This is a genomic window from Enterobacter sp. 186315, assembly GCF_053290175.1.
Map to the genome: position 1 here is coordinate 224,888 of NZ_JBPTTK010000001.1, position 112,305 is coordinate 337,192.

Here is a 112,305-nt window from a genome sequence, read left to right on the forward strand (position 1 = left end):
GGCGCTATCCCATTAACATCCACGTGGCCGGTACGGCAGCAACCAGCAATAAGCCAATTAGCGCCATCTCGCGGCGTTTGAGCGCGTTGTCCAGCTGATGCGTACGACGTGCATAGATAAACACCAGCAGGCCCGGCGCGTAGAGCACCACTGACAGCAGCAGGTGCATCGGGCCGGAAGCATACAACAACCATAGCCCGTAAATACAGGCGCCGATACCCACGGCGTAGTGCGCCGGGCGGGTGGCGATCTTCAGCAGATATGCACCCACCAGGAAATAAGGTACCAGAATCATCTCGGAGGCGATGGTCAGCAGGGTGTTATAGTCCGAACCTGTGAGCCAGATCAGCACCAGACACACCTGCACGCTGATGTTGGTCAGCCACAGAGAGGCCGACGGCGCGTTGTTTTTATTCTGACGCGCAAACAGGCGCGGGAACGCCTTGTGCGTGGCCGCAAGGAAAGGCACTTCCGCCGCCATAATTGTCCAGCTCAGATAGGCTCCGCACACGGACACAATCAGCCCGGCGGCGATGACCACATCCCCCCAGGGACCGAGCATTTTCACCATCAGTCCGGCCATCGACGGATTACGCATTTCAGCCAGCTCAGGACGCGCCACCACGCCCAGAGAGAGCAGGGTCACCAGCAGATACACGCCCAGCGCGGCGAGAACCGCCAGCAGCGTCGCCCGGCCCACGTCGCGCTTATTGCGCGCACGGGCGGAAACCACCACCGCACCTTCCACGCCGATAAACACCCACAGGGTGATCAGCATGGTGTTTTTCACCTGTTCCCAGACCGGGACGCCCAGCGCAACCCCCGTAAAGTCGAGGTTAAAGACGTCCATGCGGAAAGCAATAAACGCCAGCACCACAAACAGGCCGAGAGGAACCAGTTTGGCCAGGGTCGCGACCAGGTTGATACTGGCCGCGGTTTGCACGCCGCGCAGCACCAGCCAGTGGACGAACCACAGCAGCACTGACGCGCCGACGATGGACTGCCAGGTGTTGCCATCACCGAACAGGCGCAGCTCGGGGGTATCGGTAAAGAAGCTCAGGGCAGAGAAGACGATGACCAGATAAGAGACGTTGGCGATAACCGCGCACAGCCAGTATCCCCATGCGGAACAGAAGCCGATCAGCTCACCGAAGCCTTCACGGGCATAGGTGAAAATGCCGCCGTCGAGGTCGGGGCGAATACGGGTCAGCAGCAGCATGGCGAAGGCCAGCATTAAGATCCCAACGCCGGTGATCCCCCAGCCAATCAGTAACGCGGCAGGGCTGGCTACCGCCGCCATGTTCTGCGGCAAACTGAATACGCCTGCACCCAGCATTGAGCTTAAAACAAGTGCAGTTAAAGCACTCAGGCCAAGTTTCTTTTCCATTGGCTTCCTGTTATGAAAGTTCTCAATCCAGAATAATTATTTCGCAAAGGCGCATAAAAATGGTGGATCACACTAAGGCGCGGGATTTTACGGAGAGTCACGAAGTCATGCAATGATGTGTGACAGAAATCAGAAAAAAAGTAACAAAAAAGGCGGCCTGGGGCCGCCCGTGTGAAAGCGTTTTGTTACTTGTACAGATCGGCGCTGATGGTCACGTTGTTACCACGTTCCTGCCACTGGCGGGTGATGTGGTAGAACTTCGCCCCTTTCTTCGCCGCGCGTTTCGCGACCTGATAAGAGACTTCCGTCATGTTGCCGTAGTTACCGGTGAACTTGACGCTGTCGAACGGCACCATCTGCGCGGCGGTGGCGTTGTTCAGCTCTTCAATTTTGGTCCCGTCCGGCAGGGTCACGGAGTAACGACCGCCTTTGGTGGACTGGGTTTCGAAGAAGCGGCCCACTTCAGCGCTTGGTGCGGCAGAGGTCGCCACGCCCGGGATTTCCACTTTCTTCGCTTCTTCACCGCCTTTCGCCAACGCCGCACGACCCGCGTCGGAGTTCGCCGGGATCACGTCAGGGCTTTGCAGGACGCGTTTTTTCGCATCTTGTTTATAGATGAACGCGGTAATGCGCTGGTTGCCGCCCTGGTTCGCATCAACCTGACGCACGATATAGAAAGCGTAAGCGTCTTTCTTTTTCGCGGCTTTGGTGATGGCGTCGTTTACTTCAGGCTGGCTGCGGTAAAAGCCCTGAACGGTGACGGTGTCGTAAGGCTCCAGCAGAATTGCCTGATCTTTTGGCAATTCAACCACGCCGTTAATCACGCGGTTTTTCGTCGCGTCGGCTTTCGGCGCGTCGTCTTTATACAGCGCAATGGTCACGCGCTGGTTACCGCTGTTGCCGTAGTCAGACTGATCGACAACGTAAAATGAGGCTGCACCGTTTTTATCGGCAGTTTTTGATGCGGCTGCGACGGCGTCGCTAATCGCGTTGTAACGACCCACAATGACCGCGTGGTCAAAAGGTTTTAACGCTGCCGCTTGCTCCGGCGTTAACTCTGTCGCAGCATTCGCGGACAGGGCGGTCGCGGAAAGAAGTGCGGACGCCAGGAGTGTGTTCTTAAGCTTCATAAAAATAATCCTTCGCCTTGCGCAAACCATATACTGGTAATGTTGTTAATTTGAAACGGCCTCGATTATTGCATTTATAACCCGTCGCTGTCTGCGCCATTTTTCACAGCCTGTGCGCCGTGCAGAACATGATCCGATAACATTTGGTGATATGTTGAAAAAACAGACGTTTGACAAGCAAAACTGATAAAGCATATGACTTATACAAGTTAATTTAATGTTAATGAGTTGTTCTGATATGGCGCTATATCATGTTTTTACCGCTCCGCTTGCGCGATTTATCGGTTGTGGCAATGAATTTAAGGTAAATATCTCTGCCAGAGGCGCCGTTCGCTTATTTTTCACAGATAAAGTAAGAAATAGTGTTTTCTGGCGGTAGATCGCAGGCGTTATTTTCAGTAGGTTATAGAAAGTTTGTTACTGTTTTATTTTCCGGGGTTAATCATTTGTCGCCGCTATCAGGATGGCGAAAGTTGAATCAAATCTCGGGTATTTATCGACAAACCATCATCAATAACCGATGGAAGGGAAAACTATGCGTATTGGGGTACCAAAAGAACGGTTAGCCAATGAAACCCGCGTAGCGGCAACACCGAAAACGGTGGAGCAACTGCTTAAACTGGGTTTTACCGTCGCGGTTGAGAGCGGCGCGGGCAAACTGGCAAGTTTCGACGACGACGCGTTCGTTCAGGCCGGAGCTGAAATAGTCGAGGGTGCAGAGGTATGGCAGTCGCCCGTCATTCTTAAGGTGAACGCACCGGAAGAGAGTGAAATTGCGCTGCTGAATCCGGGCACCACGCTGGTGAGCTTCGTCTGGCCTGCACAAAACCCGGAGCTGATGGAGAAGCTGGCGGCGCGCAACGTGACCGTGATGGCGATGGACTCGGTGCCGCGTATTTCGCGCGCGCAGTCTCTGGATGCATTAAGTTCGATGGCGAATATCGCCGGTTATCGCGCGATCGTCGAAGCGGCCCACGAGTTCGGACGCTTCTTTACCGGCCAGATCACCGCCGCGGGCAAGGTTCCCCCTGCGAAAGTGATGGTCATCGGCGCTGGCGTGGCCGGTCTTGCGGCGATTGGCGCGGCAAACAGCCTCGGCGCTATCGTGCGTGCGTTTGACACCCGTCCGGAAGTAAAGGAACAGGTTCAAAGCATGGGCGCCGAATTCCTCGAGCTGGACTTCAAGGAAGAGGCGGGCAGCGGTGATGGTTACGCGAAGGTGATGTCTGAAGCCTTCATTAAAGCGGAAATGGAACTGTTTGCGGCGCAGGCGAAAGAGGTCGATATTATTGTCACCACCGCGCTGATCCCGGGTAAACCGGCACCGAAGCTGATCACCCGCGAAATGGTTGATTCCATGAATCCGGGCAGCGTGATTGTCGATCTGGCGGCGCAAAACGGCGGTAACTGCGAATACACCGTGCCAAACCAGGTGACGACTACCGCGAACGGCGTGAAGGTTATCGGCTATACCGATCTGCCTGGCCGTCTGCCAACCCAGTCTTCCCAGCTTTACGGCACCAACCTCGTTAACCTGCTCAAGCTGCTGTGCAAAGAGAAAGACGGCAACATCACCGTTGATTTCGACGACGTGGTCGTGCGCGGCGTAACGGTGGTGCGCGAAGGTGAAATCACCTGGCCTGCGCCGCCAATTCAGGTTTCTGCCCAGCCTCAGGCGGCACCAAAAGCGGCACCGGAGCCAAAAGAGCCTGCCAAACCGGCTTCCCCGTGGCGCAAATACGCGATCATGGCGCTGGTGATAATTCTGTTCGGCTGGCTGGCAGACGTCGCGCCGAAAGAGTTCCTCGGTCACTTCACCGTCTTCGCGCTCTCCTGCGTAGTGGGCTACTACGTGGTGTGGAACGTTTCTCACGCGCTGCATACGCCGTTAATGTCGGTCACTAACGCCATCTCCGGGATCATCGTGGTCGGGGCGTTGCTGCAAATTGGTCACGGCGGCTGGATCAGCTTCCTGAGCTTTATCGCGGTGCTGATCGCCAGTATCAATATTTTCGGTGGTTTCACCGTGACTCAGCGCATGCTGAAAATGTTTCGTAAAGGCTAAGGGGTAGCATATGTCTGGAGGATTAGTAACAGCCGCATACATTGTTGCTGCGATCCTGTTTATTTTCAGTCTGGCGGGGCTTTCGAAACACGAAACCTCCCAGCAGGGTAACAACTTCGGTATCGCCGGGATGGCGATTGCGCTGATCGCCACCATCTTCGGGCCGGACACCGGTAACGTTGCATGGATCCTGGTGGCGATGATTATCGGTGGTGCTATCGGTATTCGCCTGGCGAAGCGCGTTGAAATGACCGAAATGCCTGAGCTGGTGGCGATCCTGCACAGCTTTGTGGGTCTGGCCGCGGTGCTGGTAGGCTTCAACAGCTACCTGTATCACGAACCGGGCCTGGAGCCGATTCTGGTCAATATCCATCTGACCGAAGTGTTCCTCGGCATCTTCATTGGTGCGGTGACCTTCACCGGCTCCATCGTGGCGTTCGGCAAACTGCGCGGCAAGATTTCGTCTAAACCGCTTATGCTGCCTAACCGTCACAAGCTGAATCTGGCGGCGCTGGTGGTGTCGTTTGTGCTGCTGGTGATCTTCGTGCGTACCGAAAGCGTGGGCTTGCAGGTTCTGGCGCTGCTGGTGATGACCATCATCGCGCTGGCCTTCGGCTGGCATCTGGTGGCCTCTATCGGCGGAGCGGATATGCCGGTGGTGGTGTCGATGCTGAACTCCTACTCCGGTTGGGCAGCGGCGGCAGCGGGCTTTATGCTGAGCAACGACCTGCTGATCGTGACCGGTGCGCTGGTGGGTTCTTCCGGTGCGATCCTGTCTTACATCATGTGTAAGGCGATGAACCGTTCGTTTATCAGCGTGATCGCTGGCGGTTTCGGCTCCGACGGTTCCTCAACGGGCAGTGATGAAGAAGTGGGCGAGCACCGCGAAATCAGCGCGGAAGAGACCGCTGAGATGCTGAAAAACTCGCACACGGTCATTATCACCCCGGGCTACGGCATGGCGGTGGCGCAGGCGCAGTATCCGGTGGCTGAAATCACCGAAAAACTGCGCGCGCGTGGGATTAAGGTGCGCTTTGGTATTCACCCGGTTGCCGGACGTCTGCCAGGCCACATGAACGTACTGCTGGCGGAGGCGAAAGTGCCTTACGACATCGTGCTGGAAATGGACGAGATCAACGATGATTTCTCCGATACCGACACGGTGCTGGTCATCGGCGCGAACGATACCGTTAACCCGGCGGCGCAGGACGATCCGCGCAGCCCAATCGCCGGAATGCCGGTTCTGGAAGTGTGGAAGGCGCAGAACGTGATTGTCTTCAAACGCTCGATGAACACCGGCTATGCAGGCGTTCAGAACCCGCTGTTCTTCAAAGAGAACACCCACATGCTGTTTGGCGATGCGAAAGCCAGCGTGGATGCGATTCTGAAAGCGCTGTAATCTTTTCGGGTATCTTTAAAAAAAACCGCTCTTCGGGGCGGTTTTCCTATTTCTGCCGCCGGCTCACTCTCCCTGTCTATACTTTTAGCTTTGCTTAAGACGAGGAGGTGTAATGCAATTTCTGTCCCGCTTCGACATCATTGAACTGATGATGGCGCCAACATTCTGGGTGGGCGTCGCCACGGTCGTCATTGTGACCCTGCTGGTGTACTGGCTGCTGACGCGCCTTATCGCCTTCGTGAAGAAGGGCATCACCACCTGGGGCGACAAGCATCCGTCGACTAACCGGATGCGCTTTGTGCTGACGGATATGCTTAATCGCACCAGTCGGATCCTGCTGTTTGTGGTCGCGCTGCTTTTCAGCCTGCGCTTCGTTAACCTGCCGGACCATCTTTTTAGCACCGTCAGCCACGCCTGGTTCCTGGTCTTCGCTATTCAGGTCGCGCTGTGGATGGATCAAGGGGTTGTCTCCTGGTTACACCACGTCATGCTGGCGCCGGGCACCCATAAAAACCCCGTTACGCTGGTGATCACGGGGCTGATTCTGCGCGCTATCGTCTGGTCAGTGATGCTGCTGTCTATTCTTGCCAATGCGGGCGTCAACATCACTGCTCTGGTTGCGAGCCTTGGGGTAGGGGGTATCGCGATTGCGCTTGCGGTGCAAACCATCCTGAGCGATGTTTTTGCCTCGCTGTCGATCGGCTTCGACAAGCCGTTCGAAATCGGTGATTTTGTGGTGTTTAACGACGTGGCGGGTACGGTTGAACACATTGGCCTGAAAACCACCCGCATCCGCAGCCTGAGCGGCGAGCAAATCGTCTGCGGGAACGCCATCCTGCTTCAGCAGACGCTGCATAACTACAAGCGTATGCAGACGCGCCGCATTGTGTTCACCTTCGGGGTCGCGAGCGACACGCCGCCGGACAAGCTGCGCTCCATTGGCGATATGGTTAAACAGATCATTACGGACGTGGGGGAAACCAAATTCGACCGCGCCCATTTCCTGGGTTTCGATCGCGACCGTCTGACCTTTGAGGTGGTCCATATCGTGAACACCGCCGATTACAATAAATACATGGATATTCAGCAGGAGATTAATATCCGTATTCTGGAAGGGCTGAACCAGCAGGATATCAACCTGGCGCTGCCGAGCATGGTGCTCCACGCGCCCTGGATGAATGCCGGGGATGATTCGCCCATGCAGCCGGTGACCGACGCGCGATAAAAAAAGCCCGCCTGATTGGCGGGCTTTTTACTGCCGGGTGGCGCTAACGCTTACCCGGCCTACGGTCATGTAGGCCCGGCAAGCCTGCGCCGCCGGGCGTCGTGGGTTAATCGTCTTCGTCGTCGTCCAGCTCAACCGGCGTTTGATACTGATCCGGCTTAATCACCAGAAGGTCGCAGCGCAGGTGGTCGATAACCTGTTCGGCGGTGTTGCCCAGGAAGGCGGCGGAGATCCCGGTACGGCCAATGGTGCCCAGCACCACAATCCCGGCCTGAAGATGTTCTGACAGGTCAGGAATGACCTCTTCAGGCAGGCCTTTTTCAACGTGCGTCATTTTCTCATCGATGCTGAATTTCTGGCGCAATGCTTTCATCGCCAGCAGATGCTGCCCGCGAATGGCATCGTTATAGACGCTTGGATCAAATTCAGGCAGTTCGATGGCGATGTTGATTGGCGTGACAGGGTAAGCGCCGACCAGATGGACCTCGGTATGGTTAACCTGCTCGGCAAGGTGAAGGGTTTCTCTCACCAGCTTCTCGTTCAGAGAATTATGATAATCCTCTTCGCTGGCAAGGTTCACCGCCACCACGGCTTTCCCGCCTTCCGGCCACGGCTGGTCTTTTACCATCCACACCGGGCAAGGGCATTTGCGCAGCAGATGCCAGTCGGTTGGGGTGAAGATCACGGATTCCAGCTTGTCATGCTGGTGCGCCATCTTCAGCAGCAGATCGTGATTACCGCTGACAATTTCCTGAATGATGGCTTCGAAAGGTCGGTTATGCCAGACCACTTTGATTTCGATAGGCACGCCCGCTTCCAGGTAAAATTTCGCCTGTTCGCGGATCCACGCGGTTCGCTGGCTGATGACGCCCTGACGCATTGCGGTGCGCTCGTCAGGCGACAGAAGGGTGGTCATCTCATATGAGAAGTCATAGATCGGCAAAAACGCTTTGATTTTGCCACCAATCCGTTGATGCAAATACACAGCACGTCGTAATGCGGGCTGATCGTCCTGGTTAGGATCGATTGCTACCAGCATGTTTTGATAGTTGGCCATACAGGTCTCCTTACTACTGTCACCACAGTCTGTAATTAAAAGAGTAACCTATATATCTTGAATGAAACAGGGGGGAAATTTTTGCCAGATCAATAAATCAGGAAATTTATCGACCTGGCATAAGGGCGAAAGGGGTTACGCCACGTTGCGGGTATGTCCGGCGAGAACCGCCAGCGCTTCGCCGTTTTCGATGGTGATGTACTTACCTTTCACCGCCAGCATTCCGCTTTTCTGGAAACGACCCAGCAGACGGCTGATGGTTTCAACGGTCAGGCCCAGGTAGTTACCGATATCGCCACGCGTCATCGTCAGGCGGAACTCACGCGGTGAGAAACCACGCTCTGCGAAGCGGCGGGAGAGGTTATAGATAAACGCGGCCAGACGCTCTTCTGCATTCTTTTTAGAAAGCAGCAGGATCATGTCCTGATCGCCTTTGATCTCACCGCTCATCAAACGCATCATCTGCTGGCGCAGGTTTGGCATTTTACCGGACAGATCGTCCAGGGTTTCGAACGGGATTTCACAGACCATTGAGGTTTCGAGGGCCTGAGCAAAGCTCGGGTGATGGCCAGTGCCGATGGCGTCAAAGCCTACCAGGTCACCCGCCAGATGGAAGCCGGTGATCTGCTCGTCGCCTTGTTCGGTAATGGTGTAGCTCTTGATGGTGCCAGAACGGATAGCATACAGCGATTTCAGTTCATCTCCGGCTTTGAACAGCGTCTGGCCTTTCTGAATCGGCTTTTTACGCTCGATAATATTATCAAGCTGATCAAGCTCGTGCTCATTCAGGGTAAACGGGATACAAAGCTGGCTGATGCTGCAATCCTGACAATGGATAGCACAACCGCCAGATTGAATGCGTCGTATAATTCGCTTTTCCGGGATCATAGGTTTGCTCAAGCCTTAATTGATATTGGTCAATTTTAACATCTTTTTGGGGAGGACGTAAGCCTGGTAAACCATCAATGAGGACAAGTGGCGGCAATGTGCCGCCATCTTCTTGAAATTCCACAGCTTGATTATGGATTATTAGCCTAACCGGAAGAAAATTAAGCACAAAAAGCCTGGGATCTAGAGCAGAAGATACCCCTCATGGCGCAGTAACCACTCCTTACGCTGCACGCCGCCGGCATAGCCAGTCAGGGTGCCGTTACGCCCAATGACGCGATGACACGGCACCACAATACTGACCGGATTGGAGCCATTTGCCGCGCCCACCGCCCGTGCTGCCCCTGCACGGCCCAGCTGTTCGGCAAGCTGCCCGTAATGCATCACCTGACCGCAGGGAATGCTGCGCAGCGCCTGCCATACCTCACGCTGGAAGGGCGTTCCCCCCGTGGCGGTTGGCAGGGTATCAATAATGCCGAGATCGCCCTCAAAATATGCGGCGAGCTTATCACTCAGCCCGCCCGGATTGCTGGCACGGATGCGTTCGTAACCCTGCAAGCGATAATGAATGTCGAGCAGTTCGACCATCCGATCGCTGTGCTCTTCCCACTCGACGGCGCGCAGATTGAACGCTTCGTCCGCAATCACCCACAGCGGGCCGAGCGGGGTGGCAATCTTATCTTCGAGTAATCTCAGCATCCTCTATCCTTAGTTTAACCTTGGGTATATCCCCGGTCCTATCGGCAGGCCGACAAGATACCATGCCACCAGCATGACCAGCCATACCCCTAAAAAGATAAGCGGATAGGGCAAGACCAGCGAATAGTAGGTACCCAGTTTGGCTTCGGGTTTGTAACGTTGCAGGAAGCCCAAAAACAGCGGTACGAACGGTGATACCGGCGCGAGCGGGATCACCGACGAGTCGGCAATACGGAACAGGATCTGCGCAAACGCCGGATGGAACCCGAGCATCATAAACATCGGCACGAAGATGGGCGCGAGAATCGACCAGATAGCCGAGCCGCTGGCGATAAACATGCACAGCAGGGATGACAGCAGCGCCAGCCCGACAAACGCCGGGACGCCGCTCAGCCCGGCCGTTTCCAGCGCGTCCGTCAACCCCACGGCCATAAACTTGCCCATGTTGCTCCAGTTAAACATCGCCACGAACTGCGCCAGCGGGAACACCATGACGATAAAGCCCGCCATCTCCTTCATCGGCTCTATCATCAGGTGGGGCAGATCGCCCTGACGACGGATTTTGCCGGTGGCGATGCCGTAGGCCAGCGATACCACAAAGAAGAAGAGAATAATCAGCGGCACAATGCCCTGAATAAACGGCGAAGGCAGTACGGTATGTTTAACCGGATCGCGCAGCACGCCGTTCTCGGGCACGACCATCAGCGCGACCACGGCGATAAACGCCAGCGAAACGATCCCGGCGACCCGCAGGCCGAACTGCTGCTCTTTACCGAGCGTTTCCAGCTTTTCATCGCTGCGGCCTTCCCATTTCCCGAGGCGCGGTTCGATAATTTTATCGGTGATAAGCCCCCCGACAATCGTCAGCACCACCACCGAGCTGGCCATAAAGTACCAGTTGTCGATCACGCTGACGTGCATGGCTGCATCGATAGTTTTTGCCGCTTCGTTACTGATCCCCGACAGCAGCACGTCGGTGGTGACAATCAGCAGGTTGGCGGTAAAGCCGCAGCCCACGCCCGCGATGGCTGACAGCAAACCGGCGACGGGGTGACGTCCGACGGCGAGGAAAATCAGCGCCCCCATCGGCGGCATGATCACCAGCGCGGCGTCGGACGAGATGTGGCTGAAGAAGGCGATAAACAGCACCATATAGCTGGCGTAGCGCGCGCTGACGTGAGAGGCCATCTTGACCATTAACGCGGGCAGCAGCCCCACGCGTTCCGCAAGCCCGGCGCCAAGTACCAGCGCCAGAATCGCCCCCAGCGGGGCAAAGCCGCTGAAGTTTTTAATCACGTTCGGTAAAAACCAGTGCAGCCCTTCCACGCTAAGCAGGTTTTTTACCACTACCTGGCTGCCGTCTGCCGGACTGCGCACGCTCACGTCAAAGGCGGAGAGCACGGCGGTCGCGACCATCAAAATCACAATCAAATAGATAAAAAGCAGGAAAGGGTGCGGCACTTTATTACCGATCCTTTCAACCCAGCCATAGAGCTTACCGGATGGGGAATGCGAAGGTATGGATGACATACTCATGGGCGTTCCTCGGGACTGTTGCGTTGTTGTGTTGTTGTGTTGTGTTTTTTTATTTTAAAGGTGACGGTGTCACGCCCGGAGGGATCGGACACGCGTACGGTTTTTCTTGTCGTTGTTGTTCAAACTCTTCACGGCATTTTTCAAGCAGCGCGGCGTCCAGCAGCAGATGTAACGCCGTCGCGCCCATCACTTTTGCGGCCAGCAGCATCCCTTTATGCGCAATGGAGGTACGGCCCTGCGCCACCAGCTGCCAGGTATGCAGCGGCGTGCCGACGGTAAAGCAGGGGCTGAAGCATTGCGCGACCGGCATTTTCCAGCTGACGTCGCCCACGTCGGTCGATCCCGCCAGCACGTTATCGGTAATGGCGTAAGGCGCGACTTCATCCACCAGCAGCGTTTCCTGATGACGACGGGCAAAGGCTTTTCCCGCTTCACCGCCGGTGGCGGCGATATTTTTCAGGCTGTTTTGCAGATCGTTAGCGCTTAGGGTGGCGCGGATCTCCCCGGCGAACTGGCGCTCTTCTTCGCTCCATTCCGGCGTGCCGTAATGCTGTAGCGCCTGATACATCGCCCCTTCCAGCGTGCGGTTGGGCAGGTAGCTGGAGCAGGCCTTATCAAACCGACGCTCGACGCGAGTTTCGGTCATCATCGCGGCGCCCTGAGCAATTTTCTCGATCCGCTCGTAGATCTGCTGCGCGTCTGCCATCTCCGGGGCGCGGATCAGGTACAGAACTTCCGCCTGCGCCTGCACCACGTTAGGTGAAATCCCTCCCGTATCGGTGATGGCGTAGTGGACCCGCGCTTTTTCAATAATGTGCTCGTTCAGGAAATTGGTGCCGGTGGTCATCAGCGTCACGGCGTCCAGCGCGCTGCGTCCCAGATGCGGGGAATTAGCCGCGTGGGCGGCCACGCCCTTAAAGCGCCAGGCGGCCTGGATATTTGCCAGCGTGCTGACGTTAAACATCCCGGCAAAGGCTTCCGGGTGCCAGGTGACGGCGGCATCGACATCGTCAAACAGCCCTTCACGCACCATAAAGGTTTTCCCGGAGCCGCCTTCTTCTCCCGGACAGCCATAAAACCGGACCGTTCCGCTGCCGCCGTGCTGCTCCAGCCAGCTCTTTACCGCCACGGCGCCCGCCAGCGCCGCCGTGCCCAGCAGGTTATGGCCGCAGCCGTGACCGTTCGCCCCCGGCGTGGCGGATTGTTCGCTGGCGCAGCGCGCCTGCTGGCTCAGCCCGGCCAGGGCATCGTATTCGCCGAGCAGGGCGATGATCGGCCTGCCGCTGCCGTAGCTGGCAATAAAGGCATTCGGAATATCCCCGGCCTCGCGCGTCAGGGTAAAACCCTCGGCTTCCAGAGCGCAGGCGAGGCGTTCGGCAGACCAGAACTCTTCGAAGCGCGTTTCGGGATGATCCCAGATATCGTCGGCAATCGCCGTAAACGTCTGACATCGCGTGTCGATCGCGTCAGCGATAAAAGCGTATTTGTCCTGCATTAAACACCTCGTGCCCACGGGAAGTTGAGCGCGGTTCGCGCCAGGGTTTCGATGGCGACGCTCATGACGCGCTCGTCGAAGTCGAATTTTTCGTTGTGATGCCCGGCGCTCAGTTCGGTGCCAAACACCATATAGGAGGCCATGCCGCCGTTTTGCTGTACGCGCGCCATCATTAACGTGGCATCTTCCGAGCCGGCGGGGGCTTTGACCTTATCGATGGCGTTAACCACGCCCGCCACCCCGCTTGCCTGTTCGCGCAGGTAGGCCACCCAGGCCGGGGAAGGCGAGCTTGAGGTCGCCGCCCCCATAAGCTGCGTGTCCGCCGTCACCCCGTACAGCGCCGCCGCGCCGGTAATGACCTCCTGCGCGCGTTCAAACACGTAGCGGTTGATGGCTTCGCTTTCACCCCGGGTTTCAATCTTAAGCAGCGCGTTGGCCGGGACGACGTTGCGCCCGCTGCCCGCCTGCATTACGCCGACGTTCACGCGCGATGCGCCTTCGCTGTGGGGCGCAATGCTGTGAAGGGCAAGGGCGGCCTGCGCGGCGGCGAGCAGGGCGTTGCGGCCTTCCTCCGGTTTGCCGCCCGCGTGGGCCGCCACGCCGGTAAAGCGCACGTCAAATTTGGTGGTGGCCATAAAGTTATCGCTGCCGCAGATTACCGTGCCCTCAGGCACGCCCGTGCCGATATGAATGGCGGTAAAGTAGTCCACGCCGTCCAGCGCCCCGGCGGCCACCATCGCCCGCGCGCCGCGCGTGCCTTCTTCCGCCGGCTGGAAGATCAGCTTGACGGTGCCGTTGAGCTGCGCTTCGTTCTCTTTGAGCACCTTCGCCAGCCCCAGCCCGATGGTGGTGTGCCCGTCGTGGCCGCAGGCGTGCATCATGCCCGCGTTGCAGGAGGCAAACCCGTCGCGGAACGGGCGATGGCTGTCGTCCAGCGCTTCGCTGAGATCGAGCGCGTCCATGTCCACGCGAAACGCCAGGGTCGGGCCGGGGCGTTCGGTATTCAGGGTCGCCACAATGCCGGTGAATCCGCCTTCAAACGGTGCCAGCCATTTTTCAGGCGCCCCTTGTTCACGGGCGCGGGCAAACTCGTGCGCCAGCGTGGCGGCGTCCGGCAGCCCCATGCGGCTTTCGGCATCGACCACGTCGCGGCCCATCGCCAGCTCATAGCCAAGGCCGTCTAAAATCTCCGCGATCTTCGCCGCGGTACGAAACTCTACCCAGCCAGATTCAGCAAAGTGATGAAAATCGCGCCGCCATGCGGTCAGCTGCGGGGTTAGGGTCTGAATGTATTGCGCCAGTAAATCCATAGCCTGTCCTGTTATCATTAAAATATGTGAACTGCTTCACGCTGTGATAGTTTTTACTTATCACTAACCGTTTTTTCACAGTTTTAACCGTTCAGGAATTACCCTCGCACATCCATTTACATTAAAGTAGATGACAATTTCTTTACTCTGATAAACAACGGTTATCGGTCGGGCTATGTCATATCAGGTTAAATTTCATCAAATCCGCGCATTTGTCGAAGTGGCGCGACAGGGCAGCATTCGGGGTGCCAGCCGGGCGCTAAATCTTTCGCAACCGGCGCTCACGAAGTCGATTAAAGAGCTGGAAGAGGGCGTTGCCGCACAGCTTTTTGTGCGTCGCAGTAAAGGGGTTGCGCTGACCGAATGCGGAGAGAGCTTCTACCAGCACGCAAACCTGATCCTGGAAGAGCTGCGCGCCGCGCAGGACGACATCCGCCAGCGTCAGGGACAGCTGGCGGGGCAAATCAACATCGGCATGGGGGCGAGTATTTCACGCAGCCTGATGCCTGCGGTGATCACCCGGTTTCACGCGCAGCACCCGCTGGTGAAGGTGCGCATTATGGAGGGACAGCTGGTCTCAATGATCAACGAGCTGCGCCAGGGCGAGCTGGACTTTACCATTAATACCTATTTCCAGGGGCCTTACGATCATGAGTTCACGTTTGAAAAACTGTTTGAAAAACCGTTCGCGATATTCTGTCGGGAAGGTCATCCGGCGATAGGGGCAAAATCGATTAACGATTTACTGAATTATAACTGGACGATGCCAACGCCGCGGGGGAGTTATTATAAGCAATTACAAGATATATTTAGTCACCGCTCGCAAATACCGCAGATTGGCATTGTCTGCGAAACCTTTTCGTCCTGCATAAGCCTGGTCGCACAAAGCGATTTTCTCAGCATTTTACCGCAGGAGCTGGGCTGTGACCCGCTGCTGGCGCACCGCCTGGTGATGCTGCCCGTTGCCGAGTCTTTACCAAAAGCCGCCTATTATTTAATTCAGCGCCGTGATTCACGCCAGACGCCGCTTACCGAATCGCTTATTACGCAGTTCAGAAGGGAAGCGCGGAAGATAATTTCAGAGTGAATAAGCCATAATAAAAAAACAGAGCCTGTCCGACATCAGACAGACCCTATAGTACACACAGCAGTGCATCCTTTCACGAGTCCCGCATATTTTATCCTTAGGGCAGGTATATTTAGTTATAACACCTTTTGCTAAAAATGAAAGGCTCCCTGGCGATTGATTTCACTAATTTTTAACTTAAATTTCATATTTTACTAATGCTGAAATTTTACTTAAGTTAGGTTTAATGATTTTCATTCATCTTATTTAATATATTCGCCAGCTTATTATTATAATATTTATTTACCTTTCCGGTAGCCGGGCGGTCGTTGAGACCCCCGTCAGGCGCAGGTATAGTACAGGCTCAGATGTAGCCGGAGAATGCTCATGAACCCTGACGACAAATCACTCTTTCTTGACGCCATGGAGGATGTCCAGCCCCTGAAGCGCCGTGCGGATTTGCACTGGCAGCCGAGCCGCAACGCCCGCACCCGGCAGGAGATCGACACCGAGCAGCTCGATAACTTCTTAACCCTCGGCTTTCTGGAACTCGTCCCACTGGCCGAGCCGTTAGCCTTTCAGCGTGAAGGCTTGCAGCAGGGCGTGATTGATAAGCTCCGCGCAGGAAAATATACCCGTCAGGCCAGCCTCAACCTGTTACGCCAGCCCGCCGAGAAGTGTCGGCAGATGCTGTTTTCGTTTATCCGCCAGGCCGAGCGCGACGGGCTGCGCAATCTGATCATCATTCACGGCAAAGGGCGCGAGGAGAACTCGCACCCGAACGTGGTGAGAAGCTATCTGGCGCGCTGGCTCACCGAATTCGACGCGGTTCAGGCCTTTTGCGTGGCGCTGCCCCATCACGGCGGAAGCGGCGCCTGCTACGTCGCCCTGCGAAAATCTGACGAAGCGAAACAGGAAAACTGGGAGCGGCACGCCAAGCGCAGCCGCTAACCCGATTATCCTCAGAACGTTTCCCAGTTCCCGTCGGTTGCGCCTGCCGACGCGGTTGACGGGCGCAGCGGCTGCGGCGCTTTCTGCGGCGCAGGGCGGGGAGCCTGGGTTTGATGTTGAGAATTCAGACGAAACGCGGCCACGGCCTGACGCAGCTGTTCAGACTGATCTTCCAGCGCCGCCGCGGCGGTTGCCGACTCCTGGACCAGCGCGGCGTTTTGCTGCGTCACGCTGTCCATCTGCGACACCGCCAGGCTGACCTGCTCAATGCCCCGACTCTGCTCGTCCGATGCCGACGAAATCTCGCCCATGATATCGGTCACGCGGGTGACGGCGGCGACAATCTCCTTCATGGTCGCTCCCGCCTCGCTCACCTGGTCAGAGCCGGTACTCACCCGGCTGACGGAGTTCTCGATAAGCCCCTTGATCTCTTTTGCCGCCTGGGCGCTGCGGCTGGCCAGGGTGCGCACTTCGCCCGCCACCACCGCAAATCCACGGCCCTGTTCACCCGCTCGGGCGGCCTCTACGGCGGCGTTGAGCGCCAGAATGTTGGTCTGGAAGGCGATGCTGTCGATAACGCCGGTAATGTGCGCGATTTGCTGTGAGCTGTCGGCAATTTCCGTCATGGTACGGACAACGTTATCCACTACGCGTCCCCCGCGCGCGGCGGTTTCGGAGGCGTTTTTCGCAAGCTGGGTCGCCTGGCGGGCGTTATCGGAGTTCTGTTTTACCGTTGCCGTTAGCTCTTCCATGCTGGCGGCCGTCTCTTCCAGCGAGGCGGCCTGCTGTTCGGTGCGCGCCGAGAGATCGTTACTGCCGGCGGCGATTTCACCAGCGCCCGAGTAGATGGAGTCGGTGCTGCCGCGCACGGCGCTGACCGTTTTCACCAGCGACTGCTGCATGTCGTGCAGGCCCGCCGCCAGCTGTCCCATCTCATTTCGGCTACCCCGATCGATGCTGTGGGTCAGATCGCCGCCAGCGATGGTGCGAATATGGTTCATAATGGTTTTAAGCGGTTTTAACAGCAGGTGCTGCAACCCTTGCCAGATCACCACCAGCACGGCGATAACGGCGAGGAAAATGCCCGCCAGCGTCCACTGCATGTGGGTAAAGCTTCTCTGGTTCTCCTCGGCGGCGGCTTTCAGCAGGGTATTGTTTTCGGCGCGCCAGCGGCCGTAGACCGCCTCCATATTGTCCTGCGCCTGCTGCGCGTCGAGGTCGCCGTAGGCCTGATAGTTATCGGCGCGCAGGTAGTCAATCGACAGGCGCAACACCTCGTGCATCTGGCTCCAGGCCGTCTGCATCTCTTGCGTTAACGCGGCGTTTTGGCCGTTAACCTGCGGCATTTTCTGCCAGGCGCTGTTATAGGCTTCCGCCTTAGCCAGCGAGTCTGCGGCGGTGCCGAGCAGTTTGTTGATGGCCGCCAGCGACGCCGGATCGCGCTGGTTTTTCAGATAGCGGATCGCCACGCGGGTGACGGTGACGCGCGTTTTCACCAGCGTGTTCACGCTGTCGCTCAGACTCTCCTGCTGGGCGTTAAGCACCCCGGAGTTCTGGAAATTATGGCGATCGCTGCTCACGGCCGAGTAGAACAAGCCTCCCGTGACAACTTGCAGCAGACAGAATATGGTGAGGGCAAAGACAATTCCGGTAATCACGTGCAGATTTTTCAGCATAGCGGTCATCCGTTATAAGTGCAGGGGTTGCCCAACTACTATCGACGTAGCGAATTTAAACTTTAATTTAACTATTGCTTAACTAATTGTTCCATACCGGAACCTGTTGTAAATCCGGATCATTTTTTTGAGGAAGGGTGACATGAGCAGCATTGAAAAAAGCGGACGTTTTGCTTTAGGAACGCGCACCGTGGTGCGACTGGGCTACGGTGCGATGCAGCTGGCCGGGCCGGGGGTGTTTGGCCCGCCGAAGGACAAACGGGCGGCGCTGGATGTCCTGCGGGCGGCGGTAGAGGCCGGGGTGGATCATATTGATACCAGCGATTTTTACGGCCCGCACGTCACGAACCAGCTGATTTGCGAGGCGCTGCATCCGTATCGCGACAACCTCACCATCGTGACCAAAATCGGCGCGCGGCGCGGCGAGGATGCCTCGTGGCTGCCCGCGTTTTCCGCGAAGGAGCTGACCCAGGCGGTACACGACAACCTGCGCAACCTGAAGCTCGACGTGCTCGACGTGGTGAACCTGCGGGCGATGTTCAGCACGCATGGTCCGGCGGAAGGGGATCTCACCGAGCCGCTGACCACCCTGGCGGAACTCCAGCAGCAGGGGCTGGTGCGCCATATCGGCCTGAGCAACGTAACCGCGAAACAGGTGGCTGACGCGCAGAAAATGGTGTCCGTGGTCTGCGTACAGAACATGTACAACATCGTGAACCGTGGTGATGACGCGATGATCGACGCGCTGGCCGCGCAGGGGATCGCTTACGTGCCGTTCTTCCCGCTGGGAGGCTTTACGCCGTTGCAGTCTTCCGGGCTACAGGCGGTTGCGGATTCGCTCGGCGCCACGCCGATGCAGGTGGCGCTGGCCTGGCTGCTGCAACGTTCGCCGAATATTCTGCTGATCCCCGGCACCTCGTCGGTGGCGCATTTGCAGCAAAACCTGGCGGCAGGCGATCTGGTGTTACCCGCTGACGCGATCGATACGCTTAATTCGCTGGTAGATTAAGCGAAAAACGGCAGCCCGGATGCGAATCATTCGGGCCTGCTGCCTGCTCAACGAGCATCGGTTGGCGTGGCTTCTGCCCGGCGATTTTGACGGTGAAGCGCCAGCGCCTCCGCCACAATCTCCTGCTTGCTTTTACGCGTTTCAAACGCGGTCGCTCTGACATACTCCATTAAGTCTTCGTCTACTCTGGCGCTTAACATCTTCAGGTCAGCATCCTTTGCTAAACCGCGAGCAGCACGCTTGTCAGGATAATCACGGGATGGCATAGAAAACAGTCTCCAAAAATAGTCTTGTTCTTTCGTGCTGTGAAATATGCACCTGCTCAGTTTTTAAGTCAATATATAGTGAGTCGTGAGTTAGTGGGTTAGTTCTGTTTCCTTTGATTTAAGTCATTAATAAGTGATGGTGAGAATCACTTACCAAAGTCTACTTTCACCCGAAACGTTGGGGGCCAAAATGCTGCCTCCATCACAGAAACGATCTTTAGGTTTTGGCGCTGCCGCATAACGGCCAGCGGGCGTTGGCCTCATCGCGCCGTATCCTTTACTGTGGCAAGAAAAACGTGAGGATAACTATATGGATTTTAATGCGTTTCAGCTTCAGACCACCGTTGCGCCGCCGCAGTTTACCGACGTTGCGCCCGTACCGCTTAGCGATGCGACGATGCAGGCGCGTAAAGACGCCGTGCTTGCGCGCATGGCTGCCGAAGGGTTTGACGCGCTTATCCTTTACGCCGACAAAGAGCATGGCAGCAATTTTGAATACCTGACCGGCTTTATTCCCCGCTTTGAAGAAGGGCTGCTGGTGCTGGCGAAAAACGGCGCCGCGACCCTGATCCTCGGCAATGAAAACCTGAAAATGGCCGCACACTCGCGCATTCCCGCCACCCTTAAGCATGCTCCCTGTTTCTCATTGCCCAATCAGCCTATGGATAACGACAGGCCGCTGGAGGATCTACTCCGTGATACCGGGCTGAGCGAGATGCACCGCGTGGGGCTGGTGGGCTGGAAGATGTTCACCTCCGGTCACGCCGTTCTGCGACAGCGTTTCGATTTACCCTGGTTTATCGTCGACGCCGTTAAAAAGAGCCTTCCTGACGACGCCATCGTTGAAAACGCGGCGCACCTTTTTATCGGCGGGGAGAACGGCGCGCGCATCACCAACAACGCGAATGAGATCGCGCACTACGAATACGGCGCGAATCTCGCGTCGAACTGCATTCTGAACGCCATGAATGCGGTAGAGCCGGGCATTCGTGAGGTGGATCTGGGGCAGTATCTGACGGCGGAAGGCCAGTACAATACGGTGGTGACCATTGCCGCCGCGGGCCAGCGCTTTGAAAAAGCGAATCTCTATCCCACGCATAAGCCGGTGCTGCGCGGTCAGCCGCTCTCCATGACTACCGGATTTAAAGGCGGGCTTTCCAGCCGCACCGGGTTTGTGATTGCCGACGAAAGCGAACTGCCGGAAACGCAAAAAGAGTACCTCGAGCGCGTGGTAAAACCCTATTTCGGTGCGGTCGTGGCCTGGCTTGAAAATATTCACATCGGCATGACGGGCGGGGAGATGTATAGCCTGATAGAGTCCGTTCTGCCAAAAGCGAAATATGGCTGGCATCTTAATCCGGGGCATCTCAGCGCCGATGAAGAGTGGATGTCGTCCCCCATTTTTAACGGCTCCACGCAAACCCTGAAAAGCGGCATGATTGTGCAGATAGATATTATTCCGTCCGTGCCGGGCTATACCGGCACCAGCGCCGAAGAGAGCATCGCGCTGGCCGGGCGTGAGCTTCAGGACGAGATCAAACGCGCCTGTCCTGAGCTGTGGGCAAGGATCGAGGCCCGCAGGCGTTATATTATTGACGTGCTTAAGATTAACCTGAGCGATGACGTGATACCGCTGTCCAGCACGGTCGCTTATTTGCGTCCTTTCTTCCTTGCGAAGGATAAAGCCTTCACCCGCTAAACCCTGAGTGGAAAAGTTGTTGCAAAGAGCATGGTTATTTTTGTTTTTGTCGACCATGCTCTTTGTATTTCCCGCACTCCGCGCCGTAAATGCCGTCAGCGTAATCGTACTTACCCATGCCCAGGATACGTTATGCGCAATGCCCTCGTTCCTTTTATCGCAGCAGTGACGCTTTTTATTGCCGGGGTGTTTATTCTTAATACCCAGCTCTGGTATTCCGCCCGCGCGGACAGCCTGGCGGGGGCGAAGTACGCCGTGAAGAATATGAACACGATTCTGGCGGAGGCGCGCCATGCCACCCGTGTCGCCAGAGCGATAGCGGAGAAAGGCTGTAGCCTGGAGGGGCAATACCAGCTGGCGACCGAGGCGGCGCTGCAACCACATCTCAGAACGCTGCTCATCGTTAAGCAGGGGCAAATTGTCTGTTCATCCCTGCCGGGTAATCGGATCCTGCTGCGAAATGCGCTGAACTTGCCCGATTCGCCGCTCGTGTTGTTGCCCGCAAACAGCACGGTGAACGGTCTGCCCGTTCTTATCTATCAGGTGGATGTGGCGAAAAACCGGATTATGGTTTCCATGAGCGATCGCCATATCCGGGACGCGCTGGGCATCCCGCTGACGGGCGTGACCTATTCATTACGGGTGGGAAATTCCACGCTGTCGACCTCCGGTGATGTGGTGACCCTGAACGCGGCGCAGCAGCACGTTGGCCGGGTTCACGCCGTGGGTTATCCCTACAGCATCGAATACACCTTCCCTCCGATGTTCAGCCTGTACCGGCTGGTGACGCAGGGCGGCGGTATTTTGCTGTTTTTACTGCTGATGTCGTGCCTTACCGCCTGCGCGCTGTACAAATATCTGAACAAAAGCCCGCCGCCTGAAGAGTCGCTTCGCGGTGCCATTGCCCGGGGCGAAATCGTGCCGTTTTATCAGCCGGTGATGAACGGCAGAGAAGGGACGCTGCGCGGCGTTGAGGTGCTGGCGCGATGGAAGCACCCCAGCGCCGGGTTTATCTCTCCGGCCTCGTTTATCCCGATTGCGGAAAAGTCCGGGCTGATTGTTCCGCTGACGCGAAGCCTGATGGCGCAGGTGGCGAAGCAGATGAACGACATTTCCAGCAGGCTGCCGGAAGGGTTTCACATCGGGATTAACTTCAGCGCGTCGCATATTGCCATGCCTACCTTTGTGGAAGAGTGCCTTAGATACAAAAACAGCTTTATACGCAAGGACTTAAATCTGGTGCTGGAGGTGACGGAGCGGGAGCCGCTGGACATCGACGAGCGCCTTGTGCAGACCCTGAACGTGCTGCACGAAAACGGTTTTGCCATTGCGCTGGACGACTTTGGCACCGGATATAGCGGGCTGTCCTACCTGCAAGATCTGCATATTGACTACATCAAGATCGACCAGAGTTTTGTCAGCCGGGTGGACGAGCACGAGGATTCGACGCTGCTTCTCGACTGCGTGCTGGATCTGGCGCGTAAGCTCTCGATAAGCATCGTCGCGGAAGGGGTCGAAACCAAAGCCCAGCTTGATTACCTCAACCGCAATAACATCACCTTCCAGCAGGGGTACTACTTCTTCCGGCCCGTGCCGTTCATTGAGCTGATCAAAATTTTGCTGTCGAAGCCGAAAGTGAAGGTCAGGGTGGAGTAGCGCTCTGCCTCGCTTAAATCCCCTAAACATCAACGCGTTTGGACACTTCTTCCTGAAAGCGGCTTGATCCCTGCCCATAATCCGTAATACTGTATTTATATACAGTACATGGCAGGCATAACAATGATGAACACGCTTTTTTCTTATTATTCACGGCAAAGTATTGAGTTACCCCTTTATCTGGAACGCGTTGCCTGTGGCTTTCCCAGCCCGGCGCAGGATTACGTCGAAGACCGTATCGATCTGAACAAGGTGGCGATAAAACACCCCAGCGCCACCTATTTTGTGAAGGTGAGCGGCGATTCGATGATTGGCATGGGGATCGGCGACGGCGATCTGCTGGTGGTTGACCGCTCGCTAAACGCCGGACATGGCGATATCGTGGTGGCCGCTGTCTGCGGGGAGTTTACGGTCAAGGAGCTACAGACGCATCCGGTGCTAAGACTGCTTCCCCACAATCCCCGCTATCAGCCCATTACCTTTCAGTCCGAAGAGGAGCTGCAAATCTTCGGTGTCGTCACCCATACGCTTAAGACGCATAAACATGTTCGCGCTGGTTGATGTGAATAGCTTTTATGCCTCCTGCGAGACCGTGTTTCGCCCGGATCTGCTGGGCAAGCCTATCGTGGTAGTGTCCAATAACGACGGCTGCATTATTTCGCTTTCACGCGAGGCAAAGCAGTTTGGCATCAAAATGGGCGAGCCCTACTTCAAGTTTAAAGAGAAGCGCTTTCCGTCGCGGGTATACGTGTTTAGCTCGAACTATGCGCTGTATGCCGATCTCAGCAGCCGCGTGATGCAGACCCTGACCGACATGGCTCCGGCGATAGAGATCTACTCCATCGACGAGGCGTTCGTGAATGTGTCCGGCGTTGACGGCTGTATGTCGCTGGAGAGCTTCGGGCACGCCATGCGCAACCAGGTGCTGAAGAATACCGGGCTGACGGTGGGCGTGGGGATCGCGCAGACCAAGACGCTGGCGAAGCTGGCAAACTACGCGGCGAAAAAATGGCGCAGCACCGGCGGCGTGGTGGATTTGTCGAACAGCGAACGCCAGCGTAAGTTGCTGGCGGTGGTCCCGGTCGACGAGGTGTGGGGCGTGGGGCGGCGCATCACGAAAAAGCTCAACGCGATGGGCATCACCACTGCGCTGGACCTGGCGGACAGCTCCTCTTGGGTGATCCGCAAGCATTTTAACGTGGTGCTGGAACGCACGGTGCGCGAGCTTCGCGGCGAGCGCTGCCTCGATCTGGAAGAGTTTGCGCCCACCAAGCAGCAGATCGTCTGTAGCCGCTCGTTCGGACACCGCATCACGCAATACGTTGAGATGCACCAGGCGATTTGCGCCTACGCCGAGCGCGCCGCAGAAAAGCTGCGCGGCGAGCATCAGTATTGTCGCTTTATCAGCGTGTTTGTGCGCACCAGCCCCCACGCGGACAATGAGGTGTTCTACGGCAACCAGGCGTCCGTCACCCTGACGACGCCGAGCAACGACTCCCGCGATATCATCCGCGCCGCCACCGACGCCTTAGGGCGAATATGGCTCGACGGCCGCCGCTATATGAAAGCGGGGGTGATGCTGGCGGACTTTTACAGCAGCGGCGTCGCCCAGCTTAATTTGTTCGATAACAACCGCCTTCACGCCAACAGCACGGCGCTGATGGAGGTGATAGACGGGTTAAATCACTCCGGAAAAGGAAAGGTCTGGTTCGCCGGGCAGGGGATTGATAAAGCCTGGTCGATGAAGCGCGAAATGCTGTCGCCGTTTTACACGACACGGTATGCGGATTTGCCGGTGGCGCGATAAAAATCAACCGTTCAGTCCGGCAACCTCCCCCCGGCAGGTGACCTGCCGGACCCGACGCGGTAATCTTTACCGTTTCTGTCTGTCCAGTGAGATCCAATGAATAACCTCGCGCTCTGGTATCGCCAGTTCGGTGAACCCGCCGACGTCCTGCAACCGGAACACACCGCGCTCGCGCCGCTGAAGCCGGGCGAGTTGCGGGTAAAGATGCGCTGCGCCCCGGTCAACGCGTCCGATCTGATCCCCATCACCGGGGCCTATCGCCACCGGACGCCGCTGCCTGCGGTGGCAGGGTACGAGGGCGTCGGCGTGGTTATGCAGGCGCCCGCCGGGTTTGCGCATCTGACGGGCAAACGCGTCCTGCCGCTGCGGGGACAAGGCACCTGGCAGCAGGTGGTGGACTGCCCGGCGGCGTTTGCGATCCCCGTGCCGGATGCTATCGACTCCACGCTTGCCGCGCGGGCGTACATTAATCCGCTGGCGGCGCAGATGATGCTCAACCGCTATTCGCCGCAGGGGAAACGGGTGCTGTTAACGGCGGCGGGCTCGGACTGCGCTATTTTGCTCGGGCAGTGGGCGCGCAAGGCGGGGGCTGAGGCAGTATACGGCATTCACCGTTCGCCCGTTCACGCCGAACGGCTGGCGGCAATGGGGATTATCCCGGTCGATCAGCAGGATACGGCTGCGGTGCGGGAAATCGCCGCGCGCAGTGAGGTGGTTTACGATGCGACCGGCGGCAGCCTGGCCCAGACGATCCTGAGCGTTATGCCGGAGGCGGGGATATTTGTCTGCTACGGGCTGCTTTCGGGGCAGACGTTTCGCCAGCAGCGTGCTCTGCCGCGCGTCGAATGGTTCCATATTCGTAACTATCTGGATGCGCTGGACGCTGAGGCGTGGCAAGCGCAGTTCCGTCAGATCTGGCCCCGCCTGGCTGCAAGCCAGTACAGCGGCGTTACGCCGTACCCGATTTCGCAGTGGCAGGCGGCGCTCGGCGACTATCGACGGGCCGGAAGGGTCAGCAAGCCGTTGCTGATGATGGAAGAGTAAGCCCCCGACCGGCGGGGGCCAGATTTACTTATGGCTCATGTCGCTGAGCAAAACGGCGATGCTTTGCCCGCCCGCCGTCTGCTCCAGACCAATTTTCACAATGATGGTCAGCGGCACCGAGAGCAGCATTCCGACGGGGCCGAGCAGCCAGCCCCAGAAGATCAGGGATAAAAAGACCACCAGCGTCGACAGCCCCAGCCCGCGCCCCATCATTCGCGGCTCCAGAATATTGCCGAACACCAGGTTAATCACCAGATAGCCCGCCAGAAGAATAAGCGCGTCGTAAAAGCCGCTGAACACCAGCACCTGAAGGATCGGGGGGATCGCCGCCAGCACCGAACCGATATTGGGAATATAGTTGAGCGCAAACGCCAGCAGCCCCCAGACGAAGGCGAAGCGAACGTCCAGCGCAATCAGCATCACCCAGACCACGCCGCCCGTCACCAGGCTGATGGCCGTTTTCAGCACCAGATAGCGCGACACGCTGTCCAGCGCGCGCTGGATCGCACCCATCCCTTCCACCGGCCGGGACATGATCTGCTCCAGCTTCGCCGGAAGCTGCGGCACCTCCAGCAGCATAAACACCACCGTCAGAAACAGCAGGAAAATCGAGGTCATGGCGTTGGAGAGCTGCGTCAGCAGGGCGGTGACCAGGGTCATCGCGGCGTTAGGATCGATATACCTCAGCAGCTCTTCAACGGAAACCTCAATGCCCGCGCGCTGTAGCCAGGGTTCGATTTGCAGTAGGGGGATCGCCAGCGACGAGCGGTAGCGGGGCAGCGTGCGCGCCAGCTCGTTCAGGGACGTGCCAAGATAGGCGACCAGCAGCACCATGACGATAATGATAATGCCAATCAGCAGGGAGATCGCCAGCACCCGGGGCACGCGCAGGCGCACCATGCGCTGAACCAGCGGGTTAAGGATCACCGCGATAAACAGCGCGAGAATAAAGGGCACGATAATGTCCGCCGCAAAGCGCACGCCGGTCAGGATCACCACCAGCATGCCCAGCATGATGACAATTTTCAGCCCGTTCAGGGTAACGATCGGTTTAGCCATGGAAAGTCCTGGAATAATGCTTTTATTAATAATAAGGCCGAATGCGGATCCAATAAACTAACCGAGGTCAAACAGGATGGGTAAAGAATTGAAAAGACTTTGAGTAAATTCTTGGCTTATGGTACAAATCTGGCGTGTTCAACTACTGAGGACAATTTTCATCCGCAAAGACGAGAAGCAAGACCGCGGATAATTGTAATATTATGGACAATTTGTTCAGGACGTATTTTTCAAATAACACTGCTGTATTTTCCACCTCCCTCTGCCTTCTGTCCGGTGAGCAACACTGGCGCTCCTCGCTATAGTCACGCCTTCTGCCTGAGCTAACGCCTTGCGTTTAGCTATCTGATTTAATTTCATATTTTTGGGTCCGCTGCCCGCAGCGAGCCTCGATGGATTATATTCTCAAGCAGGAGAAGACTCATGTTTTACTGGATTTTATTAGCTCTGGCGATCGTCGCTGAAATTACCGGCACACTGTCGATGAAATGGGCAAGCGTTAGCGATGGCAACGCTGGCTTTATTTTGATGCTGGTGATGATTTCACTTTCCTATATTTTCCTGTCCTTTGCGGTTAAAAAAATCGCACTGGGCGTGGCGTATGCATTATGGGAAGGGATCGGTATTTTATTGATCACGCTGTTCAGCGTCCTGTTATTTGATGAGGCGCTCTCAGCCATGAAAATTGCCGGACTGACGACCCTGGTCGCAGGTATTGTGCTGATTAAATCGGGTACACGAAAACCGACAAAACCGCAGAAGGAGACCACCCATGCAGCAGTTTGAATGGATCCACGCGGCCTGGCTGGCGTTTGCAATCGTGCTGGAAATTATTGCTAACGTCTTTCTGAAATTTTCCGATGGTTTTCGCCGTAAAACCTACGGCCTGATGTCCATTGCCGCCGTACTGGGGGCGTTCAGCGCCCTGTCGCAGGCGGTCAAAGGCATCGACTTATCCGTGGCCTACGCGCTGTGGGGCGGTTTTGGTATCGCCGCCACCCTCGCCGCCGGCTGGGTGCTGTTCGGCCAGCGTTTGAATAATAAAGGCTGGATCGGGCTGGTGCTGTTGCTGCTGGGAATGGTGATGATAAAACTTGCCTGACAGTGACATAGCCGTTTACAGGCAGCGAAATTCGCTGCCTGTATTACTCTTAGAAAAGCAGGACTTTTAAGAGGATGGCGGATGTATCACACATTAAGCTGGCGAAATATTCCCACCGCAAAAACGCTGTTCGTGATGATCTTCATGGCGGGGATCGGCTTAATCATTTCGGTTATCGCGCTGCTCTACCTCTCTTTACACCTCATCAGCACTAAAACCAACGAAATCGACGAACACCGCACCGCGCTCTCGGTGCAGGGGGCGATCCAGACCTCCGTCAACCGCGTGTCGTCGCTGGTGATCGATAACGCCGTCTGGGACGATGCGGTAAACGAAGTCTATAACCCGGATCTGGACACCACCTGGCTGTACAACACCTGGGGAGCGGGCTTTAAAATCAACAACCTCTACGACGGCACCTTCGTGCTGGACGAACGTTTCAACGTGCTTTGGGGCTCCTTTCAGAGCAAACCCTTTACGGATAAAAACCTCGATTTCTTTGGTAACGGCCTGAAAGCGCTGATTGACGAGCACCGCAACGCGCTGCCCGATGGCAAAAATATCTACGCGGGGATCACCCGCACGCGTCACGGCGTGGCGTTTATTGGCATTGGCCTGGTCCGCCCGATGGTGGGGCCGTTGCAGGCCAGCGGCGATACGCGGCGCTATCTGGTCATTACTCGCCACCTTAACCCGCAGATTTTGTCCGATCTGGGGGCCACCTTTCAGATCGATCGCCTCAGCTACTCGCCCGAGAAGATCAGCGAAGTGAGTATGCCGCTCAACAGCTCGGCGGGGGAGCTGCTGGGCTATCTCAACTGGCAGGCGCGTCTGCCCGGGGCGCAGGCCGCCCATGCCGCCTCTTCGGACATCACGCAGATCGTGGTGCTGGCCGCCGCCCTGATCCTGCTGTTTATCCTGGTGAGCAGCGTGGGGCTGTATAAGCTCGCCAGAGGGGAGAGCCAGGCCCGGCGGGTAGCCAGAACCGACTGGCTGAGCCATCTGCCCAACCGACGCGCGCTCATCGAGGCGCTGGATCAGGTCAGCCTGCGCGGGGATATCGACGTCAAAAGCGTGGTGTTTATCGATCTCGACGGCTTTAAGGACGTAAATGATATCTACGGTCACAGCGTAGGCGATGATTTGATCGTCGCGATTGCCAACACGCTGCGCGAGCGGGTGCCGCCGGGCGGAATGCTGGCACGAATGGGGGGCGATGAGTTTGCCATGACCGTCGGCGGCGATAATGCAGAAGCGCGGGCGGCGGCGTTTGCGGAATCGGTGCTCGACTACCTGAACGCGCCTGTTCGACTGGGAGAGCGGACGATCCACATCGGGGCCAGCATCGGTATCGCCAGCGGAACCCTGATTGAATGCACCAGCTCCGAGCTGTTTCGCCGCGCCGATATCGCCATGTATCACTCCAAAATGACCGGGAAAGGGCGGATAACCCATTATGACGCGGAGCTCAACAGCGCCCGCGAGCGGCAGCTGGCGATTGAAAATCAGATCCGCAGCGGCCTGGAGCGCGACGAGTTTGAGGTCTGGTATCAGCCGATAATCGATGCCCGCAGCCAGAAGATGACCAGCGTGGAGGCGCTGGTGCGCTGGCCGCGCCGCCCGGACGGGGAGCTTGGCCCGGATACCTTTATTGCCATCGCTGAAACAAGCGGCCTGATCTATAAGCTCGGGCAGTTTGTGCTGCATCGCGCCTGCGCGGATCTGGAGCCGTTTAGCGATTTAAAACTGTCGGTCAATATCTCTCCGGCGCAGTTCCGCGATCCGGAATTTGAGGATAGGGTCGCGCACGTGCTCGACGTTACCCGCTTCCCGGCCAACCGGCTTCAGCTTGAGGTGACGGAAACCTACGTGCTGGAAAATCCGGAGCGGGCGCGTTCGGCCATCATGAACCTGAAGGCGCTGGGTACGGCGGTGGCGCTGGATGACTTCGGCACCGGGTATTCCAGCATCGGCTATCTGCGGCGCTTTAATTTCGACACCATCAAAATAGACAAATCGCTGGCCGGGCTGGTGGATAACGACGAGCAGGCCGCCGCACTGGTAAGCGGCACGGTGCGGATCGCCAACGCGCTGGGGATGGCGGTCGTGGCGGAAGGGGTCGAAAACGAAAAGCAGATGAAGCTGTTGCGGCTGGCTGGCTGCGATCAGTTGCAGGGGTTCTGGTTCAGCCAGCCGATGCCGATTGAGGCGATTATTGCGTTACGTCAGGTCAGACAGTGCTGAGCTAGTCTTTCGCCAGCGCGTCGAGCCGGTCACGAAAGCCGGTCACGGAGAGCGCGCGGTTATCGGCGCGCCAGCGGTCTTTGGCGGCGGGGGCAGAGCTTTGCACGCCAATCAGCTGCCAGCCGCTGTCGGTTTTCAGCATCAGCGGCGAACCGCTATCGCCCGGCAGGGTGTCGCACTGGTGTGACAAGACGCTGTTTTGCGCCCAGCCGGTGACAACGCAGTCGGTGTGGGTGTAAAGCGTATCCAGATGATCGACAGGGTAGCCCGATTGCGTCACCTTGCGGTTGGCCGCTTTGAGCGCGGCGGTCAGGGCGGCTTTATCCCCGTCGAACAGCGGCAGCGGCGTGATGCCGGAAGGCGGGTAACGTAAGACGATCAGACCAAAATCCCAGGAGGCCGCCGCGGGCGGCACAATCCAGCCGTCGCCATCCGGCTTCAGGCGTTTACCCAGCGACGGATCGACGCGGCCTTCGATGCCGTGGATCTCATAGCGCCAGACCCCTTTTTGCGACACAAAACGCAGCGCCACCGCTTTATCCGGCTTGCCGTTCGGCGGCGTCAGCAGACAGTGGCCTGCGGTCAGCGCAAGCTGGGGCGTGATCAACGTGGCGGTGCATAAGTTGCCGCTGGCGGTTTCCAGCTGGCCAATGGCATCCCAGGGGGCGTCGGTTGGGCTGGTGACAGGCGTCCGGTCGTCATGACCAAAAAACAGCGTCTTAACCTCTTTGGCGTTAAGGGCGTCATCATCGCCATCGTCCGCATGTGAAAAGCCAGAAATAAGACTACATGTTCCCAGTAACAACATTACAGATTTACGCATATCACACTCTGGTGGGGGTAATTATGATTTTTAAATATGAACCCTAAGAAAATACTATAGACGGGACGGCGATAAAGTGGGAGTAAAATCAGCGTGCTACATTCAGGAAAGATAGAAACGGCTGGCGATGAGCGCGCACAAAATAAGTAGGATAAGAATCAACTCAAACCGATAGCGCCGCAGCATACGCCCTCCGGATAAAAAAACGGCGCTGACCCTTTTCCGGTTCAGCGCCGGTTTACCAACGTGCCCCGTAAGGCACGGTTAAGCGTGTACTCTTACGCAGCTGGCTGTGCAGCTGGTTTAGCAGCTTCGTGTTTTACTGCTTTTTTGTGATGCTTTTTAGCAGCCTGCGCTTTCTGCTCTGCGGCTGGTTTAGTCGCTTTTTTGTGATGTTTTTTAGCGGCCTGAGCTTTCTGCTCTGCGGCTGGCTTAGTCGCTTTTTTGTGGTGCTTTTTAGCGGCCTGAGCCTTCTGCTCTACGGCTGGCTTGGCGGCTTTTTTGTGGTGCTTTTTAGCAGCCTGCGCTTTCTGTTCGGTTGACGCAGCGGTTGCTGGCGCAGCGGTCTCTTTTTTCGCTGCTGCTTTGTGATGTTTCTTATGATGCGTCGCTTTTGCTGGCGCAGCGGTGGTGGTTGCCGCAGGTGCCGCAGCAGGTGTGGCGGTAGCGGTAGTCTCAGCAGCGAATGCAGCGGAAGACAGACCCATAGCAGCGGCAACAACCAGAGCTAATACTTTGTTCATTCTCATACCCTCGAATTTGGCTTTTCATTTAACCCCACTGCGGGGCCGTTGAAAGCACTATATCCCTGTAAATCCGGGGTTTCCGTGAGTGATTGGTATCGGCGTGTAACCATATGTACAACGCCGGGGAAAACCCCGGCGCGGCCTGTTACAGATAGCGTGCGGTGAGGTGTTCGCGGAAGTAGCGGATGTTCAGATCTTCCCCGGTGGCCTGCGTAATCAACTGCGAGGTGGTGAAGCGGCTGCCGTGCTGCCAGATGTTCTGGCGCAGCCAGTCAAACAGGGCGGTGAAATCCCCCTCGGCAATAGATGCCTGAAGCCCCGGCAGCGCGGTGTTCGCCGCGTGGAACAGCTGCGCGGCGTACATCGCCCCGAGGGTGTACGACGGGAAGTAGCCAAAGCCGCCGTCGGTCCAGTGGATGTCCTGCATACAGCCGTTGCGGTAGTTGTCTTTAGTCGACAGCCCGAGCCAGGCCTGCATTTTCTCATCCCACAGCGCCGGAATATCCTCGACCTCGATTTCGCCGTTGATCAGCGCGCGTTCAATCTCATAGCGCAGTACCACGTGCGCCGGATAGCTCACCTCGTCGGCATCGACGCGAATGTAACCCGGCTTGACGCGCTGGTTCCAGGCGATGAAATTCTCTTCGCTGAACGCCGCCTGGCTGCCAAAGCGGGCGTGAACGGCTGGCAGCAGGTGTTTGAGGAAGGCATTGCTGCGGCCGAGCTGCATTTCAAAGAACAGGCTCTGGGATTCGTGAATGGCGGTCGATCGCGCCAGCGCAACCGGCTGGCCAGCCCACGCGCGGGGCAGGTTTTGCTCATAGCGGGCGTGACCGGTTTCGTGAACCACGCCGAACAGGGCGCTGAGGAGTTCGTCTTCATCATAACGGGTAGTGATGCGCACATCTTCCGGCACGCCGCCGCAGAACGGGTGGGCGCTCACGTCCAGACGACCGCCGTTAAAGTCGAAGCCGAGCATCTTCATGGCTTCCAGCCCCAGCTCGCGCTGAACGGCGGTCGGGAAGGGGCCTTGCGGCGGCACGAAGGCCTGTTTGGACTGTTTTTCGACAACGTTCGCCAGCAGATCCGGCAGCCAGGATTTCATGTCCCCGAACAGCACGTCCAGACGGGCGCTGGTCATGTCCGGCTCAAAAATATCCAGCAGCGCATCATACGGAGAGCAGCCTTTGGCGTCGGCGCGCAGGCGCGCCTCTTCGCGGCTGTATTTCACCACCTCTTTCAAATTGGCAGAGAACCCCTGCCAGTCGTTGGCCGGGCGCTGGGTGCGCCAGGCGTGTTCACATTTGCTGCCCGCCAGCGATTTGGCTTCTACCAGCGATTCCGGCAGCAGAGAAGCCTGCTGATAGTGGCGCGTCATTTCGCGCAGGTTAGCCTGCTCAAGGTCGTTCAAATCTTCGTTTTGCGCCGCCGCCAGCCATTCCCCCACTTTTTTGTCGGTCAGGATCTGGTGCTGCAATACGCTCATTTCCGCCAGCGCCTCACCGCGCGCCGCGCTACCGCCCGGCGGCATCATGGTGAACATATCCCAGCTGGCGATGGAGGTGAGGTGGGAGAAGCGGGAGAGTCGCTGGAAGGTGCGGGTGAGTGCCTGATAAGCCACGTTATTTTGCATAGTTATTGTTCTCGTGCGGTTGGATGTGTTGAAGGGAGTGTAACGTGATTTGTGAAGGATTAAAGCTTCTGTGATGGGGGATTATTTCTACAGGCAACGTGCAGTTTGTGAGAATTGCCCGGCGGCGCTGTGCTTGCACGGGCCTACAAAGGATGTAGGCCGGGTAAGCGCAGCGCCACCCGGCAAGAAAGCGGTCAAATACCTGATGGTCCGTTGCCGTTCTGAAAGAGATAAATCACCTTTATTGCATCAGAGAGAACTGAACATAAGGTGTTTTATTTTAAACGTTTATGCAGCCCAGCCCCCACCAGCAGCGCCGCACACAGCATTAGCGCGATAAACCCGCCGACGCCGTTCCAGCCGTAGTTATGCCAGAACACGCCGCCGAGCGTCCCGGCGATGCTGGATCCGAGGTAGTAGCTGAACAGATACAGCGACGACGCCTGGCCTTTGGCGCGGCGGGCGCGGGGGCCGATCCAGCTGCTGGCGACCGAGTGGGCGGCGAAGAACCCGGCGGAGAAAAGCAGCATTCCGGCAAAAATCAGCCACAGGGAGGAGAAAAGCGTCATCAGCAGGCCGAGAAGCATCACGGCGGTTGAGACCAGCATCACCGGGCCGCGGCCGAAGCGCGCGGTCATCGCGCCCGCTTTAGGGGAGCTCCAGGTGCCGGTGAGATAGGCCACCGACAGCAGGCCGACAAAGGCCTGGCTCAGGTGCCACGGCGAGAGCATCAGACGATAGCCGATATAGTTAAACAGCGTCACAAACGAGCCCATCAGCAGGAAGCCGGTCAGAAACAGCAGCGGCAGCCCTTTGTCGCGCCAGTGCAGGCGGAAGTTGATAAACAGGGTTTTAGGCCGCAGGGAGGTCGGGCGGAAGTGGCGCGATTCCGGCAGAATTTTCCAGAACATCAGCGCGGAGGCGAGGGCGAAGCAGCCGATCGCCGCGAGCGCAATGCGCCAGTTAAAGAAGTCGGTGAACACGCCGCTCAGCAGGCGTCCGCTCATCCCGCCGATGGAGTTCCCGCTGATGTAAAGCCCCATCGAAAAGGCGACAAAGCTGGGGTGGATCTCCTCGCTGAGATAGGTCATCCCGACCGCCGCCACGCCGCTGAGCGACAGGCCAATCAGCGCGCGCATCACCAGAATGCCGTGCCAGCTGGTCATCAGGGTTGAAAGCAGCGTACAAATGGAGGCAAGCATCAACGCCGTCACCATTACCTGCTTGCGGCCAATGGCGTCGGAGAGCGGGCCGGTGAAGAGCAGGCCGATAGCCAGCATCCCGGTAGAGATGGAAAGCGAAATACTGCTGCTGGCAGGCGACACGCCAAACTCGTGGGATAAGACGGGCAGGATCGGCTGTACGCAATAGAGCAGGGCAAAGGTTGCGAGACCGGCCGAAAAGAGCGCCAGCGTCACGCGCATAAACTGAGGGGTACCACGTTTTATAAACTGAACCGGCTGCGGCGCTGCGGGTGAATCATCAATATCGCTGGCCGGATCGATATCGACAGTTGTTGTACGGCTCACGCTGTTTCCTTGATTAACATCCCCGTGATTGGCTGGTGACGGGTATGACCACCTCTTCAGGGTAGGAAATTGTAAATATTCTGTCTAATATATTAATAATCTCAAATGATACTTTAAAAATATGAATATCGAGCTGCGTCATCTTCGTTACTTTATCGCCGTGGCGGAGGAGCTGCATTTTGGTCGCGCCGCCGCCCGGCTGAACATCTCCCAGCCGCCGCTGAGCCAGCAAATTCAAACTCTGGAGCAGCAGATCGGCGCGCGTCTGCTGGCGCGAACCAACCGTAGCGTGAGCCTGACGGCGGCCGGAAGGCAGTTTCTGGCGGACAGTCGGCAAATCCTCAGCATGGTCGATGACGCCGCCGCCAGGGCAGAGCGCCTCTATCTGGGGGAAACCGGCGAGCTGCGCATCGGGTTTACCTCGTCAGCCCCCTTTATTAGCGCGGTATCGGCCACGCTGTCGTCGTTTCGCCGCCACTTCCCGGACGTGCATCTCCAGACCCGCGAGATCAACACCCGCGAGCAGATCGCGCCGCTCAACGAAGGCACGCTCGATCTGGGGCTGATGCGTAACACGCAGCTGCCGGATACGCTGGCGTGGGAGGTGATCCTGCGCGAGCCGCTGATGGCGATGATCCCGCACGATCATCCGCTGGCGTCGCGCGCCTCGGTCACTCTCGCCGAGCTGGCGCAGGAGCCGTTTGTGTTTTTCGACCCACAGGTCGGCACCGGGCTGTACGACGATATTCTCGGGCTGATGCGCCGCTACGGGCTCACGCCCACTATTACTCAGGCGGTGGGGGAAGCGATGACGATTATTGGCCTGGTCGCGGCGGGGCTGGGCGTGTCTATTCTTCCGGCCTCCTTTAAGCGCGTTCAGCTGCGCGAAATGCGCTGGCTCACCATTAAAGAGGAGGACGCGGTGTCCGAAATGTGGCTGGTGTGGTCGAAACATCACGAGCAGAGCCAGGCGGCACGGCGTTTTAAAATGCAGCTGATCGCCGCCTCGCGAGAGCGGTTTTTATAGGGAAAAAGGGGCAAAAATGTGCGGTAAATCACATGGCTAAGTAAATATTTGACGAGCGCCATTGAAGTGCTTCACCATAGCCCACAGTTTATTTCGAAGCTCGAAAATAAGGGAGTACGTGGTGGTCGCCGACAGTCAGCCAGGGCATATTGATCAGATTAAGCAGACCAACGCCGGTGCGGTTTACCGCCTGATTGATCAGCTTGGGCCGGTATCGCGTATCGATCTCTCGCGTCTGGCGCAGCTGGCCCCTGCCAGTATCACCAAAATTGTCCGCGAAATGCTTGAAGCCCATCTGGTGCAGGAGACTGAAATCCAGGAGCCCGGCAGCCGTGGTCGTCCGGCGGTTGGGCTGGTAGTAGAAACCGAAGCCTGGCACTACCTGTCATTGCGTATCAGCCGCGGCGAAATCTTCCTGGCCCTGCGCGACCTCAGCAGCAAGCTGGTGGTTGAAGACCGTATGGAGCTGCCGCTCGACGCGGAACAATCCCTTCTCGACGCCATTCTGTCCCATATCGATCAGTTCTTTATTCGCCATCAGCAGCGCCTGGAGCGTCTAACCGCCATTGCCATTACCCTGCCGGGCATTATCGACACGGAAAACGGCATTGTTCACCGGATGCCGTTTTACGAGGGCGTGAAGGAGATGCCGCTGGGCGAGGTGCTGGAAAATCACACCGGGGTGCCGGTTTATATTCAGCATGATATCAGCGCCTGGACGATGGCGGAGGCGCTGTTCGGTGCCTCTCGCGGGGCGCGGGACGTGATTCAGGTGGTTATCGATCATAACGTCGGGGCGGGGGTGATCACCGACGGGCGCCTGCTCCACGCGGGAAGCAGCAGCCTGGTGGAGATTGGCCATACCCAGGTCGATCCTTACGGCAAACGCTGCTACTGTGGCAACCACGGCTGTCTGGAAACGATTGCCAGCGTCGAGAGCGTGCTGGAGCTGGCGCAGATCCGCCTCAGCCAGTCGATGAGCTCATCGCTGCACGGCCAGCCGCTGACGGTGGATTCCCTCTGCGAAGCGGCGCGGCAGGGCGATCTGCTGGCAAAGGACATCATTACCGGTGTCGGTAACAACGTGGGGCGCATTCTCGCCATCATGGTGAATTTGTTTAACCCGCAAAAGATCCTCATTGGCTCGCCGCTCAGCCAGGCGGCGGAGATCCTCTTCCCGGCCATTTCCGACTGCATTTCACAGCAGGCGCTTCCCGCCTACAGCAAGAACATCGCGGTTGAAAGCACGCAGTTCTCTAATCAGGGCACGATGGCCGGCGCCGCGCTGGTGAAAGATGCGATGTACAACGGTTCGTTACTGATCCGCCTGCTGCAAGGCTAACTCATTTCCACAGATGTAAGAAAAATTGCGCTATCTCAAGCCGGGTAGCGTATGCATCCCGTAGACTTCCCCCCACTAAATTATTTACCTGGTTTATATTTTTGAAGCATACCCAAGAGGTGGAATGAGTCATGCTTAAGCGTTTCTTTGTAACGGGTACTGATACCTCTGTCGGCAAGACCGTTGTGTCCCGCGCTTTGCTGCAAGCCCTGGCGGCAAACGGTAAACGTGTAGCAGGGTACAAGCCGGTTGCCAAAGGCAGTAAAGATACGCCGGAAGGACTGCGCAATAAAGACGCTCTGGTTCTGCAAAGCGTTTCCAGCCTGGAATTACCCTACGAGGCCGTTAACCCTATCGCGCTGAGCGAAGACGAGAGCAGCGTGGCGCACAGCGGCCTGATTAACTACGGCCTGCTGTCTGACGGGCTGGCAAACCTGAGCAAACAGGTCGATCACGTTGTGGTTGAAGGTACCGGCGGCTGGCGCAGCCTGATGAACGATTTACGTCCGCTGTCGGAGTGGGTGGTGCAGGAACAGCTGCCGGTGATTATGGTGGTCGGCATTCAGGAAGGGTGCATCAACCATGCGCTGCTGACGGCGCAGGCCATTGCCAACGACGGCCTGCCGCTGATTGGCTGGGTTGCCAACCGCATCAACCCGGGTCTGGCCCATTACGCCGAAATCATCGACGTGCTGAGCAAAAAACTGCCGGGGCCGCTGGTGGGCGAATTGCCTTATCTGCCGCGCGCCGAGCAGCGCGAGTTAGCGTCCTATATCGATCTCGCGGCTTTCGGCAGTGTGTTGTCCGTAGATGGAGTCCTGGCGTAACGTCCGCGACAGCACCGACGCCACCACGCACGCAATCAGTAAACCGGGCAGCAGCGCATACTGCCCGGTCATTTCACAGACCATCAGGGCCGACATAATCGGCGCATGGGTGGTCGCCGCCAGCAGCGTCGCCATCCCCGCCAGCCCCAGTAAAATCGCGGTTTCCGATCCCGGGAACCACAGCGCAAAAACCTGCGCAAACAGCATCCCCGTCGCCATGCCGACAAACAGCGTGGGCGTAAATACCCCGCCCGGCGCGCCTGAACCGCTGCTCGCCAGCACCGCCAGCAGTTTGCAGATAAACACCCCGGCAATCACCGACAGCAGCGGCGGCTCGAGCAAAAACGCCTGCACCACGCTGTAGCCATTGCCCCAGACCTTAGGCGTCAGGAGCGACAGCAGCCCGACGATCAGCCCGCCAAGCGCAAGCTGTAACGGCGGCGACAGGCGCAGGCGCAGAAATAGCGCGTGGCTGGCGGTCATCAGCCACATCAGCAGCGGGCCGCAAACGCCCGCCAGCAGCCCCATGCCCACCAGCAGCGAATAATCCACGCCGCTCAAGGCTTCGCTAAGATGTACCTCATACAGCGTGTTCGCGCCCGGGCTGAGCAGGCGCGTGGTCAGCAGCGCCACCACCGCGGCAATGACCACCGGGCCCAGCGAGGCCAGCATCAGCGTGCCAAAGAGGATCTCTGCGATGAACAGGCTCCCCGCCAGCGGTGCATGGTAGGCGCTCGCCATCCCGGCGGCGGCACCGCAGGCGATCCACAGCTTCCATTCCGATTTTGACGTGAAACGCCGGGCGAAGAACGAGGCCGCCAGCGCCGCCAGCAGGATCATCGCCCCCTCGCGCCCGATGGCGCTGCCGCTGGCGACCACCAGCAGCGAGGCCAGGGATTTCACCAGGCTTGCGCCGTAGTCGAACCGTCCGTCGTCCGTTTCCAGCGCTTCCATATAGTCGGTGGGCGCATGAGGGCGCTGCGCGGTCAGGCGCTGCCATCCCCACAGCAACAGCCCCGCAGCCAGGCCGCCCAGCGCGGGCGTCAGCGCCCGTCGCCATGCGGGTAACGCGGCGGCGGCGTTCACCAGGCTGCCGCTGTCGTTGCTGAGGAACAGCCACTCCAGCAGGTACATGCTGTGGCGAAAGAGGGCAACGGCCAGCGCGGCCAGCACGCCGGTCAGGGAGGCAATCAGCAGTCTGCGAAACATCGCGCGGATGTCGGGATAAGCGTGAAGACGTTGCATGGGTTACGCGTAAACGGGAAAGATACAATATTGTGGCGGGAAAACGAGGGGTTAGCAAAAGCTATAGGTGTGATATGGGCCGAAGCATCGACTTCGGCCCGGGGGTTTTTTAGATCTCGCTATGAATATTCAGCGCACGGCGCGTCCGGCCTGAACTCAGGTACTCGGCAATATAGTCCTGTGAAATTTCACCGTTGTAACGCCCGTCCTCATCGACAATCGGCATCCAGCTGGTGTTGCTCTCGTACAGGCGAGACAGCACCACGCGCAGGTTATCCTCGGCTTTGCCGGTCATGCGGAACGGATGCAGAATATCGGCGCAGGCCCCGCTGGCGTTACGCGCCTCGCGGCGCTTCACGAAGCCAAGCGGTTTACCGTGCTCGTCCACCACGGTGATGGCGCGAATGTCGTTGTCGTCCATCATTGCGAACGCCTCCGGAAGGGGAGTCGATTCGCGCACCGTAATGGTCGGCTGTTGGTCGGTTACGTCGCCCGCAGAGACCAGCAGCAGACGTTTCAGGGTACGGTCCTGGCCGACAAAGGAGCCGACAAATTCGTTCGCCGGTTTCGCCAGCAGCTCGTCCGGGCTGGCGCACTGGACGATTTTCCCCTGGCGGAAGACCGCGATTCGGTCGCCGAGCTTCAGGGCTTCATCAATATCGTGGCTCACCAGCATCACCGTTTTCTTCAGCTTGCGCTGCATCTCCAGGAACTGGTTCTGGATCACCTCGCGGTTGATCGGGTCGACCGCGCCGAAAGGTTCATCCATCAGCAGTACCGGAGGATCCGCCGCCAGGGCGCGAATCACGCCGATACGCTGCTGCTGGCCGCCGGACATTTCGCGCGGATAGCGGTTCAGGAACTTATGCGGATCCATCGCCACCATATCCATCAGCTCTTCCGCGCGGCTTTTGCAGCGGGCTTTGTCCCAGCCCAGCATGCGCGGCACCACGGTGATGTTCTCTTCGATGGTCATGTTCGGGAACAGACCAATCTGCTGGATCACGTAGCCGATGTTGCGGCGCAGGGTCACGGTATCCATCCCGCTGGTGTCTTCGCCGTTAATCAGGATATTACCGCCGCTCGGGGTGATAAGGCGATTGATCATCTTCAGCGTGGTGGTTTTCCCGCAGCCGGACGGGCCAAGCAGGACGCACATTTCCCCTTCGGGCACGTTCAGGTTGACGTTGTCGACGGCCTTAAAGGTCTGGCCGTTTTTCTGTGAAAATTGTTTGGTGAGGTTTTCCAGTTTTATCATTATCGAATCCCCTTCGGAGTCAGCGCGACCTGCAAACGGTGCAGTAACCAGTCAAGCACAATCGCTAAAAGACAAATCATCAGTGCGCCAGCAATCAGCATGCGAATATCGCTGCCGCCAATGCCGTTCAGCAGGAGCAGACCCAGCCCGCCCGCGCCGATCACGGCCGCAATCGCCATGACGCCAATGTTCATTACCACGGCGGTACGGATCCCGCCGAAAATCACCGGCAGCGCCATCGGGATTTCAACCCAGCGCAGACGCTGCCAGAAGGTCATGCCGATACCGCGTCCCGCTTCGCGCAGGCCGGGCGGTATGCTGTCGAGCGCGGTGTGGGTGTTACGCACAATCGGCAGCAGCGAGTAAAGAAACACCGCGGTAATGGCGGGCAGGGCGCCAATGCCCTGGCCGACCAGCGAGAACAGCGGGATCATCAGGCCAAACAGCGCGATAGAAGGAATGGTCAACACGATGGTTGCCACCCCCAGCACCGGGGTTGCGAGCCATTTGTGGCGCACGATTAAAATACCGAGCGGCACGCCGATAATGATCGCCAGCCCCACGGCAAGGGCGACCAGCCACAGGTGTTGCATCGTCAGGGTTAACAGGTAGCCCCAGTTATCAATGATGTAGTGAATGGTATCCATGACGCCTCCTACAGCAACTGTTTGCTACGCAGGAAATCACGGGCGACCTGCTGCGGTGACTGATGATCGATATCCACCTTCTTATTAAGCTCGGTGATAACGTCGTTATTAAGCTGCGCGGAGAGGGTGTTGAGCGCCTCTTCCAGTCCCGGGTTGGCCTCCAGCGTGTCTTTACGCACCACCGGGGTCACCGCGTAGCTCGGGAAGAAGCCCTTGTCATCTTCCAGCACCTTCAGGTCAAAGCCTTTGACGCGCCCGTCGGTGGTGTAGATAAGCCCGGCGTCAACAAAACCATCGCGCACGGCGTTATAGACCAGACCGGGGTCCATCTGGCGGATCTGCGGGCGGTCCAGCTCCAGGTTATAGGCCGCCTGGAGCGGCTTCATGCCGTCGCTGCGTCCGGCAAACTCCAGGTCAAGGCCCAGCAGCCAGTTGTTATCCGGATCGTTTTTACGCACCTGCTCAATCTTCGCCACCATCTCGGACATGGTGTTGATATGTTCCGCCTCGGCGCGTTTACGCTGCATCGCAAAGGCGTAGGTGTTGTTCATATCCGCAGGCTTAAGCCACACCAGACCGTGCTTCGCGTCCAGACGTTTTACCGTGTCGTAAGACTCCTGCGGCGACATGCGCTTGTTGATGTGGTTAAAGATGATCAGGGACGTGCCGGTATATTCCCAGGTCATGTCGATCTGCTTATTGATCATCGCGTTACGGGAAATCACCGTCGCAATGTTGGTCTGCGGCTGTACCTGAAAGCCTTTCTTTTGCAGGTACTGCACGGTCATGGCGGAGAGGATGTGCTGCTCGGTAAAGCTCTTGGTCGCCAGTATCAGCGGGGCCGCCAGCGTCTGGCTGCTAAAGAGCGCTGCGGCAATCAGGGCCGTCAGGCCGGGAAACAGTCTCATAAAAGCTCCTTGTTATAGTTATTTTGCGAGATGCGGGCTCATTACGCGGCCCAGCGCGGCCAGCAGCGTATCCAGAATCAGTGCAAACAGAGCCGTGGCGGCGGCGCCCAAAATCAGGGTCGGGAAGTCGTTAAGGTAGATACCCGGGAAGATCAGCTCGCCGTAGCTGCTGGCACCAATCAGGAAGGCCAGCGGAGCGGTCCCGACGTTGATCGCCGTAGCGATACGAATACCCGAAAGCATCACCGGCCAGGCGTTAGGGATCTCAACCTGACGCAGACGCTGCCATTTGGTCATCCCGATGCCGTTTGCCGCTTCGAGCAACGAGGCCGGCACCGAGCACAGCCCTGCGTAGGTGTTTCGCACTATCGGCAGCAGGGAGGCGAGGAACAGGGCGATAATCGCCGGTTTATCGCCGATGCCGATCACCACCATCGCCAGCGCCAGTACCGCCAGCGGCGGCAGGGTGTTACCGACGTTAAAGATTTGCATCACGTATTCGGCAATGCCTCGCGCCGCCGGGCGACTCAGCAAAATACCGCTTGGGATCCCGACCAGCAGGGCAAAGAACATGGATGAAAAAACCAGAATCAGGTGCTGCTGACCCAGATAAATCAGATCGACCTGACGTGCCTTGATAGTTTCCAGCCCAATTCCCCAGGTGAGGAGGGCGAGCACCGCGATTATCGCGGCGACAAAAAGCGCAGAACGTTTAAGTAATGGGTGCATTGCGGTGTGTCTCCCTGTACGCATGCGTTATAGCAACCACCGGTTGCCTGTTGTTATGCCATGTTTCGGCAGGGGTAATTCAGCTATAGCAAGCGATCGGGAAAGGTTCCAGCGAAGGGGTAAAATCTATAACCCTATGAAAACAGGGTAAAACTGGAGTTAAGCCTTATGGGGTAAGGGCTGGCATGGAGAAGGCAGATAAGTCTTAAAGATAAGATTTAAAAGTGACACGGTCACAAAAAGAACATCACCCGCGCGGGAAAGGTGCGGGTGTGTCGCTTAAATCATGCCGTTATTTCCGTGGCGTAAAAATGCCGGGCGCGCGTTCAGACGTTCAAACCAGGCATCGAGAGCGGGGACGTCGGGGTGGTCAAACGGGGTCATTTTCCAGCGGTTGACCGACAGGCCCAGCACCACGTCCGCCAGGGTAAAAGTATCGCCCGCAACCCACGCGCCGGTGCGCTGAAGCTGCTGCTCAAGGATGTTAACGCAGTGGTTCCACTCAATAATGCCGGCCTTAATGCGCGCCGGATCGTTAAAGGCGGGATCTTTGCGCCCCAGCGCCGGGAAAACGTAGCGCCAGGCGGTGTTAAATTCACTAATCTGCCAGTCCATCCAGCGCTCTACGTTGGCGCAGGCCTGAAGGTCTGTGGGCAGCAGATCATCGCGCCCGGCCTTACGCGCCAGGTAGCGGCAAATGGCGTTGGATTCCCACAGCACAAAATCGCCGTCCAGTAGGACCGGCACCATCGCGTTGGGGTTAAGGGCGAGGAACGCCTCCGTTTCCGTCGAGGCAAAGCCGCTGCCGTAGTCTTCCTGAAGATAGTCGAGACCTGCCTCTTCGCAGGTCCAGAGGACTTTACGCACGTTGATGGAGGTAGTTTTGCCGAGGATGTTAATCATGTCGCCGCTTCTCTTCAAAGTGATGAATCGTCTAAAAACAATACACCAGGGGTGAAGAAAAGCGTCAAAATAATCCGGCGCGTTATTTGTGAAAACGCGAAAGCAGAAAAGTCAGCGCTGCCGCACAGAGGAGCACGATGCCACTCAGTGCAAAAGTACTCTGCCAGCTGTAACGATCGAACACCATACCGCCCGCCGTTGAACCGAGCGCAATGGCGAGCTGGATCACTGCGACCATTAACCCGCCACCGGCTTCGGCATCTTGCGGCTGCGTTCGCGCAATCCATGTCCACCATCCCGTGGGAGCTGCCGTCGCCAGCATCCCCCAGAAGCTTAACAGCAGGGCAACGATCCACAGGCTGTGACCGGCCAGTATCAACACGCCTGCAATGACGGCCATCAGCAGAGAAATGGCGATTAACGTCTGGTAAAACGCCACGTTCAGAACCATGGCAACGAGCAATGTGCCAACAAAACCCGCGACGCCGATGGTGAGTAAAATCAGCGATAGGCCAGAGGGACTGACCTGCGTGACGGTTTCAAGAAACGGCCGTACATAGGTAAACAGCGCAAACTGTCCCATAAAGAACAGGCCGCAGGCCAGCAGACCCACAGAGACCGCTCGCTGACGGAACAAACGAAAAACGCTCCCACGCGAGGCATCGTACTGATTCCCTTTCATACCCGGCAGGCTAAAACACTGCCAGATGAAGGCGACTATCGCCACGGGAACCAGGCACAGGAAGGCACCGCGCCAGCCAATGGTGGCGCCGAGATAGCTCCCCAGTGGGGCTGCCACCACTGTCGCCAGCGCGTTCCCTCCGTTGAAAATCGCCAGCGCGCGCGATACCTGATGCTGCGGAACAAGGCGAATGGCCGTTGCAGCAGACATGGACCAGAACCCACCTATTGCGATACCGATCAGCGCACGGCCTGTCATGTAAACCAGATAGTTTGGGGCGAAAGCGATAATCATCCCCGAGAGCGCCATCAGGATCGTCATGCCCAGCAGAAGGTGTTTGCGGTTCGTATTCCCGGCAAGCCGGGAAAGGAAGAGGCTGGTTAGAACCGCCAGCGCGCCGGAAATCGCGATCCCCTGGCCAGCGAGCCCCTCTGTAACGCCCAAATCTCTGGCAAGGGGCGTGAGCAGGCTGACGGGCATAAATTCCGAGGCAATCAGGACAAATACGCACAGGGTCATGGCAAAAATACCGCCCCAGTGTGCGCGTTCCTCATTCTGTGAGGTGGCAGGGTTCAGAGTGGACATAGTCATCTTTCACGAAGCACCGCCCGCTCAACACGGGCGGCGGAGAGGTTTATTTCAGGCTGGTTTTGAAGAACTGCTCAAACCGGGTGAACGGGATTTTCCCGGCAGCATTGTCGTAAAGATCGACATGGTTTGCGCCCGGAACAATCACCAGTTCCTTCTGCTTGCTGCCGACCGCTTTAAACGCATCTTCTGCAAAGTAGCGGGAGTGCGCCTTTTCACCGGTCACGATAAGCGTCGGGATAGCGATCTCGCCGGCATAGCTCAGCAGCGGCATATTCATAAACGACAGCGGCATTGTTGCGGTCCATGCGCCGGTGGAGTTGACGGAGCGGGCATGGAAGCCGCGCGGCATCCGGTAGTAATCAAAGAACTCCTTGAGTACCGGATTCGGGTTGGCGGGTAACGCTTCCGGCAGAATACGTTCCGCAGCGGTCACCTTGCCGTTGGCATCGACATAGATGTCATGGCCGCCGTGCGCGAAGGTGCCGCGCTCGGCATCTTTCCAGCGCTGCTCGTTCAGATACTGGAGAACGGCGCGGCGGTCAGACGTTGAATAGCGATCTTTGCCGTCGCCCACGCCGTGGCCCATCGCCCGGCTCATGTCGTACATCACGCTGGTGGCGACCGCTTTCACGCGGGTGTCCATGGCTGCCGCGTTCAGCGCCATACCGCCCCAGCCGCAGATCCCGAGAATACCAATGCGGTTACGATCAACTTCTTTCTGCAACCCCAGGAAATCCACCGCCGCGCTAAAGTCTTCGGTATTGATATCCGGAGATGCGACGTTGCGCGGCTGGCCACCGCTTTCGCCCGTATAGGATGGATCGAACGCCAGGGTCACAAACCCATTTTCTGCCAGGGTTTGCGCATACAGGCCGCTGGACTGCTCTTTGACCGCGCCAAATGGCCCACTGACCGCAACCGCCGCCAGCTTGCGGTCGCTGCGGTTTTTGGGAAGATATAGATCGCCCACCAGCGTAATTCCGTAACGGTTCTGGAAAGTCACCTTACGGTGGTCGACTTTATCACTCTCGGCGAAGGTTTTGTCCCAGGTGGTCACCATCGAAACAGGCGCGTTTGGGTTGGTCGTCTCAGCATAGCTCATTGTTGTCACTCCACTTAATGATGCACATAGCAGCATCGCAACGGACAGTTTTTGGGTAAATGTTTTCATAGAAATGAACCCCGGGTTGTTGTGTTGCGGTCATTATAGTTAGCAGAAATAGTGTTGATTAGAGGGCGAAAGTTGCTAGGATTCATATCATATTGTTATAAATTGGTGGGGATGATGGCGAAACGGGAAAACTATAATGAGCTGTACCTGTTCATGCAGGTGGTACGGGAGGGGAGCTTCACGGCGGCCGCGCTTCGGCTTGGGCTGGCGCAATCCGGGATCAGCCGCTCGGTTCGCGAGCTGGAAGAGCGATTGGGTGTTCAGCTTCTGGTCCGTACTACGCGCAAGCTGTCGCTGACTCACGCCGGGGAACAGCTTTATCAGACCGCCGAGTCTGCATTCGATACGCTCGATACGGGTCTGGCGAACCTGGCACACTATCGTCAGACGCCGTCCGGCACGGTGCGTATTAATGCCAGCCAGCACGCCATCGACAAATGTCTGCTGCCAAAGCTCGCCATTTTTAAACAGCGTTATCCGGATATCCGACTGGAGCTGATAAACGAAAGCCGCTTCGTTGACATCATCGCCGAGCGGTTTGATGCGGGTGTCAGGCTGGGGCCAGAGGTAGGGCAGGGGATGATTGCCGTGCGCATTACCCCTGATATGGAAATGGCCGTAGTGGCTACACCGGAACACTTTCGCCGCTACGGTTTTCCCCAGACGCCTGCGGATTTAGTGGTTCATCCCTGCATTGCCTACCAGTTTGCCGACGGGGGTGACTACCAGTGGGAGCTGGTTCAGGACGGGAAGAAAATCATCCATCGGCCAGAGGGGCAATGGGCGCTGTCTGACAGCTACATGGAAGCCGAAGCCGCCCGGCTGGGACTTGGGCTGGCCTATGTTCCGGTGGAGCTGGTGGCTGACGATCTGGAGCGAGGAACGCTGATCCGCGTGTTGCAGCGCTATAGCCTGCACATGGACGGGTTATATCTCTATTATCCGCACCGCAACGTGTCGCCTGCCCTGAGGGTTGTGATCGATACGCTGAAAATATAGCGTTATTTCAGGGATAAAGAGAATGGCAGGAACACGCCTTCATTCATTTGGAAGATTTAAAGAGGGTATTGCAAGATGGACAGACAAGTTGAGAGCCCTTCTGAACGCGGGTAAAGCTGTGTTCTGAATCTTTTGCACAGCCTGGACATGTGCATTTCACTAAATAATTACGATGAGTTTGTGTTTTTTTACGTACTGACATAGGGAGCTCCTGCTATAAGGGGATAAAAACAATATACGTTTAAAATGATGATTACTTATTTTTTTAACAATATTTGAAGAGATTAAGACGTCAGGAAGTATAAATAAAAAAACCCGCTCGGAGCGGGTTCATTTTATTATCAGTAGCACATAACTGCTCAGGCCAACGCCTTCATCGCTATCGTAAGCGCCACTGATAATAAGCACCTATTACAGTGCAGTGACATTACCGGCCGCAGGGCCTTTAGCGCCATTTTCAATGGTGAAGGACACTTTCTGACCTTCATCCAGAGTTTTGAAGTTATCGCCCTGGATTGCAGAGAAATGCACGAATACATCTTTGCTGCCGTCGTCAGGAGTGATAAAGCCAAAACCTTTATCTGCGTTGAACCATTTTACTAAACCAGTCATTTTATTAGACATAGATAATTCCTTAATTTATGAGCCACATAGCGCGGCGATGATGGCCTGTATTGAGAGAGTTACTTATTTGGCACTTAGGAGAAGGCTCATGAAGAAGGGATATCTAAGGATAACACCTGAACTGAGGACTGCTTTACTAAAACTGCTTTCATAAGGTCTGTTTTCCAAACCGATGGCGCTATTAAGACATAGAATATTTATTACTGCAATGTAAATATTATTTTATTTCAACCATTCAAACCCCCGGATGGCTGAACGTTTGATAATAAGTGTTATGTCTTTTCCTCAACGGGTCGCGGTCGTAAAGTGCCTGCGTTGCGGCACATCCGCAATCGGGCGTAGGAACCCGTCAACCATGTTCTGGCGCTGACACAGGTGATGATGGGGAGTAAGGACGCTGACGAGGAGAGGCGACAGCGCCCTTTGAAACATGTAATTAATGCGATCAGTTCCCGGTATCCAGAAGCGACGTACCGTATGAGTTGTCGATTGTACAAAGCCAGCGTCCGTCGCGCTCTTCCCGAAAAACATAGGTCGCGCGGCGCGATATTTCCGTTATCCCACCCTGACCGTCTGGAAAACGCAGAACGGTTTCCATGATAACAAGCGCATTTCCGCCACCCTCGATCACCTGCATCTCACCTTGTTCTACGGTCAACTGGCCCTGAAAATAATCAGCGATGGCAATAAACGCGCTGCGGATATTCTCTTTGCCTTTAACCGTCATGCCGGGCTTGACCACCAGCGCCGCGTCGTCGGCGTAGTATTTCATCAGGGCGTCATAGTTTTTGGCGGTGATGGCGCGATCGCAGGATTCGATTATCTGGCGTAGCGGATGTGGAGTCATGCGCATTTCCTCTTTAAGGGGTAAACACGTATTAACGTAACAGCCAGGGCGTTTGTATAGCTACCCGATTTTATGGCTGGCAGGGGCGTTAACGTTATTTTACTAATTTTGCGAAAATTGCCGTTAACATGACCAGTAAAGACAAGGAAAATAACGCATCCGGCCATTCTGTCGCGTCTGGGCAACATATGTTATCGTCCAGGAAACTGACAAAATTTAAAGGTGAATACGGATGGAAAAGACCTTCACTCCTGAACAAATTGACATTATCAATCGTGTTGTCTTCAGCCATATCGATAAAATGACTGAGGAAGTGGCTAACATTGTTGAAAAAACAGAGAAAGCCGCGCACGGGGAACTTTCCGATCGCGGCATTAATATGACTGATTTTTATCCTGCCAATCAGCCATTTTTAATGATGACAATCGTACAAACATTGATAGACCGGGTGCATGGTGGGGACATGGTTCTTGCTCAAAAAGTGATAACTATGGAAGCGAAAAGACTGAATGTCAGCGTCAGCGTCGAGGCGGATAAATCAGGCATATCGGGCATTAACGATTAAACTGCCAATCATGCCCGTTTCTGGCACACAGCGGACTTAACTTTCATAAATGATGCGTCAGGCAGAGGTTATCTCTTATACCCTGACTGCAAATAAACACCGTTCTACAGCTTCTCAGACAGATTCAATATCTCCGTCCGGCGCATGGCAGACCGCTTCAATATTATGGCCATCAGGCGCAATGACAAATGCGGCATAGTAGTTTTCGCCGTAGGCGCGTAAGCCCGGCGCGCCGTTATCCCGGGCGCCCGAACGCAGCGCCGCCGCGTAAAATTTATCAACCTGCTGCCGGGTTTTTGCGACAAACGCCAGATGCAGGGGTGCCGGTTTGTCATTCGTCTGGAACAGGCAAAGTGAAACATCGCCGGCACTCATTTCCAGACCGTAGTCAGGTGTGCCTTCATCAATGAGTTCCACGCCCAGCGGCTGAAGCGCATTGAGGAAGAACGTTTTACTTTTTTCGTAATCACTTACGCCAAATTTGACATGATCGAACATGATCTACTCCTCAGAGGTTATGAACCCATAAAGAGTATATAAAGAGAGTGAAGTCGTACGGGATTAAGCACGGGGCGATGTGACGAGCGTCAATTTTGGGAATGACCGCCTCTGCCGGGGCATACTATCTGTTCAGACAAACGGCAAAAAAGAAGGCGAGTCGGGCACGCGTACTGCGTACGGTCCCGACTTTTTATTACATGTCTGCGGATCCTGGCGGGAATAAGCTGGCATGCGTTTGCCCCGTTGACGGGCAATCAGGCCGCTTTCACCGCTCTGATTTTTTTCGGTTCAGCCGCATCGGATTCCGTTTTATCGGTAGCCGCTGGGGCAGAGAGATCGGGAAGCTTGCTGGTACGCAGAATATGCTGCACGGTCTCTTTCTGCTCGGCAAAATAAAGACCAAGATCTTCAGCCTGCTTCTCGTCCATCTGCATTCCGCTTTGCAACAGCCAGTCGGTGAACGCGTCTGCCATATCGAGCAGCTTGTCGTGAGCGTCAGCCTCTTTCTTACTGGCAAATGTCATTTTCTCTTCACCTTTTCTTACGACAACAAATTTTGTTTCAACAGCCATCACGCACCTCTCATACTGTGTTTATATACAGTATAGCAACAGCGATTTCATGTTGCAGCTAAAAAATGTTCACATTTCTGGCGAGGAGGGGGCAGCGGTGGAAATCGTGCGCCGCCATGCACCAGGGGCCTGACCATACTGACGCTTAAAGCTGCGGTTGAAGGACTGCTGGGAGTCAAAGCCCAGCGCGATCGCCACGTTCAGGATCGGCTCATCGCTGTGGGATAGGCGCTCGACCGATTTTTGCAGCTTTTGCGCGCGAATGTACCCGGCGAGGGGATAGCCCGTATGTTCTTTAAACAGGCGCTGAAGGTGCCATTTTGAATAGCCGGATCGCCTGGCGACGGACTCAATGTCCAGACGGCTGTCCAGGTTATGGTCGATCCAGTCGAGTAAATCATGCATAAAGGCGTCTGTGTTCATTCGGGTATCCCCACGCTGCATTTTTAAAAGTAACTTTGTCTGTTGCATTAAAAGGTGGCGCGTTTTGGAATTAATTGCAAGTTTTATTGTTGCATTTAAATCCTTGACCGAAACGGGGCTTTTAACATCGACTCAAATAGCACATAAAGTGCAACAATTATTCTTGCACTTAATTCAGCGCCTTCCTACAATCGCCGCGAATAGTGTATTCGCAACTGTTACAGTTTTGTGGCGATGAACGACACAAATGGCCTTAAGCCAGCTACCGGACAAAGGAAGTGGCGCAGCGACTCCCGCAGCGTCTTGCCCGGCAGCTACCAATACCGGAATAAAAATAATGAGCCTGCAAAAAACCTGGGGTAACGTTTATCCGAGCGCACTGGGGGTGATGTTGCTCTCCTTGCTGCTCGTCGGGTGTGATAACAGCGTCGCGCAGAACGCCGCGCCACCCGCGCCCGCCGTCAGCGCCGCTGACGTGGTCGTAAAATCCATTAGCCAGTGGGACAGCTTTAACGGCCGGATCGAAGCGGTGGAGAGCGTTCAGCTTCGCCCGCGCGTTTCCGGCTACATCGATAAAGTGAATTACACCGACGGCCAGGAGGTGAAGAAGGGCGAGGTGCTGTTCACCATTGATGACCGAACCTATCGCGCTGCGCTGGAACAGGCGCAGGCGAACCTGGCGAGAGCCAAAACGCAGGCCAGCCTGGCGCAAAGCGAGGCTAACCGTACCGATAAGCTCATCAACACTCATCTGGTCTCACGGGAAGAGTGGGAGCAGCGTCGCTCGGCCGCCGTTCAGGCGCAGGCCGATATTCGCGCCGCGCAGGCGGCGGTTGACGCGGCGCAGCTCAACCTGGACTTCACCAAAGTGACCGCGCCTATCGACGGTCGCGCCAGCCGGGCGCTGATCACCAGCGGTAATCTGGTGACCGCAGGCGATACTGCCAGCGTCCTCACCACGCTGGTCTCGCAGAAGACGGTGTACGTCTACTTTGACGTGGACGAATCAACCTACCTTCACTATCAAAACCTTGCCCGCAGCGGGCAGGGCGCGTCCAGCAACCACACGGCGCTGCCGGTGGAGATTGGCCTGACGGGTGAGGAGGGGTATCCCCACCAGGGCAAAGTCGACTTCCTGGATAACCAGCTCACGCCGAGCACCGGGACGATCCGTATGCGTGCCCTGCTGAATAACGCACGGCGTCAGTTCACGCCGGGGCTGTTTGCCCGCGTACGCCTGCCGGGCAGCGCGGAATTTAAAGCCATGCTTGTCGACGACAAAGCGGTGCTGACCGATCAGGATCGCAAATACGTCTATATCGTCGATAAAGAAGGGAAAGCGCAGCGTCGCGACATCACGCCGGGGCGTCTGGCCGACGGTTTACGCATCGTGCAGCAGGGGCTGAACCCTGGCGATAAAGTCATCATCGAGGGATTACAAAAAGTGTTTATGCCGGGAATGCCGGTAAACGCCAAAACCGTCGCCATGACCGCCAACGCGGCCCTCAACTGATCCCCTGACCTGAGAATCCCACCCATGGACTTTTCCCGCTTTTTCATCGACAGGCCGATTTTTGCCGCCGTCCTGTCGATTCTGATTTTTATCACCGGGTTAATCGCCATCCCGCTGCTGCCGGTTAGCGAATATCCTGACGTCGTACCGCCAAGCGTGCAGGTGCGCGCGGAGTACCCTGGCGCCAACCCGAAAGTGATTGCCGAGACCGTGGCGACGCCGCTGGAAGAGGCCATCAACGGCGTTGAAAACATGATGTACATGAAATCCGTCGCGGGCTCGGACGGCGTGCTGGTGACCACCGTGACCTTCCGCCCGGGGACTGACCCCGATCAGGCGCAGGTACAGGTGCAAAACCGCGTCGCGCAGGCCGAGGCGCGTCTGCCGGAAGACGTGCGGCGTCTGGGTATTACCACCCAGAAACAGTCGCCGACGCTGACGCTGGTGGTGCATCTGTTCTCGCCAGGCGGTAAATACGACTCTCTGTACATGCGCAACTACGCCACCCTGAAGGTGAAAGACGAGCTGGCGCGTCTGCCCGGCGTCGGCCAGATCCAGATTTTCGGCTCCGGTGAATACGCGATGCGCGTTTGGCTGGATCCCAACAAGGTGGCGTCGCGCGGGCTGACCGCCTCGGACGTGGTCACGGCGATGCAGGAGCAGAACGTACAGGTTTCCGCCGGACAGCTTGGCGCCGAGCCGCTGCCGAAAGAGAGCGATTTCCTGATCTCCATTAACGCGCAGGGCCGTCTGCATACCGAAGAAGAGTTTGGCAATATCGTGCTGAAAACGGCGCAAGACGGTTCGGTCGTCCGGCTGCGCGACGTGGCGCGTATTGAAATGGGCTCCGGCAGCTACGCGCTGCGTTCCCAGCTCAACAATAAAGACGCGGTCGGGATTGGTATCTTCCAGTCGCCGGGGGCGAACGCCATCGACCTGTCAAACGCGGTGCGCGCCAAAATGGACGAACTGTCCACGCGCTTCCCGGCGGATATGAAGTGGGCGGCGCCTTACGATCCGACCGTTTTCGTGCGCGACTCCATCCGTGCGGTGGTGCAAACGCTGCTGGAAGCGGTGGTGCTGGTCGTGCTGGTGGTGATCCTGTTCCTGCAAACCTGGCGCGCGTCGATTATTCCGCTGATCGCGGTGCCGGTTTCGGTGGTGGGCACCTTCAGCATTCTTTACCTGCTGGGCTTCTCGCTCAATACCCTGAGCCTGTTCGGGCTGGTGTTGGCCATCGGTATCGTGGTGGATGACGCCATCGTGGTGGTGGAAAACGTCGAGCGAAATATCGAAGAGGGGCTGGCCCCGCTTGCGGCCGCGCATCAGGCGATGCGCGAGGTGTCCGGGCCGATTATCGCGATTGCGCTGGTGCTGTGCGCGGTGTTTGTGCCGATGGCGTTTCTCTCGGGCGTGACCGGACAGTTCTACAAGCAGTTTGCGGTGACGATCGCCATCTCCACGGTGATCTCCGCCATCAACTCGCTGACGCTCTCCCCGGCGCTGGCGGCGCTGCTGTTAAAACCGCACGGCGCGCCGAAAGATTTTCCGACCCGGCTTATCGACCGTCTGTTCGGCTGGATTTTCCGTCCGTTTAACCGCTTTTTCCACCGCAGTTCGAACGGCTATCAGGGGCTGGTGGGCAAAACGCTCGGCCGTCGCGGCGCGGTGTTTGCGGTCTATCTGCTGCTGCTCTGCGCGGCGGGGGTGATGTTTAAAGCGGTACCCGGCGGGTTTATACCGACCCAGGACAAGCTGTACCTGATTGGCGGCGTGAAAATGCCGGAAGGCTCATCCCTTGCGCGCACCGACGCGGTGATCCGCAAAATGAGCGAAATCGGCATGAACACCGAGGGCGTGGACTATGCTGTCGCGTTCCCGGGACTGAACGCGTTGCAGTTCACCAACACGCCGAATACCGGGACGGTGTTCTTTGGCCTGAAGCCGTTCGACCAGCGCAAACATTCCGCTGCGGAAATAAACGCCGAGATCAACGCCAAAATCGCGCAAATCCAGGAGGGCTTTGGCTTCTCTATTCTGCCGCCGCCGATTTTAGGGCTGGGACAGGGATCGGGCTATTCCCTGTACATTCAGGATCGCGCGGGCCTGGGCTATGGCGCGCTGCAAAACGCGGTGAACACCATGTCCGGCGCGATTATGCAGACGCCGGGGATGCATTTCCCCATCTCAACCTACCAGGCGAACGTGCCGCAGCTGGACGTGCAGGTTGACCGCGATAAGGCGAAAGCGCAGGGCGTGTTGCTGACCGATCTCTTCGGTACGCTGCAAACCTATCTGGGCTCGTCGTACGTGAATGACTTCAACCAGTTCGGGCGCACCTGGCGCGTAATGGCTCAGGCAGACGGCCAGTTCCGCGACAGCGTGGAGGATATTGCTAACTTACGTACCCGCAATAATCAGGGCGAAATGGTGCCGATTGGCAGTATGGTGAACATCAGCACCACCTACGGTCCGGACCCGGTGATCCGCTACAACGGCTACCCGGCGGCGGATTTGATTGGCGATGCTGACCCGCGCGTGCTCTCGTCCACGCAGGCGATGACGCAGCTGGAAGGTATGTCGAAGCAGATCCTGCCCAACGGGATGAACATTGAATGGACCGACCTGAGCTTCCAGCAGGCCACGCAGGGGAACACGGCGCTGATCGTCTTCCCGGTCGCGGTGCTGCTGGCGTTCCTGGTGCTGGCGGCGCTGTATGAGAGCTGGACGCTGCCGCTGGCGGTGATCCTCATCGTGCCGATGACGATGCTGTCCGCGCTGTTTGGCGTCTGGCTGACCGGGGGCGATAACAACGTGTTCGTGCAGGTGGGGCTGGTGGTCCTGATGGGGCTGGCCTGTAAAAACGCCATTCTTATCGTGGAGTTTGCCCGCGAGCTGGAAATGCAGGGCAAAGGGATTATGGAAGCCGCGCTGGAGGCGTGCCGCCTGCGTTTACGCCCGATCGTGATGACCTCCATCGCCTTTATCGCCGGGACCATTCCGCTGATCCTCGGCCACGGCGCGGGTGCCGAAGTACGCGGCGTTACCGGGATCACGGTCTTCTCCGGGATGCTGGGCGTGACGCTCTTTGGTCTGTTCCTCACGCCGGTGTTCTACGTGACGCTGCGTAAACTCGTGACGCGCCGCAAAGAGGAAAGGGACGCTCTGCCTGCATAAGGTTGTTGCAGATAACAAAAAACCGCCTTCACTGTGAAGGCGGTTTTTTTATGGTGCGCGAAAAAATTAGTGAGCTTCTTTATATTTCGCCATCAGCTCCGGCACCGGATCGCAGCCGCTGGTGTCAGCTTTTTTGACCTCTTCCAGAGCGCTCGCCACGGTATGGCGAGCCAGTACCGCCAGCGAAGCCTCTTCGGCTTCTTCTGAGATAGATTTGAAGTACCAGCACGCGTTAGCGCTGACCACGCAGCGGGCCGGCACGTCAGGGCGCGACGCCCAGAGCTTTTTATCTTCGATAACCGACAGGTAAATATCGCGAAGGGTGATCTCTTCCGGCGGGCGACCAAGATGAATGGAGCCGTTGCGGCCAAGCGTTGAAACGATAATGCCGTCACGCGTGAGCGGGACCATCAGTTTGCGGATGAAGCTCGGGTTCGCTTCCAGACCGTAGGCCAGAATCGCACTCGTCGAACGTTCGCCCAACTGCTCCGCCATCGCTACGCTGAGAACCATCTGCAAAGCTGTCGGGAAGCGGTAATCTAACATGTTTGTTTCCTGGGTCGCGGTGAATTTTGTTCTTTTTGGCACCGCAGAGGTGAATAAGCAATAAACAACAATATAACAAATACGGGAATTTTTTTGAAGCAATCTGCGGCATTTGCGATCGAACACCCTTTTCCTGTTTAGCTAAACGTGCGGTTAGGGAAGTTACCCTTCGCCTCAGACACGGCTTGCGTAAACACGCAGAGATTCAGGCGCTGCTATCTATAAAAGGATGCTTTATGTTAGTCGCACCTATCCGTCAGGGCACAACCATGATTACAGTAGAGAAGTCAGATCCAAATTCTTCAGAATCCTGTTACCTGATCGAACTGCTGTCAGCAGAACTCGCCGCCATTACGGGTGACAACGGCAAAAGCAATTTTAATGCGGAAGCAATGAGTGATGAAAAAGCCCTATGGGCATTAGCAAAAAATACCCAAGGCAAAGCAATAGGGTGCGGTGCGATACGGCCATTGACGCAACATACGGCCGAGCTTAAAAGAATGTTTTCAGACCGAAGTATGCCAGGGGTGGGTAGTGCGTTACTCAATTTTCTTGAAAAATCTGCAAAAGAGATGGGGTACACCGAACTTAGGCTGGAAACCCGACATATCAACTATCGGGCCGTCAAGTTCTACAAGAAAAAGGGTTATGTCCGTATTGAAAATTATGGCCCATACATAGGCAGGACTGAAGCGATATGCTTTTCAAAAGCATTGCGCTGAATATTTGAATCTAATTTAGCGTCTACGCTTATTGCACAAACTAAACACTCAGCATCATATCCCGGCTTCAACCGTCGCCATCATCGACGGTAGCTCGCTAACCAGTTTATCAACGGCCAGTCTGACTTTCAGGGAGAGGTGAGGCGTGCGCGGCCATACGGCATAGACGGGCCAGCTTCCTGACGACTGATTTTTGAGAATTTCTTTCAGGCTGCCCGTAACAAGCTGCTCGCGCACGAGCCAGTAGGGCAGCCAGACGATGCCGCCGCCTGATATCGCGACATCTTTTACCGCCTGCATATCATCCATCATGATTCTGGCGGGCGGGATCATCTCCGTCATTTCACCCCTTTCATTTTTAACCTGCCACTTCAAAACGCGTCCTGAATGGATATAGGCAATCGCGGCGTGGTGCTTGAGTTCCTTTGACGAAGCTGGCTCACCGGCCCGCTGGAGATACTCCGGAGAAGCGCAGAAAACCATGGTGTGAGAGGCGAGTTTACGGGCGATCAGGCTGCTGCTGTCGGCCAGGGCGCCGATTCTGACGGCCATATCAAACCCTTCTTCCGGTAAGTCGACCTGACGATCGCTAAAGGACATTTCCAGCGTCAGCCCCGGATGTTCCTTTGTCAGCGTGGAGAGCAGCGGTGAAATACATAGGTGTCCGAGCAGAACGGGGACGGACACCCTGAGTTTTCCGCTGGCCTGCATTTTTCCGCCTTCCAGAATATCCTCCGCCGTTTTGATTTCGTTAAGCGCCCGGCGGCAGTATTCATAATAAAGCGAGCCTTCATCAGTCAGGCTCTGGGTGCGGGTTGTGCGCTGAAAAAGGGTAACACCCAGCCTTTCCTCAAGCCGGGATATGGTTTTCGCAACGGCCGAGCGCGTTACGTTCAGTTTTTCCGCCGCCTGCGAAAAACTGGCCGATTCAGCGGCGGTCACGAAAACGGGAATACTGCCGATCTCACTTTTCATATTGTTGCCTTAGCGGAATCAATAATGAGAAATACTATCTCCATTGTCATTAAAGAGGCAATGCTAGAATCTTGAGCATCCGTTATTTATGACGCTGGAGTCACCATGAAACGCTGGATTTTGAACGAAACAGGGCGTGAGAACTTAACGCTTATAGATGCAGACATCCCTCAGCCTGGCCCGAATGAAGTGCTGGTTCGGGTCAACGCTGTCTCTTTAAACTTTCGCGATAAGGTCATCATAGAGGGCGGAATGGGCATGGGTATGCCGATGCCCTTTACGCCGGGCTCCGATATGGCTGGCGTGGTGGAGGCGGTGGGTCCAGGCACCACTCGCTTCTGCGAGGGCGATCGCGTGATCTCCTCCTTTAACGCCGACTGGATTGACGGAAAGCTGCAAAACACCGCCAAAAATCCGCACTACAACACGATTGGCTACGCCATTCAGGGGGTGCTGGCCGAGTACGTGGTGATGAATGAAGCGTGGCTGGTCCACGCCCCGCAGACGCTGACCGATGCCGAAGCCAGCACGCTGGTCTGTGCCGGACTGACGGCCTGGTTTGCGTTGATTGAGCGCGGCGGGCTTCGCGCCGGGGAAACCGTGCTTGTTCAGGGAACCGGGGGCGTAGCGCTTTTCGCGCTTCAGATAGCGAAAATGGTGGGTGCTGAAGTTTACGTTACCTCGTCCAGCGACGAGAAGCTGGCTGCGGCGGTGGCGCTGGGAGCCGATCATGGTATTAACCGTAACAAAGAGGACTGGGTCGAGGCCGTGTACCGACTGACGAATGAACGGGGTATCGATCATGTGGTGGATACGGTGGGCGGGCGTAACTTTGCCGATTCTGTTCGCGCGGTGGCATCACATGGACGAATCTCTCTGATTGGAATGATGGACATCCACGATACGTCCGCCCCTGGATCGCTGCTGTTGTTGAAATCGCCGACGGTTCAGGGAATTGGCGTGGGCCATCGCCGGGCGCTCGAAGATTTTGTCCGGGCCGTTGACGGCGTCAAGCTGAAACCCGTTATCGATAAATCATTTAGCCTTGAAGAATTGCCGGAAGCGCTAAACCAGCTCGATAAAGGGGCGTTCGGGAAAATCGTGATTAACGTGGGTTGACGGGCATGATAATCATTCAGGGGGCAGATAGGTACCCCTGACAATGATTCATTGTTCGCACCCTTGGTTTTGCGAAAAATAATTAGGGCCCGGATTTACAGCATTAAAGCTATCTTTCTCAAAAATCATGTTCTTTTCAAGTGATACGTCATCAAAAAACTGATCTGGGTTGCTGCGAAATTTGATAAAGCTTACGCTTACTGTACGCATCATCTGCGTACTGAACGATATCTATTTCCTCAAGATTATCATGACTACGAAATATTTTATTAGTGAGTCGAGGTGTGGACGCCGCATTCTGATTATACAAAGGGTAGCGCACTCCGCCCATAATTAGACCATTCTCTGTCATCCGTAATGGAGTGGGTGAAATATCCCGGCACGTAAAAGGCTTAGAGAGATCGATTACATGACTAAATAAATTTGCATGAGCGGGAAACAGTGGGCTGATGGAAAGTGACAAGATCAAAAGTACTTTTTCATCGGAAATGAACTGAGCTTGTATATAGTTGAAGTACTTAAATGATAATTATTTAAATAAAAAATCAATGGGTTATTTCGTGATTATGTAATTTTAGTGGTTACTATTAATGATATTTAGAAAGTAATAGCCCTGTTCTTGGGGCCGCTAAAATCTCGGATCGCTGCAACCGTTTCCAGTTTAATTTTGATATCTTCCGGCGTATAGAGATATTTTCGATAGCGTCGACGACTGTGCTGGTCAAAACAGGTGATAATGTAACTCAGGATGAATTTTTAATACCTGTTACAAGCTCTTTACCAACTACGTAAACTCTTTACATTGTCGAGCTTCGTTTGTATTTAATTTTAGCCCCGTGTCTTTAAGGAAAAACGACCTTATGCGGGCCTGATTGATGGTAAGACGCCGCGAGTCAGAGCTAATATGTGCTAGCAATGAATCAAGTGGTTAGAGTAGGAAAAGACTCGCGTATTAGATCAAGGCGCTATGAAATGGTAAAAAACCCTACAAAGTTTAATTACTTCATTATAAACTACTTCCTTGGAAGGAGCAATTTCTCGCCCAAGGTCATCATAAATTATGTCTTCCTTAATATAAAAATCCCCATAATATCCAGCATTGTTTGTACCCTTATTGATAGTGAAATATTCTTGCCCAAGGTATTTTTTGGAAAAATTATAACTTATGTAAAAGTCAGACATGGTTTCATCCCATCCACATGAGCCAACAATGAGATCAATCATACGCGATACAGGTAAGTTTACTCTCCCGATATATTGGAAGTCTTTTTGAAAAGGTAAGCTGCATTCATCTCTTAAAAATTGCAATTCTATGTAATCATCTTTAATTATAATATTTAACCCCCCCATTCCATCGAGATAGTAAAAATGATTTTTTCGGCACCAATATAAACTAAAAAATTCGATATCTCGCAAATGGGAAAATATCTCACGGTGCCTTTGGATGTTTTCAATGTAAAGATCAGTGTGTTGGTCGTTTCGAATAAACCCTATTGACTCCAGTGCTTTTATTTCTGCATTGTTTTTCCATTCCTTCAACATTTCAACACTGTAGGATCCTTTGTCTGAATCAATTAACCAAGCATGTATACGGCACATCCAAATCCCATTCTGGATAGACTTTCTTTGTTCTTCAGTCATTTCGTAGTTATATCTTGGCCCATTTGGGGAGGCTGCTTCAATATGACACGCTTGACCTATAGATATCCGTTTATTTGGATCGGCATGAGGTCCAACTGTGATTTTGTTGCAGTCAGGATATGAACAGCACCAGCCTACTCTTTCTGCCAGAATACGTTTGACACTTTCTGGAAAATCATCTCTCATCGAATGAAAACCTCTTAAATATACATGATAAATAAAAATTTATTTTTAGAATTAGATATATTTTTTTAGTTGTATGTTTGCGTCTAATTACGAAATTATTATCATAATTAAAGGAGCAGGGGAAGCGTTTTATTAATAAGTTTTTACTTATTGGGTTGAACTTCGTTATCGGAGTATTTGGTATATCAGGAAGTTCTTGCTATTAAAAAAACAAAAAAGCCAGCAACGTGTGCTGGCTTTTTCCATCACCGATACAGCGTCTTGTCCGCCACCGGAATCAACAGTTCAGACTGCCAGCTCGCCAGCGTCAGCCGGGCCAGCTGCCCGAGTGCGGCGTAGAACGGATGTCCGGCGTTGTCGATAAACACCTCCAGGAAGCGCTGGCTCCACGGCAGCAGATGCCAGGCCAGCAGCTGGTCGCGCTCGGCATCGCGGCCGTTCTCGGTAAGCCATGCGGCGAGCATCAGCAGGGTGCCGAAGTGATCTTCCGGCTCGTTCTGCTGCATCTCGAAGGCAATCGCGTTTTCGCGCATCCACTGGCGCAGCGCGAGGGTCGAGTCGCCGAACAATACGGATTCACGATCCAGCCACACCGAGCCCCACGGCGGGGCGGGCAGGGCGTACGGGCCGATAAACAGGCGCTGCCAGGCGTCGGTAAGCGGCTCGTCCGATGGGGCGCGGAAGGTTTCCGCGATGGGCTGGAGCGCGTCGGAAGAGAGCGGCCAGTCGTGTGTCCAGTCGCTTGCGGTCAGCGCGCTCACCAGCGGCGCAACCTGCTCGTCTTCCGGGGAGTAATAAAACAGCGCGCCCAGAACCCGGGCGCTGAACGCGAACGACTCGCGCTGTGAAACATCATTCATAACACCATTCCTTGCTCGCGTGCGGGTTGCCCCGCACGCGCGTATTAACCGGCAATCGCCATACCTGCGGTCATGTGCAGGCCATAAAATAGCCCGCGACCGATTAGCTCACCGAGAACCACCAGCACGAGGCCCGCGAACAAGCCAATGACTTTTGGCTCCTGACGACGCGCAAGCGGGCACAGCCAGCAGCCTAAACCCGCTGCGAGCAACAGGATACGCCAGATTTGCAGCGTGCCATAGTCCGGCAGCAGGGCGCTGGCCTGTTGAACTGAACTATGAATACCTGCCAGCGCGTTGCTTTGCCCGACCACCACCGCCACGCTTGCGAGCAGAGCCAGCACGCTGATGGCGGCCGCCAGCTTACCCTTAAACGACGCTTTCGCGGCGCGCAGCAGCAACGCCGCGAACAGCGGGCCGCCCAGCGCCATGGTCAGGAAAAAGCCCAGAGTGGTGTAGCCGGTGTACCAGGTCGGAACGGTATCAATCTGATACACGCGGGTCATGGCCCAGACGAACACAATGCCGAGGATCTGGCTGACCACCAGCCAGATTTTACCCAGCGCGGGCGGCATCTTGTTGAGCACGGAAATCAGCCACCAGAAGCCGCCAACCGCAAAGAACACCGAGCCCGCGGCAATTTCGTTGCTGAGCGCTGACGCGCCGATGCGGTTAAGGGAGTTAAAGGCGCGCATGGGCGTGCCGAGGTGGAGCACCGAGGCGATAAAGCCGATCCCCATCACCACCCACAAGAAGAACATGCTGCGCACAATCCGCGTTCTGGCGGCGCTGTCTTCCTCTTTAAACCAGGCGCACCCGGCGACGATTAGCGCGCCCGCCACGCACTGCCCGAAGACGGTGAAGATCACCAGCGGCCATTCATGCCATCCACTTCCCATCTCACACCTCCTTCGGGTTTGCCAGATAGCCGGTGGTGTCACCCGTCGGACGGCTGTTGGCGTTAGGTTTAATCACAATGCTTGGTTTGGTGAAGTGCGCGGACGGCAGCGGCGCGACCGCCGCCAGCTGACCGTGTTTTTTACGCAGCTCTTCAATCGGGCCGAAGTCCAGCGCGCGCAGCGGGCAGGACTCGACGCAGATCGGCTTTTTGCCGTCGGCCACGCGGGTGTGGCAGCCGTCGCACTTGGTCATGTGCCCTTTGGCTTCGTTGTACTGCGGCGCACCGTACGGGCAGGCCATGTGGCAGTAGCGGCAGCCGATGCAGACATCTTCGTTCACCACCACAAAGCCGTCGTCGCGCTTGTGCATCGCCCCGCTCGGGCAGACCTTGGTACAGGCCGGATCTTCGCAGTGGTTGCAGGCAATCGACAGGTAATAGGCGAAGACGTTCTGATGCCAGACGCCGTTGTCCTCCTGCCAGTCGCCGCCCGCGTATTCATAGATACGGCGGAAGCTGACTTCTGGGGTTAAATCTTTGTAGTCCTTGCAGGCCAGCTCGCAGGTTTTGCAACCGGTGCAGCGGCTGGAATCAATAAAAAATCCATACTGGGTGGTCATCAGTTATTCCTTATGCCTTCTCGATCTGCACCAGGTTGGTATGTTGTGGGTTGCCTTTTGCCAGCGGGGAAGGACGATGGGTGGTCAGCGTGTTGATGCAGGCCCCGTGGTCAACGCGGTCGCCCGTCATGTTGGCGTCGTGCCATGCGCCCTGGCCCATCGCGCTTTCGCCCGGCATGATGCGCGGCGTCACTTTTGCCGGAATGCGCAGCTCGCCGCGACCGTTAAACACGCGCACCATGTCGCCGTTTTTAATGCCACGCTGCGCGGCATCGACCGGGTTCAGCCACACCTCCTGGCGACAGGCCGCTTTCAGCACGTCAACGTTGCCGTAGCTGGAGTGGGTTCGCGCCTTGAAGTGGAAGCCGAACAGCTGGAGCGGGTAGGTGCTGCGCTCGGGCGCGTCCCAGCCGTCAAAGGTAGAGGCATAGACCGGCAGGGCGGTGATGGTTTCGTCTTTTTCCAGCTCCCACTTCGCGGCGATATCGGCGAGTCGGCTCGAATAGATTTCGATTTTGCCGGACGGGGTTTTGAGCGGGTTGGCTTCAGGATCCTCACGGAACTTTTTATAGGCAACGAAGTGTCCGTTCGGATCTTTGCGCTTATAAATGCCCATTTTTTTCAGTTCGTCGTAGGACGGCAGAAGCGGATCTTTTTCAAGCATTTTGGCGTACAGATGCTGCAACCACTGCTCCTGGGTGCGCCCCTCGGTGAACTGCTGATACACGTCCGGGCCGAGGCGTTTCGCCACTTCGCTCATGATCCAGTAAATCGGCTTACGCTCGAACTTCGGCGCGGTCACGGGCTGGAGGAAAATCAGATAGCCCATGTTGCCCGCGTAGTCGTTAGGAATAATGTCTTCCTGCTCGACGGTCATCAGGTCCGGCAGCAGGATGTCGGCATACTTCGCTGACGAGGTCATGAAGTTTTCGATCACCACAATCATTTCGCACTTGCTGTCGTCCTGCAAAATATCGTGGGTTTTGTTGATATCGGAATGCTGGTTAGTGATGGTGTTACCGGCATAGTTCCAGATAAATTTGATCGGCACGTCGAGCTTGTCTTTCCCGCGCACGCCGTCGCGCAGGGCGGTCATTTCCGGGCCACGCACGATGGCATCCGTCCAGCTAAAGCAGGAGATCTGCGTTTTAACCGGGTTAACGAGCGGCGGCATACGTTCAATGGTGATGGTGTAGGTGGATTCACGCGCGCCGCTGTTGCCGCCGTTAATGCCGACGTTGCCGGTCAGGATCGACAGCATGGCGATGGCGCGAGAGGTCTGCTCGCCGTTGGCCTGACGCTGCGGTCCCCAGCCCTGACAAATATAGGCCGGTTTCGCCGAGCCAATTTCGCGGGCCAGCTTGATGATGCGGTCGGCAGGGATCCCGGTAATGCGCGACGCCCATTCCGGCGTTTTGGCGGTGCCATCTTCGCCCTGGCCGAGAATATAGGCCTTGTAGTGGCCGTTGGCGGGCGCGCCTTCCGGCAGCGTTTTCTCGTCGTAGCCGACGCAGTATTTATCGAGGAACGGCTGGTCGACCATGTTCTCGTCGATCAGCACCCACGCAATCCCGGCCACCAGCGCGGCGTCGGTGCCCGGGCGAATTGGGATCCACTCGTCTTCACGTCCGGCGGCGGTATCGGTGTAGCGCGGATCGATGACGATCATGCGCGCATTCGAGCGTTCGCGCGCCTGCTCAAGGAAATAGGTGATCCCGCCGCCGCTCATGCGCGTTTCGGCCGGGTTATTGCCGAACATCACCACCAGTTTGCTGTTTTCGATATCGGAGGTGCTGTTGCCGTCGTTAGAGCCGTAGGTGTAGGGCATTGCGCAGTTGATTTGCGCGGTGCTGTAGGTGCCGTAGTGGCTGAGGAACCCGCCGTAGCAGTTCATCAGGCGCGCCACCAGCGAGGCGTAAGGAGAAGAGCGGGTGATGTTGCCCCCGACAATCCCGGATGAGTAGTTGATGTACACCGCTTCGTTACCGTACTTCTCCACCACGCCTTTCAGGCTGGCGGTAATGGTATTCAGCGCCTCGTCCCAGGAGATGCGTTCGAACTTGCCTTCGCCGCGTTTGCCGACGCGCTTCATCGGATAGTTCAGGCGGTCCGGGTGGTTGATGCGACGACGGATAGAACGCCCGCGAAGACAGGCGCGAACCTGGTGATTGCCGTAGATGTCCTCCCCGGTGTTGTCGGTTTCAACCCAGTAGACTTCGTTATCGCGCACGTGCAGGCGAAGGGCACAGCGGCTGCCGCAGTTAACCGAGCAGGCGCCCCAGACGACGTTATCCTCAGGGGATTGCATCGCGCTCTGAACGGCCGCGGCGGCACGTTTTAATCCGAAGGGGAGGGAAAGGCCACCGGCGGCAAGCGCCAGTGAGCCAATTGCGGTGGATTTGACCAGTGAACGGCGGCTGATCCCGCCCTGGTTGTCTGCCTCTGACATAACTCACTCCATCATTGTAAGTAAGAATTATTTACTCCCGTGACTACAACCGGGCTAATGATGGGTGAGTTTTACTTATTTATGGGTATGAAATATTAATCCTTATCAATTCAACGGACATTGTTGAGATGACAGGGGATAAAAATCACTGCGGCTCGCCTTGCGTATTATCCTGCGTGCCGGATGCCGCGCCGCTACCTGTGCGGGTGTACAAAATTTTGAAGGTATCGTTGGCACAATGCCCAACAACCTGCGCATCCGGCTGGTCAGCCTGATCGCCTGGCACGATGTTCAGCGTGAAGCCCGATTCCGGGACGCCGTTATTAATAATTTTCTGCTGAATGTCGCTCTTTACGCGTTCGCAGGAATCCGGGGCAGCCAGCAGGGCCGGGGAAGCACTCATCAACAGCAGGGCGGTAATCCAGGGTAACCGTTTCATCATCTGACTCCTTTTCTCTGTGTGTTTTTTAATTCTAGCAGGGTTAGTGTAAACGTCTGTATTTGCTAATATGATTGGGAATTATCTCCCTGCATCGGTAAATAACGTGAAGAAATACGCAGTGATAGGGCTACTGGCGACAGTGCTGGCAGGTTGCGACAACAACTCTGCGCCGCTCTCTTTTTCGCCGGAGATGGCGAGTTTTTCGAATGAATTTGATTTCGATCCCCTGCGCGGGCCGGTGAAAGATTTCACCCAAACCTTGCTCAACGAGAAGGGCGAAGTCTCGAAACGGGTCAGCGGCACGGTATCAACGGAAGGCTGTTTCGACACGCTGGAGCTGCACGATCTGGAGGCCAATACCGGCGTTGCGCTGGTGCTGGACGCTAACTACTACCTCGATGCGGAAACGCAGCAGCGCAAGGTGAAATTGCAGGGTAAGTGCCAGCTTGCGGAGCTGCCCGCAGCGGGCATTACCTGGGACACCGACGATAACGGTTTTGTGGTGGCCGCGCGCGGCAAAGAGATGGAAGTGAAGTACCGTTACGACGCGGAAGGCTATCCGCTGGGTAAAACCACGATTTCCGGAAAACAGCAGCTGTCGGTGCAGTCCACGCCGTCAAAAGACCCGCGTAAAAAGCTCGACTACACGGCAGTCAGTTTGCTTAACGATAAGCCGCTCGGGCGGGTGAAGCAGAGCTGTGACTACGATCGCCACAACAATCCTGTCTCCTGCGAGCTGTTAATCACCGATGACAGCGTCAAGCCGACGGTCGAAAAGACGTACACCATCAAAAACAGCATTGATTACTATTGATGTAATAAATGAAAACCGCGCAGCTTACTGCGCGGTGGGTTTCAGCAGGCTGGCGGAAGAGGCTTTATGCCCGGCCAGATGCTGATGCTGGAAGATGCACATGCGGATGGTGTTGCGGTACTCGCCGTTAATAAAGAACTCATGAATCAGCTCGCCTTCCACCATAAAGCCCAGCTTGCGGTAGATATGGATCGCCTTTTCGTTCTCTTTATCAACAATCAGGTAGAGCTTGTAGAGGTTCAGCACGTTGAACCCGTAATCCATCGCCAGCTTCGCCGCGCGTGAGGCCAGGCCCTTGCCCTGATGCTCCGGCGAAATGATGATCTGAAACTCTGCCCGGCGGTGAACGTGGTTGATCTCAACCAGCTCCACCAGTCCCGCTTTTTCACCCCCACACTCCACGACGAAACGGCGCTCGCTCTGGTCGTGGATGTGTTTATCGTACAGATCGGACAGCTCGACAAACGCCTCGTAAGGCTCCTCAAACCAGTAGCGCATCACGCTGGCGTTGTTGTCGAGCTGGTGAACAAAGCGCAAATCTTCTCGCTCAAGAGGGCGAAGTTTTAACTCGTCCATGGTGATCCCGCGAGATTAAGGTGCGACCGTGCGGCCGGTACGGCGATCCAGACAGCGCAGGGTGTTTGGCTCCCAGTAGGCGTTCACGTTGGCACTTTGCTGACATTTATCGCGCGCGTCGAATGCGACATCTTCTTTGTCCCACTCTTTCTCGGCGCGTTTGTTCACCTTCTGGCGAAGGTTGCGGGTGTCATTCCATTGTTCTTTGTCCATCGCGGCGTTCTGACGGCTCTGCGCGCTGTCACCAGACTCAATGATGAGCTTGCTGGTTTCGGCGGAGGCCGTGGTGGAAAAAGCGAACGTTGACAGCGCGAACAGGGCTGTCAGACAAAGGCGTTTGCTTAATGTAGTCATAGCGTTTCCTTTTAACGGGTGCAGATAATCGGTATACCCAGGAGGATTCTACACCAATCCAAAAGAGCAGAATACCCGCGCGGCAGGCATGTGAAGGTTACGTGAATTATCGCGTATCATGTCTCAACCAACCCTCAAAAAATGAAAGATATGGTCAAAACAACGCTGCTTTTCTTTGCAACCGCCCTGTGTGAAATTCTCGGCTGTTTCTTACCCTGGCTCTGGCTGAAAAAGGGAGCGTCCGTGTTGCTGCTGATCCCCGCCGGGGTGGCGCTGGCGCTGTTTGTCTGGCTCTTAACGCTGCACCCGGCGGCCAGCGGTCGAGTCTACGCGGCCTACGGCGGGGTGTATGTCTGCACCGCGCTGCTGTGGCTGCGGGTGGTGGACGGCGTCAAACTGAGCGCGTACGACTGGGCCGGCGCGCTGGTGGCATTGTGCGGCATGTTAATTATCGTGGCCGGGTGGGGGCGCGCGTAAGCGCCCTTTGTTTTGTGATCGAACGCTGATTTCACGATCGTTATACTTGTATGGTAGTAGTGTAGTTGAGTAGATTTCCTGCATCACAACATGCGATGTAAGGAACTGGATTATGAAGATTGTTGGGGCTGAAGTATTTGTGACCTGCCCGGGGCGCAACTTTGTCACCCTTAAAATCACCACCGACGAAGGGATCGTGGGGTACGGTGATGCCACGCTTAACGGACGCGAGCTGTCCGTCGCCTCTTATCTGAAAGATCATCTCTGCCCGCAGCTGATTGGCCGCGATGCGCACCGCATCGAAGATATCTGGCAGTTCTTATATAAAGGCGCGTACTGGCGTCGTGGCCCTGTCACCATGTCGGCGATCTCTGCCGTGGATATGGCCCTGTGGGATATCAAAGCGAAAGCCGCCAACATGCCGCTGTATCAGCTGCTCGGTGGCGCGTCCCGCGAAGGTGTGATGGTCTATTGCCACACCACCGGCCACACCATTGACGACGTGCTGGAAGATTACGCGCGTCACAAAGAGATGGGCTTTAAGGCAATCCGCGTTCAGTGCGGCGTGCCGGGCATGAAAACCACTTACGGCATGTCGAAAGGCAAAGGTCTGGCCTATGAGCCAGCGACCAAGGGCAACTGGCCGGAAGAGCAGCTGTGGTCAACGGAAAAATACCTCGATTTTACGCCGAAATTATTTGATGCCGTGCGCAGCAAGTATGGTTTCAATGAGCATCTGCTGCACGACATGCACCACCGCCTGACGCCAATCGAAGCCGCGCGTTTCGGTAAGAGCATCGAAGAGTTCCGCATGTTCTGGATGGAAGACCCAACCCCTGCGGAAAACCAGGAGTGCTTCCGTCTGATCCGTCAGCACACCGTGACGCCAATTGCGGTGGGCGAAGTCTTCAACAGCATCTGGGATTGCAAACAGCTGATTGAAGAGCAGCTGATCGACTATATCCGTACCACTATCACCCACGCGGGCGGTATTACGGGAATGCGTCGTATCGCTGACTTTGCATCGCTGTATCAGGTGCGTACCGGCTCGCACGGCCCGTCCGATCTGTCGCCAATTTGCCACGCGGCCGCGCTGCACTTCGACCTGTGGGTGCCAAACTTCGGCGTTCAGGAATATATGGGCTACTCCGAGCAGATGCTGGAAGTGTTCCACCACAACTGGACCTTCGACAACGGCTACATGCATCCGGGCGACAAGCCGGGTCTGGGCATCGAGTTCGACGAAAAGCTGGCGGCGAAATATCCGTACGATCCAGCCTATCTGCCGGTTGCCCGTCTTGAAGATGGCACCCTGTGGAACTGGTAAAAGAGGAGCGAACAATGAAAAGCATTGTGATTCAAAAACCGAACGAGCTGGTGATTGAGGAGCGTCCCGTTCCGACGCCGGCCGAAGGTGAAGTTCGCGTCAAAATTAAGCTCGCCGGGATTTGCGGTTCCGACAGCCACATCTACCGCGGTCACAACCCGTTTGCCAAATACCCGCGCGTGATCGGCCATGAGTTCTTTGGCGTGATCGACGCGGTGGGCGAGGGCGTTGACGCTTCACGCCTGGGCCAGCGCGTCTCCGTGGACCCGGTGATCAGCTGCGGCCACTGCTATCAGTGCTCGGTGGGCAAACCTAACGTCTGCGCCTCGCTGGTGGTGCTGGGCGTTCACCGCGACGGCGGCTTCAGTGAATACGCCGTGGTGCCAGCGAAAAACGCGTGGGTCATTCCCGATGCGATTTCCGACAAGCACGCGGTGATGGTTGAGCCGTTTACCATCGCGGCGAACGTGACCGCGCAGGCAAAACCGACCGAGCAGGATGTGGCGCTGGTCTATGGCGCAGGCCCGATGGGGCTGGTCACTGTACAGGCGCTAAAAGGCGTGTACAACGTGAAGCAGGTCATCGTGGTCGACAGAATCGACGAGCGTCTGGCAATGGCAGAACGCAGCGGCGCGGATTGGGTATTCAACAACGCCGGGCAGTCCGTTCAGTCAGTGCTGGATGAAAAAGGCGTGAAGCCCACGCTGATTATCGATGCCGCCTGTCACCCCACGATTTTGCAGGAAGCAATTACTCTGGCTGCACCGGCCGCCCGTATCGTCATCATGGGCTTCTCCAGTGATCCAAGCCAGATTGTCCAGCAGGGAATTACGGGCAAAGAGCTGTCTATTTTCTCGTCGCGCCTGAATGCGCACAAATTCCCGGTTGTCATAGAGTGGTTGGAAAAAGGACTTATCGACCCGGATAAACTGGTTACTCATACCTTTGACTACCACCACGTAACAGACGCAATCGAACTGTTTGAAAAAGACCAGCGGCAGTGCTGCAAGGTCTTGCTGACGTTCAACCAATAACAACTAACGCGTTAGAGCCTGCGTAGACAGGCTCTTAGTGGTACGCATTTTACCTTTCAGAGATAGCCATTATGACTCAAACACAACCTCAAAGAACGACGTCGGATCTGGTCAAAGCCGCCGTTTCTGGCTGGCTTGGCACCGCACTTGAATTTATGGATTTCCAGCTCTACTCGCTGGGTGCGGCGCTGGTCTTCCATGAGATCTTCTTCCCGGAGCAGTCCGCCGCAATGGCGCTGATCCTGGCGATGGGTACCTACGGCGCAGGCTACATCGCCCGTATCGTCGGGGCCTTTATTTTTGGCCGCATGGGCGACAGCATTGGTCGTAAAAAAGTGCTGTTTATCACCATTACCATGATGGGGATCTGTACCACCCTGATTGGCGTGCTGCCGACCTACGCGCAGATTGGTATTTTTGCGCCAGTGCTGCTGGTTACTTTACGTATCATTCAGGGGCTGGGGGCCGGGGCGGAAATCTCCGGTGCGGGCACCATGCTTGCGGAATACGCGCCGAAAGGGAAGCGCGGCATTATCTCCTCGCTGGTGGCGATGGGAACCAACTGCGGCACCCTGAGCGCAACGGCTATCTGGGCGGTGATGTTCTTCGCGCTGGATCGTGAAGAGCTGGTGGCCTGGGGCTGGCGTATCCCGTTCCTCGCAAGCGTGGTGGTGATGATCTTCGCTATCTGGCTGCGAATGAATCTGAAAGAGAGCCCGGTGTTCGAAAAAGTCAGCGATGAAGACGGCGTTGTGCCTGTTTCCACACCAGAAACCTCGCTGGGTGCGATGTTCAAGAGCAAATCCTTCTGGCTGGCGACCGGTCTGCGCTTCGGCCAGGCGGGTAACTCGGGTCTGATTCAGACCTTCCTCGCGGGCTATCTGGTACAGACGCTGCTGTTCAACAAGAGCATTCCAACGGATGCGCTGATGATAAGTTCCTTCCTGGGCTTCATCTCCATTCCGCTGCTGGGCTGGCTGTCTGACAAAATCGGTCGTCGTCTGCCGTACATCGTGCTGAATATTTCCGCCATTATTCTGGCCTACCCGATGCTGTCGATCATCGTCGACAACACCTACAGCCCGAGCGTGATCATGATGTGTATCATCATCATTCATAACTTCGCGGTGCTGGGCCTGTTTGCGCTGGAAAACATCACCATGGCGGAAATGTTTGGCGCACGTAACCGCTTTACCCGTATGGCCATCTCGAAAGAGGCGGGCGGTCTGGTGGCAGTGGGCTTTGGTCCGGTGCTGGCGGGTATCTTCTGCAACATGACTGGCACATGGTGGCCGATTGTGGCGATGATGATTGTCTACTCCGTGATTGGTCTGATCTCTGCGTTACTGATGCCAGAAGTGTGCGACCGCGACCTGAGCGAAGCGGAAGATGCCGCAGAAGCTAAAGCGCACACCGTCAAAGGGCATAAGTACGGGGTGCAGTCGTAAGTTTTATCAGTGACCATTAAAACGCAGCAAACATCCCCCGGCTTTGGCTGGGGGATGCCGATTAAAATGGCACGGTTACAGCACACCTTCTTCTGTCAGCAAGGCTGGTTTATAGCTTTACCGATAGATGTCACACAACTTGATTTTTGTATCACACCAATTAGACGAAAGTTAATGTAAATCAATATTCGGCGCGGGACATTCAGTATGGTTATGGCTTATCCGAATTCATACTCACTGCCATTCTAGTTGGTGTAGTCAGCAGATCCGGAACGATAGCGACGCTCTCGCCCCGGGGTTATATTTTAATTACGACAACGAGTCTCAATCATGGAAAACCCATTATTAACGGCGAAAGCCACGCTTCCTCAGTACGATCGCGACAGCCTGAAAACGCGAATTGTCCATTTAGGGTTTGGCGCTTTCCACCGCGCTCACCAGGCGGTGTATACCGATATCCTGGCCGCCGAGCAGGGTAGCGACTGGGGTTACTGCGAAGTGAACCTGATTGGCGGCGAGCAGCAGATTGCCGATCTTAAGGCTCAGGATAATCTTTACACCGTTGCCGAAATGTCAGCGGATGCCTGGACCTCACGCGTGGTCGGCGTGGTGAAAAAAGCGCTGCACGTTCAGGTTGATGGTCTGGAAACCGTGCTGAACGCCATGTGCGAGCCGCAGGTGGCTATCGTGTCGCTCACCATTACCGAGAAGGGCTACTGCCACTCTCCGGCGACCGGGCAACTGATGCTCGATCACCCGTTTATCGTGGCTGACCTGAAAAACCCGCACCAGCCAACCTCCGCGCTGGGCGTGATTGTGGAAGCGCTGGCGCGTCGTAAGGCGGCCGGTTTAGCGCCATTTACCGTAATGTCCTGCGACAACATGCCGGAAAACGGCCATGTGATGCGCAACGTCATCTGCGCCTATGCCCGCGCGGTGAACGGCGAGCTGGCGGACTGGATCGAAGCGAACGTGACCTTCCCGTCCACGATGGTGGATCGCATTGTTCCGGCGGTCACCGCCGATACCCTGGACAAAATCGAACAGCTGACCGGCGTGCGCGATCCGGCAGGCGTGGCCTGCGAGCCGTTCCGTCAGTGGGTGATTGAAGACAGCTTTGTGGCCGGCCGTCCGCAGTGGGAAAAAGCAGGAGCGGAGCTGGTGGCAGACGTGATCCCGTTTGAAGAGATGAAGCTGCGTATGCTGAACGGCAGCCACTCGTTCCTGGCCTATCTTGGTTACCTGGCGGGCTATCAGCACATTAACGACTGTATGGAAGACGACAACTATCGTCGTGCGGCCCACGCGCTGATGCTGAAAGAGCAGGCGCCGACGCTGAAGGTGAAAGGCGTGGATCTGGCGCATTACGCCGACATGCTGATCGCGCGTTACAGCAACCCTGCGCTGCGCCACCGCACCTGGCAGATCGCGATGGACGGTAGCCAGAAGCTGCCTCAGCGTATGCTGGACTCCGTTCGCTGGCATCTGGTGCACCAGAAGAGCTTCCCGCTGCTGGCGCTGGGCGTGGCGGGCTGGATGCGCTATGTCGGCGGCGTGGACGAGCAGGGCAATGCGATTGAAGTGAGCGATCCGCAGCTGGCCGTGATTCAGGCGGCGGTCAAGGGTAGCGAAGAGGGCGAAAGCCGCGTGAAAGCGCTGCTGGGCATCGAGGCTATCTTCGGTAAAGAACTGCCGCAGGACGCGGTGTTTGTGGACGCGGTGATGACGGCGTATAAAACCCTGGTGGAGAAGGGCGCGAAAGCGACGGTTGCGCAGTACGCGGCACAGCTGTAATCCTTTCATGCCGCCGTTCGCGGCGGCATGTTCTTGTACGTCTTAGTGCATACCCAGACGGATCAGTTCAATCGGTTCGAATTTACCTTCACAGCCTTCCACTTCAACCGTTTTGCTGCGACGCACGTGCATCGCGTCAAGGCCTTCACTGTGAATCGCTTTAATCACCCCGGTGCGCCCGGTGCCGTTAATCATCACGCGGCTGCCGGTGGTAATAGCGTTACGGTTACGATCGTAAGTCATCATGGTATTTTCTCCTCTCATGCCAAATCGTGACGGCGATATTATGCCTGCCGTTTACGAGGCATTATTAATACGCCTCTCTGGCGGTGCATTTCTTGTTTTTGATCAAGCTCACACTTTTTTCTTATATCCGGCGCGCGCTGACGTAACTCAACGGCTATTTACAAAGCGGACAATTGTTTTCTTTTATTGATAGTTGCGTCAGGTGACCGTTTAGTCTTCGTTTATAATAACGGTGTCACTCTGAATGCAGCAAATAATGCTTCTCAGGAATAAGGAGTCAGGCTTATGTATAAAAACATTTTGATGCCTGTTGATGTATTTGAAATGGATTTGAGCGACAAAGCGGTGCGTCACGCCGTGAATCTGGCGAAGGCAGAAGGGGCGTCCATCACGCTGGTGAACATCCTGCCGGCCAGCAGCCGCTCGCTGCTGCGCGGTTTCAATGCCGACATTAAAAAGTTCGAAGAGTATATTTCCGCCGAGTCAGAGAAAAAGATGAACGGCTTAAAGCGGTTATTCGATATGTCGCCGGAGAAAATCGAAACAAAAGTCCGCTTCGGCAACGTGCGTGATGAAATTATTGCGCTGAGCAACGAAGGGGAATATGACGTGATTGTGATTGGTTCGAAAAACCCGAGTATGTCCACGCACCTGCTGGGCTCTAACGCCGAATCTATATTGCGCTATGCCCGCATTCCGGTATTAGTTGTTCGCTAATATCACCGCCGCGTCCCCGGATATTCCCGGGATGCGGCAGCCATTAATCTTCGCTGAACCAGTCGCTATTTTCCTGTCGAATTAACTGCACCGATTCGCTAATTTCCTGCAAATGCATGGTCATGGCATTTTCTACGCCGTCCAGATCGCGTTTTTCCAGCGCGGAAAAAATATCGTGGTGCTGGCGAAGCAGCATTTCAGGCGGGGAGACATGGTCAAGGCTCATGTAGCGCACGCGGTCGATGGTGGCCTTGATGTTCTCGATGGTGTCCCACGCCAGCTGGCAGTCGGCGATTTGCGCCAGCTTCTGGTGAAACTCGTCGTCGAGCAGGAAGAAGTCGTTCAGCTGCTTGCGGTCGATGGCAATGCGCTGCTGATTGAGGTTTTGCTCCAGCAGGTAACACTGGTTGTCATCAATGAGAGAAGCCGCACGGCGGGCGACGGCGCGCTCGATGGCCTGGCGCACGAAGCAGCCGTTACGCACTTGCGAGAGCGAAATCTTATTCACGTAGCTGCCGCGCTGGGGGCGGATCTGAATCAGGCCGTTTTCCGCGAGCTTGATAAAGGCTTCGCGCACCGGCTGGCGGGACACGTCGAAACGCACCGACACTTCTTTTTCGGAAAGCGGCGTTCCCGGCGGGATCAGGCAATGAACGATATCTCGTCGCAGAATACGATAGATTTGCTGATTAACGGGCTGGGTGGGATTAAGTTGGGATTCGGCGGCCATGGGTTGTGATTTCTCAGAGAGTTAACCCGAGCATACTACCATTCTTTTGACCGTCATCCCAGACCCGGCCCGCAGGCCGGGAAGGGCAAATTAGCCGCGATGCACGCTAAGACCAGCGTAGGTCTGGCTGACCGGCATCATCTCAACGGTGTTGATATTGACGTGCGCAGGCAGCGTCGACACCCACCAGACCGCTTCGGTCACATCTTCTGCCGTCAGGGCGTTGGCGTTTTCGTAGGTTTTATCCGCTTCCGCGTCATCGCCCTTGAAGCGCACGTTGGAGAACTCGGTGCCGCCCACCAGGCCGGGCTCGATATCGGTGACGCGCACCGCGGTGCCGTGCAGGTCGGTGCGCAGGTTCAGGCTGAACTGGCGAACGAAGGCTTTGGTCGCGCCGTAGACGTTGCCGCCCGCGTAAGGCCAGCTGCCTGCGGTAGAGCCGATGTTAATGATATGGCCGCGATTGCGCTCAACCATGCCGGGCAGCACGGCGCGGGTCATGTACACCAGCCCTTTGTTGTTGGTGTCGATCATGTTTTCCCAGTCTTCCACGCTCGCGCGATGCGCAGGCTCCATGCCCAGCGCCAGACCGGCGTTGTTGACCAGCACGTCGATGGCGCGCCAGTCGGCAGGCAGATTCGCAATCATCTCTTCAATGGCGGCGCGGTTACGTACGTCCAGCTGCGCGGTCAGAATGCTGTCGCCCAGCTCGTCTTTCAGCTCCTGTAAACGCTCCTGACGGCGGCCGGTAGCAATCACTTTATGCCCGTTGGCAACGAAGCGACGCGTGATGCTTTCACCAAAACCCGCGGTTGCTCCGGTAACTAAAATAATCATGTCACTGTTCCTCAACGCTTTTTATGTTGTATTACCATAGCATGCTCCCGGGGAGTGCGGTAAGGCAACATTTGTATAACGAGATTGCAGGCGATGGCGGGCTGGCCTACTCTGGTGGAAAACCCGTTTTCAGGAGTAAACGATGTCGGTGAACAATCCCTTTTTTGAAACCAGCCTGCTGCCTTATCAGGCCCCCCGCTTTAACGTCATCGACGATAGCCACTATCGCCCGGCCTTTGACGAAGCCATGCGCCAGAAGCGCGCCGAGATTGACGCCATCATCGCCCAGACCGCCGCGCCGGACTTCAACAACACCGTGCTGGCGCTGGAAAAGAGCGGGGCGATGCTCTCCCGCGTCACCAGCGTCTTTTTCGCGATGACCTCTGCCCATACCAATGACTATTTACAGGAGCTGGACGAGGCCTTCTCGACCGAGCTGGCGGGGCTGGCGAACGATATCTGGCTGAACGACACCCTGTTTGCCCGCGTCGAGGCGGTTAAAGGGCAGAGCGAGGCGCTGGACGCCGAGTCCCGCCGCCTGGTGGACGAAACGCACCAGCGGTTTGTGCTGGCAGGCGCGCGCCTGAGTGCCGATGAAAAAGCGGAGCTTAAGGCGCTGAATACCGAATCTGCCTCTCTTACCAGCCAGTTTAACCAGCGCCTGCTGGCGGCGGATAAATCCGGCGGGCTGGTGGTGGAATACGCCCACCAGCTTGATGGATTAAGCGCCGATGAGATCGCCACCGCAGCACAGGCGGCAGCGGAGAAGGGGCTGAACGGTCGCTGGTTAATTCCGCTGCTGAACACCACCCAGCAGCCTGCGCTGGCGGCGCTGACCGATCGCCAGACGCGGGAAAACCTGTTTAAGGCAGGCTGGACGCGCACCCAGAAAGGGGATGAAAACGACACCCGCGAGCTGGTCCGCCGTCTTGTAACCCTGCGGGCGCGTCAGGCCAATCTGTTAGGCTTCGACAGCTATGCGAGCTGGAGCACCGCCGATCAGATGGCGAAAACCCCGGAGGCCGCCCTGCACTTTATGCGCGGCATCGTCCCGGCGGCGCGGGCGCGAGCAGAGCGCGAGCTGGCGGATATTCAGAAAGTGATTGATGACGAGCAGGGCGGATTCACGGCGCAGGCGTGGGACTGGGCGTTTTACGCCGAGCGCGTGCGGCTGGGCAAATACGCGCTGGACGAGTCGCAGATCAAACCTTACTTCGCCCTCGATAAGGTGCTGCACGACGGCGTGTTCTGGGCCGCAACGCAGCTGTTCGGCATTAGCTTTACCGAACGTTTTGATATTCCGGTCTATCACCCGGACGTGCGCGTCTGGGAAATTTTCGACCACACAGGGGAGGGCATGGCGCTGTTCTACGGCGACTTCTTCGCGCGCGACTCCAAAGGCGGCGGGGCGTGGATGGGGAATTTCGTCGAGCAGTCTTATGAGTTCGCCGCACGCCCGGTGATCTACAACGTCTGTAATTACCAGAAGCCGGCGAGCGGGCAGACGGCGCTGATCTCCTGGGACGACGTGATAACCCTGTTCCACGAATTTGGCCATACCCTGCACGGGCTGTTTGCCAGCCAGCGCTACGCTACGCTGTCGGGCACCAACACGCCGCGCGATTTCGTGGAATTCCCGTCGCAGATCAACGAGCACTGGGCGAGCCATCCGCAGGTGTTTGCGAACTACGCGCGTCACCATCAGACCGGTGAACCGATGCCTGCGGCGCTGCGCGACAAGATGCTCAACGCCACCCAGTTCAACAAAGGCTACGACATGACCGAACTTCTTAGCGCGGCGCTTCTGGACATGAACTGGCACGCCGTTGGCGCGCAGGAGGGCGTGAACGACGTTGAGGCATTTGAAGCGCAGGCGCTGAAAAAAGAGGGGCTGGATCTGCCTGCCGTTCCGCCGCGCTACCGCAGCAGCTACTTTGCGCACATTTTCGGCGGCGGCTATGCGGCGGGGTATTACGCCTACCTGTGGACGCAGATGCTGGCGGACGACGGCTACCAGTGGTTTGTTGAGCAGGGCGGATTAACCCGCGAAAACGGCCAGACATTCCGCGAGGCAATCTTGTCGCGCGGCAACAGCAGCGATCTGGAAGCGTTATACCGGGAATGGCGCGGACACGACCCGGAAATTGAACCGATGTTGAAAAATCGTGGGTTAAGTGAATAGCGATATTTTTTTACATAAACAAAACCGGGCGTTATGCCCGGTTTTTTGATCATGATTTCTTAATTATATGTCATGACAAATGTAGCTGTACCATTCGCGCTACCGGCAGTGACCGTACTGGCTGTTTGATAATAACGAGCGGATAGCGGAACGTTGAATGCGCCTTCACCAGTAACCGACCCAACGCTTTGCGCCGTATTCAGTGGAATTGCCGCGTTATTATAAAGCAGCTGTATGCCAACGCCGGTCGCTTTTACTCCACTCGTTGCCGGGTCGATGTTAATGACTCCCGTAGTCGCGTTATATGCACCGCTAGCACCGGGGGCAATGGAAATATTCACTTTGGAGGATTTAACGCAGCTGAGGGGAATCGAGAAATTTTGTGCAGGCGAAGCACTGCCAACGCCGGTAAAAACGGTTCGTTTGATGTCGCCCAATGGCACGTTAATCGCCGTATTGGTGACGGCGCATGCCGGTGTTATCAGAGAAGACATCACAATGCTGCTGGTACTGTTATCGAATATCGGCGATGTGATGGTTACTCCGGAGCTGTTTTGACACTGAATTGCCATATTAGAGAAAAGATTAACCGAAATACCGCCAGAGGCTGTTACAGTGCCGGTTTTTATAAATGCAAAATTTAAGTTTTTACTGTAACTCCCAGCGGTTGTTGTATTGGAAATTAATATTTTTGGACCACTGGTATAGCTGTCGCCCCAAACGGCCAATCCGATGCCTGAATACCCCGTTTGATATACCGTTGCGCCGTTATAAGTAACATTGCTTGCTACAGGTTTCTGTATTGTAAACGTAAAATAATAAGGTGGTTTATTCGTGCTTGAAGGTGCCAGCGTCGCACCAAGAGGGCCCACTAAATTTGTACTGAATTCCGAACCAATGATAGAACCCACAGGAGCCAAAGGTGAGAGTGTTACAGATCCCAATAATACGGCATTCCCCCAGCCTAGTGTTAATGAACCACAAGTTCCCGAAGCATTGCTGGCCGAAAATGAGAATTGGGAAGAAATAAGAGTCATTAAAAATATTGTTAATTTTAGCAGGTTAATTTTCATCACGGAACTTAACGACTTTAACTTTATATAAGTGAGGAGCGATACATAGTGTCACTTTTTAAGTGCAAATACATCAGGGAGGATTCTGATATTTATATTCATTAAAAAAAACAATGTGTTGTGATACGATTGCGTATTTAATTTTACGCGCATAAATATCCATGATCGATTTCTTCCTGATTTCATGCTTTTGTTACGTATATTTCAAAAAATAGCAAAACACGCTCTATTCAACGGTGGCGCTCAGACGGCTGGAGAACCTAACGTCATGCCCGGTTTTTTGATCGCGCACAAACAGAAACAATTTTAAACCCTGCCTCGTTTGCCGGGAGCTATGCTTAGAGAGATGCCATATATCGGGAGGGGTTATGCTGACTCATTCTGAAGCAAAACGGTGGGCCTGCTTAATGCTGAAGTCGGCCCTGTGCGATGGAATGGAATCCGAGGAGATTTCCCGACAGGTTCACCTCATCTGTGAACACCACGGGAAAGAGTGTCTTGAAGAACTTATGGAAGAGATCTTAATAGAGGCCGGACGTATCGGGCCAAAACACAGCAACGGCGAGTTGCCCCACCACTGATCCTCACGGAGAGGAACAGAGACTAAAACGGCAACCGAGGTTGCCGTGAGTTTCTTCTCAGACGATTGCGTTCGGGCACTCTTCGCCCTTTTCCAGCTGCTGCAAATTGCCAAGCGTGGTTTCCGAAATGCTGATCAGCGCTTCGGCGGTCAGGAACGCCTGATGGCCAGTAAACAGCACGTTGTGGCAGGCGGAGAGGCGACGGAACACGTCATCCTGAATAACGTCGTTAGACTTATCTTCAAAGAACAGGTCGCGTTCGTTCTCATACACGTCCATACCCAGCGCGCCAATTTTCTGCGTTTTCAGGGCTTCAATTGCGGCCTGTGAATCAATTAACCCGCCGCGGCTGGTGTTAATGATCATCACGCCGTCTTTCATCTGGTCGAACGCCGACTGGTTAAGCAGATGGTAGTTTTCCGGGGTCAGCGGGCAGTGCAGGGAGATCACGTCCGACTGCGAGAACAGCGTCGGCAGGTCGACGTACTCCACGCCCAGATCCAGCGCCGCCGCGCTTGGATACGGATCAAACGCCAGCAGACGCATCCCGAAACCTTTCAGAATACGCAGCGCGGCAACGCCGATCTTCCCTGTGCCGATTACGCCTGCGGTTTTACCGTACATGGTGAAGCCGGTCAGCCCCTCAAGCGAGAAGTTGGCGTCACGGGTACGCTGATAGGCGCGGTGAATACGACGGTTCAAGGACATCATCATGCCGATGGCGTGCTCTGCGACCGCTTCCGGGGAGTAGGCCGGTACGCGCACCACCTTCAGGCCCAGCTCTTTAGCCGCGTCCAGGTCGACGTTGTTAAAGCCCGCGCAGCGCAGGGCAACATACTTCACGCCCTGCTTTTTCAGCTCTTCGAGAACCGGGCGGCTGCCGTCGTCGTTCACAAAAATACACACCGCTTCACAGCCGTGCGCCGTTTTGGCCGTTTTTTCGGTCAGCAGAAAGTCGAAAAATTCAAGTTCGAATCCATAGGTCTCGTTAACATGTTGCAGATACTTTTTGTCGTACTGCTTTGTGCTATAAACCGCGAGTTTCATAAGACTTTCTCCAGTGATTTTGCATTCACATTAGCATGATTAAAATAATCTTACTATTTCTCAAATGGCATTGATATCAATAAGTTCTATCAATCATTTTAGAGCATTTCTGGTCTTTGACTCGATGGTATTCGCGGAACCGTTTTGGCTTATTTACAGGTCATCACCGGGGGCGCGGTGCTATGCTAATTTCCTGACGCCGCGCGTAAGACCTTCTATTTTTAAAGATGGCACCGGGTTCATCTGGCAGGATAAACATGCGACAATGGGTGGCTTTATCGGCTTAATTCATTTTCTAAATCAGGATATTAACTGCCCATGAAGGGTAAATATAAAGCCGCGATCGCGCTATTACTGCTGTTGATACTGCTGCCGCTGACGCTGCTGATGACGCTCGCGCAGTGGGTTCCCCGACTGGCCGGGATCTGGCTCCCCGTCGGGACGCGCATCGCCTTTGAAGAAAGCCCGCGCCTGACGCGCCATTCTCTCGTTATTCCCGATCTTCGCTATCTGGTGGAAGATTGCGAAATCGCGAGGCTGAAAAACGCCACGCTGACGCACCCGAGCCGCTGGGCGCTGGATATCGCCTCGCTCGATCTCAATACCGCCTGTCTGAACAAATTACCGGAAAGTGAACCGTCCACCGCCGCGCCCAAAACCCTGGCGCAGTGGCAAGCGCTGCTGCCCAATACCTGGCTGACCGTTCACCGACTGACCTTATCCCCCTGGCAGCAGTGGCAGGGCGAGCTCAAGGTATCGCTCACGCCTGAGCGTCAGCAGGTGAGCTATAACGGCGAGCAGGTCAACTTTGAGGGAGAGCTGCGCGGGCAGGCGCTGACGGTTAGTAAGCTTCAGGTTCAGTTACCTGACCAACCGCAGCCCGTCACCCTGGTGGGTGAGTTTACGATGCCGCTGGTGCCGGACGGCGTGCCGGTGAAAGGCCACGCGGAGGCCACCTTTAACGCGCCGCAGCTCGATTCGCTGGTGGATGCCGATCTCGACTGGCAGGAGAATCAGGGGCAACTGCTGGTGATCGCCCGTAATAATCCCGATCCGCTGCTTGACCTGCCGTGGCAGCTCACCCGCGAACGGTTCACCATCAGCGACGGGCGCTGGAACTGGCAGCTCTCCGGAATGCCGCTCAGCGGACGCGTCGGCCTGAAGGTCGACAACTGGCAGCAGGGGCTGGAGAAAGCCACCCTGACCGGACGCCTGAACGTGCTGACGCAGGGCGATGCGGGCAAAGGCAACGCGGTGCTCAATATCGGCCCAGGCACCCTGAGCATGGATAACAGCAACATGCCGCTGTACCTGAACGGCGAGGCGAAGCAAAACGATCTGATCCTCTACGCGAAGCTTCCGGCGAAACTGACCGGGAGCCTGAGCGACCCCCAACTGACCTTTGAGCCGGGCGCGCTGCTGCGCTCGCGCGGGCGCATTATCGATTCGCTTGATATCGACGAGATCCGCTGGCCGCTGGCGGGGGTCAAGCTCACGCAAAAGGGCGTCGACGGCCGCCTTCAGGCCATTTTGCGGGCCCACGAAAATGAGATGGGCGATTTTGACCTGCATCTGGACGGACAGGCCACCGACTTCTTGCCGGATAACGGCCTGTGGGCGTGGCGCTACTGGGGTAAAGGCAACTTCACGCCGATGAACGCGCGCTGGGACGTTGCCGGGAAGGGCGAGTGGCGCGATCGGGTGATTGAGCTGACCGATCTTTCCACCGGATTCGATAAACTCCAGTACGGCACCATGCTGGTCAGCAAGCCGCGCCTGGTGCTGGATAAACCGGTTCGCTGGTCGCGTGACCCTGCCGATCCGCACTTTAGCGGCGCGCTGGCCCTGAACGCCGGGCAAACCGCGTTTTCCGGCGGCAGCGTGCTTCCCCCGTCGGTGCTGACCTTTAGCGTGGAGGGCGTCGACCCGACGCTGTTCCAGTTTAAGGGCGATCTTCATGCCGAGGCCATCGGCCCGGTGCAGGTGAACGGCCGCTGGGACGGGGAGCGCCTGCGCGGTCAGGCCTGGTGGCCGAAGCAATCTCTCAGCGTGTTTCAGCCGCTGGTCCCCGCGGACTGGAAAATGACGCTGCGCGGCGGCGATCTTTACGCGCAGGTGGCGTTTTCTGCCGCAGCCGGACAGGGCTTCGAGGCGGGCGGGCACGGCGTGCTGAAATCCGGCAGCGCCTGGATGCCCGACAACCAAATCAACGGCGTGGATTTTGTGCTGCCGTTCCGCTTTAGCGAAGGCACCTGGTCGCTGGGCACGCGCGGCCCGGTCACCCTGCGGATTGGCGAAGTCGTGAACCTGATTACCGCACGCAATATCACGGCAGATTTACAGGGCGACTATCCCTGGAGCGAAGAGAACCCGCTGCTGCTCACCAACGTCAGCGTGGACGCCCTCGGCGGCAAAATCACCATGCAGCAGCTGCGAATGCCGCAGCACGACCCGGCGCTGCTGCGCGTAAACAACGTGTCCACCAGCGAACTTATCAGCGCGGTGAATCCTAAGCAGTTTACGATGTCCGGCCCGGTGAGCGGCGCGCTGCCGTTCTGGCTCGATAACGAAAAGTGGATCGTTAAGGACGGCTGGCTCACTAACCCCGGCCCGATGACCCTGCGCATTGATAAAGACACGGCGGACGCTATCGTAGAGGATAATATGGTGGCCGGGGCGGCCATTAACTGGCTCCGCTATATGGAAATTTCCCAGTCGTGGACGAGAATCAATTTAGATAATCTGGGGGAGTTAACCATGCGGGCGACCCTCAAGGGTACCAGCCGGGTGGACGGCAAAAGCAGTTCCGTTAATCTTAACTATACCCATCAGGAAAACGTCTTTACCCTGTGGCGCAGCCTGCGTTTTGGGGACAATCTGCAAACCTGGTTAGAGCAACACGCGGCGATACCGACGACCCGCAGTTCGACAAGCAAGGAAAGTGAGGAACAACAATGAAAAAGCTGGCTGGTAGACTCACCGTAGCCGTAGCCGCGTTGCTGACAGGCTGTACGCCGCGCATTGAAGTCGCGGCGCCAAAAGAGCCGATTACCATCAACATGAACGTGAAAATCGAGCATGAGATCCACATCAAAGTGGATAAAGATGTCGAATCTTTGCTGAAATCACGCAGCGATCTGTTCTGAGGACGCCATGAAACGAACTTTAGCTCTCCTGTTACTGGCGCTTGGCATGAACGTGCAGGCCGCGACGCTCACCCTGAACGAGGCGCGAGCCCAGGGGCGCGTGGGGGAAACCCTGAGTGGCTACATTGCGCCGGTGCGGCAGGATGCCGAAACCCTGGCGCTGGTGAAACAAATCAACACGGCCCGAGCGGAAAGCTACCAGCAGCTGGCCGACAGCAATAACCTTCCGGTGGATGACGTCGCCAAAATGGCGGGGCAGAAGCTGGTCGCCCGCGCGCAGCCGGGGGAGTACGTGAAGGGCATAAACGGCAGGTGGCTGAAAAAGTAATTAACGGAAGCGCTTACGGTATTCGCCCGGCGACACGCCAAAGCGCTGCTTAAACGCCGTTGAGAAGTGGCTGTGATCGGCAAACCCCCAGCTGTAGCCAATGCCCGCCAGCTTTTCGTTATCGCCGGTGGCGCGCAGCACCTGAGCGCAGAGGTCAAGACGACGGTTCTTGATGTACTGCGCCACCACCAGCCCTTTATCCGCGAACATGCGATAGAGACTGCGCACCGACATCCCGCTTTCGCTGGCGATCCACTCCGGGCGCAGGGCTTCCGACTGAATATGATCGTCGATTAACGACAGCACGTTCTGGAACTGGCGCTCTTTGCGCGGCTGCACCGCCTCACGCTGCTGAAAGGCCGGGCGCAGCAGGCAGACCATCGCCTCAAGCGCCGCTTCGCTCTCCATATCGCTGAGATCGGTGTTTCCCATACTTTCCTGGAGCAGACGATGGCTCAGCTGCACCGTCGGCAGGCTGCGGGAAAGCGTCACCGCGCAGCTGACCTCCTGAAAACGACACTGCTGTTCAATAATCTGGCGTGGGAGGAGCAGGGAGATCTGGCGGGATTTTTCATGCCAGGTGATGGAGCAGGGACGCGAGGCGTCAATCAGGGTGATATCCCCGGTCTTAAGCAGCGAGCGGCGGTCGTCCTGCTCCAGCTGGGCGCTGCCCTCAAGCTGAAATACGGTGTAGAACCAAGCGTCGTTGCCGTTTTTGATCTCCTGACGGGTGCGAAACAGGTTTACGCCTGCGGCGGTGACGGTGCTTAGCTTGAGGCTTCGGGCATAGCTGGTTTCCAGCTCGCCGATGAACTCGCCCTCTAAAGGACGCGCGTTGAAGTGCCCGCAAACCTGGTTAATTTGCGCCAGCCACTGCTGATATTTTTCCTGCTCGCTTGCACACGTCATTGTTATTCTCGCTGCACTTTCAACGTTTTCACATTGTTGCATTTGTGTTGCAAATTGTCAGAGTTCAGAGGCTGACTATAGGAAAGAACACTCACCGGGAACAGCGTTATAAGCGGGAATTATCATGTTTTGCGGAGCCTGTCACAGGTGGCAAAGCGAATGTCACACAGACAAAAGCGGAACTGGAAAACCCCTCGTAGACTGCAATAAACCCTGCGAATAATAACGAAGGAGTACCCTATGTCTGAATCACAGACCGCCATCCTGCCCGCCGTGCAGCAGTTTCTGGATCGTCAGCATGGCCTGTGGATCGAGGGGCGCCAGACGGCATCCGACAGCGAAAAGCGCCTGAACGTCTTTAACCCGGCGACCGGAGAAGTGATTGCATCCACCGCAGATGCCAGCGTGGACGATGTGGATCGCGCGGTGATGTCCGGCTGGCGCGCCTTTGTCGCCCGCAGCTGGGCGGGAAAACTGCCTGCCGAGCGCGAGCGTATTCTGCTGCGCTTTGCCGATCTGGTTGAGCAGCACAGCGAAGAGCTGGCGCAGCTTGAAACCCTGGAGCAGGGTAAGTCGATTAACATTTCCCGCGCCTTTGAAGTGGGCTGTACCCTGAACTGGATGCGCTACACCGCAGGGCTGACCACCAAAATCGCGGGCAAGACGCTGGATCTCTCCATTCCGCTGCCGCAGGGGGCGCGCTATCAGGCGTGGACCCGCAAAGAGCCGGTGGGTGTGGTGGCCGGGATCGTGCCGTGGAACTTCCCGCTGATGATCGGCATGTGGAAGGTGATGCCCGCGCTGGCAGCGGGGTGTTCTATCGTCATCAAGCCGTCGGAAACCACGCCGCTGACCCTGCTCCGCGTGGCGGAGCTGGCGGGCGAAGCGGGCGTTCCTGAAGGCGTGTTTAACGTCGTTACCGGCAGCGGCGCGGTGTGCGGCGCTGCGCTGACCTCGCATCCGCATATCGCCAAAGTGAGTTTTACCGGCTCCACGGCGACGGGCAAGCAGATTGCGCGCGCGGCGGCAGACACCCTGACGGGGGTAACGCTGGAGCTGGGCGGCAAGAACCCGGCTATCGTGCTGAAAGACGCGGATCCGGCCTGGGTGATTGAAGGGCTGATGATGGGCAGCTTCCTGAATCAGGGGCAGGTATGTGCCGCGAGTTCGCGTATCTACATCGAAGCGCCGCTGTTCGACACCCTGGTCAGCGGCTTCGAGCAGGCGGTGAAGTCCCTGAGCGTCGGGCCGGGCATGTCCGAGCAGGCGTTTATCAATCCGCTGGTCTCCCGCGCCCATTGCGACAAGGTGCAGAGCTTCCTCGACGAAGCCTCCTCGCGCAACGCGGAGCTGATTACCGGCAATCGCGGCCCGGCGGGAAACGGCTATTACGTTTCGCCAACGCTGGTGGTGAACCCGGAGGCTAACCTGCGCCTGACGCGTGAAGAGGTGTTTGGCCCGGTGGTAAACCTGGTGCGGGTGGCGGACGGTGAAGAGGCGCTCCAGCTGGCGAACGACACCGAATACGGCCTGACGGCGAGCGTCTGGACGCAGAACATCAGCAAAGCGCTGGAGTATACCGATCGGCTACAGGCCGGGACGGTGTGGGTGAACAGCCATACGTTGATTGATGCCAACCTGCCGTTCGGCGGCATGAAGCAGTCGGGAACCGGGCGCGATTTCGGCCCGGACTGGCTGGACGGCTGGTGCGAGACCAAGTCGGTGTGCGTGAGGTATTAAACAACGTGCCGGGTGGCGCTGCGCTTACCCGGCCTACGATTATGGGGAAAATATGGGCACGAAACCATTCCCTCTCCTTGTGGGAGAGGGTTAGGGTGAGGGGAACATACGGCTGTCGTGGTCATTCCGTTCACCTTAGGTTCCTTGCTTCTCTGTCCCCACACTACTAGTGAACGTGCCATGGGGGCTCGCCGCCGCCCCCCTGGCAACCCGGGCTCCCGGCAAGAAAATCGCTGCTTCGCAGTACCCTCAGCTTATTCCTTCATGCTATCGGGTCGGGCACCAGCCTCCATCCATGCAGGCTATGCCCTCTCGGCGCGTCCATGCGCCTCGCCCCGGCATTACGGAAACGCTTCGGCGATTTACAGCCGGACCAGGGTGTCGCTGTAACGCAGTTATCTATATGAAATTATTCTCATCGCTTTACGAGAAAAATTAATGGAAAACCCACTCCTTATGGAGGTGGATATTCTACAAAACGCTCAACGCGCCCAACGATCCCGTCCCGCTTCTTTCGCCCGGTACAGCGCCGCGTCGGCGCGGGCGATGATTTCCGTTCCGGCGAGGCCTTTATCCGGCCCGGCGATACCCATGCTGACCGTCACATGCTCGCTGACCTCCGACGCGCCGTGCGGGATCGCCGCCGCGCGCAGCCCGTCCTGAATACGTCCTGCGACCTGCTCCGCCATCGCCTCCGGGCAGTTAAAGAGGATCGCCACGAACTCCTCGCCGCCGTAGCGCGACACCACGTCCTCCGGCGTGCGCACGGACGCTTTCAGCACTTCGGCCACGCGCACCAGACAGTCGTCGCCCGCCTGGTGGCCGTAGGTGTCGTTGTAACGCTTGAAGTAATCCACGTCCAGCATCAGAAGCGTGAAGGTTTTTCCCTGCTCGACCGCGTCCTCCAGCACCAGCTCCATCGCCCGTCGGTTGGCGGTTTTCGTCAAAGGATCCTGGTGTGCCAGCGCGTCCAGACGGGAAATCAGCAGCTGATTCTGCTGATTGCGACGCCAGGCCTCGTCAAACCAGCTCAGCAGAATAAAACGCCCGAAAATTAGGATCAGTGAAAACACCACCCACAGGCCGGCAAAGCGAATATTCACGCCCTCATTCTGCACCATGCTGGCAATGGGCATGGTGATCCACAGCGGCAGGATAAAGGCCAGAAGTCCCGCAGGATGGAAATAGAGCGCGGCCATTCCCGCCATAAGCAGGGTGACAAAAATCGGCCAGGGGTGAGGGAGGTGAATATCGTGAATAAACCAGTAGCAGCACATCGACCAGAGCAGGCTACAGATAAAGAGAACCACGCTCACGCCGCGAATATGGCGCCAGGCCATAATCGCCAGGGCGGCTGACAATATCACAACGCCCAGCATGGACGCGTCGATCAGCAGGCCCAGATGCTTGCCGACGTTCAGCAGAGTGTCGATATCGGCAAACAAAAAATTGCGCAGCAGAACCATGAGCGCAAAGCTCGCGTTGACGAAGGCCAGCCAGGAGAGGTTCGTTTCCAGCCCGTGCAGCACCATCGATCTGCGGGAGGGCCAGGTGGCGAGTTCGGGCGTCGTGTTGTGTCTTTTTTCCATTGATGCGGATATCCCCATCCAAAGGGAGTAAAGAGAAGGGCGGGAGCGCATCCCGCCCGCAGGCAGCGTTACGGTGTCACAATATTGAACCAGAAATCAAATTTATCCATGTAACCAAGCATTGCATCCAGCTTCGCGCCGTCGCCGGTGATCTTCACATCGCCGCTGTCCTGGGCCTGTTTCAGCGTCACCTCTTTAAGGATAATCTTGTTCAGCGTGTCGCGGTTCAGGGTGATGGTGGCGTCAGCGTCCTTCGCATCGGCGTTGGCGGTGTGGTTCAACACGCCGTTTTCCAGCTCCAGCTTATATTTGCCGCCATCGTTGCCAAGGTCGATGTTAAACACCGATTTCGCGTCCCCGGCTTTCTCGCCGTTAATATGCACGGCCAGATAGTCGAAGAACATCTCCGGCGTCATCGCCCGCACGGTATCCGGGCTGGCGGTGTTCGGCGTTGGCCCTTTGACCACGCCGTTACGCAGCTCCTGCGCGCCGGTCAGGTAGAAGTTGCGCCACGGGCCAGATTCAGCCTGATAGCCCAGCTGTTCCAGCGCGTCCGCTTCCAGGTTACGCGCCGCCTGGTTGTTCGGATCGGCAAAGACCACTTTGCTCACCACCTGCGCCACCCAGCGGTAGTTCCCCTGGTCGAAGTCGGTTTTGGCTTTGGTCAGAATGGCGTCGGCGCCGCCCATGTACTCGACGAATTTCTTCGCGGCCTCTTCCGGCGGCAGCTCGTCCAGCGTCGCCGGGTTGCCGTCAAACCAGCCCAGATAGAGCACGTAGGTGGCCTTCACGTCATGGCTCACCGATCCGTAGTAACCGCGGTTCGCCCAGGTGTGGGCCAGCGAATCCGGCAGCTTAAAGTTGGCGGCGATTTCGTCCCGCGTCAGCCCTTCGTTGGCCATGCGCAGGGTCTGGTCGTTAATGTAGCGATAGAGATCGCGCTGGCTTTTCAGCAGCTTGACCACGTTTTCGTTGCCCCAGGTCGGCCAGTGGTGCTGCGCCATAAGAATTTCGGCTTTATCACCCCAGCGCACAATCGCTTCGTTGATGTATTTCGACCACGGCAGCGGCTCGCGGATCTTCGCCCCGCGCAGGGAGTAAGTGTTATGCAGCGTGTGGGTGACGTCTTCCGCCGATTCGATCAGCTTTTTCTCTTCGATATACCAGAGCATCTCTGACGGTGCTTCCGAACCCGGCGCGAGCATAAAGTCATAGGTCAGGCCGTCGATCACCTCTTTTTGACCGTCTTTTTCGATGATGTTGGTCGGCGCGATCAGCGTTACCGTTCCCGCCGAGGTCGTCGTCCCCAGCCCGGCACCGACCTGACCGGTGGCGTCAGGCTTCAGCAGGTTGCCGTACATATAGCTGGCGCGGCGGCTCATCACGTTGCCCGCCATAATATTTTCCGCGACGGCGGCTTCCATAAAGCCCGCCGGGGCATAGACCTTCACCTTGCCGGATTTCACGTCGGCTTCGTCCACCACGCCGCGCACGCCGCCGTAGTGGTCAACGTGGCTGTGGGTGTAAATCACCGCGACAACCGGCTTTTTGCCGCGATTTTTATAATAGAGATCCATCCCGACTTTGGCGGTTTCGGCAGAGACCAGCGGGTCGACGACGGTGATACCTTCTTTACCTTCGATGATGGTCAGATTCGACAGGTCAAGGTTACGGATTTGATACACGCCGTCGGTCACTTCAAACAGGCCGCTGATGTTAATCAGCTGCGACTGACGCCACAGGCTCGGGTTAACGGTATCCGGCGCTTTGTCGCCCTCTTTGATAAAGGCGTACTGCTGGGGGTTCCACACCACGTTGCCCTGTTCGCCTTTGATCACTTCCTGTGGGATCGGGGCGATAAAGCCTTTATGGGCGTCGGTAAAGTCGGTGTTATCGGAGAAGGGAAGCTGGTTGAACAGGGCGTTATTGGCCTGCTGAGTTGCCGCCGTGGCGGCCTTTGGCGCTTCGGCAGCGAGCGCGTGACTCGCAGAAATGAAAAATCCCGCCAGCGCGAGACTCCTGACAATCAAATTGAATTTCATCCTAAAACCTCTCAGTGATGTTGCGCGTGGAGTTGATATCGCGTTCCCGGTGAAAGTGTTTCAAAAGATGCAAAGCGTTGAGAAAGGTATGACTAAATATAATCGCAGTGACACATTCAGCCATGAAATGAATGAAAAAAGGGGCGCAAGGCCCCTTTGTCAGATCCAGCAGAGGTTACTTCTGCTCCTCTTTTTTCTTCCCAAGCGTTGGGGTTTCATCGAAGAAGTTCCACGGCTTCAGCAGGGTGTGAACCCACTCCGTTGGCATAATCGGCCACTCCTCCGCGCGGGCAACGTGGGTTGTCCCGGTTGTCATCCACACCACGTCGTCCTGATTATCAAGTGATTCATTGTCTTTGCTGTACTGCCCAAGCCCGGTGTCGTGGGTTGAGCGGTTCGGGAATTTCCCTTCCGGGTACATTTCGTTTGGATGGTAGCGGGTCACCCACAGCTGTTTATCCATAAAGCTCAAACGGTGATAGATCCACTCGTCCGGGGCAAACTTCGCGCCGGTGGCGACCGGGTGCGTGCCGCCCGCGTAAGGGATAATCTGGTACGACACCGGGTTGCCCATGCGGTTCTCTTTGGTGGTGTTGCTCAGCAGGCGGATGGTGCCCGGGTCAAACTTCTGCGCCGCCTGCTGCTCGGTGTCGATGTTGTACTGATTGATCTGCATGGTGCTGGTACGCGGGCCGCCAGCGGTATTTGGCTTCACCTCCGGATCCATCGCCACCAGACGGTTATTGGTGCCGTCCACGTCCATATCCAGACGGAAGTTATAGATGTGCTGGTGGGTGGTGCCGACGATGTTATGGTCGATCAGCGTGCCGTATCGGGTGTCGTCTTTGGCGGTGGCGTCGTGCATGGTTTTAGACAGTACGCCTTTCACCGCCTCGATCCCGGTCGCGCCCGCGTCGATGCCGATGGTGCCGTTTTCGTGGAACACCCAGTCGAAGATATAGTCGTAGTTGCCCACGGTGCTGACCCAGCGCACCACCAGCTCGCGGCGCTCGGCGCTGACGTTCGGCTGGCCCATCTCCTGATGCTTGTACTCAGGCCCGGCATAGCGCTCGAAAATCGCGATGGCGCGCGGGATCTCCATTGGCGCGCCGGTGTAGTCCGGGATGGTTTCATTGAGCAGTACGGCGTTCGACGGCACGTCCTTGCCGCGAACCAGCGGCGAGGTCAGGGTGCCCATACCGTAGTCGCCGGAGTCCAGATAGGCCTTGAAGTACCAGCCCACGTCCGGGTCGCCGTAGGGGACAATCATCCCGCCCAGCGATCCCTGATACATCACCTGGCGTTTTTTGCCGTTGTCGTTAAAGGTGACGGTGGAGATCATCGGCCCGACGCGGGAATCCAGGCTCAGGTGGAAATCCCAGTTCTGCCAGTAAACCATATCGCCGGTGATGGTGTAGTTTTTGCCTTCCGGCTCGATAATCTCCAGCGGTTTTTTCGGGGTTTCAATGCGATCGCGGCCATCGTACGGGCGCGGCGTCATCGGCACCGGCACCACCGCGCCTTCTTCAATTTTGATGATTTTTTTCTGTTCGAGATCCACCACCGCCACCAGGTTTTCAATTGGGTGCGCCCAGTAGTTGCCATCGCCCACGTCCAGATAGCTCACCACTTTCAGCAGGCGGTCTTCCTGCTTCAGGCCGTCTTTGCCGTCGAAGAAGCCGACGGTAAGCGGGGTGGTGATCACCTTCTTCGTATCGGTGATGCCGCGCTTTTTAAGCACTTCGGCGAATTCGCTGCTGTCATTAACGATCTGCTGTACGGCGGTGAAGTCGTCGAGCAGCACCATGCCGTGCGCGTCTTTAATCGGCGCCCAGCTCACCACTTTTTTATCGGTGAGATCGACCACGCTTTCAATGACGTGTTTACCGTCCAGCATGGTCACGTTGGCCTGGCGCGGCGCGTCCACCGCCGTGCCGTTCAGCACAAAGTCCCAGACTTTGGCTTTTTCTGGTTCGGCCAGCGCAATCTGGGTAAAGCGGGTATTGGGCTTAAAGTCCGCTGAGGTTTTGACAATCTCAACGGCCTGCTTGATTTCGTCAGCCGTCAGGGCGTTCAACGGGTGAGGGCGTTTTTCGACCTGGAAGGTCTGGTCGAGGCCGGACTGGAACACATCGTTGATAAAGGTTTCGGAGATGAACGCCTTTTTGCCCTTCATCACCACCGGGACCTGAAGCGTCAGGGATTTGCCGTTAACGATGGCGGTTTTCGCGCCGGGCTTGACCTTCACAAACGCGCCGTCTTTGGCAATGGTGAACATCTGCGCGTAATCGTCCCACTGCACGTCTGCGCCAAATTCCTGGAGCGTTTTATCCATCGGAACCATGTGCGCTTCCCCGCCGTGGGCGAAAGCAGGGGTTTGCCAGGCGCAGATCAGCGCAACGGCCAGCGCCGTTTTACGGGCAGAAAAAGAAGAGTGGCTTCCCATCGTTGACCTCGTTTTGTTTTGTTGTGATTTTTGTGTTGTGCCAGCGTTATCCTGACAGGGCTGTGGGAAAAGCGTTTGCCTGCATCTGCCAGGTTATTTGTCAGTTTTGCCAGGTTAAAAAAAGAGCGGGGGTATATCACGGGCTGATGCGGAGCAATTCCCTCTCCCTTATGGGGAGAGGGTTCCCCAGAAAAAATGTTGGCACGAAACAGTTCCCTCGCCCCTTCGGGGAGAGGGTTAGGGTGAGGGGGCGTTACCTAAAATCCCCCTGCTGGCGCGCCACCAGCGTCAGAATTGAATACAGGGCCACGGCCTGCTGATGCTGATTGAAAATCTCCACCGCCCATTCAACCACCCCGGTCGGTTTTTCATCCGCCGCGCGCTGCTTCTTCAGCGTTTTGCGTTTGCAGGTCAGGCGCACCTGAATGGTATCGCCCGGCTTGACCGGCTCGATAAAGCGCAGGTTTTCCATGCCGTAGTTGGCGATCACCGGCCCCACGCCCGCATCGACAAACAGACCCGCCGCCGCCGAAATCAGGAAATAGCCGTGAACCACGCGCTCGCCGAAGATGGACTCCGCCGCGCCAATCTTGTCCATGTGGGCGTAGAAATGATCCCCGCTCAGGCAGGCGAAATTAACGATATCCGCTTCCGTCAGGGTACGGCGCGGCGTCAGCAGGCTGTCGCCCGGCTGGAGTTCTTCAAAGTATTTGCGGAACGGATGGACGCGATCTTCCTGCACCTGCGCGCCGCGTACCCACTGCTTGCCGATTGCCGCCAGCATCGACGGGCTGCCCTGAATGGCGGTGCGTTGCAGGTAATGCTTAACCGCGCGCAGGCCGCCCAGCTCCTCGCCGCCGCCCGCGCGTCCCGGCCCGCCGTGAACCAGCTGCGGCAGCGGTGAGCCGTGACCGGTGGACTCTTTAGACGACTCTTCGTTGAGGATCTGAATACGCCCGTGGGCGCGTGCCGCCCCGGCAATAAACTGGCGGGCCACGGCGGGGTCTGCCGTCACCAGCGTCCCCGCCAGGCTGCCGCCGCCCGCGCGGGCCAGCTCCAGCGCGTGCTCTGCGTTGCGATACGGCATCAGGGTGGCGACCGGGCCAAAGGCTTCGGTGGAATGCACCGCCGGGGTTTCGTCCGGCTGCGGGCAGAAAAGCAGGGTGGGCGGGAAGAACGCGCCCGCCGCCTGCATGTCCGCCTTGCCGCCCAGACGCGCCTGGCAGCCAGCGGCAATCAGCAGATCGACCTTTTCCTGCACGTCGGCGCGCTGCTCGCTGTTGACCAGCGCGCCCATTTTAACCCCTTCCTGCGCCGGATCGCCGACCACAACCTTCTCCAGGCGCGCCACCAGCGCCTGGCTGACCGCCTCAATCTGGCTTTGCGGCACGATAATGCGGCGAATGGCGGTACATTTTTGCCCGGCTTTGGCAGTCATCTCGCGCACCACTTCGCGGATAAACAGCGCGAACTCCGGCTGCTCCGGCGTTACGTCCTCGCCCAGCACGCAGCAGTTCAGGGAGTCGGCTTCCATGGTGAAGGGGATCGACTGCGCAACGATGTTCGGATGCACGCGCAGGCTTTGCCCGGTGCTGGCGGAGCCGGTAAAGGTCACCACGTCCTGGCTGTCGAGCTGCGCCAGCAGATCCCCCGCGCCGCCGCAAATCAGGCTAATCGCCCCGTCCGGCACCAGCCCGCTGTCGATAATCGATTTCACCATCGCCTGCGTCACCTGCGCGGTGGCGGTGGCGGGTTTGATAATCGCTGGCATCCCGGCAAGCCAGGTTGGCGCCAGCTTTTCCAGCATTCCCCAGCAGGGGAAGTTAAAGGCGTTGATATGCACCGCGACGCCGGATTTAGAGGTCAATACGTGGCGCGCGGCAAATCCACCCTCTTTGGAAAGGGGGATCAGCTCGTCTTCCGGCCACAGGGTATCGTCCGGCAGTTCGCGGCTGCCGAGGCTGGCGTAGGTGAAGAGGGTGCCGATCCCGCCTTCGATATCCACCCAGCTGTCCGCTTTGGTCGCGCCGGTCTGCGCCGACAGCGCGTAAAACGCCGCCTTGTGGCTGAGCAGGTGCTTCGCCACCGCCTTCAACATGGCGGCGCGCTCGATAAAGGTCATGGCGCGAAGTGATTCACCGCCGTGCTCAATGGCGTAGCGGCGCGCGGCCGCCATATCCAGCCCTTCGCTGGTCACTTCCCATAAGGCTTCGCCGCTGATGGCGTGGTGAATATGGCGCTCGCGGCCCCGGCCAGACTGCCAGGTGCCGGACAAAAAGCTGGCTAACTGCTGCATCGCGTATCTCCAGATGTTTCGTGATTTCAGTATAAATAGTTAAATTGTGAATCATAAAAATCAAGCTGAGTTTTAATGAATTGTTAACATTGTGATCCGACCTGATGAATCCTGCCTTCTGGATTTCCGCCCGCAAGGGCTGTAATGAAAAGGCTTGCGAGCGGCGTCACAAATTAAACAAACATTTCTTGGGGTTATATTTAACCTTTGTGTAATTTTTAAGAAACGAAGTGATTCACCATATCGCTTAAGTAAGCAAGTTAACGAATCATAAGGTGATGATGTGATGCAAGAACAACGCTTTGAGCAGCGCATAGCGCAGGAGACAGCCATCGAGCCGCAGGACTGGATGCCTGACGCCTACCGCAAAACGCTGATCCGCCAGATTGGTCAGCACGCGCACTCGGAAATTGTCGGCATGCTGCCGGAAGGCAACTGGATCGCCCGCGCCCCGACGCTTCGCCGCAAGGCCATTCTGCTGGCGAAAGTGCAGGACGAGGCCGGACACGGTCTGTATCTGTACAGCGCGGCGGAAACCCTGGGCTGCGCGCGGGAAGACATCTACCAGAAGATGCTCGACGGCAAGATGAAGTACTCCTCCATCTTTAACTACCCAACCCTGAGCTGGGCCGACATCGGCGTAATTGGCTGGCTGGTGGACGGCGCGGCAATCGTTAACCAGGTGGCGCTGTGCCGTACCTCCTACGGCCCCTATGCCCGCGCAATGGTGAAAATATGTAAAGAAGAGAGTTTCCACCAGCGTCAGGGCTTTGAAGCCTGTATGGCGCTGGCGCAGGGCAGCGAGGCGCAGCGTCAGATGTTGCAGGACGCGATTAACCGCTTCTGGTGGCCCGCCTTAATGATGTTCGGGCCAAACGACGACAACTCGCCGAACAGCGCCCGCAGCCTGGCCTGGAAAATCAAACGTTTTGGTAACGACGAGCTGCGCCAGCGCTTTGTCGACAACACCGTTCCGCAGGTGGAAATGCTCGGCATGACCGTGCCGGATAAGGATCTGCGTTTTGACGAGCAGACCGGGCACTACGTCTTCGGGGAGATCGACTGGCACGAATTTGACGAGGTGATCAACGGGCGCGGCATCTGTAACCACGAGCGCCTGGCCGCTAAGCGAAAAGCCTGGGAAGAAGGGGCGTGGGTGCGTGAAGCCGCACTGGCGCACGCAGAAAAACAGCACGCCCGCAGCGTGGCTTAAGAGGAAGAAAGATGAGCAATGTCTACTGGCCGTTATATGAAGTCTTTGTGCGATCCAAACAGGGTCTGTCCCACCGCCACGTGGGCAGCCTCCACGCCGCCGACGATCGCATGGCGCTGGAAAACGCCCGCGATGCCTACACCCGCCGCAGCGAAGGCTGTTCGATTTGGGTGGTGAAGGCGAGCGAAATTGTCGCCTCCCAGCCGGAAGAGAGCGGCGAATTTTTCGATCCGGCGGAGAGCAAGGTTTACCGCCATCCGACGTTTTACACCATCCCTGATGGCATCGAGCACATGTGAGGTCGGGGATGAATACAACAACTGCATATGCCCTGCGTCTGGGCGATAACGGCCTGGTGCTCTCCCAGCGCCTGGGCGCCTGGTGCGGCCACGCGCCGGAGCTGGAAATTGACCTGGCGCTGGCCAATATCGGCCTCGACCTGCTCGGGCAGGCGCGCAACTTCCTCACCTACGCCGCCGAGCGTGAAGGCGAGGGCGATGAAGACACGCTGGCCTTTGGTCGCGACGAACGCCAGTTCCGCAACCTGCTGCTGGTGGAGCAGCCTAACGGCAGCTTCGCCGACACGATCGCGCGTCAGTATTTTATGGACGCCTGGCACGTAGAGCTGTACAGCGGCCTGACCCAGAGCCGCGATCGCCAGCTCGCCGCCATCGCCGCGAAAGCGATTAAAGAAGCCCGCTATCACCTGCGTTTTAGCCGCGGCTGGCTGGAGCGTCTGGGCAACGGCACCGAGCTGTCTGCGCAGAAAATGCAGCAGGCGGTGAACGACCTGTGGCGCTTTACGGCAGAGCTGTTCGAAGCCGACGAGGTTGAGCTGGCCCTGATTGACGAGGGCATCGCCGTTGACCCGCGCGAACTGCGCCCGGCGTGGGAAGCCGAAGTATTAAGCGGATTGCAGCAGGCCGGGCTGAGCGTGCCTGAAGAAGTGGCCTACCGCACCGGCGGCAAAAAAGGGCTGCACACCGAACATCTGGGGCCGATGCTGGCGGAGATGCAGTATCTCCAGCGCGTCTACCCCGGTCAGCAGTGGTAAGAGGAGCGGTTATGCAACGTGTGGAGATGGCGCCTGCGGAAATCCCGCAAATCTGGTCGCTGTTAAGCGACATCCCGGATCCGGAAGTCCCGGTGCTCACCATCACCGACTTAGGCATGGTGCGCAGCGTCACCGCGCAGGGCGAGGGCTGGGTGATTGGCTTCACGCCGACCTATTCAGGCTGCCCGGCGACGGAACACCTGCTGGGGGCGATCCGCGACACCCTGACCGCGCACGGCTTTACCCCGGTGCATATCGTGTTGCAGCTGGAACCCGCATGGACCACCGACTGGATGACTCCGGACGCCCGCGAGCGTCTGCGTGAATACGGCATCAGCCCGCCGGTCGGCCACAGCTGCCACGCCCACGCGCCCGCCGAGGTGAGCTGCCCGCGCTGCGCCAGCATCAACACTTCGCTTATCAGTGAATTTGGTTCGACGGCCTGCAAAGCGCTTTATCGCTGCAACACCTGCCGTGAGCCTTTCGACTATTTCAAATGTATTTGAGGCTGCCATGACAACGTTTCACTCCTTAACAGTGGCAAGAGTAGAGCCCGAAACCCGCGACGCGGTGACCATCACCTTCGCGGTGCCGGAGGATTTACAGGAGGCCTACCGCTTCCGTCCGGGGCAACACTTAACCCTGAAAGCGAAGCTTGATGGCGACGAGCTGCGCCGCTGCTACTCCATCTGCCGCAGCGCCGCGCCGGGGGAAATCAGCGTGGCGGTTAAGGCCATCGAAGGCGGGCGCTTCTCGCGCTACGCCCGGGACACCATCGCGCAGGGCATGGCGATGGAGGTGATGGTGCCGCAGGGCCATTTTGGCTACCAGCCGCAGGCCGGGCGCGCGGGTCACTATCTGGCGATTGCCGCCGGATCGGGCATCACCCCGATGCTGGCGATCCTCGCCGCCACCCTTGCCACCGAGCCGAACAGCCATTTCACCCTGATTTACGGCAACCGCAGCAGCCAGAGCATGATGTTCCGCCAGGCGCTGGCCGATCTAAAAGACAAATACCCGCAGCGCCTGCAACTGGTCTCTATTTTCAGCCAGGAAACCCTGGACAGCGATCTGCTGCACGGGCGCATCGACGGCGAAAAGCTTCAGGCGCTGGCAAAGAGCCTGATCAACTTCCGCCAGTATGACGAAGCCTTTATCTGCGGCCCGTCGGCGATGATGGACGAGGCCGAAGCGACGCTGAAAGCGCTGGGGATGCCGGAAAAATCCATTCACCTTGAGCGCTTCAACACGCCGGGCTCGGCGGTGAAACGCGCGGCGAGCGTGCAGGCGCAGGGGCAAAAGGTCACCGTGCGTCAGGACGGGCGCGACCGGGAGATTACCCTGACCGCCGACGACGAAAGCATTCTGGATGCGGCCCTGCGTCAGGGCGCGGATCTGCCCTACGCCTGCAAGGGCGGCGTCTGTGCAACATGTAAATGCAAAGTGCTGCGCGGCAAGGTGGACATGGCCACCAACTACAGCCTGGAGCCGGACGAGCTGGCCGCCGGGTACGTGCTGAGCTGCCAGGCGCTGCCCCTCACCGCCGACGTGGTGGTGGATTTTGACGCGAAGGGGATGGCATGAGCGAACTGATTATCACCCGTCATGACCGCGTGCTGCTGCTGACTCTTAACCGTCCGGCGGCGCGTAACGCGCTGAACAACGCGCTGCTGGAGCAGCTTGCCGCCGCGCTGGAAGAGGCGGCGGTAAACCGCGACATCTCCGCCGTGGTGATTTACGGCAGCGAACGCTGTTTCGCGGCGGGCGCGGATCTGAACGAAATGGCGGAGAAAGATCTTCCCGCCACCCTGAACGACAGTCGCCCGCAGCTGTGGGCGCGTATCAACGCCTTCAATAAACCGCTGATCGCCGCCGTCAACGGCTTCGCCCTCGGGGCGGGCTGCGAGCTGGCCCTGCTGTGCGACGTGGTGATTGCCGGGGATAACGCCCGCTTCGGCCTGCCGGAAATCACGCTCGGCATCATGCCGGGCGCGGGCGGCACCCAGCGGCTGATCCGCTGCGTCGGGAAATCCCTTGCCAGCAAAATGGTGCTGACCGGGGAGAGCATCACCGCGCAGCAGGCCCAGCGCGCCGGGCTGGTGAGCGACGTCTTTCCTGCGGCGCTGACCCTGGAATATGCCCTGAAGCAGGCCAGCCTGATGGCGCGCCACTCCCCGCTGGCGCTTCAGGCGGCGAAACAGGCGCTGCGCCAGTCGCAGGAAGTGCCCCTACAGGCCGGTCTGGCCCAGGAGCGCCAGCTGTTTACGCTGCTTTCCGCCACCGACGATCGCCGCGAAGGCATCGAGGCTTTCTTACAAAAACGCACCCCCGACTTCAAAGGACGCTAACCGTGGAATTTATTCTGAGTCATGTAGAGCAGGGCGTGATGACCATTACGCTGAACCGCCCGGAGCGTTTGAACAGCTTTAACGACGTGATGCATCAGCAGCTTGCCGACTGCCTGAAACAGGCCGAGCGCGACGATACCATCCGCTGCCTGCTGATCACCGGCGCAGGGCGCGGGTTCTGCGCGGGGCAAGATCTGAACGACCGTAACGTTGAACCGAACGGCCCGGCTCCGGATCTGGGAATGTCCGTTGAAACCTTCTACAACCCGCTGGTGCGCCGCCTGGCGAAGCTGCCGAAGCCGGTGATTTGCGCGGTGAACGGCGTGGCCGCCGGCGCGGGTGCGACGCTGGCGCTGGGCTGCGACATGGTGATCGCCGCCCGCTCCGCGAACTTCGTCATGGCCTTTAGCAAACTCGGACTGGTGCCGGACTGCGGCGGCACCTGGCTGCTGCCGCGCGTGGCCGGACGCGCCCGCGCGATGGGGCTGGCGCTGCTCGGGGACAAACTGAGCGCCGAGCAGGCGCAGGCGTGGGGCATGATCTGGCAGGTGGTGGATGACGAACAGCTCTCCGCCACCGCGCAGCAGATGGCGCTGCACTTTGCCGCCCAGCCGACCTTTGGCCTGGGGCTGATCAAGCAGGCGATCAACGCCGCCGAAACCAACACCCTGGACGCGCAGCTGGATCTGGAGCGCGACTATCAGCGTCTTGCCGGGCGCAGCGACGACTACCGCGAAGGGGTCAGCGCGTTCCTGGCAAAACGCACGCCGCAGTTTACGGGGAAATAACATGCTGAACATTCGCACGGTTGCCGTGATTGGCAGCGGCACGATGGGGGCGGGGATCGCCGAAGTGGCGGCCAGCCACGGGCATCAGGTTCTGGTGTATGACATCGCCGCCGACGCCATCTCCCGCGCCATCGACGGTATTCGCCAGCGCCTGGCCTCCCGCGTGGCGCGCGGCAAACTCTCGGCGGAGGCCGAAAGCCAGATTAGCGAGCGGCTGATCCCGGTGACCGATCTGGCGGCGCTGTCTGCCGCCGATCTGGTGATTGAAGCCGCCTCGGAGCGTTTAGAGGTCAAAAAAGCGCTGTTCGCACAGCTGGCGGAGATGTGCCCGCCGCAGACGCTGTTGACCAGCAATACCTCGTCCATCTCGGTCACGGCGATTGCCGCCGACGTGCGCCACCCGGAGCGCGTGGCCGGGCTGCACTTTTTTAACCCGGCTCCGGTGATGAAGCTGGTGGAAGTGGTGAGCGGGCTGGCGACCTCACCGGAGGTGGCTGACGTGCTGTGCGAGCTGGCGCTGAACTGGGGTAAACAGCCGGTGCGCTGTCAGTCCACGCCGGGCTTTATCGTCAACCGCGTGGCGCGTCCGTTCTACTCCGAAGCCTGGCGCGCGCTGGAAGAGCAGGTGGCGGCGCCTGAAGTGATTGACGCCGCCCTGCGCGACGGCGGCGGCTTCCCGATGGGGCCGCTGGAGCTGACCGACATGATCGGCCAGGACGTTAACTTTGCCGTGACCTGCTCCGTCTTTAACGCCTTCTGGCAGGAGCGCCGTTTCCTGCCGTCGCTGGTGCAGCAGGAGCTGGTTCTTGCCGGGCGGCTGGGCAAAAAAAGCGGAAAGGGCGTGTATGACTGGCAGAACGACAGGCCAGATGTGACGTGGCTTGCCCCGGTCAGCGAAAGCTTTAGCCCAATGCGCGCACAGCGAAGAAGTGACGGTGTCACCGAGATTGACGACGTGCTGGTGATTGAAACCCAGGGCGAAACCGCCCAGGCCCTGGCGCTGCGTTTTAACAGCCCGGTGGTGGTGGTTGACCGCATGGAGGCCGACGTGGCGGTGATCGCGGTGGCCGCCAGCAATCCGCACTCCGCCACGCAAAAGGCAATTTTCTGGCTTCAGCAGCAGGGTAAACGGGTGATCCAGATTGCCGACTATCCGGGGCTGCTGATCTGGCGCACCGTGGCGATGATTGCCAACGAAGCGCTGGACGCCCTGCAAAAAGGGGTCGCCAGCGAAAAAGATATCGATACCGCCATGCGCCTGGGGGTGAACTACCCGAGCGGGCCAATTGCGTGGGGCGAGCGTCTTGGCTGGCAGCGTCTGCTGGCGCTGCTGGAAAATCTGCAACGTCATTACGGCGAAGAACGTTATCGCCCCTGTTCACTGCTGCGCCAGCGCGCGCTTCTGGAGAGTAGCTATGAGTCATAACGCCTGGCACAACGCCCGCGCCATGTATGAGAACGACGCCTGCGCGCAGGCGCTCGGCATCGATATTGTGGAAATGGACGACGGCTACGCGAGGGTGACGATGACCATCACCCCGCAGATGCTCAACGGCCACAAAACCTGCCACGGCGGGCAGCTGTTCTCGCTGGCCGATACCGCCTTCGCCTACGCCTGCAACAGCCAGGGGCTGGCGGCGGTGGCCTCTGCCTGCTCGATTGATTTTCTGCGTCCGGGGTTTGCCGGGGACAGGCTGACCGCCACCGCGCGGGTTAAGCATCAGGGCAAGCTGACCGGCGTGTACGACATTGAAATCCAAAACCAACAACAAAAAACGGTCGCTCTCTTTCGCGGTAAATCCCACCGCACTGGCGGCAGTGTGACAGGAGAAGCCTGATGCGTGATGCATTTATTTGTGATGGCGTGCGTACCCCGGTGGGGCGCTACGGCGGCGCGTTATCCGCCGTACGTGCCGATGACCTGGGCGCGGTTCCGCTGCGTGCGCTGCTGGCGCGTTACCCGCAGCTGGACGTCGAGCGGATTGACGACGTGATTTTTGGCTGCGCGAACCAGGCGGGGGAAGATAACCGCAACGTGGCGCGCATGTCGGCGCTGCTGGCGGGTCTGCCGCAGACGGTGTCCGGCACCACCATCAACCGCCTGTGCGGCTCGGGGCTGGATGCGATTGGCTTTGCGGCGCGCACCATTAAGGCGGGCGACGGCGATCTGCTGATTGCGGGCGGCGTTGAGTCCATGTCCCGCGCGCCGTTCGTGATGGGCAAAGCGACCTCTGCCTTCCAGCGTCAGGCCGAGATGTTTGATACCACCATCGGCTGGCGTTTTGTGAATCCGCTCATGCATCAGCAATTTGGTACTGACAGTATGCCGGAAACGGCAGAGAATGTAGCTGAATTGTTAAATATCAGCCGAGCGGATCAGGATGCCTTCGCCCTGCGCAGCCAGCAGCGTACCGCTCTGGCGCAGCAGAACGGCATTCTGGCGCAGGAGATCGTGCCGGTACGGGTGCCGGGGAAAAGAGGGGCGGTAACCGAAGTGAGCGTGGACGAGCATCCCCGCGCCGAGACCACTTTAGAACAGCTGGCAGCACTGAAAACCCCGTTTCGTCAAAACGGCGTGGTGACCGCGGGTAACGCCTCCGGCGTGAACGACGGGGCCGCCGCGCTGATTATCGCCAGCGAGAAGATGGCGCTGGGGCAGGATCTGGTGCCGCGCACGCGCATCGTGGCGATGGCAACGGCAGGGGTAGAGCCGCGCCTGATGGGGCTAGGCCCGGTGCCCGCTACCCGAAAAGTGCTGGAGCGCGCCGGGCTGAGCATTAACGATATGGACGTCATTGAGCTGAACGAAGCCTTCGCGTCACAGGCGCTGGGCGTGTTGCGCCAGCTGGGGCTGCCGGACGACGCCGCCCACGTCAACCCAAACGGGGGAGCCATCGCGCTAGGCCACCCGCTGGGGATGAGCGGCGCGCGGCTGGCACTCGCCGCGAGTAACGAACTGCACCGACGCAACGGGCGTTACGCGCTGTGTACGATGTGCATCGGCGTGGGTCAGGGCATCGCCATGATCCTTGAGCGTGTTTGATTAGAACGACAACGTGAGCACCCTACAATGACAACGACAAATACAACACAACTTGATCCAATCGAGACCGCATCCATTGACGAACTCCAGGCGTTGCAGACCGAGCGCCTGAAATGGACGCTTCATCACGCCTATAACAACGTCCCGATGTACAAACGCAAGTTTGACGCGGCGGGCGTTCATCCTGACGATTTTAACGAGCTGGCCGACATTCAGAAGTTCCCCTGCACCACCAAGCAGGATCTGCGCGATAACTATCCGTTCGACACCTTCGCCGTGCCGATGGAGCAGGTGGTGCGTATCCACGCCTCTTCCGGCACCACCGGGAAACCGACCGTGGTGGGCTATACCCAAAACGACATCGACAACTGGGCCAACATTGTTGCCCGCTCCCTGCGCGCGGCAGGCGGCAGCGCGAAGGACAAAATCCACGTGGCCTACGGCTACGGGCTGTTCACCGGCGGGCTGGGCGCGCACTACGGTGCCGAGCGTTTAGGGGCGACGGTGATCCCGATGTCCGGCGGCCAGACCGAGAGGCAGGCGCAGCTGATCCGCGATTTCCAGCCGGACATGATCATGGTGACGCCGTCGTATTGCCTGAACCTGATTGAAGAGCTTGAGCGCCAGATGGGCGGCGATGCCAGCCGGTGCTCCCTGCGCGTGGGCGTGTTTGGTGCCGAGCCGTGGACGCAGGCGATGCGCCGGGAAATCGAAAAACGCCTGGGCATTACGGCGCTGGATATCTACGGCCTGTCGGAAGTCATGGGCCCTGGCGTGGCGATGGAGTGTCTTGAAACCACCGACGGCCCGACTATCTGGGAAGATCATTTCTATCCTGAAATCGTCAACCCGAACGACGGCACGCCGCTGGCCGACGGCGAGCAGGGCGAACTGCTGTTCACCACCCTGACCAAAGAGGCGCTGCCGGTGATCCGCTACCGCACCCGCGACCTGACGCGCCTGCTGCCGGGCACCGCGCGCACCATGCGCCGCATGGACCGCATCAGCGGTCGCAGCGACGATATGCTGATCATCCGTGGCGTGAACGTCTTCCCGTCGCAGCTTGAAGAAGAGATCGTGAAGTTTGAGCACCTTTCGCCGCACTACCAGCTGGAGGTGAACCGCCGTGGGCATCTTGATTCACTTTCGGTGCGCGTGGAGCTAAAAGAGAGCAGCTTAACGCTGACGCACGAGCAGCGCTGTCAGGTATGTCATCAGCTGCGCCATCGGATTAAATCGATGGTGGGGATTTCAACCGACGTGACCATCGTGAACTGTGGGAGTATTCCGCGTTCGGAAGGGAAGGCGTGTAGGGTGTTTGATTTGAGGAAGGTTGCGGCAAACGGGTGATGTCTGCTCCCCTCATCCTAACCTTCTCCCCGGAGGGGAGAAGGGACTGTACGGTGCGGTCTTTTCCCCTCTCCCCTCTGGGGAGAGGGTCAGGGTGAGGGGTGAGGGTACATCTCAGTTTCGTATGCTATGATTCATCCAGGAAAAAAATGACAACAGAATGAATCACATGAACAAACTTGATGCCTTTATCCAGCACGCCGTCAGCTCCGTTCCCGTGAGCGGAACCTCGCTCATCTCCTCCCTTTATGGCGACGCGCTTTCCCACCGCGGGGGCGAAATCTGGCTCGGCAGCCTGGCTGCGCTGCTGGAAGGGATGGGCTTTGGCGAACGCTTTGTCCGCACCGCGCTGTTTCGCCTCAACAAAGAGGGCTGGCTGGACGTCTCCCGTATTGGCCGCCGCAGTTTTTATCGACTGAGCGACAAAGGCCTGCGCCTGACCCGACGGGCGGAGAGCAAAATCTATCGCGCGGAGCTGCCCGCATGGGACGGTAAATGGCTGCTGCTGCTGTCGGAAGGGCTGGACAAAACCACCCTCGCGGATGTGAAAAAGCAGCTGATCTGGCAAGGATTCGGCACGCTGGCGCCGAGCCTGATGGCCTCGCCGTCCCAGAATCTCGCAGACGTGCAGTCGCTGTTACACGACGCGGGCGTGGCTGAAAACGTCATTTTCTTTGAGGCCCATTCCCCGCTGGCGCTTTCCCGCGCCGCGCTGCGATCTCGGGTGGAGGAGTGCTGGCAGCTCACCGAGCAAAACGCCATGTACGAAACCTTTATCGACTCGTTCCGTCCGCTGCTGCCGCTGCTGAAAGAGGCCGAACCGGGCGATCTTACGCCGGAACGCTGCTTCCATATTCAGCTGCTGCTGATTCATTTTTATCGCCGTGTTGTGCTTAAAGATCCGCTGCTGCCGGAGGAACTCCTCCCCGCGCACTGGGCGGGACAGAGCGCAAGACAGCTGTGTATTAACATCTACCAGCGCGTGGCGCCGGGGGCGCTGGCGTTTGTCAGCGAGAAGGGGGAAACCTCCGTAGGCGAACTGCCCGTACCCGGTACGCTCTACTCCCAGCGCTTTGGTGGTCTGAATATCACATAAGGAGCAGGTATGCCTGTTTATCAAATTGACGGCCTGACCCCGGTCGTGCCGGAAGAGAGTTACGTTCACCCGACTGCGGTGCTGATTGGCGATGTGATCCTCGGCAAAGGGGTGTACGTGGGCCCGAACGCCAGCCTGCGCGGTGATTTTGGTCGTATCGTCGTCAAAGATGGCGCGAACATTCAGGATAACTGCGTGATGCACGGTTTTCCGGAACAGGACACCGTCGTTGAAGAGGACGGGCATATCGGCCACAGCGCCATCCTGCACGGCTGTATCATCCGCCGTAACGCGCTGGTGGGCATGAACGCGGTCGTCATGGACGGCGCGACGATCGGCGAAAATAGCATCGTCGGCGCGGCGGCGTTTGTCAAAGCCAAAGCGGAGATGCCCGCCAACCACCTGATTATCGGCAGCCCGGCAAAAGCCATCCGCGAGCTGAGCGCTCAGGAGATCGAATGGAAAAAGCAGGGGACAAAAGAGTATCAGGTGCTGGTTGAGCGCTGTAAGCAGACGCTGCATCAGGTCGAGCCGCTGCGCGAAGAAGAGCCGGGCAGAAAGCGGCTGGTGTTTGACGAGAATTTACGGCCGAAGTCGGCGGGATGATGGCATAGACTGCCCGAACGGTCGCCGGGCAGTCACAACGCTTACTTCTTCTTATTCAGCATCGCTTTCAGATCGGCGAACGGGTTATAGGTTGCTTCGCCAACGTCTTTCTGCGCGTCTTCGCCCGCCACAACCGTGGTGCCGTACTGGTCGGCTTCGGTGTACTTCGAGTGCTCGTGGTCGTGACAGAACAGGCACAACAGCTCCCAGTTGCTGCCGTCTTCCGGGTTATTGGTATGGTCGTGATCGATATGGTGAACCGTCAGTTCACGCAGGTTCGAATAGACAAACTCGCGCGAGCAGCGCCCGCATACCCACGGATAGATTTTCAGAGCTTTATCACGGTAGCCGCTTTCCAGCCGCGCGTAGTTTTTAGGGATCAGAGCCATTGCTGATGTTACCTGCTAATAAAGAGAGGCCGTAAATATATCCCATTGCGACAGGGAGGAAAATCACTAAAGGCCATCCTCTTCCTGCGCCATTGCCAGCGCGCTGGCGCTTGCCGGGTCGAACAGCGACAGGCTTTCTATATGGCTTAGCAAAATCACCCGCCGGAAATCCATTGCGCTTCGCGGCTCGGAATCGAGCGTGATGTCGTGCTCGTCATACCATTTGCTGTAGTTATTTTCGATGCACAGGTTCATCGTCCTCTCATCGCGGTAGCCGCTGAGCATGGGAATCAGCACGATGTTGGCGGTCTTCTCATACTCAAGGGTGGCGGTGTGGATCATGCCTACATAAACGCGTCGCGATTGCAGCGTCACCAGCGCCAGCTCGCCTTGCTCCATGCACTGATAGAGCAGCTGCTCTATCCCGCTCGACTGTGCGAGGCGTTTATAGAGCTTTTTACGACCGTCACCGTCCAGACGCGCGCTGCCCGCCCAGTTAGAGCGGTACAGGCAAAACAGAATGGCGAACGCCAGCATCACCACCACCGGCGCCTGGATGCCTAAAAAGCTCCAGTTCATAAAGTCCATCTGCCAGTCGGCGTATTTTTGCGAGGTGAAGTGGAAGGTGTTGTCGGCGGCGGAAAGGGTAAAGAGTAGCAGCCAGAGCAGGCCGGTGGCGATCACCCCCTGGAGAACGAAAATACAGCCGTACAGGGCGACGAGAAAATAGACGTCCCAGCCAAAAGAGCGTTTGATTTTAAAACGGGTGGACAGGTCGCGGCTGGTGTACCAGTAGCCGCACACCATTAGCACCATAAATATCGCGGTTCCCATATCACGCCCTCTTCAGCGCGTTAACATGGCGCAGAAAGTCCTGCCGCACGTCGTGGCTTTTGTAGTTCACCGAGGCGCTACCGTCCTGATCGATGATAATCCGATCGCCATCCTCGACGGCTTCAATAATTTCCTGGTGGCTCATGACCTGGAGCAGGGACTCAGGGCTTGAGAAAAGCGACATAAAAAAACGCCTCATCGTACAACCTCCTTTTGATTGCAAAAGAAGTAGCCTGGACGATGAAGCGCCTGTTTGCCTTAAGGTTAACCCTAAAAATGATGGCAGATTGCGTTTATGCCTTGCTGCGCGGCGGTTTACTGCTGGAATAGATGAAAAAGAGCGCAATACTCAGGCAGATGACGGCCGCTAAACGGCTGGTTGAAAACGGGATCGCCGCGTTGCCGAGCCAGCCGAAGTTATCAATCAACATGCTCATTGCCAGCTGGCCCAGAATAACCGCCACCGTAGCCACCGCCGTACCGATACGCTGCACCGCGAGCACCATAATGACAATGTAAGGTACGCCGCACAGCGCCCCCAGAAGCTGCCACTTCGGCACGTCCATCAGCGTGACGGCCTGTTTTGGCTCGAAGAAGAAGATCAGCAGGGCGGTCACTACGGCGCCGACCGAAAAGGTCAGAAACGCGCTTTTAAATACGCCGACTTTACTGCCGAGCTGGCCGTTTATCGCCGCCTGAACGCTCAGCGTCGCGCCGCCCACCAGGGCTAAAATAATCATTAATACGGTCATGTTGTTACCCCTGTGCAACCAGAATCAGCGCGGCAATGATAAAGACCAGCGCAATAATACGTTTCGCGTCGATGCGACGGTGCGGCGCGCCCAGCAGCCCGTAGTGGTCAATGATCAGGCTTTTAAACACCTGACCCGCCAGAATGCCGATCATGGTCATGGCGATGCCGATGGCGGGCGTGGCGATGGTCAGGATCACCACGTACACCGGGCCTAATACGCCGCCGAGCAGCTGCCAGCCGGGCTGGGCAAAAAAGCTCGGGCTGTTGCGCGGGCTGAAAAACAGCATCAGCAAAAAGGTCAGGGCGGCACCTACGCCGAAGATGCTGAACGTCGCCCACAGATCGCCCACCTGCTGGCCCAGCGGCCCGAGTAATCCGGCTTCGACGGACAGCCCCATGCCGCCCGCAATTACCAGTAAAATCAATATCAGTTGCATAGCACTCACTCTTTTATTATTGAGGAGGCGAAGACTACGCCTGAACAGCAATGAGAAAAATGCCATAATGCAGGAAACACCTTTGCAGGAAATGCATTAATGCAGGACGTCGGAAACATCAGCCTTCGCACGCTGGCGATTTTTATCGCGGTCTATGACACGCAGAATTTCTCCGTGGTCGCCAGACGGGAGGGGATCTCCGCCTCGCAGGTATCGCGCGTGATCCACCAGCTGGAAGATGCCCTCGGCCAGCAGCTGTTTTACCGCAACACCCGAGCGATTATTCCCACGGAAAGCGGGCACCTTTTTGTGCGTTACGCCCGGGCGATGACCGGGAGCCTTGAGGAGGCGCGGCGCGAGCTGGATGAACGGGCGAGCGAGCCGTCGGGCACTATCCGCATCAACGGCCCGGTTTTTTTTGGCCAGCGGCACATCGCGCCGGGGCTTGCCGGGCTCTCCGCGCGCTATCCCCGGCTCAACATTGAGCTGGCGCTGACCGATGATTTTATCGATCCGCACCGGGACGCCGCCGATCTGATTTTTCGTATCGGCACCCTGACGGACTCGGCTTTTCACGCCCGCATTTTCGGCGAGCAGTATTATCATCTGGCCGCATCGCCCGAGTATCTGCGCAAATTCGGCGCGCCGCAGAGCCCGGAGGATTTCAGCCACCATAAATGTCTGGTCTATCGGGGATCCTTTGGCCCGAACCGCTGGCTGGTCAGAGAGCCGGGAAATGCCTGGGTGCATTACCCGATCGCGCCGCTAATGACGTCGAATAATGCCGAAACCTTACTGATTGCCGCGCTGGGGGGAATGGGGATTGTGCTTTTCCCTGACTGGATGGTGAGCGAACGCTTGCAGAGCGGGGAGCTGGTTGCGCTGCTGCCCGGCTATGAATGCTCGATTCATACCGAGCCGCAGAGCATCGCGGCGATCTATCCGAACACCCGACATCCGCCCCTTAACGTCAGGGCGGTGATCGATCATTACGTAGAACGGTTCGGAACGCCGCTGTACTGGCAGGCAGATGTGATTAACGGCTCAGTTCGCGGCGGATGATTTCCGCACCCGCACTTAACGCGTTCAGCTTGCCGGTGGCGACGTGGCGCGGGAGCGGGGCCATGCCGCAGTTGGTGGACGGATAAAGCTTATCGGCATCCACGAACTGCAACGCTTTACGCAGCGTGGCGGCGACCTCTTCCGGGGTTTCAATCGCGTGGTTTGCCACATCAATGGCGCCCACCATCACCTTTTTGCCACGGATCAGCTCCAGCAGATCCATTGGCACGTGCGAGTTGTGGCACTCCAGCGAAATAATGTCGATGTTTGAGGTTTGCAGCTTCGGAAACGCCTCTTCGTACTGACGCCACTCGGAGCCGAGCGTTTTTTTCCAGTCGGTGTTGGCCTTAATCCCGTAGCCGTAGCAGATATGCACCGCGGTTTCGCACTTCAGCCCTTCGATGGCTCTCTCCAGCGCGGCGATCCCCCAGTCGTTGACCTCATCAAAGAAGACGTTAAACGCCGGCTCGTCAAACTGGATGATATCCACGCCCGCTGCTTCCAGCTCTCTGGCCTCCTGGTTGAGGATTTTGGCGAACTCCCACGCCAGCTTTTCGCGGCTTTTGTAGTGGGCATCATAGAGGGTGTCGATCATGGTCATCGGCCCCGGCAGCGCCCATTTGATAGGCTTTTCCGTCAGCTGGCGCAGGTATTTCGCGTCGTCCACGAACACCGGCTTTTGACGCGCCACGGCGTCAACCACGGTAGGGACGCTCGCGTCGTAGCGGTTACGGATGCGCACGGTCTGGCGGTTCTCGAAATCCACGCCGCTCAGGTGTTCGATAAAGGTGGTCACGAAGTGCTGGCGCGTCTGCTCGCCGTCGCTGACGATATCAATCCCCGCGCGATCCTGGTCGTCCAGAGAGAGGCGCAGCGCATCCTGCTTACCGGCTAACAGCTCCTGATCCTGTAATTTCCACGGGGACCACAGCGTTTCCGGCTGTGCGAGCCAGGTCGGTTTTGGCAGGCTGCCAGCGGTCGATGTCGGGAGCAATGTTTTCATAAATTAAGACCTGTATTTTTAAATGGTTTAAAGCGAGAAGTTATGCGACCACTGCTCAAGAATATGTTTGTACGGCGTAATAAATTGTTCCTGCGTGAATTTGCCCTGCTGGATCGCCAGCCGGCTGCGCTCTTCACGGTCGTAAACAATTTTGGTCAGCGAATGATCCTGCTGGTTTAAATCCGGCTGATAGCACTGCCCGGCGGTAAAATTGGCGTTGTAGATTTCCGGGCGATAAATCTTCTGGAAGGTTTCCATCGTCGCGATAGTGCCGATCAGCTCCAGATTGGTGTAATCCGCCAGCAGATCGCCGGAATAATAAAAGGCGAACGGCGCCGCGCTGTTTTCCGGCATGAAATAACGCACCTTCAGACCCATCTTAGCGAAATACTGCTCGGTCAACGAGGCGCTGGACGGCTGATACTCTATCCCCAGTACCGGATGGGTATTGCCGGTACGGTGGTAGGTGTCTTTGCTGGACACGCTCAGGCAGATCACCGGGGATTTTTTGAAGTTGGCCTTATATTCTTCAGAATGGATAAAGTTCTTGAAAATATTGCCGTGCAAATCCCCGAAGTCGTCGGGAATGCTGAAGCGCTCGCGTTCTTTATTATGCTCGGGCAGCAGCACGCTGAAATCGTAATCACGCACGTAGGACGAGAAGTTATTGCCGACAATACCCTCGATACGCTCGTTGGTTTTTTTATCAACGATAGTGGTCTGTAATATTTCAATTGCCGGGAAACTATGATTGTCGCCAATATTCATATCCACGGAGATAATTTCAAGCTCGACCGCATATCGATCGGCCTTGGGATTATCCCAACGCGCCAGCGCGTTAAAGCGGTTGTTGATCATCACCAGCGTATTGCGCAAATTTTCCTGACGCTTCTCTCCGCGCGCCAGATTGGCGAAGTTGGTCGTCGCCCGGGTATTCTCGGACGGGTTATAATGCTCATCGAAGCAGCTGCGCTTAAGCGTAAATGTGAAAGCTTTGCTCATCGTGGTTATGTATCCTAAGTTCATGTTGCTAAGACGTTACCAATGCGTCATTTATGACTGAGCCAGCGTGGAAGGGGAAGTGA

107 protein-coding genes and 1 pseudogene are annotated in these 112,305 nt (G+C 57.1%); 51 read left to right on the forward strand and 57 right to left on the reverse strand.

The window, feature by feature from the left end:
- Positions 1–4 precede the first annotated feature (4 nt).
- Both ACSVHP_RS01110 and ydgH read right to left on the reverse strand, forming a co-directional pair.
- Positions 5–1,387: an amino acid permease gene (locus ACSVHP_RS01110; RefSeq protein ID WP_447550688.1), complete on the reverse strand. Its 1,383-nt coding sequence runs from the start codon at positions 1,385–1,387 to the stop codon at positions 5–7.
- A 185-nt stretch (positions 1,388–1,572) separates the two neighbouring features.
- Positions 1,573–2,517: a DUF1471 family protein YdgH gene (ydgH, locus tag ACSVHP_RS01115; protein ID WP_447550689.1), complete on the reverse strand. Its 945-nt coding sequence runs from the start codon at positions 2,515–2,517 to the stop codon at positions 1,573–1,575.
- 535 nt (positions 2,518–3,052) lie between these two features.
- Here ydgH and pntA point away from each other — a divergent pair.
- The 3 genes from pntA to ACSVHP_RS01130 all read left to right on the forward strand — a co-directional run bounded on the left by pntA (position 3,053) and on the right by ACSVHP_RS01130 (position 7,206).
- Positions 3,053–4,582: a Re/Si-specific NAD(P)(+) transhydrogenase subunit alpha gene (pntA, locus tag ACSVHP_RS01120; protein ID WP_234675252.1), complete on the forward strand. Its 1,530-nt coding sequence runs from the start codon at positions 3,053–3,055 to the stop codon at positions 4,580–4,582.
- Positions 4,583–4,592: 10 nt separating this feature from the next.
- Positions 4,593–5,981 (forward strand): Re/Si-specific NAD(P)(+) transhydrogenase subunit beta, encoded by a 1,389-nt coding sequence (pntB, locus tag ACSVHP_RS01125; protein WP_447550690.1) that lies wholly within the window; start codon positions 4,593–4,595, stop codon positions 5,979–5,981.
- Between the two features lie 112 nt (positions 5,982–6,093).
- On the forward strand, positions 6,094–7,206 hold the full coding sequence (locus tag ACSVHP_RS01130) for a mechanosensitive ion channel family protein (RefSeq protein ID WP_234675254.1): 1,113 nt from the start codon (positions 6,094–6,096) through the stop codon (positions 7,204–7,206).
- Positions 7,207–7,312: 106 nt separating this feature from the next.
- Here the strand turns inward: ACSVHP_RS01130 and uspE are convergent, their stop codons facing one another.
- From uspE to ACSVHP_RS01160, 6 genes are all read right to left on the reverse strand, one after another.
- Positions 7,313–8,263 (reverse strand): universal stress protein UspE, encoded by a 951-nt coding sequence (gene uspE / locus ACSVHP_RS01135; RefSeq protein WP_234675255.1) that lies wholly within the window; start codon positions 8,261–8,263, stop codon positions 7,313–7,315.
- A 135-nt stretch (positions 8,264–8,398) separates the two neighbouring features.
- Positions 8,399–9,151, reverse strand: a complete 753-nt coding sequence (gene fnr, locus ACSVHP_RS01140) for a fumarate/nitrate reduction transcriptional regulator Fnr (protein ID WP_234675256.1) — start codon at positions 9,149–9,151, stop codon at positions 8,399–8,401.
- A 183-nt stretch (positions 9,152–9,334) separates the two neighbouring features.
- A complete protein-coding gene (gene ogt, locus ACSVHP_RS01145) occupies positions 9,335–9,850 on the reverse strand; it encodes a methylated-DNA--[protein]-cysteine S-methyltransferase (RefSeq protein WP_234675257.1) in 516 nt (171 codons plus the stop codon).
- A 9-nt stretch (positions 9,851–9,859) separates the two neighbouring features.
- Positions 9,860–11,386 (reverse strand): p-aminobenzoyl-glutamate transporter, encoded by a 1,527-nt coding sequence (gene abgT, locus ACSVHP_RS01150; RefSeq protein ID WP_447550691.1) that lies wholly within the window; start codon positions 11,384–11,386, stop codon positions 9,860–9,862.
- Between the two features lie 49 nt (positions 11,387–11,435).
- Positions 11,436–12,881, reverse strand: coding sequence for a M20 family metallopeptidase (locus tag ACSVHP_RS01155; protein WP_447550692.1), 1,446 nt, complete (start codon positions 12,879–12,881; stop codon positions 11,436–11,438).
- A complete protein-coding gene (locus tag ACSVHP_RS01160) occupies positions 12,881–14,191 on the reverse strand; it encodes a M20 family metallo-hydrolase (RefSeq protein WP_447550693.1) in 1,311 nt (436 codons plus the stop codon). The genes ACSVHP_RS01155 and ACSVHP_RS01160 overlap by 1 nt, the downstream gene beginning before the upstream one ends.
- A gap of 175 nt (positions 14,192–14,366) precedes the next feature.
- On the opposite strand from ACSVHP_RS01160, the gene ACSVHP_RS01165 reads away from it, so the two are divergent.
- Together ACSVHP_RS01165 and smrA are read left to right on the forward strand one after the other, a co-directional pair.
- Positions 14,367–15,278, forward strand: a complete 912-nt coding sequence (locus ACSVHP_RS01165) for a LysR family transcriptional regulator (RefSeq protein ID WP_234675261.1) — start codon at positions 14,367–14,369, stop codon at positions 15,276–15,278.
- 366 nt (positions 15,279–15,644) lie between these two features.
- On the forward strand, positions 15,645–16,208 hold the full coding sequence (smrA, locus tag ACSVHP_RS01170) for a DNA endonuclease SmrA (RefSeq protein WP_447550694.1): 564 nt from the start codon (positions 15,645–15,647) through the stop codon (positions 16,206–16,208).
- Between the two features lie 11 nt (positions 16,209–16,219).
- Here the strand turns inward: smrA and tcp are convergent, their stop codons facing one another.
- Positions 16,220–17,884 (reverse strand): methyl-accepting chemotaxis citrate transducer, encoded by a 1,665-nt coding sequence (gene tcp / locus ACSVHP_RS01175; protein ID WP_447550695.1) that lies wholly within the window; start codon positions 17,882–17,884, stop codon positions 16,220–16,222.
- 142 nt (positions 17,885–18,026) lie between these two features.
- On the opposite strand from tcp, the gene ACSVHP_RS01180 reads away from it, so the two are divergent.
- Positions 18,027–18,893 carry an aldo/keto reductase family oxidoreductase gene (locus tag ACSVHP_RS01180; protein WP_447550696.1) on the forward strand — a complete coding sequence of 289 codons (867 nt, stop codon included), beginning with the start codon at positions 18,027–18,029 and terminating at the stop codon, positions 18,891–18,893.
- Between the two features lie 47 nt (positions 18,894–18,940).
- Here ACSVHP_RS01180 and ACSVHP_RS01185 read toward each other — a convergent pair whose 3' ends face one another.
- Positions 18,941–19,159, reverse strand: coding sequence for a hypothetical protein (locus ACSVHP_RS01185; protein ID WP_234675265.1), 219 nt, complete (start codon positions 19,157–19,159; stop codon positions 18,941–18,943).
- A gap of 310 nt (positions 19,160–19,469) precedes the next feature.
- Between ACSVHP_RS01185 and ACSVHP_RS01190 the strand changes: the two genes are divergently transcribed.
- From ACSVHP_RS01190 to ACSVHP_RS01210, 5 genes are all read left to right on the forward strand, one after another.
- On the forward strand, positions 19,470–20,858 hold the full coding sequence (locus ACSVHP_RS01190) for a M24 family metallopeptidase (RefSeq protein ID WP_447550697.1): 1,389 nt from the start codon (positions 19,470–19,472) through the stop codon (positions 20,856–20,858).
- Between the two features lie 132 nt (positions 20,859–20,990).
- Complete coding sequence (locus tag ACSVHP_RS01195; protein ID WP_447550698.1) at positions 20,991–22,514, forward strand: EAL domain-containing protein; 1,524 nt, start codon at positions 20,991–20,993, stop codon at positions 22,512–22,514.
- 126 nt (positions 22,515–22,640) lie between these two features.
- Positions 22,641–23,075: a translesion error-prone DNA polymerase V autoproteolytic subunit gene (gene umuD, locus ACSVHP_RS01200; RefSeq protein ID WP_234675306.1), complete on the forward strand. Its 435-nt coding sequence runs from the start codon at positions 22,641–22,643 to the stop codon at positions 23,073–23,075.
- Positions 23,059–24,321, forward strand: coding sequence for a translesion error-prone DNA polymerase V subunit UmuC (umuC, locus tag ACSVHP_RS01205; RefSeq protein WP_417314017.1), 1,263 nt, complete (start codon positions 23,059–23,061; stop codon positions 24,319–24,321). Before umuD ends, umuC begins: the two co-directional genes overlap by 17 nt.
- A gap of 96 nt (positions 24,322–24,417) precedes the next feature.
- A complete protein-coding gene (locus ACSVHP_RS01210) occupies positions 24,418–25,365 on the forward strand; it encodes a zinc-dependent alcohol dehydrogenase family protein (protein WP_447550699.1) in 948 nt (315 codons plus the stop codon).
- A 24-nt stretch (positions 25,366–25,389) separates the two neighbouring features.
- On the opposite strand, the gene ACSVHP_RS01215 is transcribed toward ACSVHP_RS01210, so the two are convergent.
- Entirely contained in the window at positions 25,390–26,424 is a 1,035-nt protein-coding gene (locus tag ACSVHP_RS01215) for an AI-2E family transporter (RefSeq protein ID WP_447550700.1), read from the reverse strand.
- 134 nt (positions 26,425–26,558) lie between these two features.
- On the opposite strand from ACSVHP_RS01215, the pseudogene ACSVHP_RS01220 reads away from it, so the two are divergent.
- The 4 genes and pseudogenes from ACSVHP_RS01220 to ACSVHP_RS01235 all read left to right on the forward strand — a co-directional run bounded on the left by ACSVHP_RS01220 (position 26,559) and on the right by ACSVHP_RS01235 (position 29,770).
- Positions 26,559–26,729 (forward strand): annotated as a pseudogene (locus ACSVHP_RS01220) (protein YdgV).
- 118 nt (positions 26,730–26,847) lie between these two features.
- Complete coding sequence (gene mdtJ, locus ACSVHP_RS01225) at positions 26,848–27,210, forward strand: multidrug/spermidine efflux SMR transporter subunit MdtJ (RefSeq protein WP_234675271.1); 363 nt, start codon at positions 26,848–26,850, stop codon at positions 27,208–27,210.
- Positions 27,197–27,526: a multidrug/spermidine efflux SMR transporter subunit MdtI gene (mdtI, locus tag ACSVHP_RS01230; RefSeq protein ID WP_417314011.1), complete on the forward strand. Its 330-nt coding sequence runs from the start codon at positions 27,197–27,199 to the stop codon at positions 27,524–27,526. The genes mdtJ and mdtI overlap by 14 nt, the downstream gene beginning before the upstream one ends.
- Before the next feature lie 81 nt (positions 27,527–27,607).
- Positions 27,608–29,770 (forward strand): bifunctional diguanylate cyclase/phosphodiesterase, encoded by a 2,163-nt coding sequence (locus ACSVHP_RS01235; protein ID WP_447550701.1) that lies wholly within the window; start codon positions 27,608–27,610, stop codon positions 29,768–29,770.
- Position 29,771: 1 nt separating this feature from the next.
- Here ACSVHP_RS01235 and ACSVHP_RS01240 read toward each other — a convergent pair whose 3' ends face one another.
- The 5 genes from ACSVHP_RS01240 to ACSVHP_RS01260 all read right to left on the reverse strand — a co-directional run bounded on the left by ACSVHP_RS01240 (position 29,772) and on the right by ACSVHP_RS01260 (position 34,501).
- The gene (locus tag ACSVHP_RS01240) at positions 29,772–30,593 is read right to left on the reverse strand and encodes a trypsin-like serine peptidase (RefSeq protein WP_234675274.1); all 822 of its coding nucleotides are present in this window, start codon (positions 30,591–30,593) and stop codon (positions 29,772–29,774) included.
- 102 nt (positions 30,594–30,695) lie between these two features.
- Positions 30,696–30,779 carry a small membrane protein YdgU gene (locus ACSVHP_RS01245; RefSeq protein ID WP_023617729.1) on the reverse strand — a complete coding sequence of 28 codons (84 nt, stop codon included), beginning with the start codon at positions 30,777–30,779 and terminating at the stop codon, positions 30,696–30,698.
- Positions 30,780–30,871: 92 nt separating this feature from the next.
- Positions 30,872–31,336, reverse strand: a complete 465-nt coding sequence (gene asr, locus ACSVHP_RS01250) for an acid resistance repetitive basic protein Asr (RefSeq protein WP_447550702.1) — start codon at positions 31,334–31,336, stop codon at positions 30,872–30,874.
- 148 nt (positions 31,337–31,484) lie between these two features.
- On the reverse strand, positions 31,485–32,972 hold the full coding sequence (locus tag ACSVHP_RS01255; protein WP_447550703.1) for a carboxypeptidase M32: 1,488 nt from the start codon (positions 32,970–32,972) through the stop codon (positions 31,485–31,487).
- A gap of 275 nt (positions 32,973–33,247) precedes the next feature.
- Positions 33,248–34,501 carry an MFS transporter gene (locus ACSVHP_RS01260; protein ID WP_447550704.1) on the reverse strand — a complete coding sequence of 418 codons (1,254 nt, stop codon included), beginning with the start codon at positions 34,499–34,501 and terminating at the stop codon, positions 33,248–33,250.
- A 121-nt stretch (positions 34,502–34,622) separates the two neighbouring features.
- Between ACSVHP_RS01260 and ACSVHP_RS01265 the strand changes: the two genes are divergently transcribed.
- The 3 genes from ACSVHP_RS01265 to bioD all read left to right on the forward strand — a co-directional run bounded on the left by ACSVHP_RS01265 (position 34,623) and on the right by bioD (position 37,697).
- Positions 34,623–35,528 carry a LysR family transcriptional regulator gene (locus tag ACSVHP_RS01265; RefSeq protein WP_447550705.1) on the forward strand — a complete coding sequence of 302 codons (906 nt, stop codon included), beginning with the start codon at positions 34,623–34,625 and terminating at the stop codon, positions 35,526–35,528.
- Positions 35,529–35,649: 121 nt separating this feature from the next.
- Positions 35,650–36,870: a sugar metabolism global transcriptional regulator Mlc gene (gene mlc, locus ACSVHP_RS01270; protein ID WP_234675282.1), complete on the forward strand. Its 1,221-nt coding sequence runs from the start codon at positions 35,650–35,652 to the stop codon at positions 36,868–36,870.
- Between the two features lie 131 nt (positions 36,871–37,001).
- Entirely contained in the window at positions 37,002–37,697 is a 696-nt protein-coding gene (gene bioD / locus ACSVHP_RS01275; RefSeq protein ID WP_447550706.1) for a dethiobiotin synthase, read from the forward strand.
- Here bioD and clcB read toward each other — a convergent pair.
- The 8 genes from clcB to ACSVHP_RS01315 all read right to left on the reverse strand — a co-directional run bounded on the left by clcB (position 37,632) and on the right by ACSVHP_RS01315 (position 45,831).
- Positions 37,632–38,942: a voltage-gated ClC-type chloride channel ClcB gene (gene clcB / locus ACSVHP_RS01280; RefSeq protein WP_447550707.1), complete on the reverse strand. Its 1,311-nt coding sequence runs from the start codon at positions 38,940–38,942 to the stop codon at positions 37,632–37,634. The two genes, bioD and clcB, sit on opposite strands and share 66 nt — an antisense overlap.
- Positions 38,943–39,051: 109 nt before the next feature.
- Complete coding sequence (osmV, locus tag ACSVHP_RS01285; RefSeq protein WP_234675285.1) at positions 39,052–40,200, reverse strand: osmoprotectant ABC transporter ATP-binding protein OsmV; 1,149 nt, start codon at positions 40,198–40,200, stop codon at positions 39,052–39,054.
- A complete protein-coding gene (gene osmW, locus ACSVHP_RS01290) occupies positions 40,200–40,847 on the reverse strand; it encodes an osmoprotectant ABC transporter permease OsmW (protein ID WP_234675286.1) in 648 nt (215 codons plus the stop codon). Before osmW ends, osmV begins: the two co-directional genes overlap by 1 nt.
- A gap of 8 nt (positions 40,848–40,855) precedes the next feature.
- Positions 40,856–41,755: an osmoprotectant ABC transporter substrate-binding protein OsmX gene (gene osmX / locus ACSVHP_RS01295; RefSeq protein ID WP_417313689.1), complete on the reverse strand. Its 900-nt coding sequence runs from the start codon at positions 41,753–41,755 to the stop codon at positions 40,856–40,858.
- Positions 41,756–41,773: 18 nt separating this feature from the next.
- Positions 41,774–42,484, reverse strand: coding sequence for an osmoprotectant ABC transporter permease OsmY (gene osmY, locus ACSVHP_RS01300; protein ID WP_417313690.1), 711 nt, complete (start codon positions 42,482–42,484; stop codon positions 41,774–41,776).
- A 279-nt stretch (positions 42,485–42,763) separates the two neighbouring features.
- A complete protein-coding gene (locus ACSVHP_RS01305) occupies positions 42,764–43,387 on the reverse strand; it encodes a glutathione S-transferase family protein (protein ID WP_447550708.1) in 624 nt (207 codons plus the stop codon).
- Between the two features lie 82 nt (positions 43,388–43,469).
- A complete protein-coding gene (locus ACSVHP_RS01310; RefSeq protein ID WP_447550867.1) occupies positions 43,470–44,654 on the reverse strand; it encodes an MFS transporter in 1,185 nt (394 codons plus the stop codon).
- A gap of 49 nt (positions 44,655–44,703) precedes the next feature.
- Positions 44,704–45,831 carry an alpha/beta hydrolase gene (locus ACSVHP_RS01315; RefSeq protein WP_447550709.1) on the reverse strand — a complete coding sequence of 376 codons (1,128 nt, stop codon included), beginning with the start codon at positions 45,829–45,831 and terminating at the stop codon, positions 44,704–44,706.
- 114 nt (positions 45,832–45,945) lie between these two features.
- Between ACSVHP_RS01315 and ACSVHP_RS01320 the strand changes: the two genes are divergently transcribed.
- Positions 45,946–46,830 carry a LysR family transcriptional regulator gene (locus tag ACSVHP_RS01320; RefSeq protein WP_447550710.1) on the forward strand — a complete coding sequence of 295 codons (885 nt, stop codon included), beginning with the start codon at positions 45,946–45,948 and terminating at the stop codon, positions 46,828–46,830.
- A gap of 43 nt (positions 46,831–46,873) precedes the next feature.
- Here the strand turns inward: ACSVHP_RS01320 and ACSVHP_RS01325 are convergent, their stop codons facing one another.
- From ACSVHP_RS01325 to ACSVHP_RS01335, 3 genes are all read right to left on the reverse strand, one after another.
- A complete protein-coding gene (locus tag ACSVHP_RS01325) occupies positions 46,874–47,032 on the reverse strand; it encodes a YnfU family zinc-binding protein (protein WP_447550711.1) in 159 nt (52 codons plus the stop codon).
- 209 nt (positions 47,033–47,241) lie between these two features.
- Positions 47,242–47,454 carry a transcription antiterminator/RNA stability regulator CspE gene (gene cspE / locus ACSVHP_RS01330; RefSeq protein WP_010430585.1) on the reverse strand — a complete coding sequence of 71 codons (213 nt, stop codon included), beginning with the start codon at positions 47,452–47,454 and terminating at the stop codon, positions 47,242–47,244.
- Between the two features lie 445 nt (positions 47,455–47,899).
- Positions 47,900–48,301: a YybH family protein gene (locus tag ACSVHP_RS01335; RefSeq protein ID WP_447550712.1), complete on the reverse strand. Its 402-nt coding sequence runs from the start codon at positions 48,299–48,301 to the stop codon at positions 47,900–47,902.
- Between the two features lie 232 nt (positions 48,302–48,533).
- Between ACSVHP_RS01335 and ACSVHP_RS01340 the strand changes: the two genes are divergently transcribed.
- Entirely contained in the window at positions 48,534–48,866 is a 333-nt protein-coding gene (locus ACSVHP_RS01340; RefSeq protein WP_447550713.1) for a nitroreductase, read from the forward strand.
- 114 nt (positions 48,867–48,980) lie between these two features.
- Here ACSVHP_RS01340 and ACSVHP_RS01345 read toward each other — a convergent pair whose 3' ends face one another.
- The 3 genes from ACSVHP_RS01345 to ACSVHP_RS01355 all read right to left on the reverse strand — a co-directional run bounded on the left by ACSVHP_RS01345 (position 48,981) and on the right by ACSVHP_RS01355 (position 50,362).
- Positions 48,981–49,364, reverse strand: a complete 384-nt coding sequence (locus ACSVHP_RS01345) for a VOC family protein (RefSeq protein ID WP_447550714.1) — start codon at positions 49,362–49,364, stop codon at positions 48,981–48,983.
- A 257-nt stretch (positions 49,365–49,621) separates the two neighbouring features.
- Positions 49,622–49,939, reverse strand: coding sequence for a YebG family protein (locus ACSVHP_RS01350; protein WP_234675294.1), 318 nt, complete (start codon positions 49,937–49,939; stop codon positions 49,622–49,624).
- 69 nt (positions 49,940–50,008) lie between these two features.
- Positions 50,009–50,362: a helix-turn-helix domain-containing protein gene (locus ACSVHP_RS01355; RefSeq protein WP_447550715.1), complete on the reverse strand. Its 354-nt coding sequence runs from the start codon at positions 50,360–50,362 to the stop codon at positions 50,009–50,011.
- Positions 50,363–50,699: 337 nt separating this feature from the next.
- Between ACSVHP_RS01355 and ACSVHP_RS01360 the strand changes: the two genes are divergently transcribed.
- Both ACSVHP_RS01360 and oqxB read left to right on the forward strand, forming a co-directional pair.
- Entirely contained in the window at positions 50,700–51,875 is a 1,176-nt protein-coding gene (locus ACSVHP_RS01360) for an efflux RND transporter periplasmic adaptor subunit (RefSeq protein ID WP_447550716.1), read from the forward strand.
- A 24-nt stretch (positions 51,876–51,899) separates the two neighbouring features.
- A complete protein-coding gene (gene oqxB, locus ACSVHP_RS01365; RefSeq protein ID WP_417313517.1) occupies positions 51,900–55,052 on the forward strand; it encodes a multidrug efflux RND transporter permease subunit OqxB in 3,153 nt (1,050 codons plus the stop codon).
- A 66-nt stretch (positions 55,053–55,118) separates the two neighbouring features.
- Here oqxB and ACSVHP_RS01370 read toward each other — a convergent pair whose 3' ends face one another.
- Positions 55,119–55,598 carry an Rrf2 family transcriptional regulator gene (locus ACSVHP_RS01370; protein ID WP_234675298.1) on the reverse strand — a complete coding sequence of 160 codons (480 nt, stop codon included), beginning with the start codon at positions 55,596–55,598 and terminating at the stop codon, positions 55,119–55,121.
- A 236-nt stretch (positions 55,599–55,834) separates the two neighbouring features.
- Between ACSVHP_RS01370 and ACSVHP_RS01375 the strand changes: the two genes are divergently transcribed.
- Positions 55,835–56,320, forward strand: a complete 486-nt coding sequence (locus ACSVHP_RS01375; protein WP_234675299.1) for a GNAT family N-acetyltransferase — start codon at positions 55,835–55,837, stop codon at positions 56,318–56,320.
- 54 nt (positions 56,321–56,374) lie between these two features.
- Here ACSVHP_RS01375 and ACSVHP_RS01380 read toward each other — a convergent pair whose 3' ends face one another.
- Positions 56,375–57,295: a LysR family transcriptional regulator gene (locus ACSVHP_RS01380; protein ID WP_447550717.1), complete on the reverse strand. Its 921-nt coding sequence runs from the start codon at positions 57,293–57,295 to the stop codon at positions 56,375–56,377.
- Between the two features lie 105 nt (positions 57,296–57,400).
- Between ACSVHP_RS01380 and ACSVHP_RS01385 the strand changes: the two genes are divergently transcribed.
- Complete coding sequence (locus tag ACSVHP_RS01385; protein WP_447550718.1) at positions 57,401–58,414, forward strand: zinc-dependent alcohol dehydrogenase family protein; 1,014 nt, start codon at positions 57,401–57,403, stop codon at positions 58,412–58,414.
- Positions 58,415–59,371: 957 nt separating this feature from the next.
- Here ACSVHP_RS01385 and ACSVHP_RS01390 read toward each other — a convergent pair.
- The 6 genes from ACSVHP_RS01390 to ACSVHP_RS01415 all read right to left on the reverse strand — a co-directional run bounded on the left by ACSVHP_RS01390 (position 59,372) and on the right by ACSVHP_RS01415 (position 65,507).
- Positions 59,372–60,241, reverse strand: a complete 870-nt coding sequence (locus tag ACSVHP_RS01390) for a hypothetical protein (RefSeq protein ID WP_447550719.1) — start codon at positions 60,239–60,241, stop codon at positions 59,372–59,374.
- A gap of 245 nt (positions 60,242–60,486) precedes the next feature.
- Positions 60,487–61,101 (reverse strand): Tat proofreading chaperone DmsD, encoded by a 615-nt coding sequence (gene dmsD / locus ACSVHP_RS01395; protein ID WP_447550720.1) that lies wholly within the window; start codon positions 61,099–61,101, stop codon positions 60,487–60,489.
- A gap of 44 nt (positions 61,102–61,145) precedes the next feature.
- Positions 61,146–62,000, reverse strand: coding sequence for a dimethyl sulfoxide reductase anchor subunit family protein (locus ACSVHP_RS01400; protein ID WP_447550721.1), 855 nt, complete (start codon positions 61,998–62,000; stop codon positions 61,146–61,148).
- Position 62,001: 1 nt separating this feature from the next.
- Entirely contained in the window at positions 62,002–62,619 is a 618-nt protein-coding gene (locus ACSVHP_RS01405; RefSeq protein WP_447550722.1) for a DMSO/selenate family reductase complex B subunit, read from the reverse strand.
- 10 nt (positions 62,620–62,629) lie between these two features.
- Positions 62,630–65,068: a selenate/tellurate reductase subunit YnfE gene (ynfE, locus tag ACSVHP_RS01410; RefSeq protein WP_447550723.1), complete on the reverse strand. Its 2,439-nt coding sequence runs from the start codon at positions 65,066–65,068 to the stop codon at positions 62,630–62,632.
- Between the two features lie 145 nt (positions 65,069–65,213).
- Complete coding sequence (locus ACSVHP_RS01415; protein ID WP_234672730.1) at positions 65,214–65,507, reverse strand: DUF1161 domain-containing protein; 294 nt, start codon at positions 65,505–65,507, stop codon at positions 65,214–65,216.
- Between the two features lie 70 nt (positions 65,508–65,577).
- Between ACSVHP_RS01415 and ACSVHP_RS01420 the strand changes: the two genes are divergently transcribed.
- Complete coding sequence (locus ACSVHP_RS01420) at positions 65,578–66,324, forward strand: YnfC family lipoprotein (RefSeq protein ID WP_447550724.1); 747 nt, start codon at positions 65,578–65,580, stop codon at positions 66,322–66,324.
- Positions 66,325–66,348: 24 nt separating this feature from the next.
- On the opposite strand, the gene speG is transcribed toward ACSVHP_RS01420, so the two are convergent.
- Together speG and ACSVHP_RS01430 are read right to left on the reverse strand one after the other, a co-directional pair.
- The gene (gene speG, locus ACSVHP_RS01425; RefSeq protein ID WP_234672727.1) at positions 66,349–66,900 is read right to left on the reverse strand and encodes a spermidine N1-acetyltransferase; all 552 of its coding nucleotides are present in this window, start codon (positions 66,898–66,900) and stop codon (positions 66,349–66,351) included.
- Between the two features lie 15 nt (positions 66,901–66,915).
- Positions 66,916–67,254 (reverse strand): DUF1283 family protein, encoded by a 339-nt coding sequence (locus ACSVHP_RS01430; RefSeq protein WP_447550725.1) that lies wholly within the window; start codon positions 67,252–67,254, stop codon positions 66,916–66,918.
- A gap of 150 nt (positions 67,255–67,404) precedes the next feature.
- On the opposite strand from ACSVHP_RS01430, the gene ACSVHP_RS01435 reads away from it, so the two are divergent.
- The 5 genes from ACSVHP_RS01435 (at position 67,405) to ACSVHP_RS01455 (ending at position 73,334) form a co-directional block, all read left to right on the forward strand.
- Entirely contained in the window at positions 67,405–67,731 is a 327-nt protein-coding gene (locus tag ACSVHP_RS01435) for a YnfA family protein (RefSeq protein ID WP_234672724.1), read from the forward strand.
- A 112-nt stretch (positions 67,732–67,843) separates the two neighbouring features.
- Positions 67,844–69,058, forward strand: coding sequence for a D-mannonate dehydratase ManD (gene manD / locus ACSVHP_RS01440; RefSeq protein WP_447550726.1), 1,215 nt, complete (start codon positions 67,844–67,846; stop codon positions 69,056–69,058).
- A gap of 14 nt (positions 69,059–69,072) precedes the next feature.
- Positions 69,073–70,092 (forward strand): Zn-dependent oxidoreductase, encoded by a 1,020-nt coding sequence (locus ACSVHP_RS01445; RefSeq protein ID WP_234672720.1) that lies wholly within the window; start codon positions 69,073–69,075, stop codon positions 70,090–70,092.
- A 71-nt stretch (positions 70,093–70,163) separates the two neighbouring features.
- The gene (locus tag ACSVHP_RS01450; RefSeq protein ID WP_447550727.1) at positions 70,164–71,540 is read left to right on the forward strand and encodes an MFS transporter; all 1,377 of its coding nucleotides are present in this window, start codon (positions 70,164–70,166) and stop codon (positions 71,538–71,540) included.
- A 330-nt stretch (positions 71,541–71,870) separates the two neighbouring features.
- A complete protein-coding gene (locus ACSVHP_RS01455; protein ID WP_447550728.1) occupies positions 71,871–73,334 on the forward strand; it encodes a mannitol dehydrogenase family protein in 1,464 nt (487 codons plus the stop codon).
- Positions 73,335–73,376: 42 nt separating this feature from the next.
- On the opposite strand, the gene ydfZ is transcribed toward ACSVHP_RS01455, so the two are convergent.
- A complete protein-coding gene (ydfZ, locus tag ACSVHP_RS01460) occupies positions 73,377–73,580 on the reverse strand; it encodes a putative selenium delivery protein YdfZ (protein ID WP_234672714.1) in 204 nt (67 codons plus the stop codon).
- Between the two features lie 285 nt (positions 73,581–73,865).
- On the opposite strand from ydfZ, the gene ACSVHP_RS01465 reads away from it, so the two are divergent.
- Entirely contained in the window at positions 73,866–74,297 is a 432-nt protein-coding gene (locus ACSVHP_RS01465; protein ID WP_234672712.1) for a universal stress protein, read from the forward strand.
- A gap of 43 nt (positions 74,298–74,340) precedes the next feature.
- Here ACSVHP_RS01465 and ACSVHP_RS01470 read toward each other — a convergent pair whose 3' ends face one another.
- Together ACSVHP_RS01470 and ydfG are read right to left on the reverse strand one after the other, a co-directional pair.
- Complete coding sequence (locus tag ACSVHP_RS01470) at positions 74,341–75,027, reverse strand: GntR family transcriptional regulator (RefSeq protein ID WP_234672710.1); 687 nt, start codon at positions 75,025–75,027, stop codon at positions 74,341–74,343.
- Between the two features lie 90 nt (positions 75,028–75,117).
- Complete coding sequence (gene ydfG / locus ACSVHP_RS01475) at positions 75,118–75,864, reverse strand: bifunctional NADP-dependent 3-hydroxy acid dehydrogenase/3-hydroxypropionate dehydrogenase YdfG (protein ID WP_447550729.1); 747 nt, start codon at positions 75,862–75,864, stop codon at positions 75,118–75,120.
- Between the two features lie 142 nt (positions 75,865–76,006).
- Here ydfG and dcp point away from each other — a divergent pair, with 142 nt between their 5' ends.
- On the forward strand, positions 76,007–78,046 hold the full coding sequence (gene dcp, locus ACSVHP_RS01480) for a peptidyl-dipeptidase Dcp (RefSeq protein WP_447550730.1): 2,040 nt from the start codon (positions 76,007–76,009) through the stop codon (positions 78,044–78,046).
- A 59-nt stretch (positions 78,047–78,105) separates the two neighbouring features.
- Here dcp and ACSVHP_RS01485 read toward each other — a convergent pair whose 3' ends face one another.
- Positions 78,106–79,119: a fimbrial protein gene (locus tag ACSVHP_RS01485; RefSeq protein WP_447550731.1), complete on the reverse strand. Its 1,014-nt coding sequence runs from the start codon at positions 79,117–79,119 to the stop codon at positions 78,106–78,108.
- A gap of 407 nt (positions 79,120–79,526) precedes the next feature.
- Here ACSVHP_RS01485 and ACSVHP_RS01490 point away from each other — a divergent pair, with 407 nt between their 5' ends.
- Entirely contained in the window at positions 79,527–79,700 is a 174-nt protein-coding gene (locus ACSVHP_RS01490; RefSeq protein ID WP_447550732.1) for a hypothetical protein, read from the forward strand.
- Positions 79,701–79,757: 57 nt separating this feature from the next.
- Here the strand turns inward: ACSVHP_RS01490 and ACSVHP_RS01495 are convergent, their stop codons facing one another.
- Positions 79,758–80,747 (reverse strand): 2-hydroxyacid dehydrogenase, encoded by a 990-nt coding sequence (locus tag ACSVHP_RS01495; RefSeq protein ID WP_234672693.1) that lies wholly within the window; start codon positions 80,745–80,747, stop codon positions 79,758–79,760.
- 318 nt (positions 80,748–81,065) lie between these two features.
- On the opposite strand from ACSVHP_RS01495, the gene ACSVHP_RS01500 reads away from it, so the two are divergent.
- From ACSVHP_RS01500 to ACSVHP_RS01510, 3 genes are read left to right on the forward strand one after another with little or no spacing between them, the layout of a single operon-like run.
- Complete coding sequence (locus ACSVHP_RS01500) at positions 81,066–83,705, forward strand: YdbH family protein (RefSeq protein WP_447550733.1); 2,640 nt, start codon at positions 81,066–81,068, stop codon at positions 83,703–83,705.
- Complete coding sequence (locus ACSVHP_RS01505) at positions 83,702–83,893, forward strand: YnbE family lipoprotein (protein WP_447550734.1); 192 nt, start codon at positions 83,702–83,704, stop codon at positions 83,891–83,893. Before ACSVHP_RS01500 ends, ACSVHP_RS01505 begins: the two co-directional genes overlap by 4 nt.
- A 7-nt stretch (positions 83,894–83,900) precedes the next feature.
- Positions 83,901–84,221 carry a YdbL family protein gene (locus ACSVHP_RS01510; RefSeq protein WP_447550735.1) on the forward strand — a complete coding sequence of 107 codons (321 nt, stop codon included), beginning with the start codon at positions 83,901–83,903 and terminating at the stop codon, positions 84,219–84,221.
- Here ACSVHP_RS01510 and feaR read toward each other — a convergent pair whose 3' ends face one another.
- Entirely contained in the window at positions 84,222–85,130 is a 909-nt protein-coding gene (gene feaR / locus ACSVHP_RS01515) for a transcriptional regulator FeaR (RefSeq protein WP_234672685.1), read from the reverse strand. It lies immediately after the preceding gene.
- A 240-nt stretch (positions 85,131–85,370) separates the two neighbouring features.
- Between feaR and ACSVHP_RS01520 the strand changes: the two genes are divergently transcribed.
- Positions 85,371–86,870, forward strand: coding sequence for an aldehyde dehydrogenase family protein (locus ACSVHP_RS01520; protein WP_447550736.1), 1,500 nt, complete (start codon positions 85,371–85,373; stop codon positions 86,868–86,870).
- Positions 86,871–87,352: 482 nt separating this feature from the next.
- On the opposite strand, the gene ACSVHP_RS01525 is transcribed toward ACSVHP_RS01520, so the two are convergent.
- The 4 genes from ACSVHP_RS01525 to paaZ all read right to left on the reverse strand — a co-directional run bounded on the left by ACSVHP_RS01525 (position 87,353) and on the right by paaZ (position 95,243).
- Positions 87,353–88,459, reverse strand: coding sequence for a membrane-associated sensor domain-containing protein (locus ACSVHP_RS01525; RefSeq protein WP_447550737.1), 1,107 nt, complete (start codon positions 88,457–88,459; stop codon positions 87,353–87,355).
- A 68-nt stretch (positions 88,460–88,527) separates the two neighbouring features.
- Positions 88,528–90,501: an alkyl/aryl-sulfatase gene (locus ACSVHP_RS01530; RefSeq protein ID WP_447550738.1), complete on the reverse strand. Its 1,974-nt coding sequence runs from the start codon at positions 90,499–90,501 to the stop codon at positions 88,528–88,530.
- A gap of 175 nt (positions 90,502–90,676) precedes the next feature.
- A complete protein-coding gene (gene tynA, locus ACSVHP_RS01535) occupies positions 90,677–92,947 on the reverse strand; it encodes a primary-amine oxidase (protein ID WP_447550739.1) in 2,271 nt (756 codons plus the stop codon).
- 253 nt (positions 92,948–93,200) lie between these two features.
- Positions 93,201–95,243: a phenylacetic acid degradation bifunctional protein PaaZ gene (gene paaZ, locus ACSVHP_RS01540; protein ID WP_447550740.1), complete on the reverse strand. Its 2,043-nt coding sequence runs from the start codon at positions 95,241–95,243 to the stop codon at positions 93,201–93,203.
- A 283-nt stretch (positions 95,244–95,526) separates the two neighbouring features.
- Here paaZ and paaA point away from each other — a divergent pair, with 283 nt between their 5' ends.
- The 13 genes from paaA (at position 95,527) to paaY (ending at position 106,741) form a co-directional block, all read left to right on the forward strand.
- Positions 95,527–96,456 (forward strand): 1,2-phenylacetyl-CoA epoxidase subunit PaaA, encoded by a 930-nt coding sequence (paaA, locus tag ACSVHP_RS01545; protein WP_447550741.1) that lies wholly within the window; start codon positions 95,527–95,529, stop codon positions 96,454–96,456.
- Positions 96,457–96,467: 11 nt separating this feature from the next.
- Positions 96,468–96,755: a 1,2-phenylacetyl-CoA epoxidase subunit PaaB gene (gene paaB / locus ACSVHP_RS01550; protein ID WP_003857353.1), complete on the forward strand. Its 288-nt coding sequence runs from the start codon at positions 96,468–96,470 to the stop codon at positions 96,753–96,755.
- 8 nt (positions 96,756–96,763) lie between these two features.
- Entirely contained in the window at positions 96,764–97,510 is a 747-nt protein-coding gene (gene paaC / locus ACSVHP_RS01555; protein WP_447550742.1) for a 1,2-phenylacetyl-CoA epoxidase subunit PaaC, read from the forward strand.
- A gap of 11 nt (positions 97,511–97,521) precedes the next feature.
- Positions 97,522–98,016, forward strand: a complete 495-nt coding sequence (gene paaD, locus ACSVHP_RS01560; protein ID WP_447550743.1) for a 1,2-phenylacetyl-CoA epoxidase subunit PaaD — start codon at positions 97,522–97,524, stop codon at positions 98,014–98,016.
- A 7-nt stretch (positions 98,017–98,023) separates the two neighbouring features.
- Positions 98,024–99,094, forward strand: coding sequence for a 1,2-phenylacetyl-CoA epoxidase subunit PaaE (gene paaE, locus ACSVHP_RS01565; protein WP_447550744.1), 1,071 nt, complete (start codon positions 98,024–98,026; stop codon positions 99,092–99,094).
- Positions 99,091–99,858 (forward strand): 2,3-dehydroadipyl-CoA hydratase PaaF, encoded by a 768-nt coding sequence (gene paaF / locus ACSVHP_RS01570; protein ID WP_447550745.1) that lies wholly within the window; start codon positions 99,091–99,093, stop codon positions 99,856–99,858. The genes paaE and paaF overlap by 4 nt, the downstream gene beginning before the upstream one ends.
- Positions 99,859–99,860: 2 nt before the next feature.
- Complete coding sequence (gene paaG, locus ACSVHP_RS01575) at positions 99,861–100,646, forward strand: 2-(1,2-epoxy-1,2-dihydrophenyl)acetyl-CoA isomerase PaaG (protein WP_447550746.1); 786 nt, start codon at positions 99,861–99,863, stop codon at positions 100,644–100,646.
- A gap of 1 nt (position 100,647) precedes the next feature.
- A complete protein-coding gene (gene paaH, locus ACSVHP_RS01580) occupies positions 100,648–102,072 on the forward strand; it encodes a 3-hydroxyacyl-CoA dehydrogenase PaaH (protein ID WP_447550747.1) in 1,425 nt (474 codons plus the stop codon).
- A complete protein-coding gene (gene paaI, locus ACSVHP_RS01585; protein WP_234672663.1) occupies positions 102,062–102,484 on the forward strand; it encodes a hydroxyphenylacetyl-CoA thioesterase PaaI in 423 nt (140 codons plus the stop codon). Before paaH ends, paaI begins: the two co-directional genes overlap by 11 nt.
- A complete protein-coding gene (gene pcaF, locus ACSVHP_RS01590; RefSeq protein WP_447550748.1) occupies positions 102,484–103,689 on the forward strand; it encodes a 3-oxoadipyl-CoA thiolase in 1,206 nt (401 codons plus the stop codon). The genes paaI and pcaF overlap by 1 nt, the downstream gene beginning before the upstream one ends.
- 27 nt (positions 103,690–103,716) lie before the next feature.
- A complete protein-coding gene (paaK, locus tag ACSVHP_RS01595; RefSeq protein WP_447550749.1) occupies positions 103,717–105,039 on the forward strand; it encodes a phenylacetate--CoA ligase PaaK in 1,323 nt (440 codons plus the stop codon).
- A 160-nt stretch (positions 105,040–105,199) separates the two neighbouring features.
- Positions 105,200–106,135, forward strand: a complete 936-nt coding sequence (paaX, locus tag ACSVHP_RS01600; protein ID WP_417313358.1) for a phenylacetic acid degradation operon negative regulatory protein PaaX — start codon at positions 105,200–105,202, stop codon at positions 106,133–106,135.
- 9 nt (positions 106,136–106,144) lie between these two features.
- Positions 106,145–106,741 (forward strand): phenylacetic acid degradation protein PaaY, encoded by a 597-nt coding sequence (paaY, locus tag ACSVHP_RS01605; RefSeq protein WP_417313360.1) that lies wholly within the window; start codon positions 106,145–106,147, stop codon positions 106,739–106,741.
- Positions 106,742–106,782: 41 nt separating this feature from the next.
- Here paaY and yajD read toward each other — a convergent pair whose 3' ends face one another.
- The 5 genes from yajD to ACSVHP_RS01630 all read right to left on the reverse strand — a co-directional run bounded on the left by yajD (position 106,783) and on the right by ACSVHP_RS01630 (position 109,155).
- Positions 106,783–107,130: an HNH nuclease YajD gene (gene yajD / locus ACSVHP_RS01610; RefSeq protein ID WP_447550750.1), complete on the reverse strand. Its 348-nt coding sequence runs from the start codon at positions 107,128–107,130 to the stop codon at positions 106,783–106,785.
- 66 nt (positions 107,131–107,196) lie between these two features.
- A complete protein-coding gene (locus tag ACSVHP_RS01615; RefSeq protein WP_417313362.1) occupies positions 107,197–107,964 on the reverse strand; it encodes a hypothetical protein in 768 nt (255 codons plus the stop codon).
- 1 nt (position 107,965) lies between these two features.
- Positions 107,966–108,163 carry a hypothetical protein gene (locus ACSVHP_RS01620; protein WP_234672644.1) on the reverse strand — a complete coding sequence of 66 codons (198 nt, stop codon included), beginning with the start codon at positions 108,161–108,163 and terminating at the stop codon, positions 107,966–107,968.
- A gap of 94 nt (positions 108,164–108,257) precedes the next feature.
- On the reverse strand, positions 108,258–108,716 hold the full coding sequence (locus tag ACSVHP_RS01625) for a DMT family transporter (protein WP_447550751.1): 459 nt from the start codon (positions 108,714–108,716) through the stop codon (positions 108,258–108,260).
- 4 nt (positions 108,717–108,720) lie between these two features.
- Complete coding sequence (locus ACSVHP_RS01630) at positions 108,721–109,155, reverse strand: DMT family transporter (protein WP_234672612.1); 435 nt, start codon at positions 109,153–109,155, stop codon at positions 108,721–108,723.
- 99 nt (positions 109,156–109,254) lie between these two features.
- Between ACSVHP_RS01630 and ACSVHP_RS01635 the strand changes: the two genes are divergently transcribed.
- The gene (locus tag ACSVHP_RS01635) at positions 109,255–110,217 is read left to right on the forward strand and encodes a LysR family transcriptional regulator (protein WP_417313365.1); all 963 of its coding nucleotides are present in this window, start codon (positions 109,255–109,257) and stop codon (positions 110,215–110,217) included.
- On the opposite strand, the gene ACSVHP_RS01640 is transcribed toward ACSVHP_RS01635, so the two are convergent.
- Complete coding sequence (locus ACSVHP_RS01640) at positions 110,192–111,220, reverse strand: methionine synthase (RefSeq protein WP_447550752.1); 1,029 nt, start codon at positions 111,218–111,220, stop codon at positions 110,192–110,194. The genes ACSVHP_RS01635 and ACSVHP_RS01640 overlap by 26 nt on opposite strands.
- Positions 111,221–111,247: 27 nt before the next feature.
- Positions 111,248–112,222, reverse strand: a complete 975-nt coding sequence (locus ACSVHP_RS01645) for a DUF1852 domain-containing protein (RefSeq protein ID WP_447550753.1) — start codon at positions 112,220–112,222, stop codon at positions 111,248–111,250.
- Positions 112,223–112,305: the final 83 nt, after the last annotated feature.

Excerpts from the sequence above, each read along its gene's own strand:
- ACSVHP_RS01505 (WP_447550734.1), top strand. The coding sequence starts at position 83,702 with ATGAAAAAGCTGGCTGGTAGACTCACCGTAGCCGTAGCCGCGTTGCTG.
- ACSVHP_RS01110 (WP_447550688.1), bottom strand. The coding sequence starts at position 1,387 with ATGGAAAAGAAACTTGGCCTGAGTGCTTTAACTGCACTTGTTTTAAGC.
- ACSVHP_RS01530 (WP_447550738.1), bottom strand. The coding sequence starts at position 90,501 with ATGAAATTCAATTTGATTGTCAGGAGTCTCGCGCTGGCGGGATTTTTC.
- mdtJ (WP_234675271.1), top strand. The coding sequence starts at position 26,848 with ATGTTTTACTGGATTTTATTAGCTCTGGCGATCGTCGCTGAAATTACC.
- ACSVHP_RS01325 (WP_447550711.1), bottom strand. The coding sequence starts at position 47,032 with ATGTCAGTACGTAAAAAAACACAAACTCATCGTAATTATTTAGTGAAA.
- ACSVHP_RS01500 (WP_447550733.1), top strand. The coding sequence starts at position 81,066 with ATGAAGGGTAAATATAAAGCCGCGATCGCGCTATTACTGCTGTTGATA.
- ACSVHP_RS01470 (WP_234672710.1), bottom strand. The coding sequence starts at position 75,027 with ATGGCCGCCGAATCCCAACTTAATCCCACCCAGCCCGTTAATCAGCAA.
- osmW (WP_234675286.1), bottom strand. The coding sequence starts at position 40,847 with ATGGATACCATTCACTACATCATTGATAACTGGGGCTACCTGTTAACC.
- ydgH (WP_447550689.1), bottom strand. The coding sequence starts at position 2,517 with ATGAAGCTTAAGAACACACTCCTGGCGTCCGCACTTCTTTCCGCGACC.
- ACSVHP_RS01130 (WP_234675254.1), top strand. The coding sequence starts at position 6,094 with ATGCAATTTCTGTCCCGCTTCGACATCATTGAACTGATGATGGCGCCA.
- speG (WP_234672727.1), bottom strand. The coding sequence starts at position 66,900 with ATGGACGAGTTAAAACTTCGCCCTCTTGAGCGAGAAGATTTGCGCTTT.
- yajD (WP_447550750.1), bottom strand. The coding sequence starts at position 107,130 with ATGGCTCTGATCCCTAAAAACTACGCGCGGCTGGAAAGCGGCTACCGT.
- ACSVHP_RS01385 (WP_447550718.1), top strand. The coding sequence starts at position 57,401 with ATGAAACGCTGGATTTTGAACGAAACAGGGCGTGAGAACTTAACGCTT.
- ACSVHP_RS01625 (WP_447550751.1), bottom strand. The coding sequence starts at position 108,716 with ATGACCGTATTAATGATTATTTTAGCCCTGGTGGGCGGCGCGACGCTG.
- paaB (WP_003857353.1), top strand. The coding sequence starts at position 96,468 with ATGAGCAATGTCTACTGGCCGTTATATGAAGTCTTTGTGCGATCCAAA.
- ACSVHP_RS01435 (WP_234672724.1), top strand. The coding sequence starts at position 67,405 with ATGGTCAAAACAACGCTGCTTTTCTTTGCAACCGCCCTGTGTGAAATT.
- ACSVHP_RS01255 (WP_447550703.1), bottom strand. The coding sequence starts at position 32,972 with ATGCAAAATAACGTGGCTTATCAGGCACTCACCCGCACCTTCCAGCGA.
- ydfG (WP_447550729.1), bottom strand. The coding sequence starts at position 75,864 with ATGATTATTTTAGTTACCGGAGCAACCGCGGGTTTTGGTGAAAGCATC.
- ACSVHP_RS01620 (WP_234672644.1), bottom strand. The coding sequence starts at position 108,163 with ATGAGGCGTTTTTTTATGTCGCTTTTCTCAAGCCCTGAGTCCCTGCTC.
- cspE (WP_010430585.1), bottom strand. The coding sequence starts at position 47,454 with ATGTCTAATAAAATGACTGGTTTAGTAAAATGGTTCAACGCAGATAAA.
- paaE (WP_447550744.1), top strand. The coding sequence starts at position 98,024 with ATGACAACGTTTCACTCCTTAACAGTGGCAAGAGTAGAGCCCGAAACC.
- abgT (WP_447550691.1), bottom strand. The coding sequence starts at position 11,386 with ATGAGTATGTCATCCATACCTTCGCATTCCCCATCCGGTAAGCTCTAT.
- ACSVHP_RS01415 (WP_234672730.1), bottom strand. The coding sequence starts at position 65,507 with ATGAAACGGTTACCCTGGATTACCGCCCTGCTGTTGATGAGTGCTTCC.
- ACSVHP_RS01615 (WP_417313362.1), bottom strand. The coding sequence starts at position 107,964 with ATGGGAACCGCGATATTTATGGTGCTAATGGTGTGCGGCTACTGGTAC.
- ACSVHP_RS01185 (WP_234675265.1), bottom strand. The coding sequence starts at position 19,159 with ATGCCATCCCGTGATTATCCTGACAAGCGTGCTGCTCGCGGTTTAGCA.
- paaF (WP_447550745.1), top strand. The coding sequence starts at position 99,091 with ATGAGCGAACTGATTATCACCCGTCATGACCGCGTGCTGCTGCTGACT.
- ACSVHP_RS01355 (WP_447550715.1), bottom strand. The coding sequence starts at position 50,362 with ATGAACACAGACGCCTTTATGCATGATTTACTCGACTGGATCGACCAT.
- paaY (WP_417313360.1), top strand. The coding sequence starts at position 106,145 with ATGCCTGTTTATCAAATTGACGGCCTGACCCCGGTCGTGCCGGAAGAG.
- oqxB (WP_417313517.1), top strand. The coding sequence starts at position 51,900 with ATGGACTTTTCCCGCTTTTTCATCGACAGGCCGATTTTTGCCGCCGTC.
- paaI (WP_234672663.1), top strand. The coding sequence starts at position 102,062 with ATGAGTCATAACGCCTGGCACAACGCCCGCGCCATGTATGAGAACGAC.
- ACSVHP_RS01420 (WP_447550724.1), top strand. The coding sequence starts at position 65,578 with ATGATTGGGAATTATCTCCCTGCATCGGTAAATAACGTGAAGAAATAC.
- osmV (WP_234675285.1), bottom strand. The coding sequence starts at position 40,200 with ATGATAAAACTGGAAAACCTCACCAAACAATTTTCACAGAAAAACGGC.
- ydfZ (WP_234672714.1), bottom strand. The coding sequence starts at position 73,580 with ATGATGACTTACGATCGTAACCGTAACGCTATTACCACCGGCAGCCGC.
- uspE (WP_234675255.1), bottom strand. The coding sequence starts at position 8,263 with ATGGCCAACTATCAAAACATGCTGGTAGCAATCGATCCTAACCAGGAC.
- ACSVHP_RS01370 (WP_234675298.1), bottom strand. The coding sequence starts at position 55,598 with ATGTTAGATTACCGCTTCCCGACAGCTTTGCAGATGGTTCTCAGCGTA.
- tynA (WP_447550739.1), bottom strand. The coding sequence starts at position 92,947 with ATGGGAAGCCACTCTTCTTTTTCTGCCCGTAAAACGGCGCTGGCCGTT.
- pntA (WP_234675252.1), top strand. The coding sequence starts at position 3,053 with ATGCGTATTGGGGTACCAAAAGAACGGTTAGCCAATGAAACCCGCGTA.
- ACSVHP_RS01445 (WP_234672720.1), top strand. The coding sequence starts at position 69,073 with ATGAAAAGCATTGTGATTCAAAAACCGAACGAGCTGGTGATTGAGGAG.
- ACSVHP_RS01630 (WP_234672612.1), bottom strand. The coding sequence starts at position 109,155 with ATGCAACTGATATTGATTTTACTGGTAATTGCGGGCGGCATGGGGCTG.
- ACSVHP_RS01495 (WP_234672693.1), bottom strand. The coding sequence starts at position 80,747 with ATGAAACTCGCGGTTTATAGCACAAAGCAGTACGACAAAAAGTATCTG.
- ACSVHP_RS01335 (WP_447550712.1), bottom strand. The coding sequence starts at position 48,301 with ATGACTCCACATCCGCTACGCCAGATAATCGAATCCTGCGATCGCGCC.
- paaK (WP_447550749.1), top strand. The coding sequence starts at position 103,717 with ATGACAACGACAAATACAACACAACTTGATCCAATCGAGACCGCATCC.
- pcaF (WP_447550748.1), top strand. The coding sequence starts at position 102,484 with ATGCGTGATGCATTTATTTGTGATGGCGTGCGTACCCCGGTGGGGCGC.
- ACSVHP_RS01155 (WP_447550692.1), bottom strand. The coding sequence starts at position 12,881 with ATGCAGGACAAATACGCTTTTATCGCTGACGCGATCGACACGCGATGT.
- asr (WP_447550702.1), bottom strand. The coding sequence starts at position 31,336 with ATGAACAAAGTATTAGCTCTGGTTGTTGCCGCTGCTATGGGTCTGTCT.
- ACSVHP_RS01405 (WP_447550722.1), bottom strand. The coding sequence starts at position 62,619 with ATGACCACCCAGTATGGATTTTTTATTGATTCCAGCCGCTGCACCGGT.
- ACSVHP_RS01510 (WP_447550735.1), top strand. The coding sequence starts at position 83,901 with ATGAAACGAACTTTAGCTCTCCTGTTACTGGCGCTTGGCATGAACGTG.
- ACSVHP_RS01525 (WP_447550737.1), bottom strand. The coding sequence starts at position 88,459 with ATGGAAAAAAGACACAACACGACGCCCGAACTCGCCACCTGGCCCTCC.
- paaX (WP_417313358.1), top strand. The coding sequence starts at position 105,200 with ATGAATCACATGAACAAACTTGATGCCTTTATCCAGCACGCCGTCAGC.
- ACSVHP_RS01455 (WP_447550728.1), top strand. The coding sequence starts at position 71,871 with ATGGAAAACCCATTATTAACGGCGAAAGCCACGCTTCCTCAGTACGAT.
- ACSVHP_RS01315 (WP_447550709.1), bottom strand. The coding sequence starts at position 45,831 with ATGAAAACATTTACCCAAAAACTGTCCGTTGCGATGCTGCTATGTGCA.
- paaC (WP_447550742.1), top strand. The coding sequence starts at position 96,764 with ATGAATACAACAACTGCATATGCCCTGCGTCTGGGCGATAACGGCCTG.
- ACSVHP_RS01245 (WP_023617729.1), bottom strand. The coding sequence starts at position 30,779 with ATGCTGCGGCGCTATCGGTTTGAGTTGATTCTTATCCTACTTATTTTG.
- ACSVHP_RS01320 (WP_447550710.1), top strand. The coding sequence starts at position 45,946 with ATGGCGAAACGGGAAAACTATAATGAGCTGTACCTGTTCATGCAGGTG.
- ACSVHP_RS01310 (WP_447550867.1), bottom strand. The coding sequence starts at position 44,654 with ATGTCCACTCTGAACCCTGCCACCTCACAGAATGAGGAACGCGCACAC.
- ACSVHP_RS01160 (WP_447550693.1), bottom strand. The coding sequence starts at position 14,191 with ATGGATTTACTGGCGCAATACATTCAGACCCTAACCCCGCAGCTGACC.
- dmsD (WP_447550720.1), bottom strand. The coding sequence starts at position 61,101 with ATGAATGATGTTTCACAGCGCGAGTCGTTCGCGTTCAGCGCCCGGGTT.
- paaZ (WP_447550740.1), bottom strand. The coding sequence starts at position 95,243 with ATGCAGCAGTTAGCCAGCTTTTTGTCCGGCACCTGGCAGTCTGGCCGG.
- ACSVHP_RS01350 (WP_234675294.1), bottom strand. The coding sequence starts at position 49,939 with ATGGCTGTTGAAACAAAATTTGTTGTCGTAAGAAAAGGTGAAGAGAAA.
- ACSVHP_RS01635 (WP_417313365.1), top strand. The coding sequence starts at position 109,255 with ATGCAGGACGTCGGAAACATCAGCCTTCGCACGCTGGCGATTTTTATC.
- ACSVHP_RS01380 (WP_447550717.1), bottom strand. The coding sequence starts at position 57,295 with ATGAAAAGTGAGATCGGCAGTATTCCCGTTTTCGTGACCGCCGCTGAA.
- ACSVHP_RS01235 (WP_447550701.1), top strand. The coding sequence starts at position 27,608 with ATGTATCACACATTAAGCTGGCGAAATATTCCCACCGCAAAAACGCTG.
- tcp (WP_447550695.1), bottom strand. The coding sequence starts at position 17,884 with ATGCTGAAAAATCTGCACGTGATTACCGGAATTGTCTTTGCCCTCACC.
- smrA (WP_447550694.1), top strand. The coding sequence starts at position 15,645 with ATGAACCCTGACGACAAATCACTCTTTCTTGACGCCATGGAGGATGTC.
- ACSVHP_RS01430 (WP_447550725.1), bottom strand. The coding sequence starts at position 67,254 with ATGACTACATTAAGCAAACGCCTTTGTCTGACAGCCCTGTTCGCGCTG.
- ACSVHP_RS01450 (WP_447550727.1), top strand. The coding sequence starts at position 70,164 with ATGACTCAAACACAACCTCAAAGAACGACGTCGGATCTGGTCAAAGCC.
- umuD (WP_234675306.1), top strand. The coding sequence starts at position 22,641 with ATGAACACGCTTTTTTCTTATTATTCACGGCAAAGTATTGAGTTACCC.
- ACSVHP_RS01640 (WP_447550752.1), bottom strand. The coding sequence starts at position 111,220 with ATGAAAACATTGCTCCCGACATCGACCGCTGGCAGCCTGCCAAAACCG.
- osmX (WP_417313689.1), bottom strand. The coding sequence starts at position 41,755 with ATGAGACTGTTTCCCGGCCTGACGGCCCTGATTGCCGCAGCGCTCTTT.
- ACSVHP_RS01210 (WP_447550699.1), top strand. The coding sequence starts at position 24,418 with ATGAATAACCTCGCGCTCTGGTATCGCCAGTTCGGTGAACCCGCCGAC.
- ACSVHP_RS01195 (WP_447550698.1), top strand. The coding sequence starts at position 20,991 with ATGCGCAATGCCCTCGTTCCTTTTATCGCAGCAGTGACGCTTTTTATT.
- feaR (WP_234672685.1), bottom strand. The coding sequence starts at position 85,130 with ATGACGTGTGCAAGCGAGCAGGAAAAATATCAGCAGTGGCTGGCGCAA.
- bioD (WP_447550706.1), top strand. The coding sequence starts at position 37,002 with ATGCTTAAGCGTTTCTTTGTAACGGGTACTGATACCTCTGTCGGCAAG.
- ogt (WP_234675257.1), bottom strand. The coding sequence starts at position 9,850 with ATGCTGAGATTACTCGAAGATAAGATTGCCACCCCGCTCGGCCCGCTG.
- ACSVHP_RS01180 (WP_447550696.1), top strand. The coding sequence starts at position 18,027 with ATGAGCAGCATTGAAAAAAGCGGACGTTTTGCTTTAGGAACGCGCACC.
- clcB (WP_447550707.1), bottom strand. The coding sequence starts at position 38,942 with ATGCAACGTCTTCACGCTTATCCCGACATCCGCGCGATGTTTCGCAGA.
- dcp (WP_447550730.1), top strand. The coding sequence starts at position 76,007 with ATGTCGGTGAACAATCCCTTTTTTGAAACCAGCCTGCTGCCTTATCAG.
- ACSVHP_RS01215 (WP_447550700.1), bottom strand. The coding sequence starts at position 26,424 with ATGGCTAAACCGATCGTTACCCTGAACGGGCTGAAAATTGTCATCATG.
- ACSVHP_RS01375 (WP_234675299.1), top strand. The coding sequence starts at position 55,835 with ATGTTAGTCGCACCTATCCGTCAGGGCACAACCATGATTACAGTAGAG.
- ACSVHP_RS01360 (WP_447550716.1), top strand. The coding sequence starts at position 50,700 with ATGAGCCTGCAAAAAACCTGGGGTAACGTTTATCCGAGCGCACTGGGG.
- pntB (WP_447550690.1), top strand. The coding sequence starts at position 4,593 with ATGTCTGGAGGATTAGTAACAGCCGCATACATTGTTGCTGCGATCCTG.
- ACSVHP_RS01190 (WP_447550697.1), top strand. The coding sequence starts at position 19,470 with ATGGATTTTAATGCGTTTCAGCTTCAGACCACCGTTGCGCCGCCGCAG.
- ynfE (WP_447550723.1), bottom strand. The coding sequence starts at position 65,068 with ATGTCAGAGGCAGACAACCAGGGCGGGATCAGCCGCCGTTCACTGGTC.
- ACSVHP_RS01305 (WP_447550708.1), bottom strand. The coding sequence starts at position 43,387 with ATGATTAACATCCTCGGCAAAACTACCTCCATCAACGTGCGTAAAGTC.
- osmY (WP_417313690.1), bottom strand. The coding sequence starts at position 42,484 with ATGCACCCATTACTTAAACGTTCTGCGCTTTTTGTCGCCGCGATAATC.
- ACSVHP_RS01400 (WP_447550721.1), bottom strand. The coding sequence starts at position 62,000 with ATGGGAAGTGGATGGCATGAATGGCCGCTGGTGATCTTCACCGTCTTC.
- paaH (WP_447550747.1), top strand. The coding sequence starts at position 100,648 with ATGCTGAACATTCGCACGGTTGCCGTGATTGGCAGCGGCACGATGGGG.
- mdtI (WP_417314011.1), top strand. The coding sequence starts at position 27,197 with ATGCAGCAGTTTGAATGGATCCACGCGGCCTGGCTGGCGTTTGCAATC.
- ACSVHP_RS01165 (WP_234675261.1), top strand. The coding sequence starts at position 14,367 with ATGTCATATCAGGTTAAATTTCATCAAATCCGCGCATTTGTCGAAGTG.
- ACSVHP_RS01490 (WP_447550732.1), top strand. The coding sequence starts at position 79,527 with ATGCTGAAGTCGGCCCTGTGCGATGGAATGGAATCCGAGGAGATTTCC.
- ACSVHP_RS01390 (WP_447550719.1), bottom strand. The coding sequence starts at position 60,241 with ATGAGAGATGATTTTCCAGAAAGTGTCAAACGTATTCTGGCAGAAAGA.
- paaD (WP_447550743.1), top strand. The coding sequence starts at position 97,522 with ATGCAACGTGTGGAGATGGCGCCTGCGGAAATCCCGCAAATCTGGTCG.
- ACSVHP_RS01240 (WP_234675274.1), bottom strand. The coding sequence starts at position 30,593 with ATGCGTAAATCTGTAATGTTGTTACTGGGAACATGTAGTCTTATTTCT.
- fnr (WP_234675256.1), bottom strand. The coding sequence starts at position 9,151 with ATGATCCCGGAAAAGCGAATTATACGACGCATTCAATCTGGCGGTTGT.
- ACSVHP_RS01485 (WP_447550731.1), bottom strand. The coding sequence starts at position 79,119 with ATGAAAATTAACCTGCTAAAATTAACAATATTTTTAATGACTCTTATT.
- ACSVHP_RS01520 (WP_447550736.1), top strand. The coding sequence starts at position 85,371 with ATGTCTGAATCACAGACCGCCATCCTGCCCGCCGTGCAGCAGTTTCTG.
- ACSVHP_RS01345 (WP_447550714.1), bottom strand. The coding sequence starts at position 49,364 with ATGTTCGATCATGTCAAATTTGGCGTAAGTGATTACGAAAAAAGTAAA.
- umuC (WP_417314017.1), top strand. The coding sequence starts at position 23,059 with ATGTTCGCGCTGGTTGATGTGAATAGCTTTTATGCCTCCTGCGAGACC.
- ACSVHP_RS01265 (WP_447550705.1), top strand. The coding sequence starts at position 34,623 with ATGAATATCGAGCTGCGTCATCTTCGTTACTTTATCGCCGTGGCGGAG.
- ACSVHP_RS01340 (WP_447550713.1), top strand. The coding sequence starts at position 48,534 with ATGGAAAAGACCTTCACTCCTGAACAAATTGACATTATCAATCGTGTT.
- ACSVHP_RS01465 (WP_234672712.1), top strand. The coding sequence starts at position 73,866 with ATGTATAAAAACATTTTGATGCCTGTTGATGTATTTGAAATGGATTTG.
- ACSVHP_RS01645 (WP_447550753.1), bottom strand. The coding sequence starts at position 112,222 with ATGAGCAAAGCTTTCACATTTACGCTTAAGCGCAGCTGCTTCGATGAG.
- manD (WP_447550726.1), top strand. The coding sequence starts at position 67,844 with ATGAAGATTGTTGGGGCTGAAGTATTTGTGACCTGCCCGGGGCGCAAC.